85 protein-coding genes, 3 pseudogenes and 1 riboswitch (2 of these 89 running past the window's edge) are annotated in these 115,343 nt (G+C 39.2%); of the genes and pseudogenes, 65 read left to right on the top strand and 23 right to left on the bottom strand.

Annotated features, from left to right (window positions below; genetic code table 11):
• The 4 genes in view from AC6HZ4_RS17085 to AC6HZ4_RS17070 are tightly spaced (at most 57 nt apart) and all read left to right on the top strand, a layout consistent with a single transcriptional unit that may run on beyond the window.
• Positions 1 to 2,366: the 3' portion of a response regulator gene (locus AC6HZ4_RS17085; protein ID WP_497490852.1), read on the top strand. Its footprint begins 391 nt before the window's first position; the window shows 2,366 of its 2,757 coding nt (coding positions 392-2,757); its start codon lies off the left edge, out of view; the stop codon is at positions 2,364 to 2,366.
• 57 nt (positions 2,367 to 2,423) lie between these two features.
• Positions 2,424 to 3,233 carry a CheR family methyltransferase gene (locus AC6HZ4_RS17080; RefSeq protein WP_497495751.1) on the top strand — a complete coding sequence of 270 codons (810 nt, stop codon included), beginning with the start codon at positions 2,424 to 2,426 and terminating at the stop codon, positions 3,231 to 3,233.
• 31 nt (positions 3,234 to 3,264) lie between these two features.
• Positions 3,265 to 5,238: a PAS domain S-box protein gene (locus AC6HZ4_RS17075; RefSeq protein WP_497490851.1), complete on the top strand. Its 1,974-nt coding sequence runs from the start codon at positions 3,265 to 3,267 to the stop codon at positions 5,236 to 5,238.
• A 36-nt stretch (positions 5,239 to 5,274) separates the two neighbouring features.
• On the top strand, positions 5,275 to 6,225 hold the full coding sequence (locus AC6HZ4_RS17070; protein ID WP_497490850.1) for a sugar ABC transporter substrate-binding protein: 951 nt from the start codon (positions 5,275 to 5,277) through the stop codon (positions 6,223 to 6,225).
• 126 nt (positions 6,226 to 6,351) lie between these two features.
• Here AC6HZ4_RS17070 and AC6HZ4_RS17065 read toward each other — a convergent pair whose 3' ends face one another.
• Complete coding sequence (locus AC6HZ4_RS17065) at positions 6,352 to 7,845, bottom strand: peptide MFS transporter (protein WP_497495750.1); 1,494 nt, start codon at positions 7,843 to 7,845, stop codon at positions 6,352 to 6,354.
• Positions 7,846 to 9,135: 1,290 nt separating this feature from the next.
• On the opposite strand from AC6HZ4_RS17065, the gene AC6HZ4_RS17060 reads away from it, so the two are divergent.
• Together AC6HZ4_RS17060 and AC6HZ4_RS17055 are read left to right on the top strand one after the other, a co-directional pair.
• Positions 9,136 to 10,752 carry an AAA family ATPase gene (locus AC6HZ4_RS17060; protein ID WP_497490849.1) on the top strand — a complete coding sequence of 539 codons (1,617 nt, stop codon included), beginning with the start codon at positions 9,136 to 9,138 and terminating at the stop codon, positions 10,750 to 10,752.
• Positions 10,753 to 11,010: 258 nt separating this feature from the next.
• Complete coding sequence (locus tag AC6HZ4_RS17055; protein WP_497490848.1) at positions 11,011 to 11,205, top strand: gamma-type small acid-soluble spore protein; 195 nt, start codon at positions 11,011 to 11,013, stop codon at positions 11,203 to 11,205.
• A 356-nt stretch (positions 11,206 to 11,561) separates the two neighbouring features.
• On the opposite strand, the gene AC6HZ4_RS17050 is transcribed toward AC6HZ4_RS17055, so the two are convergent.
• Positions 11,562 to 13,262 (bottom strand): ribonuclease J, encoded by a 1,701-nt coding sequence (locus tag AC6HZ4_RS17050; RefSeq protein WP_497490847.1) that lies wholly within the window; start codon positions 13,260 to 13,262, stop codon positions 11,562 to 11,564.
• 360 nt (positions 13,263 to 13,622) lie between these two features.
• Complete coding sequence (locus AC6HZ4_RS17045) at positions 13,623 to 15,671, bottom strand: methyl-accepting chemotaxis protein (protein WP_497490846.1); 2,049 nt, start codon at positions 15,669 to 15,671, stop codon at positions 13,623 to 13,625.
• A gap of 685 nt (positions 15,672 to 16,356) precedes the next feature.
• Here AC6HZ4_RS17045 and AC6HZ4_RS17040 point away from each other — a divergent pair.
• The 5 genes and pseudogenes from AC6HZ4_RS17040 to pgaD form a co-directional block, all read left to right on the top strand.
• Positions 16,357 to 16,815, top strand: a pseudogene (locus AC6HZ4_RS17040) (L,D-transpeptidase); the annotation flags it as partial.
• Positions 16,807 to 18,849: an Ig-like domain-containing protein gene (locus AC6HZ4_RS17035; protein ID WP_497495749.1), complete on the top strand. Its 2,043-nt coding sequence runs from the start codon at positions 16,807 to 16,809 to the stop codon at positions 18,847 to 18,849. The pseudogene AC6HZ4_RS17040 and the gene AC6HZ4_RS17035, both read left to right, overlap by 9 nt.
• A gap of 374 nt (positions 18,850 to 19,223) precedes the next feature.
• Positions 19,224 to 21,989: a phosphoenolpyruvate carboxylase gene (gene ppc, locus AC6HZ4_RS17030; RefSeq protein ID WP_497490845.1), complete on the top strand. Its 2,766-nt coding sequence runs from the start codon at positions 19,224 to 19,226 to the stop codon at positions 21,987 to 21,989.
• Between the two features lie 389 nt (positions 21,990 to 22,378).
• Positions 22,379 to 23,611 carry a poly-beta-1,6-N-acetyl-D-glucosamine synthase gene (pgaC, locus tag AC6HZ4_RS17025; protein WP_497490844.1) on the top strand — a complete coding sequence of 411 codons (1,233 nt, stop codon included), beginning with the start codon at positions 22,379 to 22,381 and terminating at the stop codon, positions 23,609 to 23,611.
• Positions 23,566 to 24,006, top strand: a complete 441-nt coding sequence (gene pgaD / locus AC6HZ4_RS17020) for a poly-beta-1,6-N-acetyl-D-glucosamine biosynthesis protein PgaD (protein WP_497490843.1) — start codon at positions 23,566 to 23,568, stop codon at positions 24,004 to 24,006. The genes pgaC and pgaD overlap by 46 nt, the downstream gene beginning before the upstream one ends.
• Positions 24,007 to 24,095: 89 nt before the next feature.
• On the opposite strand, the gene AC6HZ4_RS17015 is transcribed toward pgaD, so the two are convergent.
• The gene (locus tag AC6HZ4_RS17015; protein WP_497490842.1) at positions 24,096 to 24,947 is read right to left on the bottom strand and encodes a polysaccharide deacetylase family protein; all 852 of its coding nucleotides are present in this window, start codon (positions 24,945 to 24,947) and stop codon (positions 24,096 to 24,098) included.
• A gap of 388 nt (positions 24,948 to 25,335) precedes the next feature.
• Here AC6HZ4_RS17015 and AC6HZ4_RS17010 point away from each other — a divergent pair, with 388 nt between their 5' ends.
• From AC6HZ4_RS17010 to AC6HZ4_RS17000, 3 genes are all read left to right on the top strand, one after another.
• A complete protein-coding gene (locus tag AC6HZ4_RS17010) occupies positions 25,336 to 25,959 on the top strand; it encodes a GAF domain-containing protein (protein WP_497490841.1) in 624 nt (207 codons plus the stop codon).
• A gap of 139 nt (positions 25,960 to 26,098) precedes the next feature.
• Positions 26,099 to 27,739, top strand: coding sequence for a thiamine pyrophosphate-binding protein (locus AC6HZ4_RS17005; protein WP_497490840.1), 1,641 nt, complete (start codon positions 26,099 to 26,101; stop codon positions 27,737 to 27,739).
• Positions 27,740 to 27,960: 221 nt separating this feature from the next.
• Positions 27,961 to 28,332 carry a hypothetical protein gene (locus tag AC6HZ4_RS17000; protein ID WP_497490839.1) on the top strand — a complete coding sequence of 124 codons (372 nt, stop codon included), beginning with the start codon at positions 27,961 to 27,963 and terminating at the stop codon, positions 28,330 to 28,332.
• A gap of 137 nt (positions 28,333 to 28,469) precedes the next feature.
• On the opposite strand, the gene cysP is transcribed toward AC6HZ4_RS17000, so the two are convergent.
• Entirely contained in the window at positions 28,470 to 29,552 is a 1,083-nt protein-coding gene (cysP, locus tag AC6HZ4_RS16995) for a sulfate permease (RefSeq protein WP_497490838.1), read from the bottom strand.
• A gap of 636 nt (positions 29,553 to 30,188) precedes the next feature.
• Here cysP and AC6HZ4_RS16990 point away from each other — a divergent pair.
• The 6 genes from AC6HZ4_RS16990 (at position 30,189) to AC6HZ4_RS16965 (ending at position 37,454) form a co-directional block, all read left to right on the top strand.
• Positions 30,189 to 32,024, top strand: a complete 1,836-nt coding sequence (locus AC6HZ4_RS16990; protein WP_497490837.1) for an assimilatory sulfite reductase (NADPH) flavoprotein subunit — start codon at positions 30,189 to 30,191, stop codon at positions 32,022 to 32,024.
• Between the two features lie 27 nt (positions 32,025 to 32,051).
• Positions 32,052 to 33,770, top strand: coding sequence for an assimilatory sulfite reductase (NADPH) hemoprotein subunit (cysI, locus tag AC6HZ4_RS16985; protein ID WP_497490836.1), 1,719 nt, complete (start codon positions 32,052 to 32,054; stop codon positions 33,768 to 33,770).
• 154 nt (positions 33,771 to 33,924) lie between these two features.
• Positions 33,925 to 34,749 (top strand): GDSL-type esterase/lipase family protein, encoded by an 825-nt coding sequence (locus tag AC6HZ4_RS16980; RefSeq protein WP_497490835.1) that lies wholly within the window; start codon positions 33,925 to 33,927, stop codon positions 34,747 to 34,749.
• A gap of 420 nt (positions 34,750 to 35,169) precedes the next feature.
• Positions 35,170 to 35,712, top strand: a complete 543-nt coding sequence (locus tag AC6HZ4_RS16975) for a helix-turn-helix domain-containing protein (RefSeq protein ID WP_497490834.1) — start codon at positions 35,170 to 35,172, stop codon at positions 35,710 to 35,712.
• Entirely contained in the window at positions 35,712 to 36,695 is a 984-nt protein-coding gene (locus AC6HZ4_RS16970; protein ID WP_497490833.1) for an alpha/beta hydrolase, read from the top strand. The genes AC6HZ4_RS16975 and AC6HZ4_RS16970 overlap by 1 nt, the downstream gene beginning before the upstream one ends.
• Before the next feature lie 18 nt (positions 36,696 to 36,713).
• Positions 36,714 to 37,454 (top strand): CPBP family intramembrane glutamic endopeptidase, encoded by a 741-nt coding sequence (locus tag AC6HZ4_RS16965; RefSeq protein ID WP_497490832.1) that lies wholly within the window; start codon positions 36,714 to 36,716, stop codon positions 37,452 to 37,454.
• Between the two features lie 156 nt (positions 37,455 to 37,610).
• Here the strand turns inward: AC6HZ4_RS16965 and AC6HZ4_RS16960 are convergent.
• Positions 37,611 to 37,823, bottom strand: a pseudogene (locus tag AC6HZ4_RS16960) (glycerol phosphate lipoteichoic acid synthase); the annotation flags it as partial.
• Between the two features lie 474 nt (positions 37,824 to 38,297).
• Between AC6HZ4_RS16960 and AC6HZ4_RS16955 the strand changes: the two are divergent.
• The 9 genes from AC6HZ4_RS16955 to AC6HZ4_RS16915 all read left to right on the top strand — a co-directional run bounded on the left by AC6HZ4_RS16955 (position 38,298) and on the right by AC6HZ4_RS16915 (position 49,888).
• Positions 38,298 to 38,474, top strand: coding sequence for a hypothetical protein (locus AC6HZ4_RS16955; RefSeq protein WP_497490830.1), 177 nt, complete (start codon positions 38,298 to 38,300; stop codon positions 38,472 to 38,474).
• A gap of 167 nt (positions 38,475 to 38,641) precedes the next feature.
• A complete protein-coding gene (locus AC6HZ4_RS16950) occupies positions 38,642 to 39,964 on the top strand; it encodes an ABC transporter substrate-binding protein (RefSeq protein ID WP_497490829.1) in 1,323 nt (440 codons plus the stop codon).
• Between the two features lie 83 nt (positions 39,965 to 40,047).
• A complete protein-coding gene (locus tag AC6HZ4_RS16945; RefSeq protein ID WP_497490827.1) occupies positions 40,048 to 40,989 on the top strand; it encodes a carbohydrate ABC transporter permease in 942 nt (313 codons plus the stop codon).
• 3 nt (positions 40,990 to 40,992) lie between these two features.
• Complete coding sequence (locus AC6HZ4_RS16940) at positions 40,993 to 41,838, top strand: carbohydrate ABC transporter permease (protein WP_497490826.1); 846 nt, start codon at positions 40,993 to 40,995, stop codon at positions 41,836 to 41,838.
• Between the two features lie 29 nt (positions 41,839 to 41,867).
• Positions 41,868 to 43,376, top strand: a complete 1,509-nt coding sequence (arfA, locus tag AC6HZ4_RS16935; protein WP_497490825.1) for an arabinosylfuranosidase ArfA — start codon at positions 41,868 to 41,870, stop codon at positions 43,374 to 43,376.
• Between the two features lie 754 nt (positions 43,377 to 44,130).
• Complete coding sequence (gene araB, locus AC6HZ4_RS16930; protein ID WP_497490824.1) at positions 44,131 to 45,825, top strand: ribulokinase; 1,695 nt, start codon at positions 44,131 to 44,133, stop codon at positions 45,823 to 45,825.
• Positions 45,819 to 46,514, top strand: a complete 696-nt coding sequence (gene araD / locus AC6HZ4_RS16925; protein ID WP_497490822.1) for an L-ribulose-5-phosphate 4-epimerase — start codon at positions 45,819 to 45,821, stop codon at positions 46,512 to 46,514. The genes araB and araD overlap by 7 nt, the downstream gene beginning before the upstream one ends.
• Before the next feature lie 153 nt (positions 46,515 to 46,667).
• Entirely contained in the window at positions 46,668 to 48,152 is a 1,485-nt protein-coding gene (gene araA / locus AC6HZ4_RS16920) for an L-arabinose isomerase (protein WP_497490821.1), read from the top strand.
• A 431-nt stretch (positions 48,153 to 48,583) separates the two neighbouring features.
• Positions 48,584 to 49,888 carry an ATP-binding protein gene (locus tag AC6HZ4_RS16915; protein ID WP_497490819.1) on the top strand — a complete coding sequence of 435 codons (1,305 nt, stop codon included), beginning with the start codon at positions 48,584 to 48,586 and terminating at the stop codon, positions 49,886 to 49,888.
• A gap of 114 nt (positions 49,889 to 50,002) precedes the next feature.
• Here the strand turns inward: AC6HZ4_RS16915 and AC6HZ4_RS16910 are convergent, their stop codons facing one another.
• On the bottom strand, positions 50,003 to 50,302 hold the full coding sequence (locus tag AC6HZ4_RS16910) for a hypothetical protein (RefSeq protein ID WP_497490817.1): 300 nt from the start codon (positions 50,300 to 50,302) through the stop codon (positions 50,003 to 50,005).
• Between the two features lie 184 nt (positions 50,303 to 50,486).
• Positions 50,487 to 50,575: riboswitch (cyclic di-GMP riboswitch) on the top strand.
• Positions 50,576 to 50,622: 47 nt separating this feature from the next.
• Here AC6HZ4_RS16910 and AC6HZ4_RS16905 point away from each other — a divergent pair.
• Positions 50,623 to 51,492 carry an amidase gene (locus AC6HZ4_RS16905; RefSeq protein ID WP_497490816.1) on the top strand — a complete coding sequence of 290 codons (870 nt, stop codon included), beginning with the start codon at positions 50,623 to 50,625 and terminating at the stop codon, positions 51,490 to 51,492.
• Between the two features lie 276 nt (positions 51,493 to 51,768).
• On the opposite strand, the gene AC6HZ4_RS16900 is transcribed toward AC6HZ4_RS16905, so the two are convergent.
• Both AC6HZ4_RS16900 and AC6HZ4_RS16895 read right to left on the bottom strand, forming a co-directional pair.
• Positions 51,769 to 52,164, bottom strand: a complete 396-nt coding sequence (locus AC6HZ4_RS16900; RefSeq protein WP_497490815.1) for a hypothetical protein — start codon at positions 52,162 to 52,164, stop codon at positions 51,769 to 51,771.
• A 381-nt stretch (positions 52,165 to 52,545) separates the two neighbouring features.
• Positions 52,546 to 53,055: a DinB family protein gene (locus AC6HZ4_RS16895; protein ID WP_497490814.1), complete on the bottom strand. Its 510-nt coding sequence runs from the start codon at positions 53,053 to 53,055 to the stop codon at positions 52,546 to 52,548.
• Between the two features lie 395 nt (positions 53,056 to 53,450).
• Here AC6HZ4_RS16895 and AC6HZ4_RS16890 point away from each other — a divergent pair, with 395 nt between their 5' ends.
• From AC6HZ4_RS16890 to AC6HZ4_RS16880, 3 genes are read left to right on the top strand one after another with little or no spacing between them, the layout of a single operon-like run.
• Entirely contained in the window at positions 53,451 to 55,091 is a 1,641-nt protein-coding gene (locus AC6HZ4_RS16890) for a spore germination protein (protein ID WP_497490813.1), read from the top strand.
• Complete coding sequence (locus AC6HZ4_RS16885; protein ID WP_497490811.1) at positions 55,081 to 56,289, top strand: Ger(x)C family spore germination protein; 1,209 nt, start codon at positions 55,081 to 55,083, stop codon at positions 56,287 to 56,289. Before AC6HZ4_RS16890 ends, AC6HZ4_RS16885 begins: the two co-directional genes overlap by 11 nt.
• A gap of 42 nt (positions 56,290 to 56,331) precedes the next feature.
• On the top strand, positions 56,332 to 57,435 hold the full coding sequence (locus AC6HZ4_RS16880) for a GerAB/ArcD/ProY family transporter (RefSeq protein ID WP_497490810.1): 1,104 nt from the start codon (positions 56,332 to 56,334) through the stop codon (positions 57,433 to 57,435).
• Here the strand turns inward: AC6HZ4_RS16880 and AC6HZ4_RS16875 are convergent.
• The 4 genes from AC6HZ4_RS16875 to rpiB form a co-directional block, all read right to left on the bottom strand.
• Entirely contained in the window at positions 57,428 to 57,757 is a 330-nt protein-coding gene (locus AC6HZ4_RS16875) for a YczF family membrane protein (RefSeq protein ID WP_497490809.1), read from the bottom strand. The genes AC6HZ4_RS16880 and AC6HZ4_RS16875 overlap by 8 nt on opposite strands.
• Before the next feature lie 472 nt (positions 57,758 to 58,229).
• Positions 58,230 to 58,409, bottom strand: a complete 180-nt coding sequence (locus AC6HZ4_RS16870; protein WP_497490808.1) for an H-type small acid-soluble spore protein — start codon at positions 58,407 to 58,409, stop codon at positions 58,230 to 58,232.
• Positions 58,410 to 58,463: 54 nt separating this feature from the next.
• Entirely contained in the window at positions 58,464 to 59,063 is a 600-nt protein-coding gene (locus AC6HZ4_RS16865; RefSeq protein WP_497490807.1) for a spore coat protein, read from the bottom strand.
• A 411-nt stretch (positions 59,064 to 59,474) separates the two neighbouring features.
• A complete protein-coding gene (gene rpiB / locus AC6HZ4_RS16860; protein WP_497490806.1) occupies positions 59,475 to 59,945 on the bottom strand; it encodes a ribose 5-phosphate isomerase B in 471 nt (156 codons plus the stop codon).
• A 613-nt stretch (positions 59,946 to 60,558) separates the two neighbouring features.
• Here rpiB and AC6HZ4_RS16855 point away from each other — a divergent pair.
• The 6 genes from AC6HZ4_RS16855 (at position 60,559) to AC6HZ4_RS16830 (ending at position 68,082) form a co-directional block, all read left to right on the top strand.
• Positions 60,559 to 61,005, top strand: a complete 447-nt coding sequence (locus AC6HZ4_RS16855; RefSeq protein WP_497490805.1) for a hypothetical protein — start codon at positions 60,559 to 60,561, stop codon at positions 61,003 to 61,005.
• 526 nt (positions 61,006 to 61,531) lie between these two features.
• On the top strand, positions 61,532 to 64,552 hold the full coding sequence (locus AC6HZ4_RS16850) for an efflux RND transporter permease subunit (protein ID WP_497490804.1): 3,021 nt from the start codon (positions 61,532 to 61,534) through the stop codon (positions 64,550 to 64,552).
• 258 nt (positions 64,553 to 64,810) lie between these two features.
• On the top strand, positions 64,811 to 65,002 hold the full coding sequence (locus tag AC6HZ4_RS16845) for a hypothetical protein (protein ID WP_497490803.1): 192 nt from the start codon (positions 64,811 to 64,813) through the stop codon (positions 65,000 to 65,002).
• A gap of 636 nt (positions 65,003 to 65,638) precedes the next feature.
• Positions 65,639 to 66,385 carry a hypothetical protein gene (locus AC6HZ4_RS16840; protein ID WP_497490801.1) on the top strand — a complete coding sequence of 249 codons (747 nt, stop codon included), beginning with the start codon at positions 65,639 to 65,641 and terminating at the stop codon, positions 66,383 to 66,385.
• 1,165 nt (positions 66,386 to 67,550) lie between these two features.
• Complete coding sequence (locus AC6HZ4_RS16835; protein ID WP_497490800.1) at positions 67,551 to 67,721, top strand: hypothetical protein; 171 nt, start codon at positions 67,551 to 67,553, stop codon at positions 67,719 to 67,721.
• Positions 67,722 to 67,797: 76 nt separating this feature from the next.
• Positions 67,798 to 68,082 carry a MerR family transcriptional regulator gene (locus tag AC6HZ4_RS16830; protein WP_497490799.1) on the top strand — a complete coding sequence of 95 codons (285 nt, stop codon included), beginning with the start codon at positions 67,798 to 67,800 and terminating at the stop codon, positions 68,080 to 68,082.
• A 197-nt stretch (positions 68,083 to 68,279) separates the two neighbouring features.
• Here the strand turns inward: AC6HZ4_RS16830 and AC6HZ4_RS16825 are convergent, their stop codons facing one another.
• Positions 68,280 to 68,447 carry a hypothetical protein gene (locus AC6HZ4_RS16825; RefSeq protein ID WP_497490798.1) on the bottom strand — a complete coding sequence of 56 codons (168 nt, stop codon included), beginning with the start codon at positions 68,445 to 68,447 and terminating at the stop codon, positions 68,280 to 68,282.
• Between the two features lie 727 nt (positions 68,448 to 69,174).
• On the opposite strand from AC6HZ4_RS16825, the gene AC6HZ4_RS16820 reads away from it, so the two are divergent.
• The 5 genes from AC6HZ4_RS16820 to AC6HZ4_RS16800 all read left to right on the top strand — a co-directional run bounded on the left by AC6HZ4_RS16820 (position 69,175) and on the right by AC6HZ4_RS16800 (position 74,358).
• Positions 69,175 to 69,426 (top strand): hypothetical protein, encoded by a 252-nt coding sequence (locus AC6HZ4_RS16820; protein ID WP_497490797.1) that lies wholly within the window; start codon positions 69,175 to 69,177, stop codon positions 69,424 to 69,426.
• A 338-nt stretch (positions 69,427 to 69,764) separates the two neighbouring features.
• Positions 69,765 to 70,301: a helix-turn-helix transcriptional regulator gene (locus AC6HZ4_RS16815; RefSeq protein WP_497490796.1), complete on the top strand. Its 537-nt coding sequence runs from the start codon at positions 69,765 to 69,767 to the stop codon at positions 70,299 to 70,301.
• Between the two features lie 16 nt (positions 70,302 to 70,317).
• Positions 70,318 to 71,700 (top strand): tyrosine-type recombinase/integrase, encoded by a 1,383-nt coding sequence (locus AC6HZ4_RS16810; protein ID WP_497490795.1) that lies wholly within the window; start codon positions 70,318 to 70,320, stop codon positions 71,698 to 71,700.
• A gap of 29 nt (positions 71,701 to 71,729) precedes the next feature.
• A complete protein-coding gene (locus tag AC6HZ4_RS16805) occupies positions 71,730 to 73,907 on the top strand; it encodes a site-specific integrase (protein WP_497490794.1) in 2,178 nt (725 codons plus the stop codon).
• Positions 73,876 to 74,358 carry a hypothetical protein gene (locus tag AC6HZ4_RS16800; RefSeq protein ID WP_497490793.1) on the top strand — a complete coding sequence of 161 codons (483 nt, stop codon included), beginning with the start codon at positions 73,876 to 73,878 and terminating at the stop codon, positions 74,356 to 74,358. The genes AC6HZ4_RS16805 and AC6HZ4_RS16800 overlap by 32 nt, the downstream gene beginning before the upstream one ends.
• Before the next feature lie 191 nt (positions 74,359 to 74,549).
• On the opposite strand, the gene AC6HZ4_RS16795 is transcribed toward AC6HZ4_RS16800, so the two are convergent.
• Positions 74,550 to 75,437 carry a helix-turn-helix domain-containing protein gene (locus tag AC6HZ4_RS16795; RefSeq protein WP_497490791.1) on the bottom strand — a complete coding sequence of 296 codons (888 nt, stop codon included), beginning with the start codon at positions 75,435 to 75,437 and terminating at the stop codon, positions 74,550 to 74,552.
• Between the two features lie 239 nt (positions 75,438 to 75,676).
• Here AC6HZ4_RS16795 and AC6HZ4_RS16790 point away from each other — a divergent pair, with 239 nt between their 5' ends.
• The 5 genes from AC6HZ4_RS16790 (at position 75,677) to AC6HZ4_RS16770 (ending at position 82,533) form a co-directional block, all read left to right on the top strand.
• Positions 75,677 to 76,849: a galactokinase gene (locus AC6HZ4_RS16790; RefSeq protein WP_497495747.1), complete on the top strand. Its 1,173-nt coding sequence runs from the start codon at positions 75,677 to 75,679 to the stop codon at positions 76,847 to 76,849.
• Between the two features lie 26 nt (positions 76,850 to 76,875).
• Positions 76,876 to 77,877 (top strand): UDP-glucose 4-epimerase GalE, encoded by a 1,002-nt coding sequence (galE, locus tag AC6HZ4_RS16785; RefSeq protein WP_497490789.1) that lies wholly within the window; start codon positions 76,876 to 76,878, stop codon positions 77,875 to 77,877.
• Between the two features lie 29 nt (positions 77,878 to 77,906).
• Entirely contained in the window at positions 77,907 to 79,430 is a 1,524-nt protein-coding gene (galT, locus tag AC6HZ4_RS16780; RefSeq protein WP_497490788.1) for a UDP-glucose--hexose-1-phosphate uridylyltransferase, read from the top strand.
• Positions 79,431 to 79,581: 151 nt separating this feature from the next.
• On the top strand, positions 79,582 to 80,238 hold the full coding sequence (locus tag AC6HZ4_RS16775) for an SGNH/GDSL hydrolase family protein (RefSeq protein WP_497490787.1): 657 nt from the start codon (positions 79,582 to 79,584) through the stop codon (positions 80,236 to 80,238).
• 1,038 nt (positions 80,239 to 81,276) lie between these two features.
• Positions 81,277 to 82,533, top strand: coding sequence for an ATP-binding protein (locus AC6HZ4_RS16770; protein ID WP_497490785.1), 1,257 nt, complete (start codon positions 81,277 to 81,279; stop codon positions 82,531 to 82,533).
• A 352-nt stretch (positions 82,534 to 82,885) separates the two neighbouring features.
• Here AC6HZ4_RS16770 and purF read toward each other — a convergent pair whose 3' ends face one another.
• The gene (gene purF, locus AC6HZ4_RS16765) at positions 82,886 to 84,265 is read right to left on the bottom strand and encodes an amidophosphoribosyltransferase (protein WP_497490784.1); all 1,380 of its coding nucleotides are present in this window, start codon (positions 84,263 to 84,265) and stop codon (positions 82,886 to 82,888) included.
• 301 nt (positions 84,266 to 84,566) lie between these two features.
• The gene (locus AC6HZ4_RS16760) at positions 84,567 to 84,899 is read right to left on the bottom strand and encodes an AAA-type ATPase lid domain-containing protein (RefSeq protein ID WP_497495746.1); all 333 of its coding nucleotides are present in this window, start codon (positions 84,897 to 84,899) and stop codon (positions 84,567 to 84,569) included.
• A 358-nt stretch (positions 84,900 to 85,257) separates the two neighbouring features.
• Between AC6HZ4_RS16760 and AC6HZ4_RS16755 the strand changes: the two genes are divergently transcribed.
• The 16 genes and pseudogenes from AC6HZ4_RS16755 to AC6HZ4_RS16680 all read left to right on the top strand — a co-directional run bounded on the left by AC6HZ4_RS16755 (position 85,258) and on the right by AC6HZ4_RS16680 (position 105,927).
• Complete coding sequence (locus tag AC6HZ4_RS16755) at positions 85,258 to 86,175, top strand: proline dehydrogenase family protein (protein WP_497490783.1); 918 nt, start codon at positions 85,258 to 85,260, stop codon at positions 86,173 to 86,175.
• Positions 86,176 to 86,194: 19 nt separating this feature from the next.
• Positions 86,195 to 87,769 (top strand): L-glutamate gamma-semialdehyde dehydrogenase, encoded by a 1,575-nt coding sequence (pruA, locus tag AC6HZ4_RS16750; protein ID WP_497490782.1) that lies wholly within the window; start codon positions 86,195 to 86,197, stop codon positions 87,767 to 87,769.
• 271 nt (positions 87,770 to 88,040) lie between these two features.
• Positions 88,041 to 89,327 carry a Glu/Leu/Phe/Val family dehydrogenase gene (locus AC6HZ4_RS16745; RefSeq protein ID WP_497495745.1) on the top strand — a complete coding sequence of 429 codons (1,287 nt, stop codon included), beginning with the start codon at positions 88,041 to 88,043 and terminating at the stop codon, positions 89,325 to 89,327.
• A gap of 1,313 nt (positions 89,328 to 90,640) precedes the next feature.
• Positions 90,641 to 91,642, top strand: a complete 1,002-nt coding sequence (locus AC6HZ4_RS16740; RefSeq protein WP_497490780.1) for an SIS domain-containing protein — start codon at positions 90,641 to 90,643, stop codon at positions 91,640 to 91,642.
• 187 nt (positions 91,643 to 91,829) lie between these two features.
• Positions 91,830 to 93,116 (top strand): ABC transporter substrate-binding protein, encoded by a 1,287-nt coding sequence (locus tag AC6HZ4_RS16735; protein ID WP_497490779.1) that lies wholly within the window; start codon positions 91,830 to 91,832, stop codon positions 93,114 to 93,116.
• Between the two features lie 207 nt (positions 93,117 to 93,323).
• Positions 93,324 to 94,202: a carbohydrate ABC transporter permease gene (locus AC6HZ4_RS16730; protein ID WP_497490778.1), complete on the top strand. Its 879-nt coding sequence runs from the start codon at positions 93,324 to 93,326 to the stop codon at positions 94,200 to 94,202.
• Between the two features lie 2 nt (positions 94,203 to 94,204).
• The gene (locus AC6HZ4_RS16725) at positions 94,205 to 95,086 is read left to right on the top strand and encodes a carbohydrate ABC transporter permease (protein WP_497490777.1); all 882 of its coding nucleotides are present in this window, start codon (positions 94,205 to 94,207) and stop codon (positions 95,084 to 95,086) included.
• A 15-nt stretch (positions 95,087 to 95,101) separates the two neighbouring features.
• On the top strand, positions 95,102 to 95,938 hold the full coding sequence (locus tag AC6HZ4_RS16720) for a PfkB family carbohydrate kinase (protein ID WP_497490775.1): 837 nt from the start codon (positions 95,102 to 95,104) through the stop codon (positions 95,936 to 95,938).
• A gap of 12 nt (positions 95,939 to 95,950) precedes the next feature.
• Positions 95,951 to 96,778 (top strand): sugar phosphate isomerase/epimerase family protein, encoded by an 828-nt coding sequence (locus AC6HZ4_RS16715; protein WP_497490774.1) that lies wholly within the window; start codon positions 95,951 to 95,953, stop codon positions 96,776 to 96,778.
• Between the two features lie 246 nt (positions 96,779 to 97,024).
• Positions 97,025 to 97,777 carry a UTRA domain-containing protein gene (locus AC6HZ4_RS16710; RefSeq protein WP_497490773.1) on the top strand — a complete coding sequence of 251 codons (753 nt, stop codon included), beginning with the start codon at positions 97,025 to 97,027 and terminating at the stop codon, positions 97,775 to 97,777.
• Positions 97,778 to 98,365: 588 nt separating this feature from the next.
• Positions 98,366 to 99,781, top strand: a complete 1,416-nt coding sequence (locus AC6HZ4_RS16705; RefSeq protein ID WP_497490772.1) for an amino acid permease — start codon at positions 98,366 to 98,368, stop codon at positions 99,779 to 99,781.
• Positions 99,782 to 99,791: 10 nt separating this feature from the next.
• Positions 99,792 to 100,354 (top strand): annotated as a pseudogene (locus tag AC6HZ4_RS16700) (NADP(+)-dependent, decarboxylating phosphogluconate dehydrogenase); the annotation flags it as partial.
• Positions 100,355 to 101,129: 775 nt separating this feature from the next.
• A complete protein-coding gene (locus AC6HZ4_RS16695) occupies positions 101,130 to 102,539 on the top strand; it encodes an amino acid permease (RefSeq protein WP_497490770.1) in 1,410 nt (469 codons plus the stop codon).
• Between the two features lie 28 nt (positions 102,540 to 102,567).
• Positions 102,568 to 102,729, top strand: a complete 162-nt coding sequence (locus tag AC6HZ4_RS16690) for a hypothetical protein (RefSeq protein WP_497490768.1) — start codon at positions 102,568 to 102,570, stop codon at positions 102,727 to 102,729.
• A gap of 625 nt (positions 102,730 to 103,354) precedes the next feature.
• Complete coding sequence (pruA, locus tag AC6HZ4_RS16685) at positions 103,355 to 104,923, top strand: L-glutamate gamma-semialdehyde dehydrogenase (RefSeq protein ID WP_497490767.1); 1,569 nt, start codon at positions 103,355 to 103,357, stop codon at positions 104,921 to 104,923.
• Positions 104,924 to 105,012: 89 nt separating this feature from the next.
• On the top strand, positions 105,013 to 105,927 hold the full coding sequence (locus tag AC6HZ4_RS16680; protein ID WP_497490766.1) for a proline dehydrogenase family protein: 915 nt from the start codon (positions 105,013 to 105,015) through the stop codon (positions 105,925 to 105,927).
• 285 nt (positions 105,928 to 106,212) lie between these two features.
• Here the strand turns inward: AC6HZ4_RS16680 and AC6HZ4_RS16675 are convergent, their stop codons facing one another.
• From AC6HZ4_RS16675 to argC, 6 genes are all read right to left on the bottom strand, one after another.
• Positions 106,213 to 107,937, bottom strand: a complete 1,725-nt coding sequence (locus AC6HZ4_RS16675; RefSeq protein WP_497490764.1) for a sigma-54 interaction domain-containing protein — start codon at positions 107,935 to 107,937, stop codon at positions 106,213 to 106,215.
• A gap of 402 nt (positions 107,938 to 108,339) precedes the next feature.
• The gene (locus tag AC6HZ4_RS16670; protein WP_497490763.1) at positions 108,340 to 110,022 is read right to left on the bottom strand and encodes an amidohydrolase; all 1,683 of its coding nucleotides are present in this window, start codon (positions 110,020 to 110,022) and stop codon (positions 108,340 to 108,342) included.
• A gap of 125 nt (positions 110,023 to 110,147) precedes the next feature.
• Complete coding sequence (locus tag AC6HZ4_RS16665) at positions 110,148 to 111,980, bottom strand: hypothetical protein (RefSeq protein ID WP_497490762.1); 1,833 nt, start codon at positions 111,978 to 111,980, stop codon at positions 110,148 to 110,150.
• Between the two features lie 506 nt (positions 111,981 to 112,486).
• Complete coding sequence (gene argB / locus AC6HZ4_RS16660; RefSeq protein WP_497490760.1) at positions 112,487 to 113,260, bottom strand: acetylglutamate kinase; 774 nt, start codon at positions 113,258 to 113,260, stop codon at positions 112,487 to 112,489.
• Positions 113,261 to 113,277: 17 nt separating this feature from the next.
• Entirely contained in the window at positions 113,278 to 114,507 is a 1,230-nt protein-coding gene (gene argJ, locus AC6HZ4_RS16655) for a bifunctional ornithine acetyltransferase/N-acetylglutamate synthase (protein WP_497490759.1), read from the bottom strand.
• 12 nt (positions 114,508 to 114,519) lie between these two features.
• Positions 114,520 to 115,343: the 3' portion of an N-acetyl-gamma-glutamyl-phosphate reductase gene (argC, locus tag AC6HZ4_RS16650; protein WP_497490758.1), read on the bottom strand. 211 nt of this gene lie beyond the right edge of the window; 824 of the gene's 1,035 nt are visible here — the last part of the coding sequence; the start codon falls outside the window, past its right edge; the stop codon is at positions 114,520 to 114,522.

The raw sequence follows: 115,343 nt of genomic DNA, 5'->3' as shown, positions 1-115,343 counted from the left end.
AAAAGCTCGATCCAAATGCTAATTTTGATGCACTGTTATGGGGGGAATTTAAACTGACTCAGCAACGCATGCTGCAAATTACAGATTTGCTGCATACCTTGCAGGAGCAGGAAATGAAAAATGAGCTGTATCGAACCCGTCAAACATATAATTTAGCTGTCCAGATGATTTATGCTTATACCATAGTAGGATTTTTGGTAGGATTAGGAATTGCCATTTGGTTAATACGGGGCATGACAAGGAATCTGAATCGGGTGACGTCAGTGATGACAAGTGTTTCTAAATATCGCGGGATTCAGTTTCCGCGTATTGAGGTTACCTCTAAGGATGAAATTGGAGCGATTGCCGAAGCTTTTAACGGAATGGCTCGATCTTTAGAAGAGTACATGAAGCAGGAAAAAGAATTAAAGAAAAAGGCAGAGGAACATAGCTGGTTAAAGTCAAAAGTTGCAGAAATCACTTCTATATATCCTACAGTGGAGGATTTCCAAACATTGGCGCAGTTGTTTATTACAAAGATTACGCCAATGGTGGGGGCTCAATATGGTACCTTCTACATTAAGGAAGGAAGCGGAGAGCAGCAGTATCTGAAAAGGATGGCTTCGTACGCTTTTGTTCCTGATACGGTTGAATTTGAGGACTTCCGTGTTGGAGAAGGACTTATTGGTCAATGCGCGATGGAGAAAAAGCCTATTTTGATTACGGAAGTTCCAGATGATTATATGAAAATTACCTCTGGCACCGGAAAGGCAGCGCCGAAGAATATTCTGATCCTTCCTGCAGAGTTTGAAGAGGAGGTACTAGCCGTCATTGAGCTGGCTTCATTTGAGCCATTTAGTCCCCTTCAACAGTTATTTCTCCATGAGATAATGAGTCATATTGGAATTACCATTAATAGTATCGGGAATCGTATGCAGGTAAGAAATTTATTACATGAGTCACAGGTTTTAACTGAAGAAATGCAGAGTCAATCTGAGGAGCTGCAGCTGCAGCAGGAGGAACTCAGAACAATGAATGAGCAGCTTGAAGAGCAGTATAAAAACTCAGAACAGAGGAAAGAGGAGCTTGAAAAAATTAGCAGAATGCTTGAGGAAAAGGCTCAGCAGCTTGTGCTTAGCTCCCAATATAAATCTGAATTTCTTGCAAACATGTCTCATGAGCTTCGGACACCGCTTAATAGCTTGCTGATTCTCGCTCAAATGCTCATGGAGAAGGATAGAGAAAACCTTACGCCAAAGCAATTAGAGTATATTCATACGATTTATTCATCCGGTAATGATTTGCTTCATCTCATCAACGAGATTTTAGATTTAGCGAAGGTGGAAGCAGGAAAAATAGAAGTAATCCCGACTGATGTAAAGCTTCAAGATGTCAAATTTTTTGCTGAAAGACAATTTTCACCACTGGCCCGTCAAAAAGGAATTCAATTTTCGGTTCAACTAGGCAACGATGTACCAGAAATGTTTTATACTGATGAGCATCGCCTCAATCAAATTCTGAAAAATCTATTATCGAATGCCTTTAAGTTTACAGAAAAGGGAAATGTATCCCTGATTATACAAAAGGCTGTTAAAAAAGATTTAGATGATAGATTTTCTAAGGAACAAAAGGAATCGGCATTAGCTTTTTCCGTAATTGATACTGGGATTGGCATTCCAAAAGAAAAACAAATGCTTATTTTTGATGCCTTTAAACAAGCCGATGGGACAACCAGCCGCAAGTACGGCGGCACGGGCTTAGGGCTATCGATTAGTCGAGAAATTGCTCAATTGCTGGGCGGATTTATTGAAATGAATAGTGAAGAGGGAGTAGGAAGCTCCTTTACTCTATATCTTTCAAACTATGAATTGAATTATCATGCAGAATCCCACTCTGCAAAAATGGAAGCCGCAGCAGATCAGATGGAACAGGAGACTCCTTTAGAGGAAGCAGTTGAAATGAATGCTTATTCCTATGAAACAAATGAATCCAACACAAGTGAAAACTCCTTGATGAAAGGAAAGAAAGTCCTGATTGTCGATGATGATATGCGTAATATATTTGCCTTAACAGCAGCGCTTGAGGGATATGAAATGGAAGTTCTATTTGCAGAAAATGGTGAGGAAGGAATTGAGGTTTTACAGGAAAATCGTGATATAGACTTGCTTATGATAGATATTATGATGCCGAAAATGGACGGATTTGAGGCAATGCGCCTAATTCGAGGAATGAGCGAATTTGCAGAGCTGCCGATTATCGCATTGACGGCTAAGGCAATGAAGCATGACAGAGAACAATGTATTGAAGCAGGAGCCTCAGACTATATTAGTAAACCAATTAACTTAGATCAGCTATTCTCGTTAATGCAGGTATGGCTATACAGATAGGTGGGAACGGCTATTACGGATCAATTCACGAAAATAAAGGAAAATAATCATAACGAGCTGGAGAAAATCGAGATTGAATTATTGTTAGAGGGCATTTACCGTTATTATGGTTTCGATTTCAGAAATTATGCTTTCCCATTCATTCGAAGGAGAGTCCTGCATTGCATGGGGGCAGAAAAATTAACAAGTATATCAGCATTACAGGAAAAGGTTTTTCGCGATTCTACGGTAATGAAAAAATTGTTTACGGAGTTCTCTGTTAATGTGACAGAGATGTTCCGTAATCCTTCCTTTTTTCTGGCGCTTCGTACAAAGGTATTCCCGTTGTTGAGAGAAATTGCTAACATCCGTATTTGGCATGTCGGCTGCGCTTCAGGAGAGGAAGTGTATTCTATGGCTATTCTTTTACATGAAGAAGGGCTGTATGAGAAAACAACCATTTATGCAACGGATATTAATGCAGCTGTTTTGAAAAAAGCTAAGCAAGGTGCCTTCCCTTTGGAAAGAATGCAAACTTATACAAAAAATTATTTTCAATCCGGAGGGAAAAGGGCTTTTTCGGAGTATTATACCGTGCAGCAGGAACAAGTAATTTTTCAGCCATTTCTTAGAGAAAATATTGTGTTTGCTCAGCATAATGTAGTGACGGATCATTCATTTAATGAATTTCACATTATTATTTGTCGGAATGTTATGATTTATTTTAATAAAACTTTGCAAAATGATGTACATCGATTACTATACGACAGTCTAAGCGTATCAGGTTTCCTTGGGCTGGGTGAAAGAGAGGAAGTTCGATTTACGAGCCATGCAGACTACTATAACGAATTTGACTCCAAAGAAAAACTATATCGTAAAATCAAATAATGTAATACCTTCGGAAAAGGTTAATATCCTGATGGTTGATGATCGGCCAGAAAACTTGTTGGCTTTAGAGGCTGTGCTTACGTCTCCTAATTATCATTTGGTCAGTGCAAGTTCTGGAGAAGAAGCATTAAAGTGTTTGTTAAAGAAGGATTTTGCGGTTATTTTACTGGATGTACAAATGCCAGGATTGAATGGCTTTGAAACTGCAAAGCTAATCAAGAAAAGAGAAAAGTCAAAGAATATCCCGATTATTTTCATTACGGCTATCAGCCAGGATATGGAGCATGTTCTTCAAGGCTATTCGGTTGGGGCCATTGATTATATTTTTAAACCGTTTTATCCTGAAACACTTCAAAGAAAAATAGAACAATTTGTAAAAATCCATCAAAATCATGAACAAATTAGGATACAGAGTGAAGCAAAACGTTCAGTGGAACTTGAGGAAGTGCATAATAAGCTGGATATAACCACTCTTGATTTACGCAAGACAGAAGCGCTCGCAAGGGTAATTGGCGAAACGCTGAGGGATACTATCGTTACCTTCGATGGGAGCGGCTACATTCTATCTGTCAACCCTGCGATAACAGGGATGTTTGGATACCAAGCAGAAGAGTTGTTGGGACAACATATTACGAACCTTTTTCTTTCTATGAAGCAAGATGGGGAAGAAAGCATTCCTTTTACCGTCACTTCCTTTGTCAAGCGAGCTACTAAGAAGGTAATAGAATGTATTGCTTTACGTAAAGATGGAAGTCAGTTCTTTGCTGATATTCAAATTGGGGAAGCGATAATCGAAGATGATTGCATCTTTGTATGCTCCATTCATGATATTACAGAACGGAAACAAATGGAGGAAGTGAGGAACCAACAATTTAATTACTTAGAAAAGTTAGTGGAGGAAAGAACGTTAGACCTTTTACTAGCTAATGAGAAGCTGCAGAAGGAAATTGAGGAGAGAAAAAAGATAGCAGACGATCTTTATCTATCCCAAGATCGCTTTCGGAAGATTTTTGAATCTAGTCCCTGCTTAATAGCGATTCGTTCCTTGCAGGATGGAAGGTATATAGACGTGAATACAAGCTGGTTACATTATACCGGTTATTGTTATGATGAGGTGAAACAGCAAACCTCTGACTTGTTGAATTTTGTTCAGAGTTGTGATGGTAATGATACTGTTTTTGACATTCTTGAATTTAGGTCACCGATTCGAAATATGAAAATCAGCTATCAAACTAAGAGTCGGGAAGTACGGAGAGGCTTATTATCAACAGAACTGATAGAAATTCAGGATGAGACATGTATCCTGATTGTTCTAATAGACATTACAGAAAGGGATCTTCTGGAGAAAGAAATGTCCCGATTAGATAGATTAAATTTAATTGGGGAGATGGCTGCTGGAATTGCCCATGAAATCCGAAACCCTATGACTACTGTCCGAGGCTTTTTACAGATAGGGAGAACCGACAGTAAACAGCTCTCTCTCGAGCATATCGATTTAATGCTAGAGGAGCTCGACAGGGCCAATGGCATTATTAAAGAGTTTTTAAATCTCGCAAAAAACAAAACGAACTATAAAACGAAACAATCCCTCAACTCGATTATTGAAGCCTTATTTCCGCTTATACAGGCAGAGGCTATGCTTGCGGGCAAACGAGTTCTGTTAGAATTAGATGAATGTACTGAACTGTACTTAGATGAAAAAGAGATTCGCCAGCTTGTGTTAAATCTTTCCTTAAATGGGTTAGAGGCTATGGCCTTCGGAGGACAACTTACCATTAAAACCTATTCTGAAGGGCAAGAGGTTGTGATGGAGATAAGAGATCAAGGTACTGGAATTACACCGGAATTGCTTGATAAAATTGGAACCCCATTCTTTACTACGAAGGATAATGGAACAGGACTAGGCCTAGCAGTATGCTACAGCATAGCTGAACGTCATCATGCCGTAATTAAAGTACAAACAAATGATCAGGGAACAAGCTTTTCTATTCATTTTAAATCCTGATTTATTTGGGGAATTATATTGGAAAGGGAATCGATAGTGAGAAAGAGATGGAGGAACATTTTATTAATTTGCACCGTCCTTTGTGTTGCTTTCATAGGCTATACGGTCACGTTTTCTAAAAAGAATAAGCCTGCGATCGTTGTTGTTTTGAAGGAATCAGACATACAGTATTGGAAAATTGTTAAGGCAGGAGCAGAAAAAGCGTTTAATGATTTTGGTATAGAGGGTAAGGTTGTAGCGCCTGAGTCCTCATATCCGCCTGAAAATCAGATTCGTATTTTGAAAAGCGTACTGAAGGAAAAGCCGAAAGCATTAATCGTTGCCCCGACGCAGTCCTCTATAACCATACCTGTATTAAAGGAATATAAGAAGGAGAATATTCCTGTGTTATTAGTAGATACGGGAGAAAACTGGGCTGATCAAACGGCTTTTATCGGTACAGATAATCCTACATTAGGAAGAAAAGCAGGAGAACTATTAGCTTCCATGCTGCAGCCCGGGGATAAAGTGGCCCTTATTAGCGGAGGAGCTTCGGTTTTTGTCGAGAGAAGCGAGGGAGCGAAAGAAACTTTAGGAGCTGCAGGCATCGAAGTTGTTGCAGAACAGTGGGGATATGACGAAGCTGGAAATTTAAAACCAGTAATGGAGAACTTATTACAAGTACATCCCGAGATTAAAGGTGTATTTGCCACTGACGATATAATGGCTCTGCATGCATTAAAGGTAATAGAAAAAAAAGGTTTGACCATACCTGTCATTGGGGCCGATGGTATTATAAAAATCATAAAGTATATTGAAGAAGGAACCTTAACAAGCACAGTAGCGCAAAATCCTTATGATATGGGCTATATAAGCGTAGAAAATGCAGTTAAAGCCATTAAGGGTGAAAAAGTACAAAAACGAATTGATAGTGGTGTTGATATTATAACGAAGGATAATGCAAAAGAGAAACTAAGCTTTCTAGAAGAGGTCTTGAAGAAAAGATAGGGCTTGCGAAATGTTTACAATCCTGAGAAAAAAAGCTACAGGGCAGATGCTCCGTAGCTTTTTTTCCAGTAGAGGACAAAACTAAGACTTTTTGTCTGTCAAATGTCCTACAGGGATCAGAAAGCGTTATCGGATACCCTTCATAAAATGTTGAAGTTTTGCTGACATTAAAAACAATAGAATCGATAGGAGAATCGATACCGCGCCGATCACACCAAAGTAGACCATTTCAGTTTCAGGTGTGTAAAATTTAACAATTTGCGCATTGAGTGCTTGAGCAGCAGCGTTTGATAAGAACCATAAACTCATGGTTTGTGCTGAGAAAGCAGCAGGCGCCAATTTTGTTGTAGCGGATAATCCTACAGGCGATAAACATAATTCACCAATTACGACAATGAAGTAACTAAGAACAAGCCATAGCGGGTTTACTAATGAATCAGTACCGCCAAAGTAAGCCGGCAGAAGAATAACTAAGAATGACAAACCGGCAAATAATAAACCTAATGAGAATTTTTGTGGAATTGTTGGTTGTCGATCTCCCAGCTTTACCCATACCCAAGCAAGTATAGGTGCCATAATGATAATAAATAATGGGTTTAAAGATTGAAACCAAGCAGGTGAAATGTTAATTCCAGCAAAATCTAATTGTGTACGTTTATCGGCATAGCTTGCAAGGATAGTTGATCCCTGCTCTTGTATAGCCCAGAACATAACCGATGCGATAAACAGCGGAATATAGGCGATGATACGTGAACGCTCGTCGCTTGTTGTTTTAGGACTGCGGTACATGGTAACGAAATAGATAATTGGAATTACAATTCCTAATATTCCCACAAGTGCAATAAAGGTTTCAACGGTTAAAATGCCTGTTGGAATGGCAATACTAATTAAAACGGCAATAATAACGGCAGCTAGTCCAAGAAGAGTGAAGACCTTTTTCTTTTCTGCTTGTGATAACGGATTTGCTACGAATGTACCTGCAAGGCCAAGGTTTGTTTTTTTAGTAAAAATAAAGACTATTAATCCTAGAAACATACCGACAGCGGCAATTCCGAAACCTAAGTGGAAATTATATTTCATTCCAGCGGTTCCTACGATGAGAGGGGCAAGAAATCCTCCAAGGTTAATCCCCATATAAAAAATGCTAAATCCAGCATCCCGACGATTATCCTTTATGCTATAGATTTCTCCTACAATGCTAGAAACATTAGGCTTTAGTAATCCAGTACCAATGATAATTAGAACCATTGAAATAAAGAACATTGCCAGGCTTCCAGGGATAGCTAAAGCAATATGACCGCACATAATCAATATTCCCCCGTAAAACACGGCCCTTGATGTTCCGAAAATCCTGTCGGCAAGCCAGCCTCCAATAATTCCTGACATGTATACTAATGATCCATATATGGACATAATAGAAAGGGCGGTCTGCTGGTCAAGTCCCAATCCCCCTTTTGAAACCTCATAGTACATGTAGTAAACAAGGATTGCCCTCATTCCATAATAGGAAAAACGCTCCCAAAATTCTGTGAAGAAGAGGGTGAATAGTCCTTTAGGGTGCCCGAAAAAACCCTGTTGAGGAATGCTTTCCATAATTTTACGCTTATTTAAGTCTGACATCATGCAACCTCCTTTGCATTATTTTATAATAATACTATTGGTAGTTTCAATTAGTCAAAAGTTACATCTAGTATTCACAAAAAATCCTTAAATTTAAGCTCTGATAATTGATTTTATTGGATTATTCTGTTTTTTGGAAATTTTGCAGAAACATGTTTTTAAACAAATTATTTAATGATTATGAAAAATTAAAGATTTTTCAGAATATCAAATTAAGAAAGTTGCCATAATAATAGTTTTCTATTGTAAAATTGCCGGGTGTAAAAATAAGAGTTTTCAGCCAAAATCTAAGAATAAAGTGTTCAGCTGAGGAAGCCTTGCCAGTCATAAAATGCAGCAAGGATGAACTTGAGTGGATTGGTTCAACTGCAGAACGAAGAGCTGAAATAGACGGAGTCACAGGCACTTTTTTAAATACATTGTCAATTTGCTGCAAGAGGGTGAGCAAAGTTGTTACCGGCGGCATAATATAAAGTACCGATAAACAGGGAGATGATGTAAGATAGATACTTGGATGATTTACACGCTGTGGGCTGTATTGGGTTTCATGTTGCTTGATTTTCTTGTTGGCTTTGTTAAATCGTTGGTTACCGGGTCTTTCTCTCCAAAAATGGTATTAGATTATTTGAAAGATGTTCTATACTATGTATTTCCGCTGTTATTTGTCATGAACATGATGTCAATTGATCCTACAGGCTGGATACTCTTAATTTTTTACTATATCGGTAGCTTGGCCGTTATTTGGAATTACTTGATAGCAATCAAAAATAAATGGAGAGCGTAGGCTCTCGCATTGTTGAAAAAGTCGATTGTCAACTGACAAGCGACTTTTTTATCATTTTTCGAAAGAAGATCACCGCTTCAAGCGCGTTCCGGGTAAGGTCCAACGGTAAGTAGAAGATAAATACCTGAAAAATGGTTAGTTTAAAAACACTTCAGTTCTAAAAAAAGAAACAACGAATAAAATCTGTGGAAAGATTATTTTTATGGGGTGTTTTCAGGAGAAAAGTTTATTGATATTGTTTGATTTAATGAATTAGAAAATAGGATGAAAATGTGTATGCTTTTGAGGGATACCCGGACTTTAGACGTAATGGATATTACTCTGTACATGGAAAGAAAAAGCCTTTTGATACTATAGAGAAGGCTTTTTTGGCTTATGGGGAACTTAATAGCGGCACTCACATACTTTACAGAATTGTTATTACCTAAAGTTCGGCTTTGGATACAAGGTACCCCCTGGGGCTGTCTTTTTGCAGAATAGTAAAAATCTGTAGAGGGAGTGAGGTCATGAGGAACTATCGGTGGATCAAGTGGCGTAAATTCCTTCTTTGGTTGGCAGTCCTCGTCTTCATCGTCATGGTGTTATGGATAGGAGGACCGACAGCCTGGGGAATCGCATTGAGTATTGTCAATATTTTGCTGCAGCTGCTCTTCGCTGTCATTTTTATAATCATCCAGTTTGTTGCTCTTTTCTGGTTCCTAGCCCGTGGACGCACATATTGGATTTTGCCCGGCGAAACCGGTGCCACCTGGGATGATTACCGAGGTAACCCTGAGATTGTTGAAAATGCTAAGCGGATTGTCATTCTGCTTAAAGGAGTCAAAGAGTTCAAAGAGATGGGAGGCGAGGCAATACGGGGATTGTTACTTTGCGGGCCCCCCGGTACCGGCAAGTCCTACTTGGCCCAGGTAATAGCCAACGAAGCACAGGTACCATTTGCTTATGCCTCTGCCCCAAGTTTTCAAAATATGTTTTTCGGTGTCGGCAATCTGAAGGTAATGTCTCTATACAAGAAGGCCCGGAAGCTAGCAAAGATATATGGTGCCTGTATTATCTTTATTGACGAGATCGACGCAATTGGGATGAATCGGCAGGCAGGGGGCGGAATGGGAGGGATGTTCGGCATGGGCGGTGCTGGTCTGCTCAATGAGCTGCTTTTGCAGATGGATCCACCTAACATTGACAGCTCATGGTTTGCCAAGATGCTGCGCTCACTTGGACTACGGCGCAAAAAGGCAGAGCGTCCAGCGGTACTGACGATTGGAGCGACTAATCTGCCCGACGTACTTGACCCTGCGCTGCTTCGGCCCGGCCGTTTCGATCGGAAGCTCTGGGTCGATTCTCCCGACTATGACGGTCGAGTGGATGTCTTCCATTACTACCTCCAGAAGGTGAAGAGAGACCCTAGCCTGACTCCAGAGCGTGCAGCACTTGATACAGTTGGCTACAGCCCTGCGCAAATTAAACATATTGTGAACGAGTCAGTTGTAATTGCTCATCAGCGGGGAGCTCAGCTTTCCAATTACGAGGATTTCCGGGCTGCTATGGAGACCTATGAGTGGGGGCTCAAACAACCGCTTCGCTCCATGAGTGAGGATGAAAAGCGGAACGTTGCTTATCATGAGGCTGGTCATGCGGTGGCTCAATATTTGCTGAAGCCGCATGAACGGGTTTGGAAGGTTACAATCATCCGCAGGGGCAGTGCGCTTGGTCTTGCTGCCACCAAACCGATACATGAAAGGTATAACCGAAGCGATAGTGAGATTCTGGCGGAGATCCAAGTTTGTTTAGCAGCCCGCGCGGTGGAAGAGGAATTTCTAGGGAAAAAATTAAATGGAGTGACTTCTGATTTGAGGCAGGCTACTGAGTTAGCTGGTGCTTACCTTGGTGCGGTCGGTATGGGAGATGAACTGTTTAGTTGGCTTGCTTTAGAATCTCGACCCGATGGACTTAAGGCGCTCCGGCCAAAAATCAATGAACTATTAAATGACCAGATGATTAAAGTAAAGGAGCTGGTGCGGGAACAAGCTGAATTTGTTCATGCTATAGCGGATGAGCTGCTGAAGCGGGGGGATTTAACAGGGGAGGAGATTGAGCAAATCTATAAGAGGCTGTATAGATAAAATTGATTTGATTCCTTTAAGGTAAGTTAGAAAGCTGCATTCAGTTTACCGCTATCAAAAATATCGGCATAATATTGCTGATGTCATTTCGACAAGAGAAGTGTATAAGTTAAAATTAGTTGAATAGTTTTAAAAAGGAGTTAACTGAAAAGGACGCCGAAAGTGCCTTTTTGAGAGTTAACTCTTTTTATTTTTTGAATTTAAAGGCGGATGAAGAGGGAAAGCTATATTCTACATAACATGAAAGGAGGGGGATGCATGGATCAGGAAGGTAAGTATACGATTGTTGGTACAGATATAGAAGAAGTACGCCGGCTCAATGCCCAGTCGGGTCTTAGCTATAGGCAGGTGAAGGAACTTTTAGCTAAAAGCGGCGGACGTGGAACAGCTGTTTACAGCAATACAAATATAGAAGAAGTTAGGAAGCGGCTGGAATCGAAGAGCAGGCATTAGGGAATCAGCCGGAAAGCATATTCACAGAATAAACGATGTATCTTGAATGAGCGGACTCTAAGGGGTTGTTGAGCAAAACTAGAGAGTTTTGGACAGCTTATTTTACAACAAAGAGACTATTGAGGGGAGCTTAGTACAACGCAAAGCCTCTACAAGAGTCTCTTTTTTATGCTTTAGGAAAGTATAAATTTCCATCTAGAAGCTAATTCGACGAATCAGGAAATTTTAGGAATAAAGCGTAAGTGCAACTACGCTTCTGTCTTCGCCAATCGGCGAATTTTCTTTATCATTTTCTGAAAGGAGAACCTCGCTTCAAGTCAAGAGTGTGTTACGAACTTGAAGCGGGGAGAGTTAGCTTAAATTTCGATGATAATGGGAAGAAGCATAGGTCTTCTTTTTGTACGGGAGTATAAAAATTGTCCGAGTTTTTCTTTTATATCTTTTTTTAGAACACTCCATTGATTGATATTCGCCTTTTGTAAATTGGTAATGGTCGTTACAACGAGTTGATTGATTTCCTTTAGGAGATCTTCTGAATCGCGAGCATATACAAACCCGCGAGAAATCGTGTCCGGACCAGAAATAATTTTTCCTTCTGTTTTACTAAGAGTAATAACGATAACAAGCATACCATCCTCAGAAAGCTGTTTGCGGTCACGTAAAATAATGTTTCCGACATCCCCGATGCTTAATCCATCTACATATATGTTCCCGGCAGGTATTCGTCTCGTTTGTCGAGCGATTTGGTTGTTAATATCGATCACATCTCCGTTATTAATCACAAAGATATGATCTTTATTGACGCCAATGGATTGTGCCAGTAAGCTGTGATGATGCAGCATTCTAAATTCACCATGGATAGGAATGAAGTATTTAGGCTTCATTAAAGTGAGCATTAATTTTAATTCTTCCTGATAGCCATGTCCGGAAACATGCATTCCCGTTGAGCTTCCTGAGCCGTAAATAACATGGGCTCCTAACAAAAATAAATTATCTATAATACGTGAAACATTGCGTTCATTTCCTGGTATAGGGCTTGCGGCTAAAATGACAGTATCTTCAGGCAGGACCTCTACCTGTCGATAGTTTCCGCTAGCTAAACGGGCTAGAGCAGCCATAGGTTCACCTTGGCTCCCGGTGCAAAGAACAGCTACTCTTTCGGGATCCATTCGACTAATTTCATTTGCTTCAATTAACATCCCTTCAGGAATATCTAAATACCCTTGTTCTATAGCAACAGAAACTACATTTACCATACTTCTGCCCAGCAAGGCAAGCTTTCTGTTCGTTTTTAAAGCGGCATTCACAACTTGCTGCACACGATTCACGTTAGAGGCGAAGGTAGAAATAAAGATTTTTCTGCGCGCCTTCATGAATGCTTCTTCAATGTGCTCGCCAACAAATCGTTCTGATGGGGTAAATCCAGGACGTTCTGCATTCGTGCTTTCAGAGAGTAGAGCTAGCACTCCATCGCTGCCGATTTTAGCCATTTTATGAATGTCCGGATATTGGTCATTTACAGGGGTCAAATCAAATTTGAAGTCACCTGTATGCACTACCGTACCTTCTGGTGTATGAAAAGCAATGCCAAGACAGTCAGGAATACTGTGATTTGTCTTGAAAAAAGTCAGGCTGATTTGTCCAAATTCAATGGCTGATTCAGAATGAATAGGGAATAACTGAGCGATATCATGAAGTCCGTGTTCTTTTAATTTCACTTCGATTAAGCCGAGTGTAAGGCGTGTGGCGTAAATCGGAACATTTAGTTCTTTTAATAGATATGGGACACCCCCGATATGGTCTTCATGGCCATGTGTAACGACTAAAGCTCGAAGTTTATCCCGATTTTCTTGCAAGTATGTAATATCAGGTATAATCAAATCGACTCCTAATAAGCTTTCATCTGGAAACTTAGAGCCGCAATCGATTACCACGAGGTCGTTCCCGTATTGTATTGCATACATGTTTTTACCTATTTCATTGATGCCGCCTAAAGCAAAAATGGATAATGTGTTTTCTGCTGTGCTCAAAATGAATTTCCTCCTTCTTTGAAGCATATAAGGATATTAGAAGCAACACGGAATGTTTCTTTTACGAGCGAGATATTCGTTGAATATTTTCTAACTTTTAATGAAACAAATATTTATGTTCTTTCTGTTAGTTGATTTAGCTGTTTTCTTAAAGGCTTAGTTCAAAGCAATTAACTTTCAGTTTATATATTTTCCAATAAATTTGAATTTATTATCTGTTATACGATATTCGTCCGGCAGATGCAAAGGAGGCAGCAGGTGAGAATGTGCAAAATGAGTTTTGCAGAATAATCAAAGAATTACAAAATAAAAAAGCTCTAATCCCTTATAAAACAAGGAATTGAGCTTTTCTTAAGATAAAAACATATTAGTAAAGACAGACAAGAATTATACTTTAAATCTTGTTGTTAGTTCCTGAAGTTCTATTGCCAAGTTGCTCAGAGATTCAGCTGATGCACGTACTTCTTCAACTGATGATAACTGATGTTCAGACGATGCAGCTACTTGCTCAGTATTTGCCAATGCTTCGATTGCGATATCCGACAATTGCTGGATGATTTCGTTTACTTGTTGAGAGCCTAGGGAAATTTCCTCAATTGCTGCGGATACCTTTTGAATTTCCCCACTTGCGACCTGTACATTAGCGAGAATGTGAGCAAAATTCTCTCCGACCTTTTGCATAGCAGCTGTCCCTTCCTCGGTCTCGCTGGAACCTTTTGTCATAACAGCAGCCGCAAATTCTGTATCTTTTTGAATTTCTTGTACAAGACCGGCAATTTGTGACGCTGATGCTTTTGATTGCTCGGCCAGTTTGCGAACTTCTTCAGCTACTACCGCAAAACCTCTTCCCGATTCCCCTGCTCTTGCGGATTCAATCGCAGCATTTAGTGCCAGTAAGTTAGTTTGTTCTGTAATTGCCGTAATCGCTTCAATAATTGTGCCAATTTCTTTGGAATGGTTCACGAGTCGATTGAGTGCGGAGTTTGATTCTTGAACTGAATTCCGGATAGAGTTCATTTGCTCTACCGCAGCACGAACCGTATAATGGCCTTCCTCCGCCTGTTTCGTTAATTGAGAAGCTACTCCGGCCGCATCCGTAGCTGATGCAGCCACCTTCTGCATTTCTTGAGCCATCCCCTCCATTGATTTTGTGCTTTCTTCAATTCTTCCTGCCTGCACACTAGAGCCGCTTGCAATTTGTTGAATGGCCGCTGTAATTTGCTCTGTTGTTTCGCTTGTTTGGCTGGCTGTGGCAGAGAGCTCCTCAGATGTGGCAGCAACATGACTGGAGCTATCTACTAATTTCTTGAAGGTAGCACGTAAATTTTCGAGCATTATGTTGAGGTGCTCTCCCATTGTTCTAAATTCATCATAAGTGTTTATCTCGATGTTTTTTGAAAAGTCTCCTTCTGCCATTCGCATAGACAGCTCCGTTACCTTCTGGATATTATTCGTAAAGTAGCGGCTATATAGGAAAATAATGCATAAGAGAATTGCTGTAGCGATAGTGCCAATAACTAAAAGATTTACTAGCAAGGATTGGACAGGCTTTATTAGCTCTTTCTCTGGAATTACTAACGCAATAACCCAATTGTTAATAGGAACCTTTTGGAAATATATACGGTTTACGCCATTATCATCCGTAAACTTTACTTGTCCGGATGCTTTACCTACAAGTGTTTTTCCTATATTTGCTAAGGAAGAGTTAGTACTCTTGCTAATAGGCTGCATCACGTCATCCTTAATAGGCGTATATAAATATGTCCCCTTACTATCTAGCAGCATGGCCCAACCTGTTTTTCCAACCTTCAATTTTTGCATATAGTTCTGAAGTGTCCCTAAATCCACATCACCAGTAACAACTCCTTGTTGTACTTTATTTGGAGTGTAGAATGGAGCCCCAACAGTTGTCATTAAAATGTTAGTTGTTGTATCTAAATACGGATCTGTAAAGTAGATGTTTGTATTGAGATTCTTTCCAGCTTTATACCAGTCTTGGCTCAAATAATCGTAAGAGGGATCATTATAGTCCTGAGTTACTGTAATTTGTCCATTGTTTCGATACGCGTAGGTAGAAAAGTATTTCGTTTGAGGGTTGTACTGGTTTGCTTCAAAGAAAATACCTAAACCAAACGTATCTGCATTAGCTTGCAGAGTATTTTTCATAATACTCTGTAGCTGCTCTAAAGAATAAGAGGAAGCGTTGTTTGCTTCCAGCATTCGAGCAAGAGATTCGGGCACCTTGCTATGAGAAACTAGATTTGTCTGAATGCTTCCTGCCACATTGCCAAGCTGCTGCTGCATCTTACTATCTAATTCTTTACTAAGAATTGATTGAGAAAAGTAGTATGAGAAGGAGATAATGGCTGACAATGTAATAAAAAGCAAGGGTAAGATTAAAATGAATGTTCTTGCACGAATACTCTTAAATTTCATACGTATACACCTCGCTGTATTTTTAATTTTTTTAAGATAATATAAATATCACATCTCTCTATATGATTTTCAATAGTACTATATACCTATATATAGATATCAGAGTGGATCTGTTTGCGTTATTTCGAATTGTAGATGAAAGAGGAAATTTAGATGGGGATCTTATCGTTGAGAGCAGAAATGTAATAGGGGAGAGCATTGTATTGTCGATATACTGGAACGAAAAAAGGAGTGAGCACGGATGGGTTTGCTACGCCGAATTTTTGTTATATTCAAAATATTATGTACTTTTGTCCCCTTCGTTAGCAGAAAGGAAGGAAATAGAAATAGTATGTCGAATCCAATCAATTAAGATATGAAAATAAAAAGAAAGGTGGGATTAAATCGGATAACGGAGAAAAAGTAAAGATACATATTCTAAATGAGAGAGAGTCTCAAGAACGTAATGAAAGACAAGAAGGAAGGTTGAAGGTGCATGAGGAATTGTACAAAGTTGTAAAGCTAAAAAAGGCTATAAATTTGTTATATCTATGCAATCTGTACTTGATTATTATCCTAACTTAAATATAAAACACGTAATCTCAACAATTTTTTATAAAATTTATTAATGATTATTATTTCCTAGATTAATTGGCAATATGCTGCATTCGAGAAATAAACCCTTGTTTTCGATTGGAGGAACAAAATGAAACAGCTATTACTTGTCTTTACTTTGTTGGTCACTTTTCTTATTCCTCAAGAATTTGCAGCAGCTGCGTCGCCGCCTTCGCAACTTATTATCGTTAATACCGCAATTAATAAGCTTGCGTTTTATGAAAACGGAAATTTGGTTAGGGAATTTCCTGTAGCAACAGGGAAGAGCAGTACACCTACACCACAAGGTAAATTTTTGATTGTTAATAAAATTAAAAATCGTCCGTACTATACCGGTGGCATTCCGGGGGGAGATCCACGCAATCCGCTTGGAGATCGTTGGTTAGGGATGAACATATATGGAACACCCGGTAATACATACGCGATCCATGGGAATAATAATGAAAGCTCAATTGGGAAATGGGTTAGCAGCGGTTGTGTGAGAATGCATAACGATGATATTCGCTGGCTATATGATCGTATTAATGTTAACGCAACCGTCATTATTAAATGGGCTCAAGCTTCTTATCAAGAAATTGCTGCTTTATATGGTATTTCACTTACAGACAAATCATCAAAAGGTGTTCTGGATAGTCCGGTTTCAGGTGCGGTATTAAGTGGAAGCTACAATGTCTCTGGCTGGTTTTTAGATGGAAGCGGCGTGTCGAAGGTAGAAGTACTCGTGGATGGAGCCGTGGTAGGCTGGGCGTCCTATGGGGATGCAAGGCCAGATGTGCAAAACGCTTATCCGGAATATCAGAATGGGAATGCGGGTTATCATTATGCTTTAGATACGATGAGACTAAGAAACGGAAATCATAGAATTACAGTAAGAGAAACAGGGAACAACGGCCAGGTGACAACGCTGCCGGAAAGAACTGTGAAGATTTCGAACGTCAGAGGTGTTCTGGATAATCCAGTTTCAGGCGCAACGCTAACTGGTAGCTACAATGTCTCTGGCTGGTTCTTAGACGAAAGCGGCGTGTCGAAGGTAGAAATACTGATAGATGGAGCTGTGGCAGGGCAGGCGTCCTATGGGGATGCGAGACCAGATGTGCAAAACGCTTATCCAGAATACAAGAATGGGAATGCAGGTTATCATTACACTTTAGACACGACAAGATTCAATGATGGAAATCATAGAATTACAGTAAGAGAAACGGGAAAAAATGGTCAGGTAACAACGCTGCCGGAAGGAACCGTGACGATTTCGAATGTCAGAGGTGTTCTGGATAATCCGGTTTCAGGTACGGTATTAAGTGGAAGCTACAATGTCTCTGGCTGGTTTTTAGATGGAAGCGGAGTATCCAAGGTAGAGGTGTTGGTGGATGGAGTTGTGGCAGGGCAGGCGTCCTATGGGGATGCGAGGCCAGATGTGCAAAACGCTTATCCAGAATACAAGAATGGGAATGCAGGTTATCATTATGCTTTAGACACGACAAAAATCAGCAATGGAAGCCATAGAATTACAGTAAGAGAAACGGGGAAAAACGGAAAGGTGATGACGTTGCCAGAAAGAACTGTGAAGATTTCAAACGTCAAATCACCGCTAGCGGCACCGGTAGTAAATCCGGTAAATGATCAGGACCAAACGGTAATAGGAGCAGCAGAAGCAGGGGCGACTGTTAGGATAAAGGCAGGAAGCAAAACGTATGAGGGAACAGCGAAGGCAGACGGAACATTTACAGTAGCAATAGATGCGCAAAAAGCAGGAAGCGTGTTAAAGGCAACAGCAACGGACAAGGCAGGGAATGTAAGTCCGATCACGAAGATCACTGTAAGCGCAACAGACACAACTCCACCAGCGGCACCGGTAGTAAATCCGGTAAATGATCAGGACCAAACGGTAACAGGAGCAGCAGAAGCAGGGGCGACTGTTAGGATAAAGGCAGGAAGCAAAACGTATGAGGGAACAGCGAAGGCAGACGGAACATTTACAGTAGCAATAGATGCGCAAAAAGCAGGAAGCGTGTTAAAGGCAACAGCAACGGACAAGGCAGGGAATGTAAGTCCGATCACGAAGATCACTGTAAGCGCAACAGACACAACTCCACCAGCGGCACCGGTAGTAAATCCGGTAAATGATCAGGACCAAACGGTAACAGGAGCAGCAGAAGCAGGGGCGACTGTTAGGATAAAGGCAGGAAGCAAAACGTATGAGGGAACAGCGAAGGCAGACGGAACATTTACAGTAGCAATAGATGCGCAAAAAGCAGGAAGCGTGTTAAAGGCAACAGCAACGGACAAGGCAGGGAATGTAAGTCCGATCACGAAGATCACTGTAAGCGCAACAGACACAACTCCACCAGCGGCACCGGTAGTAAATCCGGTAAATGATCAGGACCAAACGGTAACAGGAGCAGCAGAAGCAGGGGCGACTGTTAGGGTAAAGGCAGGAAGCAAAACGTATGAGGGAACAGCGAAGGCAGACGGAACATTTACAGTAGCAATAGATGTGCAAAAAGCAGGAAGCGTGTTAAAGGTAACAGCAACAGATAAAGCTAGGAATATCAGTACAACTACGAAAATAACGGCAGGCAGTTAAAGCGGATCTCTAAATATAAACAGTGAACTCCTTACATCCTATAGGTATATAAGGAGTTTTTCTTTTAGATGAACAAATAAGAGATGAGAAGGATGAGTGATATAAAAATAAAATTTCTATGAATTTTGCAGGTATGAATGGAGTTAGTATAGCTCTATGTACGCTTACACTTACTGTTATTTAGGAAGCCGAATGGTTGTATGGATCGCCAATATCACTAAATAATCAACAAATAATATGATTTTTCGACAGGAAGCAAAGTATGATAGTTAATAATTAATCAGTATGTGGTATAATAAATCAATGATTCATATGCAGTGGTATTACTCATAGAACATTAAAACACATTACCACTTTGGAGGATTGTAACTACAATGACACTACAGTTATCCGTAAAAGAACAAGGGCACATTGACCCATTGCAGCGAGATGTAAAATTTTTGGGGGATATCCTAGATGAAGTTCTCTTTCATGAAGGGGGGCAAGCTCTAGTCAACAAGGTGGAGAACATCCGAATGATCGCAAAATCATTGCGGGATGAGCATAATCCATCTGTTTATGCGCAGTTAAAGGAAGAAATCACAAATTTGCAGCCGCCATTAAGGCAGAATGTGATTCGCTCTTTCTCTATTTACTTGCAGCTTGTGAACATTGCTGAGCAGAATCATCGAATTAGACGGCGTCGTGAGTATCAGCATCAGAGCGGCGAACTAGTTCAGCCGGGTTCCCTTGAAGACGGAGTTGCGTCTTTAATTGAAAATAACATTTCAACAGATATCGTCGAAAATGCTTTACAAACATTATCACTTGAATTAATTATTACGGCCCACCCAACAGAAGCGACAAGACGGACGGTGCTGCAAATTCACCAGCGTATCGCTAACTTGTTAAAGCAATTAGATCAGCCGTGTACAAAACGTGAAAGAAAAGATCTTGAAGAGAGCTTATTTAACGAAGTCACGGTATTATGGCAAACAGACGAGCTGAGGGATCAAAAGCTTACCGTTATGAACGAAGTAAAGAATGGTCTCTATTATTTTGATGAAACGCTATTCGATGTGCTGCCGCAAATTCACCAAGACCTAGAGGATTTGCTTTTTGAGAAATATGGACAAAAATGGGATGTACCTACTTTCCTTCGCTTTGGCTCTTGGATTGGCGGCGATCGCGATGGAAATCCAAATGTAACTGCTGAAATGACATGGAAGACATTAGAAAAACAGCGTGAGCTAGCTTTGCAAAAATATAAAGCCGCCCTTCAAGTGTTAATGAAGCGGTTAAGTCATTCTACAAAAAGGGTACAGGTAAGCGAGGAACTGCTCAACTCAGTTGAGCAGGAAAAAGGTTTGTTAGAAGGGAAAAAGAAATGGCGAAATGAAGATGAGATCTATCGAGGCAAAGTAGCCATTATGCTTGAGAAACTAGAGCAGTGTGGTCAAAGCAGTGCGGGATATCAATCTTCCGATGAATTGCTTCGTGACATAGCAATGATTGAAAAGAGCATTAAAAGTCATCATCCGCATGGTTATGCATTAAAGATGCTGCGAAAATTGAAGCGGCAAGTAGAATTGTTCGGGTTCCATTTGGCTACGCTTGATATTCGTAATCATAGCGGGGAGCACGAGTCTGCGATTGCTGAGATTTTTAAAACAGTTAATGTTACTCCTGACTATAAAGCGTTGACGGAAGAGGAGAAAATGGCTGTTTTAACAAAAGTCCTGCAAGATCGGAGACCATTAATTTCAATTTTTGATACGTATTCTCCAGAAACCCAGGAGATCATTGAAGTGTTCCGGATGATTAGAAGGGCGAAACAGGAATTCGGGGACCGCGCAATTGAAGTGTATTTGGTGAGTATGACACAATCTGCCAGCGACTTGCTAGAAGTGCTCGTCCTAGCCAAAGAAGTTGGATTATATCGTGTTTATCCGGATGGTCGTGTTGTCAGCAACCTGCATGTTGCCCCATTATTGGAAACAATCGATGATTTAACAGCGGGACCAAGCATGATGGAGCAATTATTCCAATTAGAGTTATATCGTAATCATATATCAGCTCGCAATAACTTGCAGGAAATCATGTTAGGTTACTCTGACGGCAGCAAGGATGGCGGTACGCTCACAGCTAACTGGAAGCTCTACAAAGCGCAGCAAGAAATTCACGATATGGCTAAGAAATACGATATTCGTTTGAAGTTTTTCCACGGGCGCGGCGGTTCTTTAGGGCGCGGCGGCGGTCCTCTAAATCGCAGTTTATTGTCACAGCCGGCTGAGACGTTAGGAGACGGTGTGAAAATTACGGAGCAAGGGGAAGTGTTGTCTTCTCGTTACTTACTTTCTGAAATTGCATATCGCAGTCTCGAACAAGCGACAAGTACGCTGCTTACAGCGATTGCGCATGTGTCAAATGAAGCTGAACAAGATGATTCTCGTTCTGCAGAGTGGGAGCAGGCAATGGATGAGATTGCAGTGTATGCTTTAGAAAAGTATCAATCGCTCGTTTTTAAAGATCCTGACTTTTTAACATATTTTAGAGAAGCTACTCCTTTACTTGAGCTTGGAGCTCTTAATATTGGCTCTAGACCAATGAGCCGTAAAGGAAGCGATCGATTTGAAGACTTGCGGGCGATTCCTTGGGTATTTGCATGGACACAAAGCCGTCAATTAATACCTGCCTGGTTTGCAGCAGGAACTGGATTGCAGCGTTTTGCTGAGCAGAAAGAAGGGTTAGGCTTACTGCAGCAAATGTACCAAAAATGGCCATTTTTCCGCTCAACTATCGATAACCTGCAAATGGCTTTAACAAAGGCTGATTTAACAACAGCAAAAGAGTATGCGGACATGGTCAAGAAAGAAGAAATTGAACAAAGAATCTTCGGTGTAATTACGGAAGAGTATAATAAAACAAAAGATATCATCCTGCAAATTACAGAGCAAAGTGATTTGCTTGACCATATTCCAAACATTAAGGAATCTGTTCGACTTCGCAATCCATATGTTGATCCGTTGAATTTCCTTCAAGTTCAACTTGTTTCAGAGCTTCGCTGTAAAACAGAGAAGGATGACGATACGAGTGCATTGCTGCGCGAAGTGTTGCTTACTATCAATGGTGTTGCTGCAGGGTTACGAAATACAGGTTGATATCTAAGCGAACGTTTTTATTCGAATCTATTATCTTTATAAACGAAACAGCCCGTAATCCTATTGTTACGGGCTGTTAGTATTTAAAAGGGTAAATAACAATTTTTTAGAGGCTAGAGATCCTGAATATTTGGGACGACGAGTATTGTTTATATAACTAAATTATTCTATTTGTTCATAATATTGTATTTTTTTATGGTTTTGCGACACATTCTTGAAAGAAAGTAATAAATAAGTGAAAGTAAAATTTATAACAACCCCTTTATATGTAGAGTTTTTGTTGGTATATTTATTATAATACATATGTGAATATCTAAGTGTATTTAAATGTAGATATTCTTTCATCTAAAGAGTTTTATATCTGCAATCTAGGTTTGGGGGGCTCGAATGTGTTTGCATTTTTTTCTGGATATGTATTCTGGTATCCTATCATCATGAGTTTGTTTTGGATAACGGGTTCTCTATTATTTTATTTTCACCGGGAACGAAAGGAACCATTGCCCTTGAAGGAGGCGCCTCTCGTATCTATTCTTGTTCCGTGTTATAACGAGGAGGAGACAATTCGGGAAACGGTTGCTCACTTATTAAACCTTAATTATCCTAACTATGAAGTGATTGTGATAAATGATGGCAGTAAGGATGGAACAGCAGCGGTGGCGAAGGAGTTAGCTTTAGAGAATAAAAATGTTCGTTTTATCGACCTTCGCAAAAACTCAGGAAAAGCGAATGCTTTATATCTTGGTTTACTTGCTTCGAGGGGAGAATTTCTCATTTGTATTGACTCTGATGCCCTGTTAGATAAAAATGCGCTTTTGTATATGATTCCGCATTTTACAACTGAACATAACGGGGAGCGTGTTGGAGCGGTAACCGGAAATCCGCGTATACGCAATCGAAGCTCTTTACTGGCACGTATGCAGCTCGTAGAGTATGCAAGTATTATTGGCAGTATTAAGCGTACACAGCGTGTTTTAGGAAAAATTATGACGGTTTCCGGAGTTGTAGTGGCATTTCGAAAAAGGGCTTTGCTGGACGCTCATCTATGGGACCGTGATATGATTACAGAGGATATAGCTGTAACATGGAAGCTTCAAAAGAGGTTTTGGGATGTACGCTATGAGCCGAATGCTATTTGTTGGATGCTTGTGCCGGAAACTATCCGAGGTCTTTGGAAGCAGCGTGTTCGTTGGGCACAGGGCGGCGTGGAAGTGCTATTGAGGCATTGGGATATTTTCCTGGATTGGCGTCAGCGCCGGTTATATCTGATTTATTTTGAACAGCTTTGCAGTATTCTATGGTCAATCTTATGGGTTATTTTTACGTTTCTCGTCTTATTTAAACAAACTATGACTATAAATATTTTTAGTCTATTTACACTGTTTTCCTGTATTTTATCAGTGATTTGTGTTGTGCAATTCCTTATCTCGATTACGTTGGATGCTAGGTATGATAAGAAGATGATAAAATATTACTTCTGGGCTGCTTGGTATCCTGCTTTATATTGGTATATGAACACCCTTGCTGTTGTAAGAGCCATTCCGAAAGCAATTTTTAGAAAGAAAGGAACATTAGCAATATGGGAAAGTCCGGACCGCGGCGTAAGAGAAAACACAGAGGGATAATCATTCATACAGAACGTTCCTTGATTATTAAGTCTATAGAGATGCTAATTACCTTACTTTTGTGGGGGTATTTATTAGGTACATTAACGCTTATAGTGGCTATTACATGTAACTTAGATTTGGAATGGAAACGAACATTGCTATTAGTTCTCGGAGTTAAAGAGGTGGATATGCAAATTATTATATACAAAATTGGAATATTAAGCGTTGCTTTCTTTATGATCCAATTCATATGGATTCAATATAACTATCGTGTTTTCGGAAAGCTGAAACGCCGCAGTTTCCCGAAGGATGTACAGCCGCAAGAATTAGCAGAGTATTTCTCCTTGAAAGAAGAAGAAATTGACTTTTTACAGAAGAATAACATTATTAAGCTGGAAGACCGGATTGTGTAGAGAAAAAGCGGAGATTACTAGGATCTCCGCTTTTTTCCTTATAATTTGTGGCGTAAAACCACGCTGCCTTTAGGCTCGCGGCAGTTCACTTAGCTACTAGCCCACTTCTCGATTACTTTCCACGTATTTTTTTCTACTAGTATCCGGTTAATAAAAAATCTTGGATCATTCGTTTTCACAGTTCCAGGATGCAATGAAAAAATTAAATGATATCCTTGGTTTAACAAAATTTCATCAGTACTTGCGATGCCGAATCCATATGGATAAGCAAAATACAGAGGATATGTACCAAATTGCTGTTTATATGCTTCTTTTGCTGCTAGGGAATCCTGTTCAAACAGAGCCAAATTTCTCTCTTTTAAGAACGGAGGTTTTTCATTTGGTTCTGTATAATGAAGCTTATGTGTATGTGCTCCTATCGTGAGTAGACCAGAGCGATTCATTTCCTTCAACTGCTTCCAACTGACTATTTTTAATCCATCGAAATTAGGATTTCCTACCTCTCCCGTAATAATAAAAACAGTAAATGGAATATTTTCCTCCTTCAAAAAAGGATAGGCATTTTTGTATACGCTTACATCTATGTCGTCAAATGTAATAAGAACGCATTTCTTAGGCAGCGGCTTTTCGCCTGAAATATAAGTCTCTAAATCTTTAGGTGTAATAAATGATATACCTTTTTCTTTTAAATATAAAATCTGCTTTTTAAATTCATCAGTATATACAGAGTATCTAGTTAATTCTCTATTCTTTGTCAACTTTTCTAATGTTTTAGTAAACCAATTTGGAGAGCGAATACGGTGATAGTTTAATACAACACAGCCCTCCTCTGATAAGTAAGGAGAATTGGGGCTTGGGTTTCCATTGGCTTCAAGAGAGCTGCAGCCTGACCCAATACATAGAACAGTGAGTATAGTTATAATACAGATAAGCCTTCTCAAAGGTCTCCCCTTTCCTGTTTTCAAATTGAAATTAAATTAGAAAATGGAATTTGAGTAACTTATTATATGAATAATCACAAAAAGGAATAGGAGTTATTAATTACCATTATATCTAATTTGAATTTAAATTGTCGATATATTCTTTCATTTCCCTTTAGATTGTTAAAAATGACGGAAGTAAAGATTATGTAATCATACGAAGACAATAGATTCAGGGGATGATACTATTTTACTTCTTTTTGCATGAGTACCAGTATTTAAAACTTTCGCTCGTCATTATGATTAAGTTAGTATATTATATGGTATAGTATATATATAGATTTTAAGAGGTTATTAAAAGTATAAAAAATAGAATTTTAAACAGTAGGCGTTTTGGAGGAATTTAAAAATGGCAGGAGAACAAACGGTATATTCTCGACTAACGATTTGCAATGCAGATAACCTCACTTGTAAAGAAAGCGTGATTGCTGAAAAGCAATTGTTGTTAGATGTGACACGCGACTTGTCTATGTGTACCACAGTGCAGGAGGTGCTGGACAAGTGTTTTCATTATGTAGGGCAAGTGCTGAACAACTCCAATATCGGTATTCATTTGCTCGATCCGGCGGCTGAAAAAAAACTGAAGCCAGCAAAGCTAAGCAAGGACAGTGATTGGACGGAAGAAGAATGGCTGGAGACTCACGGCGAAATCAAGCTAGACCATAGCAAGGATTTGTTATTCCAAGAGGTCATCCAAACGAAAAAGGCAATTCTCGTTCCCGATGTGTTTGCCGACCCTAGGCCAAATCATGAGGCTTGTCGAAAGTTTGGGATTAAGGGCTTGTTTATGATGCCGCTAGTCGCCATGGGACAGGTGTTAGGGACCATTCCTGTTGTAAACCTAGAGGAGAAGGGAAAGGTATATCCAGAAGCCGATATGCAGCTGGCGCAATATATTGTAGACGCTGCTGCCTCTGTTTTATTTAATTTGCTGTATAAATGTCAATCTGAATCTAATTGCTGGGGGTGTTGAAACAAAAGGATAAATGGATCTTATGCTTGTTATTTAATACAGGGATATTTTTTAATCGACCGATTAAGGCAGAGGAATTCGCTGAGAAATATCTGTCTAAAGAGGGCGCGGTATATATTTAAAGTTAGGGGAGTTTTTTATGAGAGCTATACATGCAGTATTGGATTATTTAAGAAGCGGCGGGGTAAAATACATTTTTGGCATCCCAGCGGGTTCTGTAAATGCTTTCTTCGATGAGTTATATGAGATGAGAGATATCACCCCCATTGTCACGAAGCATGAAGGGGCAGCATCGTATATGGCTGCTTCCTATGCGAAATATTCAAATAGTCTAGCTGTTTGTATTGGCAGCAGCGGTCCTGGCGCAACCAATTTGGTAACAGGCGCTGCTAATGCAATGAGGGAACATCTTCCAGTTTTATTTTTTACCGGGGCGGTTCCTGTTAATACAGTAGGCCTAAATGCTTCTCAGGAACTGAATGTGGAACCAGTTTTTCGCGGCGTTACAAAATATAGTGTAATGGTTCAACATGCAGAGGATTTATTGCCTGAGGTAGCAAAAGCAGTAGAAATAGCGCTTTCTGGAGTGCCGGGGCCTGTTCATGTCGCTATACCAATCGATATTCAGCTAAAGCAGCTTGAAGTGTATGAATTGCCGCAGTATCCTAAAAGATCGCCTATCGTTCCAGAGACCGCTGTAATCAAAAATGTTGCACATGAGTTGTTCAATCGAAAAAAAGGGTGTATTTTTGTGGGACAAGGAGCAAGAAGTTCGATTGAGCAGGTTATAGAGCTAGCAGAAATGGTAAATTGGCCAATCATTACAACGCCTCAAGCAAAAGGACTAATTAAAGAAGATCATCCTCTTTATGCAGGAGTATTTGGTTTTGCAGGTCATGAGACTGCTTCTAATTTAGTAAATGGTGGATCTGAAGAGGCAGAGGTCCTTCTTGTAATTGGTTCTAGCTTAGGGGAAACCGCAACAAATAACTGGAATGTAAATCTCACAAAGGATCGTTTTATTGTGCAAATCGATTTTGATCAAACGGTATTTAACCGAAAATATCAAGTTGATATTCCTATTTTAGGTGATGTGGATATAAGTCTATTATCCTTAATAAAAGAATTAAAAGAACTTGGAATGAACAGAAAAACATATGAAGCAATACAAAGAGATCAAATCTTGCCCAATGAGGAATATAACTCACAAAATGTACTTCTCAAACTGCAAGGGTATTTTCCTCCATCCACTCGATATACAATTGATATTGGCGAGTTTATGTCTTATGTGATTCACTATATGAATGTTATAGATATTGATACATTTGACATTAATGTACATTTTGGAGCCATGGGCAGCGGGATTGGTGCTGCAATCGGATCAAAATTAGCAGAACCAGAACGTCCGGTTGTATGTATAACAGGTGACGGCTGCTTTTTCATGCATGGCATGGAATTATTAACGGCTAAAGAATACAAGCTGCCGATTGTATTTGTTGTTATGAATAATGCTCGTCTAGGAATGGTATATCACGGTCATTCCCTGCAATATAAACGTTCCCACCCGCGCTTTGAACAAGAAGCCGTTAATATTGCGGCGATGGCTCAGACTATGGGAATTCCGAGCGTGCGTATTGAAAAAATGGAAGATATCAATCTGGATATACTAAGTCTTTTAAATAATCTCGATGGTCCTGCTGTATTGGAGGTATCTCTAGTAGATAATAATGTTCCGCCTATGGGGGATCGAGTGAAATTTCTTTCATCTTTTGGGAAATAATAGACATAGAAAACACCTGTCGCCCTTGTGGATGACAGGTGTTTTTATAAAGTTTTGAGATGCATCGATACTCTTAACATTTTGTTCTAAATAAATTGGCATGTATAGAAATTGATTTTAGTAAGGTCATATAAAGTAATCACCGGAAATCAAAAGACAGCTAAAAATAAAGTTTCAGAAAAGAATGGAAACGCTTTCTTTTTTGGCGGGAAAGTGATAGAATGAAACTATCAAAAGGGAGTGATAATGTGATGGTGGAAAACAAACTATTTCTAGAAGAGTTAAAAGGTTTTGTTGAAAAAGGTTTGACGCTTAATGAATATGATGTAGCACGATTGCAGGAAAAATTCGGTAAGAGTCTTGATCTGATCAATCAGCTTTATCAGCTCTTAGTGGAAAAGCATCACATGCTGCCGGCTATCCATGATATTGAAGCGGATGTTTACAGCTGCATAATCGGCCGCGAAATCAAGCAGGGTAAAACCTTTTACGGCGCGTCTTTGGCAGTAGCTGAACTATTCCAAATTCCTCAAACATATGTGAAATATAAAATAAAAGATTATAAACAACCGCAGGTATCTCGCATTGCCTAGACAGACTTTTCTTTATCCAAAAGAGGTTGTCATAAGGTAGCGCACAGCGCTATCTTATGACAACCTCTTTTGGTTGCATCATTTTATCATTTTTCGAAAGAAGACCTCCACTTCAAGCGGAAGTAACGATGAAACCATTATATCCCTTCGCCCTCGTTATATACAGATCTTTGTTCTTGACGCACATTTTGAGCTAATTTGATGGAACCAATCGTAGCGATTAAAGTGCTTAGAATAACCAATAGATTATAGACATTTAGATTTGCGAACAGGTTGATCAAAAAATACGAGACGACAAGCGATGATAATGGAGAGATAAGCCATACCAGCAGAATATGCTTAATAATTCCCTTTTGAAATATACTAAATCCATTTTGGGATGTTCCTATACCAAGAATTCCGCACGTTGTTACTTGTGTAAGTGGAATAGGCAGCCCGAATACTGAGGCAATCACCACGAGGGAACCTCCCGTAAATGAAACTGCGCTTCCCTGTAATAACGATAGCTTTGTGATTTTCTTCGCATTCGTTTCTAATACCCTACTGCCCAATAATATGGCTCCAATTGAAACAAATAGCGCTCCAATCCAGATGCCATTCTTTTCTGAAAGGATGTTTGCACCGATAATAGGACCAACCGCATTTGCTACATTGTTCATTCCAGCGGAGAATGCTTCCCAACATCCGCCAATCACCAATAGCAGAGAAAGTGGTTTTGCCCATTTACCTTGATCTTTGAGTTGTACCCAGCGTTTTTCTGCATAGGAGATCAGTTTCCCCAATAGGAAGGTAATAAGAAAAGAAGTAACAGGAACCAAAATCCAGAAGGATATGATCACTAAGAGTTTTTCGGTAAACAAAGTATGATAGGCAAGTCCTACCCCTATAATAGAACCAACAGTTACTTCACTTGTCGATAATGGAATACCCATGAGGTTAGATAAAAATAAGGTGATCGTGGCTCCTAAGAGAATAATTACAACTACTTTAACACTTAGAAGGTTAGATGGAATAATCCCCTTTCCGATGGTTTTTACAACTTCTCCGCCGCCTAACACAGCGCCTAGAAAGGCTGAAATGGCTACTAAAAATAAAGCTAATCGCTTATTGGTGATTGCCTTTGCTCCATAAGGCGCCCCCATGGAGGCTGCTGTTCCGCTAGCTCCAATATTCATAGCAAAGAAAAGAGCGATTGCGATCGCTACGTATGTTAATGTCATATCATGATCCCTTCTTTCTCAAGCAATTTGTTGTACTATATAAAAATTAGTTCTCTATTGTTTATGTATCTAGCGGGGAATAAAAACCAAGTTAACTCATGTGAATTATAAGTTTTATATTTCTGATTATAAATGCATTTTTGAGAAAAACAAGGGTTATTTTTATCTAATTACAGGCTTTATCATAAAGTAAATGAGTATACCTTCCATTGATGGGTTAGCATGACTTGCAAATGGATTTTTCTATAGTGATTTAAAATGATTCGCTTACTAGAGTGTGCCCCGAAATGAAAACAGATATGTAGTGTTAGTGCATTAAGAAAAGGAAGCTCCTAGATAGTATGGGCATGAGCGAAAAGTGGAAATGCTGTTCAAGAAGTTGTTATAGATGATTGAATTTCATGAGATCTGATGTGCGTAATTGGATTTATTCAATGTTTTAGTTCGATAGAACCGATCTATAAGTATTTACTAATGGCCTATATAATTAAAACTGATTTGACTTATAATAATAGTAGAGATACGATAAATTTAATCATTTTTTCACTGAAAAGTGAAGGGTAAGAATTATTAGAAATAGTCATTAAAATAAAATGACGTACGATCAGTTTATATTTCTTTGAGAGGTGGATATCGTTGCAACTTCAGGTAATGAACAGTCCGTTTAACCAGGAGCAGGCAGAGCTCCTTAACCGTCTTCTGCCGACCTTGACAGAATCGCAAAAAATTTGGCTGAGCGGCTATTTGGCCGCACCTCAGACTGCTTTCCAGGTTGTTTCCGCTTTAGGAACACTAGAAGCACCTGCGGCTGAGCTGCCTGCCGCGAGTACTGGGCAGATAGTCTCAAAAGAAGTGACTATTTTGTACGGATCACAGACGGGTAACGCACAGAAGCTTGCGGAGAAAGCAGGCAAGACACTTGAGGCGCAAGGCTTTCAAGTAACTGTTTCGTCTATGGGTGATTTTAAACCGAACAATTTGAAGAAAGTTGAAAATCTGCTGATTGCCGTGAGTACATATGGAGAAGGCGAGCCGCCGGATAACGCGCTGTCATTCCATGAGTTTCTTCATGGCAAACGGGCGCCAAAGCTAGATAACCTTCGTTTTTCTGTGTTGTCACTTGGGGACAGCACATATGAGTTTTTCTGTCAAACAGGCAAAGAATTCGATCAGCGTCTAGAGCAGCTTGGCGGCACGCGTTTGTACCCGCGTGTTGATTGTGACCTTGACTTTGAGGAACCAGCTAACAAATGGATAGAAGGAGTCTTAGGCAGCTTAAGTGAAGCGCAGGGCGGAAGTGTTGCTCTTACTCCGGCAGCGGCAACGCAAGCACAAAAAACTGAAGCTGTATACTCTCGAACAAACCCGTTTTATGCTGAAGTGATTGAGAATTTAAATTTGAACGGCCGCGGTTCAAATAAAGAAACTCGTCATCTTGAGTTATCGCTTGAAGGATCTGGACTCACATATGAACCGGGGGACAGCCTTGGTATTTATCCGCAAAACGATCCAGAGCTTGTAGACGCGCTTTTGGGAGAAATGAAATGGAATTCAGAAGAAGCGGTGACGGTTAATAAAGAGGGGGAAACTCGTCCGCTTAGAGAAGCGCTCCTCTCTCATTTTGAAATTACTGTTTTAACAAAGCCGCTTCTTGAGCAGGCTGCGAAGTTGTCTGCAAATGAGGATTTACGTGAGCTTGTACTGCCGGAAAATAAAGAAAAATTAAAAGCATATATTACTGGGCGTGATTTACTCGACCTAATTCGTGATTTTGGCCCATGGAGTGGATCAGTACAAGAGTTCGTTTCCATTCTCCGGAAGCTGCCGCCTCGTTTGTATTCCATTGCGAGCAGCTTGTCTGCCAATCCGGATGAGGTGCATTTAACAATTGGTGCTGTTCGTTATGATGCACATGGACGCGAACGGAAAGGTGTTTGCTCCATTTTATGTGCGGAGCGCCTGCAGCCAGGAGACAAACTGCCAATTTATATTCAGCGCAGTCACTTTAGATTGCCTGAAAATCCAAATACGCCAGTTATCATGGTTGGACCAGGAACAGGTGTTGCGCCATTCCGTGCATTTATGCAGGAACGGGAAGAAATCGGAGCGGAAGGTAAAGCATGGATGTTCTTTGGTGACCAGCATTTCGTCACGGATTTCCTTTATCAAACCGAATGGCAAAAATGGCTGAAAGATGGCGTGTTGACGAGAATGGATGTTGCGTTCTCACGTGACACTGATGAGAAAGTATATGTACAACACCGTATGCTTGAGCAAAGCAAAGAACTATTTAAGTGGCTTCAGGAAGGCGCAGCCTTTTACGTGTGCGGAGACAAGCAGAATATGGCGCGTGACGTGCATAACGCTCTGCTTGAGATTATCGAAAAAGAGGGCGGCATGAGCCGTGAAGAGGCGGAAGCCTACCTTGCCGACATGAAAAAGCAAAAACGCTACCAACGTGATGTATACTGATTTGGATTGAAAGGAGTTTTTTTCAACATGGTGAACCAAATTTTAAAAGCCCCGGACGGCCAGCCAAGCGACGTTGAGGGAATAAAAGAAAGAAGTAATTATTTACGCGGTACACTGAAGGAAGTAATGGAGGATCGATTGACTGCCGGAATTCCTGAGGATGATAATCGTTTGATGAAACACCATGGCAGCTACTTGCAGGATGACCGGGATCTCCGCAATGAGCGCCAAAAACAAAAATTGGAACCTGCGTATCAGTTCATGCTGCGCGTCCGTTTGCCAGGTGGTGTAGCAACAGCGAATCAATGGCTTGTGATGGACGATCTTGCTCAAAAATACGGAAATGGAACATTAAAGCTGACAACACGCGAAACATTCCAAATCCATGGGATTTTAAAATGGAATATGAAGAAAACGATTCAGACAATCCATGCGTCCCTTATGGATACGATAGCGGCATGCGGTGACGTGAACCGAAATGTTATGTGTACTTCGAACCCTGATCAATCTGAAGTCCACGCTGAGGTATATGAGTGGTCAAAAGTTTTAAGTGACCAGTTATTGCCTCGCACAAGAGCGTATCATGAAATTTGGCTGGATGAAGAAAAAGTGGCCGGCACACCAGAAGTAGAAGAAGTTGAACCGATGTACGGACCACTGTATTTGCCGCGGAAATTTAAAATCGGTATTGCTGTTCCGCCATCGAATGATATTGATGTCTTTTCGCAGGACCTCGGATTCATTGCGATTGTTGAAGATGATAAGCTTATCGGTTTTAACGTGGCAATCGGCGGCGGCATGGGCATGACGCACGGCGACAAAGCGACGTATCCGCAGCTTGCTAAAGTAATTGGCTTCTGTAAGCCTGAGCAAATGTATGATGTAGCAGAAAAAATTATCACGATTCAGCGCGATTACGGAAACCGTTCTGTCCGCAAATATGCCCGCTTCAAGTACACGGTTGACCGGCTTGGGCTGGAAAATGTCAAGGCTGAATTGGAAAACCGACTTGGCTGGACACTAGATGAAGCGAAACCATACCAGTTTGACCATAACGGCGATCGCTACGGCTGGGTGAAAGGTACTCAAGGAAAATGGCATTTTACGCTATTTGTTGAAGGCGGCCGTGTTACTGATTACGATGATTATAAGCTAATGACTGGAATACGTGAAATTGCTAAAGTTCATACTGGTGAGTTCCGTCTAACGGCAAATCAAAATCTTATCATTGCCAATGTATCAAGTCAGAAAAAGAAAAGAATTAATGAACTAATTGAACAGTATGGATTAACAGATGGCAAGCATTATACAGCACTTCGCCGCAGCTCAATAGCATGCGTTGCTCTTCCAACGTGTGGATTAGCAATGGCAGAAGCTGAGCGCTATTTACCTCGTCTTATTGATAAGATTGATGCTATTGTTGATGAAAACGGCTTGCGTGATGAAGAAATTACGATCCGCATGACTGGCTGTCCGAACGGCTGCGGCCGCCATGCACTTGGCGAAATTGGCTTTATTGGTAAGTCTCCAGGCAAATACAATATGTATCTTGGTGCTGCATTTGACGGCAGCCGTTTAAGTAAAATACACCGTGAAAATATTGGCGAAGAAGAGATTTTGAACGAACTTCGTGTACTTCTTCCGCGTTATGCGAAAGAAAGACAAGAAGGAGAGCACTTCGGTGACTTTGTCATCCGCACCGGTATCGTCAAAGCAACGACAGACGGCACGAATTTTCATGATTAATTAAGATGGATCAGAGACAGGATTTATTTCTGTCTCTTTTTATTTTCTTTGGTTTGAAATAGCAACCCATATCATTTTTTATAATTTACACATTTTAGAAGGGTTATTTTATAGTTCATTTTGCTATAATGATTGTCAGCGAAGGAGGTTAAGCATGAAGAAGTTTTTAACATATACCCTAGTTCTGACAAGTTGCATAGCTTTAGGAGCGGCCGGTTGGCTTTACTATCCAAAATACCAAATTCATAAGATGAAGCATAATTCTGTCTCTTCTGTTGGAGCAGAAAGACAAAGTGTTTCTTATATAGACTATGTTAGCCAGCTTAATAAAACTGAAGTGAATCATCTTGCATTGGGGGATTCTATCATCCGTGGAATTGGTGCAGGCCAAAACGAAAGCTTCGTTGACCGATTTTCAGATATGCTAGAGCAGCAAACCAAAAAGGCTGTTGTATTACAAAATGAAGGTGTTCCGGGAATGACAAGCTCTGAGCTGAATGCTCTTTTGCAAACAGGAACCTTAGATGAAGCTATTAAAAAAGCCGATATTATAACCATCAATGTTGGAGGGAATGACATTCTTCATTCTGTAAGAAACAGGGATTATCTTAAAGCCATTCAGTCATTTGATGCTTTGCAAACTGCGTTTGTTGATAATCTTTCCCAAATCACGACGAAGGTGAATGAACTGAATCCGAAGGCAATCATTGTCTTGTTAGAATTGTACAACCCGTTAGGTCCAGGAAGTGAACTGTATTCTCTAGCTGATCAGCTGCTCCCAAAATGGAATGTGAAGCTATATGAGGCAGCCAGCCGACTCAAATCGTCAATCGTAATTGAAACGACAAAAGTCATTAACGGCAAAAATCTGCAGTATCTTTCCGAAGATGGAGTGCATCCGAATGCTTTAGGATATGATGCAATTTCAAAGCAGATACTGCGCCAGTTTCAGAATCAATCACTTGTCAAGTCTGTATAAAAAGTCACCGTTTATTCCGGTGACTTTTTATTTATGCTTCTAAAGTATAAATTTCCAGCTAGAAGCGAATTCGGCATAGTAGGAAATTTTAGGAACAAAGTGCAACTACGTCCCTGCCTTCGCTGAACGGTGAGTTTTCTTTAGCAGGTAGGAAAGCATAACTTTTTGAAGCATTGCCTAGCTAACACGATCCGCTTCAGTTTCCAGAATGTTTTCCGCAGGAGCAAGGGAGGACCGTGCCTGCCTTTCTTACTGTAATGTTCAATTTTTGAAACGGGGCATATGAAATTAACTTATAACGAGTGCTAAAAGATTGGAAAATTTTATTTGAAAGAAGTTGACAAAAAATGAAAATACGAATATTATCATTATTAATAATGATAATAAAATCAGAAGTAATAATAAAGCAAGGTGATTCTAATGAATGCAAAAGCAAACCTAATTTTACATCCGGTTCGAATGCAAATTGTGCAAACCTTAATTGGCGGACGCAGGCTTACTGTGCAGGAAATTGGCCAACGTTTATCTGATGTACCGCAGGCGACATTGTACCGGCATTTAAATAAGCTCGTTCAGGGCAGGGTAATTGAGGTTGTAGCGCAGCATCAAGTGCGTGGTGCGGTAGAGAAGGTGTATGCATTGTCCAGCGGTGGTGTTATTTCCCCGGAGGAGTTTATGGAAAGCTCGAATGAAGAAAAGGTGGGGGTATTCATCCAATTTGTGAGTGGTTTAATTAACAACTTCGGAGGCTATTTAAATCAAAAGAAGATTGATTTTGTGAAGGATGGGGTTACATTCCGGCAGGCAGATCTGCATATGAATGATGAGGAGTTTCAGGAGTTTGTTCAAGGTCTCGCAGCGGTATTTCAAAAGTTTATCAACAATGACCCGCGCGATGATCGGAAAAAACGGACTGTAGCGACAATTATTATTCCCGAGGCGGGAAAGGGAGCGGATGGATAGTGAGATATCAAGTGAAGGAAGAGAATGTAGTGATTCAAAGCGAAGTAAGGCTAGCCGGCACAGTTACGATTCCTAGCGGAGCGGAGGCTTTTTATCCAGGGGTACTTATTCTTCCAGGCAGCGGCAATAGTGACCGTGACGGTAATGCAGGCAGATTGGATATGAATATTTATAAGGATCTAGCACACTTTCTGACATGTCTTGGCTTCGTGACGCTTCGCTTTGATAAACGCGGAACGCATCAAAGTGAGGGAGATCAATATACACGCGGCATGTGGGATTTGGTGAACGATGCGGCAGCATGCCTTCGTTTTTTAAAGCAGCATCCAAATGTTGATGAAACAAAGACAATCATTCTTGGCCACAGTGAGGGAGCACAGCTTGCCCCAGCAGTTTATGTGAAGGAGAAAGCAGCAGGAATGATGCTGCTGTGCGGTGGAGCGATGGGATTGAGAGAAATGCTCGTATGGCAGCGGAGGCAGGCATATGATGCGCTTAATCAGCTTCGCGGCTTTAAGGGCTGGCTCATTAAAGCGCTAAAGGTGACAGAGAAGGCAGAGAAGAATACGGCTAAATTTGAGGGGAAATTAATGCTTTCCACGAAGCCGACGATACGGGTCGCGGGTAAGAAGTTCCCTGCAAAGTGGCTGCGCGAATTTTATCAATATGATGTATGTGCTGATCTTCAGCAGGTAAGCTGCCCGGTTCTCATCATTGCTGGTGCAAAGGACTGTCAGGTGCCGATTGCAGCAGGTGAACAGGTAGTTCCGATAGTAGCAGGCGAAGCAGAGTTATATGTGATAGAAAATATGACCCATATTTTAAAATGCTGGGCAGGCGTAATGGATGCTTCGAATCCGATAAAAATCTATCGCCAGATGAAGGATGAACCATTAGCACAAGAATTCACAAGCTGTCTGGCAGCCTGGCTGCAAAAGCATTTTTCTTCCGTTGCTGCGGAAGAGAAGCTAAAGAAGATATGATGGCGGGAGGAGATTATTTTGAAGCACGTTAAATTAGCTATTTTTCTTACAATTTTATGTTTAATTGGTTTCTTATGCGGTATTCCATATATGATGGCAACGCTGGGAGATACATTAACAAATGCAAAGGTTCCTGTGTCTACAGTGATAATTGCGTCTATTATTCAAGGAACCATTCTATCCTTTGTGCTTGGTTGGCTTGGCCTAATCATGGGAGAAATTGTAGGACTAGATGTCCCTATTTTTCGCCGATGGATTTTAAAAACAGGAGAGGCCCGCTTTCAGAAAAGGGATGTTTGGCAGGCTGTTATATTGGGAGTAATTGGCGTACTGGTTATTATTGGACTGGAGTTGCTTGTCTTCCGGCCGCTTATTCCAGAGCTTGCAAGTAAGGGAAGCAAGGTGTCCCATTTGGCAGGGGTGCTGACCTTTATACAAGGTGGAGTATATGAGGAAGTGCTGCTGCGTTTGTTCCTCATGACCTTGATTGTCTGGGTTATTGCTAAAATGTTTAAGAAGCAGAAACCATGGATGTACTGGATAGGAATAATAGGGGCAGCCCTTTTATTCGGAATCGGGCATCTCCCGGCAGTACAGCAAATGTTTGGCGAAATCACACCCATTCTTTTTGTGCGCACAATCCTTTCCAATGGCCTTTTCGGTCTGCTATGTGGCTACTTGTATTGGAAAAAAGGATTAGAGTATGCGATGATCGCGCATGCAGTGGGGGACATTATACTTCACGGCTTATATGGCTAAGGAAAAGAGAAAACCTTCATAAAATAAAACAAGCTAGTCGTCTATATAGAAGACGATTAGCTTGTTTTTTACAGGATTTTTCAGTATTCAAGAGAGGAATGAGTTCCCCTCTTTTTCTATTTCGGCGGCATCAAGGCACGTAATTAATGATTGTAATCTATCTACAGGTGTAAATCCTTCCGGTGTGTAGAAACGTAATAAATCCTCATATACAACCTTGTCGGAAAGGTTTAGTTTCGTTTGGACAAGCTGTTCCGTACGTTTGATTTCATCATTGAGCTCTATCGGATTTCCCGTTACAGAGTCGTAATACTTCCCGTTTAATGCAGTAACAGTTGGACTTACAAAGTTGCCGTTGCGGAAAGCGAGTTTTTTAATAGTTCCTTTAAATTCATTTTATAATTGGCTATTGTTAGGAAAAGAAGGATAAGTGTAGAAATGCTTAATGTCACTAACATGATAAGAATAGACAACTTATACGAACAACTAAATTTATTATACACTATTACCGCAGAGGATACATGTGATATCGGTACTAAATGTTAAGTTTCCTGTTATATCAAGTAGTAAAAATATCGATAATAAGAGGTGTTGTACGCACACGCACTTCAAAAAATTAGGAAAATTTCTAAAAAAGCGGATTGACATGTACGAACAGGTGGATTAATATAAAAAACATAGAATACGCTTTCGAAAGTTAATAAAACTCGATTTACGGAAGTTTTAATAAAATGTACGTACATATTTGCTGCTTAATCAATTATCGTTAATGGTTTAAATCTTTTTATGAGAAACAGTTAGATAACTGCTAATGTTCAAAAAAGGAATAGTCATAGTGAAAGATTGGTTGGAAAGATTGTAAAAGAACGCTTTGAAACCATCTATGCAGCATCTAAAATCCCTTCTAAAAATAGGCAATGGCCGGCTCGTTCCGGTGGTGCGGCGGAGGAGACATTCCCTGCTGATCATGTAATTGTATGTATAGAGGAAAGTCTGCGGACTCACACAAGAGCAGTTTGAGAAGCTAAGCACCATTGTTGAATTCGTGATTTCTATCTAAATAAAAAGTGTAATCCTCTCTTTTATTAAGAGGGTTATGATAGATTTCATTAATAATAAGAAAGGAGCTCGATCAGATTTTATTGAAAGCGGATTCAAAAAATTATAGATAAGAAGGGGATGAATGTATGAAGAAATTTTCTTTGCTGTCTCTTGTATTTGCTATGATTCTCTCATTATTCTTAGCGGGATGCTCAAGCGGAACAAGCGGTTCCACAAGCCCGGATGATTCGAAAAAAGGTTCAAACTCAGAAGGGGCTACAAAGCTGACGCTATGGTCATTTGTTGAACAGCATGTGAAGTTTTATAAGTACATGGCGGATGAGTGGAATAAACAGCATCCTGATAAAAAAATTAAACTAGAAGCCACGAACTACCCCTATGATGATATGCATAACAAACTTCTTCTTTCTCTGCAATCAGGAGTAGGCGCACCTGATATTAGTGATATTGAAATCAGTCGTTTCTCCAACTACTTAAAAGGAAAACCTCAGCTTGTAGAACTAAACGATATTATAGATCCTGTACGTGATAAATTCGTTCAATCCAGATTGAGTATTTATAGTAAAGATGGAAAGAACTATGGGCTTCCTACCCATGTGGGTGCGACTGTGATTTACTATAATAAAGAGCTATTGGATAAAGCTGGTGTAGATCCAGACAAAATCGTAACATGGGATGATTTTAGAGAGGCTGGTAAAAAGGTAGTCAGTGCAACTGGAAAACCAATGATGACAATTGAAACGCAGGATTTGTGGAGTTTCTGGCCATTGATTATGCAACAAGGGTCTGATTTCTATAATAAGGATGGACAAGTTACGCTAGATAACGAGACGAACATTAAGACATTACAATTTTTAAAGCAGTTGCTGGATGATAAAATTGCTGTTGCTGCACCGGGTGGAGGCCACCATAAAGAAGAGTATTATGGCTTTATGAACAAGGGAGGCGCTGCTTCTGTTGTCATGCCAATGTGGTATATGGGCAGATTCACAGATTACATGCCTAATTTAAAAGGGAAAATGGTTATTCGTCCAATGCCTCGCTGGACTGCTGACGGCAAACGTTCTGCCGGTATGGGCGGTACAGGGACGGTTATTACAAACCAAAGCAAGCATGTAGAATTGGCAAAAGAATTCTTGGCCTTTGCGAAATTGTCCAAGGAAGGAAATGTTCAAATTTGGAAGCAGCTTGGGTTTGATCCTCCGCGTTGGGACGTTTGGGATGATCCTGCACTAAAAGAGCCTAATAAATATACAGAATATTTCGGTAATGAAATTTTCAACACGCTTCTAAGCATTAAAGATGAGATTGACTCACCGACGATTACAGAAGGTACGCCAAAAATGAACCAGCTTGTCGGACAAACAATCCTCTTCAAAGTGCTTAAGGAAGGAAAGCAAACTCCTGAGGAAGCGTTAAAAAATGGTGCAAAAGAGCTGCACAAGTAGTCTTAGGCCAGGAAGATTCAGATGGCTGTACAGCCGTCTGAATCTTCCTAATCATATGACTTCCTCAAAAGGGGTGATTGATCATGGAAAATAAATTAGATTACTCTGCTAATCAGTCAACAGCCTTGCAAACAACCAAAAAAAAGGGCAGCTTCCTATTCTCACAAAAGTGGGCTCCGTATATTTTTGTATCGCCTTTCCTAATCTCGTTTCTTATTTTTTTGCTTTATCCTTCCATTCAAACAGTCATCATGAGCTTTCAAGAGGTATTGCCTGGTGAAAGTAGATTTATTGGGCTGCAGAATTATAAAAAACTATTGAATCCGCATTTTTATGCAGCATTATCGAATACTACTATTTACACAATCTGGACATTAGTAATTCTCATTCCAATTCCGTTGGTGTTAGCCGTTATATTAAATTCAAAGATCATGCCAGGGCGTAATTTTTTTCGGTCTGCACTCTTTATGCCAGCATTAACTTCGACAATTGTAGCAGGGGTTATCTTCCGTTTGATTTTTGGAGAACTAGAGTCTGCTCCGGCAAACACTTTAATGAAGGCTTTAGGGCTTCCTGTTCAGCAATGGGCGATGCATGCAGGAACAGCGATGTTTCTTATGGTATTTTTAGCTTCCTGGAAATGGATGGGAGTGAACATTTTGTACTTTTTGTCGGGATTACAGAATGTCCCGAAGGAGCTGTATGAATCAGCAGAGATGGACGGAGCTGGTACGTTTACGAAGTTCTTTCGAATTACCCTTCCCCTTTTGAAACCGGTTACCATCTATGTGTTAACCATTAGCATCTTCGGTGGATATCGGATGTTCGAAGAGAGTTTTGTATTTTGGCAAAATCAGTCCCCGGGTGATATTGGCTTAACGATGGTTGGCTATATTTATCAGCAAGGCTTTGTGAACAATGATATGGGATTTGGATCTGCTATCGGTATTGTTCTATTAATTCTTGTGTTAATCGTTAATCTAATACAACTGAAGTATACAGGCGCATTTAGAAAGGAGGAATAACGAATGGAATCCAATATTAAACGAAACCCGCTAGTCTCTCTTATTCTTGTGTTAATTCTAGTGTTATTTGCGTTCGTTGCTTTGTTTCCTTTCCTCGCCCTTTTGTTAGCTTCGTTCAAGCCGTCTACTGAGCTATTGCGAGATGGATTAAATTTAAAGCTGCAAACAGAGCTGTTGTCTTTTAAAAACTATCTGTACCTCTTTGCGGATGGAGCGAAGTATCTTGTTTGGTATAAGAACAGTGTAGTCATCACACTCGTTGCGACGATTTTATCACTATTTTTCTCTTCCATGGTTGGATACGGATTAGCGATTTACGAGTTTAAAGGGAGAAATTTTATTTTTACTCTTGTGCTTGCTGTTATGATGATTCCAGCTGAGATCTTAATGCTGCCGCTATACAAGCTTGTAATTTCTTTAGGAATGATCAATACGTATTGGGGCGTAATTATTCCTACTATGGTTGCTCCAGTTGCGATCTTTTTCTTTAGACAATATGCCTTAGGGCTTCCGAAAGAGCTGTTGGATGCTGCTCGGATAGATGGTTGCTCCGAGTTTGGTATTTTCTTTAGAATCATGGTTCCATTAATGAAACCTGCCTTTGGAGCAATGGCGATTTTACAAGCAATGGGACATTGGAACAGCTTTTTATGGCCTGCTGTTGTTCTTCGTACAGAAGAGATGTTTACTTTGCCGATAGGGCTATCTGGTTTATTGTCGCCTTATGGAAATAACTATGACATTTTAATCTCGGGATCTATGTTAACGATTATTCCAATTATTATTCTATTTATTGCTTTCCAACGTTATTTCATTTCAGGATTAACAGTTGGCGGAGTGAAAGGATAAATTTTTGAAAATAGAAAGGGATGGGGAAAATGGTTGTAAAAAAAGCAAAAATGATTTTGGAAAAAGATTTTAAGATTTCTGAGATTGATAACAGGATATATGGTTCCTTTATTGAGCATCTTGGCCGTGCAGTATACGGCGGAATTTATGAACCGAGTCATCCGCAAGCGAATGAGAACGGCTTCCGGCAAGATGTAATTGAAATGGTAAAAGAGCTGCAGGTACCGCTTATACGCTATCCAGGCGGAAACTTTGTTTCTGGATACAACTGGGAGGATGGTGTAGGACCAAAGGAAAGCCGTCCGCGTCGTTTGGAGTTAGCTTGGAGGACGCTTGAAACGAATCAAGTAGGAACGAATGAATTTATGGATTGGGCGAAGCTGGTGAATGCGGAAGTTAATATGGCTGTCAATTTAGGGACGCGCGGAATTGATGCTGCCCGGAATTTGGTAGAGTATTGCAATCATCCAGCGGGGTCTTATTACAGTGACTTGCGGATTTCCCATGGCTATAAGGAACCTCATAAGATTAAGACATGGTGCTTAGGAAACGAAATGGATGGTCCGTGGCAAATCGGTCATAAAACAGCAGTGGAATATGGACGAATTGCTGCTGAAGCTGCAAAGGTAATGAAGTGGGTGGATCCGACGATTGAGCTGGTTGCTTGCGGAAGCTCGCATCGTAACATGCCGACATTTGCCGATTGGGAAGCTACTGTCCTGGATCATACCTATGATCATGTAGAGTATATTTCCTTGCATCAGTATTATGGGAACCGTGACAATGATACAGCTAACTATTTGGCATTATCGTTGGAAATGGATGATTTTATCCGCTCTGTTATCGCCATTGCCGACTATGTGAAAGCGAAAAAGCGAAGTAAAAAGAAAATCAATCTTTCTTTTGATGAATGGAATGTATGGTATCACTCCAATGAAGCGGATAAGCTGATTGAGCCTTGGAGCATTGCCCCTCCGCAGCTAGAAGATATTTATAACTTTGAGGATGCTTTATTAGTAGGCTGCATGTTAATCACAATGCTGAAGCATGCGGACCGTTTGAAGATCGCTTGTCTTGCTCAGCTTGTTAATGTAATTGCGCCAATTATGACAGAGGAGAACGGAAAGGCTTGGAAACAAACAATCTTCTATCCATTTATGCATGCGTCCGCTTACGGAAGAGGGGTAGCATTAAATCCGATTGTTTCTAGTCCGAAGTATGACAGCAAGGATTTCACCGATGTTCCATTCCTTGAATCCACAGCCGTCTATAACGAAGCAAATGAAGAATTAACGATTTTTGCTGTAAACCGCGACCTAGAAGAAGGACTATCGCTGGAGTGCGATATCCGAAACTTTGATGGATACAAGATTGTGGAGCACATTGTTCTGGAAAATAATGATGTAAAGCAAACGAATTCAGCACAAGGCACACCGGTTGCACCGCACAGCAATGGGAATGCGGCTATTTCTAACGGAATCATTACGGCTCAATTGCCAAAGCTGTCTTGGAACGTCATCCGCTTAGCGAAAAAATAAAAAAGTGCTGTAAACAATATCTTTGCCATGCTGTGAACTACCCCCACTTACCAGTTTGAAGTGGGGGTTTCCTGCTTTGCAGACAGCTGCCTTATGGGATTGGTCTTACATTGTCTCCGCAGGCGCAGCTTCTGACGAGGCCTCGCTACGAAAATATGGATCAGGTTGCCGGTGTGTATCCCGATTGAGAAAGACCAACTTTTTCAATATTGATAGCTGCATTGTGACCACGGTCCAGCAGCATAACGCAATGATACATACATGCGTGCGCACCGAGAAGGACCTTTGTACACGCATCGCCTCCCGAAAATCTATGTAGAACAATCTTCGCTTATTGTTTAGCTTTACAATTCACACGATTGAGGAAATGATCCCTTTGCTTAAAAACGCTGAAGGTATGAGGAATGATGTGAGAGATACCGCTGTACAGGTACGTACATATATTTTTGAGATTGTATAAACTTTTAAAGATTTTATAGAAATTTTCAGGAATTTTTTAAAATTAGTATTGAAAAAAGGCGGATAGGTGGTAAAATCAAATTAAGGTTATACGTACAAGTTATTGTTTTTTGAAATGCAATGAAGAAGATCTGTAGCGATGGTCAATAGTTGCATGAGAAATTTTTACTTGTACGTATATAATGTGTGGAATTCATTATATGGGTGTGCAGTTTGCAATCATTTGTGTATACGCTTTCGATTATGCCCATTCGTATAGTAAATAGCTTGCAATCCAAAGATAGGGGTGGTTTAAATGGCAAAGTATTCAATCGGTGTTGACTATGGAACGCAATCAGGCAGGGCTGTACTTGTTGAAGTGGAAACAGGCAAGGAGGTTGCCACTGCGGTAAAAGAGTATACGCATGGAGTTATGGATGAATTTTTACCGGACGGTATTACTAGATTAGAAGACGACTGGGCTCTTCAGCACCCAAATGATTATTTGGAAGTTTTACAGGTTACGATTCCTGAGGTTTTAAAGAAGGCTAATGTTTCACAAAATGATGTGATCGGATTGGGAATTGATTTTACCGCTTGTACGGTCCTCCCAATCAATAAACAGGGAACGCCTTTATGTATGACGGATGAATTTGCTAAACATCCACATAGCTATGTCAAACTGTGGAAGCATCATGCGGCACAAGATGAGGCAAATCGCTTAAATGAAATAGCTGAAAAACGAGGGGAAGCATTCCTGCAAAGGTATGGCGGGAAAATTTCCTCGGAGTGGATGATTCCAAAAGTGTGGCAAATCCTGAACGAGGCACCTGAAATCTATGATGCAGCAGATCAAGTGGTAGAAGCTACAGATTGGGTTATTTATCAGCTCACTGGGGAATTAAAGCGAAACAGCTGTACGGCAGGATATAAAGCAATCTGGCACAAAAAGGATGGATATCCTTCTAAAGAGTTTTTTAAAGCACTTGACCCTCGATTGGAAAATGTCGTGGAAGAAAAGCTGTCGACAGCTATTTTCCCAATCGGCTCAAAAGCAGGAGAAATTACAGAAAAGGGCGCCCAGCTTACAGGGTTACTTCCAGGGACAGCTGTTGCGATCGCAAATGTAGATGCTCACGTAGCGGTTCCTGCAGTTGGAATTACAGAACCCGGAAAATTGTTAATGATTATGGGAACCTCCACATGCCACATTTTACTAGGGGATGAAGAAAAGGTTGTACCTGGTATGTGCGGGGTTGTGGAAGATGGTGTCATTCCTGGTTATATGGGCTACGAGGCGGGGCAATCATGCGTCGGTGATCACTTCGAATGGTTTATCGAAAATTGTGTTCCAGCGAGCTATTTTAAAGAAGCGGAAGAAAAGGGAGTAAACATCCATCAACTGTTAACAGAAAAAGCAAGCCGTTTACATGTTGGTGAAAGCGGTCTCCTAGCTTTAGACTGGTGGAATGGAAATCGTTCCACATTGGTGGATGCGGACTTAACGGGTGTATTGCTAGGCGCTACCTTATTAACAAAGCCGGAAGAAATATATCGTACTCTAATAGAAGCAACGGCATATGGAACACGGATGATTGTAGAAACATTCCGCAAACATGGTGTTCCAATCCACGAGGTATATGCCTGCGGCGGAATTGCTGAGAAAAATGCACTCATGATGCAAATTTATTCTGATGTGTTAAATATGGATATTCGCATCTCCGCTTCTTCCCAGACACCCGCCCTTGGCTCCGCCATGTTTGGTGCAGTAGCTGCCGGCGCAGAGCGGGGGGGCTACAATACCATTACTGACGCTGCAAAAGTAATGGGAAGAGTAAAGGATGAGTATTATCAACCAAATGAAAAACATGCAGAAATTTATAATCAACTGTTTGCAGAATATAGCCGTCTATATGGTTACTTTGGCCGCGGCGAAAATGATGTCATGAAAAATTTAAAGAATATTAAGAAGCAAAGCCTCTTAGGGCGGAAGGAGGAAACGGTATGCTAGAGACACTAAAGCAGGAAGTATTGGAAGCCAACTTGGAACTTCCTAAACAACAACTTGTAACCTTCACATGGGGAAATGTCAGCGGAATTGATCGTGAACAAGGTCTTGTGGTAATTAAGCCAAGCGGCGTACCATACGAAGAGTTGAAAGCAGAGGATCTTGTTGTTGTTGACCTAGAAGGGAGAATTGTCGAAGGAAGCCTGCGGCCTTCCTCTGATACACCGACCCATTTGGCTCTGTATAAGGCGTTTAGTCAAATTGGCGGAATTGTTCATACACACTCTCCATGGGCAACAAGCTGGGCACAGGCAGGACGTCCCATTCCTCCGCTTGGTACGACTCACGCTGACTACTATTACGGGGAAATTCCTTGTACACGTGCATTAACGAAGGAAGAAATCTACAGTGCATATGAGTTGGAAACAGGGAATGTAATTATCGAGACAGTTCAAAGTAAAGGGATTAACCCAACAGCGATGCCAGGCATTCTTGTAAACAATCATGCCCCATTCTGTTGGGGAAAGGACGCGCATGAAGCAGTTCACAATGCTGTTGTTCTGGAAGAGGTAGCAAAGATGGCTCTTCATACGTATCAGTTAAATCCTAATGTACAACAAATTGATCAGTTTTTGCTAGATAAGCATTATTTGCGCAAGCATGGTGTTCATGCATATTACGGTCAAAAATAATAGATCGCATAGAGTACTAGAGGAGTTAGTAGATATTGATTTTGATTTTGATTTTGATCATATACCCATACTTGTCCATATGGGTACAGATAAAATCTATGCTTCTCTTACTCAAAGAAAAAATGTATCTAAAAATACTAAGGAGGATTTAGCATGTTGCATACAAAATCACATGAATTCTGGTTTGTTACTGGAAGCCAATTACTTTACGGAGAAGAGACGCTTCGGGAAGTGGAAGCGAATTCGAAGCAAATCGTTCAAGGATTGGATCAGGATTCGAAGCTTCCATTTAAGGTTATATTTAAATCAGTGGTAAAGGAAGCTGATTCGATTCGGAGGCTTTGCCTTGAGGCAAATGCAGATGATCGCTGTGCTGGAATTATTACATGGATGCATACATTTTCGCCATCAAAAATGTGGATTGCTGGTCTAGGAGTATTACAAAAGCCTTTACTCCATCTACATACGCAATTTAATCGCGATATTCCTTGGGATTCCATCGATATGGATTTTATGAACACAAACCAATCGGCTCATGGTGATCGTGAGCATGGTTTTATCGGCACGAGAATGAATGTGAAACGAAAGGTTGTCGTGGGGCACTGGGAGAATGCCGAAGTGAGGGAGCGAATCGGCAGCTGGATGCAAACTTCGGCAGCATTTAGAGAGGGAAGCAGTTTAAAGGTAGCAAGGTTTGGCGATAACATGCGTCAAGTAGCGGTAACGGAAGGCGACAAAATCGAGGCGCAAATCAAGTTTGGCTGGACTGTTAACGGTTATGGAGTTGGAGATCTTGTTCAACGAATCAATGATGTGTCGGCGCAAGAAGTTAGTGCGCTATTTGACGAATATCAAGAATTGTATGATATCGTACCTGAAGGTCTTAAGGATGGGTTTATTCAGGACTCCATACGTGAGCAAGCCAAAATTGAACTAGGCTTGAAAGCATTTTTGAAGGAAGGAAATTATACAGCGTTTACTACGACCTTTGAAGACTTACATGGAATTCGTCAGCTTCCTGGTCTTGCTGTGCAGCATCTCATGGCACAGGGATATGGCTTTGCAGGTGAGGGTGACTGGAAAACAGCTGCATTGGTGCGCATGATGAAAATGATGGCTGGGGGCGAAGGTACATCCTTCATGGAAGACTACACGTATCATTTCGAGCCAGGAAACGAGCTTGTACTCGGTGCCCATATGTTAGAAGTATGTCCTACCATTGCTGCAACGAAGCCAAGAATTGAAGTTCACCCGCTTGGAATTGGCGGAAAAGAGGATCCAGCACGCATTGTGTTTGATGGTGCAAGCGGCTCTGCTATCAATGCTTCTATCATTGATCTTGGACATCGCTTCCGTCTATTAATTAATGAAGTGGATGCGGTACAGCCGGAAAAAGCAATGCCGAAACTACCGGTTGCTAGGGTGTTATGGAAGCCTCAGCCTTCTCTAAGTGAATCTGCTGAAAACTGGATTCTAGCTGGCGGAGCGCACCATACATGCTTCTCTTACAAAGTTACGACAGAACAGTTAATCGACTGGGCTGAGTTAGTAGGAGTGGAATGCGTACTTATTAACAAGGACACAAATGTGCATACATTTAAGAATGAATTACGCTGGAATGATGTAGTGTACCGCTAATATAACATGGTAACGGAAAACCGCAGGGCCATGACATGCATAACGAAATACGCTAAAAGTGAAAAACAGTCCTAGGGCTGTTTTTTACTTTTAGCCGCCATAATTTTTGACTAGGTTGTTCACTTTAAATAAGCAGAAAATGAATCTGTTAAATTATAATTTGAAATATGTCAAAATGGTTTAGCATCGTTAACTTATCGTTTCTTGTCCAAGCTATACTTGGATAAGATGACAGCATCATATGCAGATGCATGTATAACAAATTGCCGGCTGATTGGCATAATTAGAACTTAATGTCTGGACTTAATAAAATGATGGGGAATTAAATATAGTCTATATATACTAATCAAAAAGGTGTTATAATTACCTGAAAGTTTAATGGAGAAGGTACCCTTAACTTAAATAAAGGGTAGTACATGAGGAGGATTTAATTGGTTGGTGTTCAAAGTCTACTCCTAAATATCTTTTTGATTTTATGCGCAATTTTCTTGAGTTTTATGATTATTTTAAGTCGAAGACGGAATAACGATAAGCTTAAAGCGCAAAGGAAGTTTGTGATTCTCTTCCTGGCAGCTGCCACCATCATATTGTGTATGTCCTTTCCATTTTCCATGTTTCCGGGGTATTTTTATGACCTAAGAATTATTCCGTTGTTGCTAGGAATGTTGTATGGAGGATATCTGGCAGGGGGGATATTAACCGCTATTTTATTTGTATACAGATATTATTTAGGTGGAGATGGGATTTATACAACCGTATATGCTTATTCTGTTATCATATGTATTACAGGTTTTTACTTGGTTAAATATAGAAGCGGCACCCGCCAGAAAAAATTTTTGATTGGATTAAGTCTTTCATTTTTTGCTTCATTCTTAGTGACACTGATTAGTTGTATCAGGATGGTCGATTCTGCAAGATTGTTAGACCAACAGATTGTTATGTTTTTTATTATGTACTGTTTGCTGCATGTTGTGGCTATGTGGATGGCAATTTATATTATTGAAATGATGCACGAAAATCTTATTCTTTGGAAGGAAATCGAACGGGCTGAAAAAATGTATGTACTGGGAGAACTTGCGGCTTCAATTGCTCATGAAATCCGAAACCCGATGACTGTCATTCGTGGATTTGTCCAACTGTTAAGCAATCAAGAAGTCGAGAAAACAAATAAAGATTATATGAAGCTTATCATCAGTGAACTGGATAGAGCTGAGTCTATTATTGAAGATTACTTGTCATATGCAAGACCCCAGATTAATAAAAAAGAAGCAATCAAAATTGGGGAACTGATGAAGCAGGTTATCAATATCATTGAAGGTTTTACCATAATGAAAAATGTTCAAATTTCATATAACATAGAGGATTCCTTAGAGGTTATAGGCGACTCCAAAAAACTTGCACAAGTTTTCATTAATTTTCTAAAAAACGGGGTAGAGGCAATGCCGGATGGAGGAATGCTTCAAATATACGGTTATAAAAGAGCTGATAATGTCATCATTGAGATTGTTGATAATGGTGTGGGAATGGAAAAAGCGGAATTAGAAAGACTAGGGAACCCGTTTTATTCAACCAAAGAAAAAGGAACCGGTCTAGGATTAATGGTCAGTTATCGAATCATTGAAGCGATGGATGGAAAGATACAAGTTTTTAGCAGGAAGGGAAAAGGAACGAAATTTTCTATTATACTGCCTGCCATTAAGGAAAATGAGATTATTTTACAAAACAATTTGGTTTGAAGATTATTCTTTGTTTTCGACTGTTTTGACGGATACCACGCAAAAGGCAAAAACGCCTTGTGCGTGGGAGCACATTCTTCTTTAGGAGCAAGGGAGGCTGTGTCTGCTTTTTTATTAACGTGTATTCTGCTCTGACACGGAAATGGGAGAACCCGTAGAAGTATGTTGGTTGACCCATTCACGAGTTACATCAGAAACAGCCGGCCAGTTTGGAATCTGATTGCTATGTTGCTGAATCCAACTCATGCAAAACTGCGGGTCAATGTTATGCTGCTCGCATTGGGATAAGAAAGACTGAACGGTGGACTCGCTACAGTTCTCCCATGACCCGCAAGTTGTGCGCCAAATGTCCTCCATTGTATCCTGTATAGAAGGAGCAGCTGTAGAGTTCCTGAATTGGTTTTGATTTGGCATAGGAGTGCCTCCTTGTTATAAGATAGCATCGCCAGAGAAGATGCATACACAGTATGTCCAAAGAGCTCGAAATCATGCAAAGCTAACGTAGGTAAGACTAATCCGTATAACGAAATATTTTGTTTGGTTAAAAAAGTAAATGGACGGAAATTCTTAAGGTGCCGTATAATAAAGATATAAAATAGTATGAAAAAGGCAAACTTCACCGAAAGGGAAGGACGCAAAGCCGTGAGCCTAACCGCTGTGAAAGCGTATGGTCGTCAGGTTGCCAGGTTCTCGTTCTGTGAGTCTTGGCTGAGAGAATGGAGGACCTTTTGGTAATGAAAAAAATTATAATGTCAATAATTCTGTTTTTTGTACTTATGGCCGCTCCCGGCAATTTAAGCGCAGAAGCTTCTGCGTCAGATCGGGCAACATGGCTCTGGAATCCGTGGATGATAGTTAGTGATGAAGCCGGTACAATCGCTTTCCTTGAAAGCAAACAGGTAAATAAAGTATACATGCAGATTGACCGAGACATTCCTCTGAAGGTATATCGCAGCTTTATTGGAAAAGCCTTTGCAAAGGGAATACGCATTTATGCGTTAGATGGATCGGATGAATGGGTTGCGCCGAAAGGATATATGATCCAAAATCAAATGATGAACTGGCTTGGCAGATATCAAAGCGGCTCAACGTCTGCCCAAAAATTTGCGGGTGTTCATTTGGATGTTGAACCTTATTTATATAGTGGTTGGACAACGAATCAAGCCGATACAATCAAATCGTATCAATCTTTGTTAACGAAGGCGAAAAGCAGTGCGGCTGCTTTAAATCTTCCGCTTGAAGTGGACATGCCTTTTTGGTTTGATGGAATTCCCTATAAAAATACGTATGGAAAAGGGATGCTTGCTGAATGGGTCATCGCAAAAACAGACGGTGTGACGGTTATGGCATATCGTGATTCAGCACTAATGATTATTGATATCGTCAAAAATGAAATGGCACTTGCTAAAAAATATAGAAAATCGATTGTAGTTGGCATTGAAACCGGGAATACTGCTGAAGGTGATACAATTTCCTTTTTTGAAGAAGGCGAATCATACATGAATCGGGAACTCACAGCGGTGAAAAACTACTATGCGAGCAATTCTGCTTTAAAAGGTATAGCTGTCCATCATGTTGGCAGTTGGATGACGATGAAGCGGTAAAATAAAAATAGACTGAGATTAGTAGATTAGCAGTACAGACCAAATCTTGCGGTAGGTACTGCTATTTTTTACACTTTAAGAAAGTATAAATTTCCAGCTTGAAGCTCATTCGACGTAACAGGAAATTTTAGGAACAAAGTGTAAGTGCAACTACGCCTCTGTCTTCGCCCAAGGGCAGGGCTCGCCAATAGGCGAGTGTTCTTTATCAAAAGGCTCTGTTATCATTTGGTGTTGATTTTTAGCTAAGGTAAAAGACCGTTTAGTCTTTCTATAACTTTATTTTTCTATTGCTAATCTGAATACTAAAAGCGCAAGCACACCTGTCGCTGGAGTCATTACTATTGTTTCCAAGCTAGAGATTGATACTAAATTGCCTATTGTATTAAGCACCATAAGTCCAAATATAATCCATGTACCGACATTCACAGCTCTTTGGAACTTTCCTTTGAAAATATAGCCTGCTTTTGTAGCGATAATTGAAATAAATAGTATTTGAATTACTATCGATATACTTTCGAAGATGATTACATCTGTCTCACTCTTTAATCGTCCTCCCCATACGAAATTATTCGGTATAATTTTGAGGAGTATCAGAACGTGCATCAAAAGTGCTATTGTATTAATGAGAATTATCATATTGCTCGCTAACCTAATACTAATTATTTTTTTCATTCCCGACCTCTTTTATTGAGATATTTTAGTTGAAAATCTACAACAAACATTAATAGAGCTTATCAAAAAATAGGCAGGAACAACACCTCATCAGTGGAGCGTAGCTTGATGCGGGTGCCCAAGTCTTTAATTATCATCACATCTTTCTAACGATCTAGATAAGGAATGTTTTTGATTGCTTTAGAACGAATCGTCGAGCAGAAATTCCTTTTTATCTAGTTTTATATATTTAAAAGAGACGCCTTTAATAGAGGTATTATAGTCGGCTTAATTGGGAAGTAAACTTAGATTTTTGTAAATATAAAAAAGCCGATTTTTCTTCTCAATATAGAAATAATCGGCTTTTACTAGTTACATGTTTAAAAAATATTAGATTTCTTTTTACACGACTTCAGGAGCCTCCATACCAATTTGGCTCCATTCCTCCTTAGCAGGACCGTATATGCCTGGAACGATTAAGTCTGCTTGGCGCATAAGAATCGTCATTTGGCCGCGGTGATGGATTTGATGATTGATGAGAATAGAAAGAGCCATTCCCTTTGACCAATCGAATTGTCCGAACATGTTACAGGTTTCTCGCAGTGTTTCATCTGTCCACTGTGTTTGAACCGCTTTGGATAAGGCTTGACTCGCTTGGCGATATGCATCCGCGATTTCCTTTGCAGTAGTAGGAAGAGCGGTATTGTGGGAAGGTGCGTCAAAGGTTAAGCCTGTTTGTCCCATAATGCTTTGAAGAGCTGTGACGATATGCCAAGCAAGGCCGCCTAAGGTGCGATCATTCGGTTTAACTGCTTGCTTTAGAGACTCATCAGTTAATACATCAAGCACTTTTTGTGTAGAAGAACTTTCGAACTCCCACGCCTGAACAAACCCATCAATAGATAGAAACATACATGAATCCTCCTAATGTAAATTAATTTATACAATTATATTGTACAACTTTAAGTAAATATTTTCCATACATTCTTTTGTTGTCACCTTTACATATTGAACGCATTCATATTTTCACCTTTGTTTATATTTGCTTTTTCGAAAAGTTTCCTTGCACAACTATATAGCTTAGAGGAATAGAACCATGTTTAAGAATTGCCGAAAAGCAATAAGGTCGTATTAAGAATCATTTACAAAAAGATATTCAAGAAACGAGAAGTTTCATGGTAAATCCATCTAAATATGCATTTTTATCTTAAATGTATCAAAAAATAGGAAATGATTATGCTACATAACTAGAGAATACATCGAACAAGTCTTTCAGTGATGCTATAAACTTGGAGTGTTATAAGAACATGAACAGTGTATGGAACCGACTAATAAAAAAGAAAAAAAGAGAGCAAATCCTTTATCATAAAGAAACAGAAATAAACCTAAACAAACAGGAAATTAGTCAACATTTAGGTGAAAATCTTAAAAGTGTTAGGGAAGCTTTAGGTAACAGCAGTGACTTAATCATTCGTGAATTTAAAATGGGAAAACCTTACCTGCATAACGTTGCCCTGCTTTATATAAATGGCTTAGCGGATAAGGAGATCATAGGCAGTTTTATCATAGAAAGACTGATGAGTGACGTTCATCTTGAAAGTGATGCTCCTCAGCAGGCAGGTATAACATTTTCATATATCAAAGAAAAAATATTGACAATTGGGGGAGTTGAGGACGTCAAGGATTGGAACAAGCTGTTCCTTTCCCTCTTATCCGGGCAAACTATTCTTCTGATTGATGGCTGGGATCGAGCAGTTGCCTGTTCTGCACAAGGTGGAGAGTTGAGAGCGATTACAGAACCTACGATAGAACCTGCTGTCCGGGGTCCTAAAGAAAGTTTTGTTGAGGCACTTATTACCAATACAGCCATGGTTCGTCGCAGAATTAAAAGCCCTAATCTATGGGTTGAAACAATGAAACTAGGGAACATCACACAAACAGATGTAGCCATTATGTACGTAAAAGGGATTGTCAATGACAAGCTTCTTAATGAAGTCAAAGAGCGGATGGGTAAAATAGAAGTAGATGAAGTTTTCGGTTCCAATACAATTGAAGAATGGATTAATGACGACACATGGACACTTTGGCCAACCATCTTTACAACGGAACGTCCGGATGTTGTGGTCGGGCATTTAATGGAAGGGCGTGTTGCTATTTTTGTTGATGGGACACCGATTCCTTTAATTTTACCAGCGACATGGATTGCATTTTTTCAAACGGCTGAAGATTATTATTTGCGTTGGAATATGGCCAGTTTTTTGAGATGCCTAAGAATTACTGCATTCTTAATCACTCTTCTTGGACCGTCCCTTTTTATTGCGTTTATTTCGTTTCACCCGGAATTGATTCCAACGGCTTTATTAATTAGCCTGTCAGCACAGCGGCATGGGATTCCATTTCCGGTATTTATAGAGGCTTTGCTAATGGAATTGACATTTGAATTTTTGCGGGAAGCCGGTGTTCGGATGCCGCGTCCGATTGGGCAGGCTGTTTCAATCGTTGGCGCACTTGTATTGGGACAAGCAGCTGTTCAGGCAGGAATTGTTTCAAGTGCAATGGTAATTGTGGTAGCAGGGACGGCAATCGCCAGTTTTACCATACCCCATGTTTCGATGACGGATGCGACACGTTTATTTCGACTTATCATGATGATATTGGCAGCTTCTTTCGGGCTTTACGGAATTGGACTCGGGGTCATTGTTTTAGTCGCACACACTTGCAGCGTTCGCTCTTTTGGTATTCCTTATTTAGCCCCCTTTGCTCCGCTCATTATTTCGGATTGGAAAGATACCATCATTCGTTTCCCAAAACCGTTTTTGTCAAAACGTCCCCGATTGGTGAACCAAACGAAAATAAAGAGAGCAGGTAATACTCAAAATCTGGGTCCGTCACCGAGAGAAGGTCAAATAAAGGATAACGAATCGAAGAGGGATTCTAATGAAACATAAACTATTCAGCATTCTCTTTATAATTTTATCTACCGTATTACTGTCCGGATGTTGGGATCGTGCTGAATTACAAGATATTGACATAGTAAGTGCTATCGGCATTGATGACGGAGGTGATAATTTGAAAAACAGATATCGCGTTACAGTACAAATTATAAATGAAGGACAAATAGCAAGTGCGGCAGGGCAGGGAGGGAAAGCAGGAGTGGCTCCTGTTACGACCTATTCGGCTACAGGGAGCACCGTTGCAGAGGCACTCCGAAAAATTGCGCCAAAGTCACCCCAGGAACTTTTTTTTCCACATGTCCAATTAATGGTGATTGGTGAGGAGCTAGCGAGAAAAAAAGGGATTCAAGATTTGTTTGATTGGCTTGAACGTGACTCACAATTTCGTACACTTTTTCCGATTCTAATCGTCAGAAATAATACAGCAAGAACTCTTCTCCAAATCGCGACTCCTTTAGAGGACGTCCCTTCTGTCAAAATTGTTAGTGGACTGGAATCCACTAAAAAAATCTGGGGAGAGTATGCAAGTACCCGTGCTGATCAAGTCATTCAACAATTAAGCAGAGAAGGGGCAAATTTAACAGGTATTCATATTACCGGAAACCCGGAAAAGGGCAACAGTTTGAAAAACGTTCAACAAATATCCCCAAAGACAGATATCGAAATAAGAGGACTTGCTATTTTTAAAAAGGGTAAACTCAAAAAATGGTTGGATGAAGATGCTGCCCGTGGTGTTACATGGGTCAATAATGAGTTGAAAAAAACCATTGTAGACCTTAATTGTGAAAAGCAAAAAAAGGGGATTGCAGTGGACGTTGTGCGCTCCAAAACAAGAATTAAAGTGGAAATAAAGAACAAAAAACCCGTTATTCAGATCATGGTTCGACCGGAAGGTCACATCTCAGAAGTTCATTGTCCAATCGATCTCGATAAACACGAACTCATTGAAAAACTTGAAAAACAAATGGGGAAGGAAATAAAAGAGGAAGTGATGATGGCCGTAAAAGATGCCAAAGAACAAAAAAGCGATATTTTCCGTTTTAGCGAATATATCAACCGCGAGGACCAAAAAGTGTGGAAGGAGATCAAGAAAAAATGGGATGATGAAATCTTTCCCAAGACAGAAGTCACCGTAAACGTACAAGCGTTTATTCGACGGTCAGGATTGCGGACAAAACCATATATAAAATAAGGGGGCAAAGTCAAGTAAAGTAAAGAAGGGGGATTCCAGACGATGGAGAAAGCCAAAATTAGTGTCATCCAACTATTTTCCATGATGTTTCTATTTGAACTTGGAAGTGCAGTGGTCGTAAGTTTTGGAATAGGTGCTAAAAAAGACGCATGGCTTGCAATTCTTTTAGGATTGTGTGGTGGAATTGCCTTGTTTTTCATTTACTACTCTGTATTTCGTCAATATCCTGATCTGCCGCTTACCGGATATGCTAGGAAAATATTCGGTAAATACCTCGGATGGGGAATTGGTGTATTATACACTGTATATTTATTGTACGCTGCTTCCCGAAATCTACGTGATTTCGGGGATATCCTGGTTGCGTCAACAATGCGAAAAACACCGTTATTGGCGGTCAATATCTTAATGATTCTTGCCATTTGTTATGTGCTTTATCTAGGAATTGAAGTATTGGGAAGAACAGCAGAAGTATTTATTATCGTTATAATCTTTTTTGGATTGATAGGAAGTCTTTTAACATGGATTTCAGGTAATGTCCATCTCCCTAATTTGCAGCCGTTTCTTGAAAATGGATGGAAACCAATCTTAACGACAGCATTTCCGATGACTACTTTTTTCCCTTTCGGAGAAATATTTGCCTTTAGCATGTTGATTCCTTATCTAAATCGACCTGAATTAACTAAAAAAGTCTGGCTTTCCGCCGTGGTTTCAAGTGGTCTTATCTTAACTTACATAACCAGTTTAAATATCGCTGTTCTTGGTGCTGAAGAAGTGGAGAGAGCTACTTTTCCATTGTTATCAACAGTCGGAAAGGTCAACCTTTTCGAGTTTATACAACGGCTTGATGCTATTGCCGTCTTGACTTTTTTGTTCACTACGTTTTTCAAAGTGTCCATTTATTTTTATAGTGCAGTCATAGGAATGGTCGATTTATTCAAGTTAAAAAATCATCAACAAGTTATTTTACCGATTGGAATTATTATTATATTTTTAGCAATGACTATCGCTTCAAATTTTGCAGAACATATTGAAGAAGGTTTAATCATTGCACCTTATTATCTTCACAGTATTTTTCTTTTGATTATTCCATTATTAATGTCGATTGTTACCATCATTCGCAGCCGTTTCAAAAATAAAGCTAACTAGAACCGTTTTGTTTGTTAGCTTTATTTTTTATGATAATCACAATTTGTTGAGCAATTGTAAGTAACAAAAGAAATGCTAACATCACATATTCTCCACTTTCTATTACCCAAAATGGGTTGAGTAAATGTAATAATGCGTGAGAAAGCGTAAAGCCTAAAAGAAGGTCCATTAATACATTAAGTGAAATGGCTAATAAAAGAATCAATACAAATACTCCTAACACTTTCATGGATTCTTTCTCCTTATTTATCATGAGGTAAATATAGTATTTATCACAAGGGAATCTTTTAATAAAAAATCTGTATGAACGAAATTGCTTCAAAAAGTGGTTCCTCCTAGATCACGAACGAATGAAGGTTCAGGCTATCGGAGAGTAACTCGTTAAGGAACAAAGGAGGACTGTAAATGTGCGAAAGAAAAAGTTATGGTAGCTAAGATAACTGATGAAGCAGTAGAGAAGATGACTGAAGACGATATTCTTGTTACTGTGAGCATAAACAAGGATATGAGACTGGCAATAGAAAAGTGTCTGCTTTTATAAGAGGGTGTTTCAATAAGTCCTAATTTTAGTGTAAAGACAGCAATAATATGTATACAAAATAAGGCTTTGTTGTATGGCAGCGATGCTTACGTTTGCTGCTATGAATTTAAAGAAACCTGCAAGCTGGACATGGAAGAAACCAGCTCCAGCTTGCATTTGAAAGATGCATGACAGCCCCCTATTCAAATTGAAAATTTGAATAGGGGGTTGTTGATAATCTAAAAGGCACTTTGACATCCGCGCCTTCTTTGTTTTATCGTTCTTCCAAAGCATCAATGGAAACGAGCCGTCTTTCATCATGTGCTCCTCTCGCCTGGACAGTTGCCATGCTGGAAGTTCCATCAACGCTTTCGATCCAAACAGGAATACCATGATAATGTACAGCTACTTCTTCTGGAGAAGAAAGAATTTCTTTGACACGATTTAATTCCATGTGATCACCTTATGCACTAGCATCCCTTCATCGCTTTCCTTTTTACTTATATTACTATTGTAGATTGTACCCTGTATTCATATTCATAGTATTGTTCATATTCATTGTCGTGTTCATCGGCTGAAACATCCCTGTCATTTGTGCTGCTTGTGCACTGCTAAATATCGGAGGTTGGTAGTAACCGTTTTGGTTCATCCAATTCCAAATTTCATATGCCATTTCCTGGCATAGATTTGCCCCATTCACATGATACATGCGAAGCTGCGGATCCACGCATTCATTCGCCCATTGCATCCCCATGACGGCGCCGGATTTATGCGTGTTTAATGCCAAAGTTGCGATTGTTTGATCGGAAAGAGTTTGTGTATTTGCCATTGGTGCTGACATTGTTGTTTGTTGGTGCATGCCTAGGTTAGCATTTTGCTGCATATTAAAGAAAGCTGGAGTTTGATGCGTTAACTGTGCCCCTTTCCCTTGCATGAGATTAATGCCTTGTTGATATGCGTTAATCATCTGTTGCTGGTGTCTCATTAAAATGCCTTTTAAGCGCTGGTCACTACATTGGTTTGCAAATACTCCGTGTTGTTCGATTTCGGCTGCTTTTGTTCTCAATGCTTCAGATGTTTCTAAAAGTTCATGAGCTGCAAAATTCATTTTTCTGCCTCCAAATATGTATTGGGAATGACCCAAAAAGTATTGTTTACCGAAATAAGAAATACATACATAAGAGTATTTGCTTTACCTATAGTTTCACTCGACGGGAGAAAAGCAGTTTTTACGGGTATTCTTCTAACTCACTAGAATGTTTAGAAGATGAATTTGAAATTAAGAAGGGATTGAAGTGCTTTTGACTACATTGATTTCATTTTCTTCATTTGGAAACAAAAAGCTTGAAAGGGAAACGGAATTATTTCCAATTTCCCTTTCAAGCTTTAATTTACAAGATAACAAACCTTTGGTTCCTCAAACTGCTCCCATCGCCAGAATAGTCTCTGCCAAAAAAAGTGTCCTATGCGCTGGAAAAGCATTTTTTGCAGAACCAAAGGCAGAGAGCGTCCGCTTTGCTTATATTTCAGATAATTTTTTTAAATGCTTTTCCGCTATTTCGTTTACTTTTTTTACACGTCTCTCATATTTTTCAATCCCGCTAAAGAAATCCGTTTTCATCCATACTTCTACGATTTCAATAGCCAACGCTGAACCGATTATTTTTCCTCCAATGCATAGAACATTACTATCCGTATGCTCGCGCGCTAAACGGGCGCAAAACGGATCCTGACAAACAACTGCATTTAAACCGTATATTTTATTTGCAATGAGGGCACTGCCATAACCAACGCCATCAATGAAAATGCCGCGGTCAGCTTCTCCTTTTGCCACCGCCAATGATGCAGGATAAATATAATCCGGTAAATCGCAGGCTTCTGTACTATTTGTTCCAAAATCTAATACTTCATGTCCTTGTTGCTGCAGTAATTCCTTTACTTCTTCTTTCAAAGCAACCCCAGCATGGTCACTTGCCATAGCAATCTTCATGTTATGTACCCTCCAAACATTTTTTAAGACTCCATTATCGTATCACCTATCATGAATGTTTTCTATAGCGGGCATGTCGTAAGATTTATCATTTTATCTTAAATTTATGCATATATTAACAGATTCTCTACATCTCATTTATCATTTTCCGACAGAAGACCCACTTCAAGCGTGTAATGGGCGTAGCCCAGTGGTAAGTGGGGCAAAAAATATGCAGGATTTTATGCAAAAAATAGGGAGGCTTGTCAAAGGATCGGGAGACCGAAAGCCGCGCCGCTAGGAAATTGCATAAAATCCTGCATACGTGATAAATTCGGATATTACGAGAAACCCAGTATTGGCGCGGAATCCATAGGGAATCCCATTTCCGATAATGCGCGATTATGTTAACTGGTTTTGTATAGAGTATATACATCAACTTTTAAGAATCACACTAATTATCTTATAGATGATTCAGGGGATTGAGGGGGAAATCGGACCCACTTTCACCATTATTCCAGTTTCCATCAAATCTGCTTATATCATCATTAAAATTTGAATTTTCCTTGCCTTATAAGTTAACATGGCCCAAGCTGGGAGAATACTCTAATGTAAAGAGAGGAGAGATATTTTCGTGAATAACCAGATGCCAATGCCTTCACAAGTTCAGGGGGCTTTTCAACCTAACATTCTAGGACCTCAGCAAGTTCAAGGAGTTTATCAGCCTATGGACAGCGATATAAAAACGCTATGTCAGCAGTATATGAGCTATCATGTTATAGGACAAATGAGCGACGGGTCACAGATGGAGGGAATTATCGCAGGTGCTGATGAGGACGGCGTAACCATGTTAGTTCCTGAAGATGTTGATGCAGGACAAGTAACAAGACAATATGGATATGATGATGGTTATAATGATTATGATGATTATGGACGTCCTCGCAGGAGAAGATATCGACGCTACCGTCAACGCCGTTTCCCATATCGTTTCTTTAGAAGATTATTCCGTTACCCATATTACTATCCTTACTATCCTTACTATCCTTACTACCCTTGGTATGGTTACGGTGGTGGGTATTAGTAAAAGTCATCTTAATAGGGTTAAAAAGGGCAGCTTCGTGTTGCCTTTTTGGTCTTTTAAAATGAAATGAATATACATATTATGAAGAATTGATTCGTGATAATACTACAAAGATTTTAGATGCGCACTATAATGCTCATGAGGTGGAGAACGTTATCAATAAATATGTGTTAGAACAAGACGGTATATATGAGTACGTATATCCGTTTTATGCTGCTTTAATATATTGGACTCCAGTACATATATGACATATAGGAAGAACAAAAAGGCCTCAGGGTGAACTGCCCCCCAATAGTTAGAATCCCCACCTTCGACCAACGGAAGTCCCCTTGTGGGAAAGGAGCGTTAGCAAGTAGGTGTTGGGGGGAATGGATAGTAAAGTAACCTCCCTTTTAGAACTAATATGTAATAGAATATTAAACCATTATATGAAAAAATTACAAATAAACCATTTTCTTTACAATGATTAGATGTTACTATTACTAGTGTTGGAAATTTCACATGAGTTGAAAAGGGGGTTATTTGTATGTCTTGGTTTACTAAATGGGCTTTTCAAAACAAAGCTGCTGTTTCCATCATGTCCATTCTTACCTTGCTAATGGGGATTGTCAGCTATTTGACCCTTCCGATGGAGCTTCTGCCTCCAATTGATCAGCCGCAAATTTCGGTTGTTGTAATGGGGCAAGGGGTGGACTCTGCCACAATGGAGAATCAAGTGACAAAACCAATTGAAACGGCAGTTGCAACGGTAAGCCGGAAACGAAATATCTTTTCAACAACGGGGGATGGTTATTCTAAAATAGACATTTTTTTCGAGCCGAAAACAGATAAAAAGAATGCTAAGCAGGAAATTCAAGATGCGCTCAGCACCGTCACGCTTCCCTCTAATGTCTCCAAGCCAAACATCGTGCAGCTCAATACATCAATGGTTCCCATTGCCGATGTTGCGGTTACCTTTGAGGATGGTCTGACTCCAAGCAATATCGAGTTCGCAAAAGAAAAAATTGCGCCTTACTTTAAGGATATTAAAGGCGTTGCTAATATTCAGACGTTCGGAACAACGGATTCCTTCATTTCTATTCAAGTAAAGAACAAAGAAATGAAGGAAAAACAGGTTTCCTTAGAAAGTATTATGACCGTGCTGCAGGGACAAAACATGGCTGCTTCTATTGGTGAAAAAACGATTGACGGAAAAGCAGGCAATCTGAAGGTGGTCGGCGATGTTAACAAAATTGAAGATTTAAAAAGGCTAACAGTTGCACCAAACACATCTCTTTCTGACGTTGCTTCTATTGAATTAAAGAAAGCAGAAAATACGTTAACCCACATCGATGGGAAGGATGGCCTTCTTTTCATTGTAACGAAGGACAGTCATTCTAATGCTGTTTCCATCAGCAGGGAAGTTAAGAAAGCAACTGAGGAAATTAACGATAAGTATAATAATGTAAAGGCAAATGTTATTCTGGCAACGGCTGATATGGTGGAGAATTCCGTCAACAGCATGATGAAGGAAGTACTGCTTGGGGCTTTGTTTGCCACCATTGTTATTATGATATTTTTACGCAATATCCGTTCTACCTTTATCACAATTGTCTCTATCCCGCTATCCTTATGTTTAACGCTGTTCTTGCTTGCTAAGTCAGGCATTACTCTAAATATACTGACACTGGGCGGCATTGCTGTAGCGGTGGGACGGCTAGTAGACGACAGCATCGTTGTCATTGAAAACATTTTCCAGCGGGCGCAGCACGAAAAGGTTACCCCGAAGCTTATAATGGATGCAACGAAGGAGGTTGGCGCAGCCATTACCTCTTCTACGTTAACGACAGTTGCCGTCTTTTTGCCGATTGGTCTTGTCAACGGAGATTTGCAGGACTTAGTGCTGCCGTTTGCACTAACGATTACGTATTCCTTACTTACGTCTCTCATCGTTGCATTGACTGTTGTTCCGCTTATGAGTGCCGGGCTTTTGAAGAACACAAAACTAAAAGAGCATAAACCAGCAGTTAAATTCAAAAGGCTGCTGAGCTGGTCGCTCAATCATAAATGGATTATACTTTTAATTTCATTTGTTATGTTCGCTGGTTCCGTCGGTGCTTACTTTGTGATGCCTAAAGGAACCATTAACAGATCGACTGTTGATTTCCTGCAGGTAACGTTAGACTATCCGAATGATACGCCTATTGAAACTGTGAAAGACAATACGAAGAAGCTAGAAAAGTTTTTGCTAGATCAAGATGATGTGAAGTACTTATTTACACAGCTTGGCAACAGTGCGGATGCTGCCAAATATGGTGAAATTGGCTCTCCGACAAAAGCAAGCTATATGCTGATTTTAAAAAAGGATATCGATTCTGAAGCCCTCACGAAGAAAATTGAGGCGCAAAAGGGAAGCTACTCCGGTGCTAAGCTGACAGCGGGAGCAGGTTCCTTGACAGGAAGCGGCGGGCCGCAAATTACAGTTGATGTCGTCGGTGAAAGGCTAAGCGACCTAGAAGCTGCTGCTAAGGATATTAAGGATAAAATAGTTAATCTAAAAGGCGTAGAGTCTGTTGAAACAAACCAGGAGGAGAAGAAAACGGTATACTCCTTTGTGGTTGACCCATCCAAAGCAAAGGCTGAGCAAGTCGCACAACAGCTGGCTGTAATGTTCAACAGAATGCCAATTGGAACGATTGCAGTCGATGATCAACAAATACCTGTTCTTATAGAGCCGATTTTAGATCCGAAGAAAGAATCGGATTTGAAAGATATTAATCTTGTAACTCCGGCCGGAACCATTCCTGTTTCAGAAATTGCCACTTTAAAAAAGGAAGAGCAGCCAACGAATGTGTTTCATAAGGATGGAGATTCCTATATTCGTGTGACAGCAACGGTAGAGGCTGATCAACTATCCGTTATTTCTAAAGAAATCAATAAAGCATTGTTTGGAGAAAATGGTAAGAACGGCATGAGTTTTCCAGAAGGCGTCAAAATATTTGTCGGCGGCGCAAGTGCGCAACAAGCTGACGATTTCACAGATTTGTTCATGACAATGCTTGCTTCTATCGGTATTGTGTTTTTGATCATGGTCATCACATTTAAAACGCTGCGTGCTCCTATTGCCATCTTATTCTCTTTGCCGCTTGCGGCTATCGGAGCTATTTTAGGATTGTTAATCAGCCGCATCGCGGTAGACCCAACTGCGCTGCTGGGAGCATTAATGCTTATTGGAGTTGTTGTAACAAACGCCATTGTACTGCTTGATCGGGTGAAGAAAAATGAAGCTGCGATGACGATTCGCGACGCGCTTCTTGATGCTGCTGCAACACGTATGCGTCCGATCCTCATGACTGCGGTTGCTACCATTTGTGCTATGCTGCCGCTATTATTTAAGAAATCGGAAACAGGCAGCCTTGTGTCCGCAAACCTTGCCGTTGTTGTGATCGGCGGATTGAGTGTGGCGACGTTGTTAACGCTGGTTGTCATTCCGGTTGTGTATGAATTGCTTCATTTCAAAAAGGCGAAGCAGCAGCGCTTGCAGCAGGAAACAGACGCAGCATTATAAAATAGAGGAAAGCCCCTTACTTACAGGGCTTTCCTCTATTTTTATAACAATCCACGTTTTTTTCTCTATTGGTTTTTTAGCTGATTCTTTTTGCATCAGAACCGAATTTCCTTATGTCCAATCGATTCCTGTCTTTCGTTTTGTTTGGTTATATTTTTTTCTTGATTACATAATAGAGAAAAATTACATTATTTATGAAATTCCCCTTTCACTTTTTGTATAATTCTGTTACAATCACTCGCAACAGGAGGTGTTAACATGTCTATTAACTTAACGGAATTACTAGGTGCTCCATATGATAATCTAATTGAAGCGAAAGTAGATAAAAGTCCGAGCGAGATCGTGATTACGGACAACAATGGCGAAATGTATTACATTGTGACGCCTGAAGTATACGAAAATGAGTTAAAACAATTTGGTTATGAAATCGTAGTGTCTGACGGAGAATAATTTTTCTCCGTTTTTTTTGCCCAGAAGACTCTGTTTTTCTGATGTTAATGCTATTACCTTTTGGTTTTGAAGTGTGATATTACGTTGATTAGATTCTAATAGCTGGTTGTTTCTCTCTAAGTTAAAAAAGGAAGCTAGTATAGGAGGCTTCCTTTTCTTTATTTTTAACGCAGCGCCCTTGTGTAAGCATTTTATGTAAGAGAAGCATTTAGCATGAGAAGGGATTATTTATTTGAATTCCCCCCCAGTTACTCACTATGTTCGCCCGACGTGGAGGATTCCTAAGTACAGAAACCTTTCAGTTTCTAATTGATTAGGCTGCGCCCTTCACACGGTTGAAGGGTACTTTTTCGGTCAAATCTGATAGAAGAGATACAATTGAGTTAGGTTTAAAGATAGGTTAAGTTATTTAATTTCAATTACCATAATGATAACAAAGGTTACATTTAGATAACAAAACATTTACAAAGCTTTCCGTTCTTGGCTAATACCCTTAATATGTAAAAAAAGGGGCTTTGAGGTTCTTGTAGGGTTGCATAAAATAAAATTCCATATTGTACGTTTTGAAATACGTAACTTTAGCGAAGTCATTGATGTATATCTTTACACCAATACCTGAAACTAGGGGGGCAATACATGCAGCATATATCGGTACTATCCAAAAAAGTAAACGTATTTATTTCCGGTGTGGTATTATCTACTGGATTATATGGAGGTGCTATACCTAGTGACAAGTTCAGTGATGAAGTTTCTGTGCAATTAGCCGCAACCCAAGAAACAGCTGTACACAAGCATCAGGCTCCGGACAAATTTTTCATTACAAATGTTGTAGAACCGGATGCTCACGTAAGGGAAGTCATAATGAAAGTCCTAACTAGGACAGATATCAAGCCTAGGCTGGATAATGAAGGAGGAGTATATGGAAATTTATTTGCAAGACAGCCTCAACTAGTTGACGTTATACTAAAGGCTGCGGAAGCATTCCGTATTCATCCCTATTTCCTAACAGCGGTTTTAATGCAGGAGAGCGGCAACGGTACTTCCTACTCTTTATATGAACGAAATAATACATCAGGTATGAGGTGTATGAGTCCTAATTCTCTTCGTGCAATGAAGCAACTATATCCTGACTACGGGGAGGTAGGATGCGAGCGAACGCCAAATCATGGGGAATATGCGACGTTTGCCTCTATTGAGGACTGTATTATGTATACGGCCTGGTTATTTCAAAATGTATATGCAGCCCAGGGGCTTCTTACGGTTGAAGAAATTGGAGAAGTGTACGCTCCTATTGGTGATAAGGGAGATCCTGAAGGGTTTAATGAGGAATGGACTGTTGGCGTAAAATCGAAATTAATACAAATGGGTATTCAAAATCTTTAATTACATATATATATTGATGCAAGATCTTTAAGAGCAGGGTAATGCATTGCTAAACTTTAGATGTACATTGTTTGTGCTCATCGAGTTATGTTTTTACATATTTTGACATGGTTTATTAGTTGGCATGGGTGAAAGTAAATCTGTTTAAATTTGCTTAGGTGCTTTTTAATCCTGAAATGGTTGATTCACTGTCATATGTTAATTCCTCCTTGTAAAAAGTGTTTCAAAATATAGAATGCTAGGTTGTTCCTGAGTTTTATTTTCCGAATTTTTTGATTTTAAATGATGCGTTAGTATTAATATACATTCCAAAATATTGACTAGATATCAGTAGTTTTAGATTCTTTGAAAAAATACAGTTATCGCATGTAGGTAATACATATGAAGTAAGTAGGTAGTCAGCAGAGTAAAGGTAAGATTTTAAAATTGAGCTGGAAAGACATAAATTATGTAAGCGTTTTTATAATTAGGTTTAGGAACTAGACCTGCTTTATAATTTGAATAGTTATGTAAATAAAGTGATAGGGACAAAGCAAATTCATATAACAATGGAGAAAAGGGGTAATTTCACCGAGGGGTGAAATTGCCCCTTTTTGATTATATACATGACTTTGAGATCCAATTAATCGTGGAAGTAAATGGGGTATACCTAGGTTTTTATAAATCTATAAATATCCTGAAGTTACATTGAATGTTATATATAGTTGGGGAGATTGGTTATTCCAGGAAAGTTTTTTATCATATTTTTGTAGATTTGTCACGGAATGTTCATAAAACTGTCATAAATAGAATTCCCGTTTCGACATACATATGTATTCTGCTTGCCATATACTTATCCATGTTAGTTGTTGTGTGAGGAAATGTTACACAAAGAAGCTGGGATGAAGGATAAGGAAAAATCCGGTTATCATTTGTTTTCTAGTTCTAAGCCGCATTAAGAGATAAGGATCAAAATATGCTCTTTAGTAATAACTAATAAGGGAAGCGTTAATTAGGGGAGTTTGCTGCTTCGCTTACAGATCCAAGGAAGTGAATTTCATCATTGCCCTACAAAATACTGAGTTTGTAATCTCTATGATTATATTTCACAAGCTTATTTCATAAGGATTGTTTTATATACTTAATTTAATTGCCTCGTTACATTAAATAAAAAGGGGAGAAAATAATGGTGCATTGTATTTTAAAGTATTATTTTTTTACGGAAATTGAGCGGCTCAGGATTGAAGATGCCATATTAACTTGCAGCGCAGAACAGGAGGATCTTATTTTTAGCTTAGATGACTGTGAAATTATGGAGTTATACAACGAATGTATAAAAGGGGGATTTAGTATTTAACAGACTGTTCTTTTTTAGAACAAAGCTATAAGTATTGGAAAAGAAAAATATTTTGATGTAAGGGAAGTGAGTAATAATGTCAATGCAAGCTATATCCTATAAAGATAAAAAAGTGATTTCAATTGGTGACGTCAGTAAAATAACAGGGATAACTCAACGGCAAATCCGCTATTACGAAGAAAGAGAATTAATCTTTCCAAAACGTACAGAAAAGGGAACAAGAAAATACTCGTTTGGTGATATAGAAAAATTAATGGATATTATCGAAAAAAGAGAAGATGGTGTCCAAACTTTTGAAATTAGAGAAGATATGTTGAAAAAGGAAAGGCAGTTAAAAGGAAAGAAGTTTAAAGCTGTATGACGCACGAACGAGAAAATATCAGATTCGATATCTCAAAGGTATCTTCATAATCTGATTTTGGGTTCTGGTACGGATTATCAAACGCACTTTCGAAAGAAGTCCCCTTCCTTTGTTCGAAGGAAGCGCCCTTGTGGTGCAGCCCGGCGGCAGGGAGGGGATGAATTTTTACAAGCACCCGCTTCAAAATTCGGTAGAGTTTAAGTGGGAGGAGTTGATTCCGGCTCCTTTTTTTCATCGACTTCATTTGTAGTACCATTATATTCCCAGCCATTACTTTCTACCCACCATACGAATAACTCCCAAAACTCATCATGGGATATGTTGACATCGGTAACGACACCGTTGATAGCGATATTTTTTTTCAATTCTACCACCTCACTGATTAATAATTCGTTTAGAAAGCGATATACTCCTTTAACGATATTACGAAAGAATTCTCCTTCCTTCGACTAAGAGAAGCGGTCGTGTGATGAATCCTGGCGGTTGATGGGGATGTTCATTATTTAGAATCCAGGATTTTATCTGCGCTGTAATCATAGAGGGTTAGGAAGGTGGAAAGACTTCAAAGTTTTCTTACTCTTTAAGAGAGTATAAATTTCCAGCTAGAGGCTGATTCGACGTAGTGAGGAATTTTAAGAATAAAGTGCAACTACGCCTCTATCTTCGCCTAACGGCTTGCCAATCGGCGAGTTTTCTTTAAAGAAGTAAGAAGACCCTATTTCCGTTGCTGCGTCATTAACTGACCTGAGGAACTAGTCGAGAAGCAAAATAAAAAGCATCCACCTAAAGCCGACCAAAGCAAATAGGGTAGATGCTAATAGTTATGAGAGTATAGGAGCCCTCATGCGAATATTGTAACAAAAGTATGAGGGTAATGTAAGTGTTTATGTAAATGCATAAAAAGATTATTAAATGGGAAGCTCTTATAAATAGGCTCCGCATGAATCTCGCGTTGTAAGCCTGTCAGAACGAAGAAGAGTGCTTGTACTTTTTTAGTATGATAAAGAGATATTCTCTGGTATTTATTGTTTCTGTACTTTAATTCATTTATGATAAGGGTAACAATTGTTTAGCAGTAAGGATCGTGAGAATATGAGAAAAGAGATTGAGACGATTTACGACGAGGTATACGATATGGTCGACCAGTACTTAGAGAAAGCAAGAGAGCTTCGGCAGTCAGATTTAGAGAATGCAGTCGAGGAGGAAAAAGCATTGCGTATGGAGTTCGCATTGCAAACTGCCAAGGATGTACTAGAAAATCTGATAGTGCCAGGGAAGAAACTCACTTTCATTTATGAAAAAGGATCAGTGGCCTTAGAGATTTTTGAAGATAAAAAAGCTTAATGTAATATGTAATACTGAATCTAAGATAATTAAAGAAATATAAGTATTACTACACGACAACCTATGTTGTTTAACAATGTAGTTTTAAGGCGTATCAACACTTTGCTTGATACGCCTATTTTTTATGATTTTTTCTTCGTTTTATCACTACATTTTGGGGATTTATCGAGACTTTTATCGCTACATTTACCCTTTTTATCACCACTTTTATTACCACAATAATTTAATTATAGATAATGGAAATTAATGGTTGACCTTCCTTCATTATACACCTTAAAATAGAACATATATTCTATTTAACAACATAATGAGTTCATTCATTTTCAAGGAGGGTTCGCATGGAAAAGTATTTCTCAGTTAAAGAAGTAACAGCCCTTTTGGGCTACAAAAATGAAGAAACTATAAAAAGAAAGATAAAAGATGGGATGTTTCCAGGTGCAATCCAAAACAGCCGTAAAGAAGGTTGGAGGATACCTGCAAGTGATGTGGCAGCCCTAACGAGTTCCTCCCAAAAAGCTGCCCAGAGTAATAGCACATCAACCCCTACAGATTACAACAAGTCTGAAATAATCAAATTGGCATACCAAGTTGCAACTCTTACTTCCCTTTCAGAAGAAGTACATAAGGTTCTTAGCTCTTTGCCGTTGGAACGTGCACTTGAAATTTGTCTCATTATAAGGCAACAAAGTAGACCTATTGATGACCCATACAAGTTTGTAAAAGCAGCTAAAACGAAGAATTGGATGCCAGATCCGATTACAAACGGAGAAAAAAAGAAGTTGGTCGATTTCACCCAACGTGACTATGAATCGCTGGGATCAAAGGGACAACGGACAGGAACGATTCCTTTATACAATTGGTTAGAACAGGAATAAAGGTGGATTGATAGAGGTGGAAAGTTTGTATCATCACGTAAAATGCCCCGAAGGGGTAAAAGCTAGGAAGTTTAAATTGATTGTACTGGATAAACACCTTAAACCATTCCTGCCTCTCACGGTTTTTTATAAAGAGGCATTAGGCAGAATTGCAGAAAGTAGTGCCGAGTCCTATCTAAAAACACTCTATACCTTTTTCACCTGGCTGCATACTGGCAGTAATTATCAAGAAAGAACTGTAAAGTGGGATGATGAACCCCACATTGTACGGGTAGCCATAGAGGATTTTTTGATGCATGAAGCTCATTGTAAGGTTACAACAAGCGATAGCAAAACGTATTACAATGTAAAGCTAACAAATAAAAGTCCTAACACTGTCAGCCGATTGTTAAGTGCTTTAAAATCTTTTTACAAAATCATGATTCATGTAAGGATGTATCCTTATCCCAACCCCCTAATTGATGCACACGCCATTTTAGAAGAGCACCAAGCCCTAAAGGAGGGTGTTAGGGAAGGAAAACCTAGAATGCCTAAAGAGGCAGGTACAGAAGAACCTTTACCTAAAAGTGCTCGAAGATTAACCGACTCTTATTTTAAGGTCCTAAATGGTGAGTGGAAACCTCAGATTATTGATGATCCTCACCTCCCCTCTATGATTTATAAGGCTGGGGAGGACAGTAAATGGAAGCTTAGAGATGAAATTATTACTACAATGTTATTTCAAACTGGGGCAAGAGCAAGAGAGGTTATTGAGCTTACATTTGGTGACTATCGTGCTAGGTATGACAAGGGTGAATTTGCCACCTTTAATAAGGGAAGTCATGGAAAAAGAACAAAGTTTTTGAAAGTAGATAATGACACGTTAAAACTACTTGATCGTTATATCCATGGTGAGAGAAAGAAAGTTGATAAAAGTGGTTTAAACATGAATGACATTCCTGATGAAACTCCGATATTTCTTAATCAGTATGGAAATCCCTACACTTATGATGCCTTTCTAAAAAACTGGTCAACTATGATGGAAAAAGCAGAAATAAAAATCAATATTCATAAAACTCGTCATTGGTTCGTGACCCGTAGTATTCGGCTGATTCGCGAAGAATACAAGGATAAAGCAGAACAGGACAAGGCAATTAAACGATTACGAATTTATATGAATTGGAGTGCAAAAGCAGACACAATGAAAGTCTATGAGCACTACGTTGATGAAAAGGATTATGTGGTAGAGCAGCATGATAGATTGCTAGAAAAGATGAAAAAGGAACAGGAGGAGTATTTAAATCAGATAAAACCTCGTAAGAGGGCTAAACAACCTTCGGTTGAACCTCGAAATAAGGTCGTTCAAATGCCTGAAAAACAACATGAATTGATGGATTTTATTAATGAATTGAATAGTTAAGCTATTAATTAACCTAAGGGTGTGGGAATGTGATTGATGAATTAGAAAGTAAACCATGGTATCAAGAATTAAAAGGCGAGGTTGATGACAACATCTTTGTCTATCAGGATAAACGAGGTTATCTTTGGGACAAGGTTAACCCTGAGCATCTACGTTACTTCAAAAACAACTGTTGTGGTTATCTTTTTACAAACCACTTAGCATTAGGGTTGATGGTAAACTCCAATCAAAACTTAGACCCTAAGACTATTTTCACTGGTTTATATGTTGTAACTGTTGGTCTCAAAGAACTCTTTCAAGAACTCAAATTAGCAAATTTTAATGATTTTGATATAGATATACATCTGTCCGATTATTTACGAGAGGAGATTCTCCCTTCCCATTCAGATAACAAGAGAAGAGTATTCTTTAATGAGTATAAAGGTGTTGTCAAAAAGGTGCATAAGTGGCATTCGACCAAGTTGACAAAGGAACAACAAGAAGTGTTCGCCCCTTTTTTACTCCCTCGAACATACCTAGATAGCAGAGATTTTAAAGTTAACAAAACAGCCAAGGAAGCAGCGAAAAGTAAACGGAAGTCTGAAACAGACGCAATTTCCAAAGACTTTATAAAAATCCGTGCCGAAGGTGGGTTCCGTCTAAATCAGGTTAGGCGATTGCGGCAGAAATACCTTGAAGCTGTGGAATTAGTAAAAGCTAACGATTATCCTCTTCCTTTTGAATTTGCTTATGTTGAAAATGAGGAACGTGGAGATATATCAAAGGAGCTCTTTTCCTTTCGATTATGGGATAAACCGTCTTTCGTACTTCATCATAGTGATAATTATCGTGTAACTACAATCAAAAACGCGGAGAAACGAAGATTTACTTATTCAGATGAAAACAACGAATACTTCGTCGAGTTTTTAAAGGCAGAAATATTAGATGACGAAACTGGTGAACCAGTAGGAGAAACTGATGGTTTTTGGTTTTTTCCCATTTTAGAACATCAACTAGTCGGAATGTGGTACCAATCTTTAAGTGAAGAACAAATAAATGAGAGACTGAAAATACTTGAGATGTACGGATATAGGGAACCGGATTCAAAAGGTATTAATGAGCCTTTCCAGCCTAATCACAAAGGTATTTTAGCACAAGGGGCTTTTATAACTAACTCTCAGGAATATGCCGATGGCATTTTAATGAACGTTGAGGTTTTGTATATTACAGCTCTCTTTGGTGCGATAGCACTAGATATATTTACGTCTTCAGGTGCAAGGTTAGGTGAAGTGGTACAAGTCCATTTTGGGATTGGGTGTTTAGATCAGGGAAGTATCACCGACCCAGAAACAAATGTAGTAAAAACATCCTACATGTTTAGAGCTATTCCGAAAGGAAGAGATGAGCTTGCAGTCTTTTATGTTAACAAAGATACTTTTGATTTAATAAAGGAAATTGCTTTGTACCTTAGAGATGTACACTATAAAGGCTCAATTCCAAAAGTGGAATTTAAATATTATAAAAGACATGGTGCATCACGACCAGAACAACCCTATTTATTTCAGTTTCATGGTAAGCATTTTGAAAATAAGACTTTTGCATGCGTTTTAAACTTCATCTGTTTTGGATTGATTTATGAAACACAAGACAAGAAGTTGGTAAAGTTGAAACCACACTTATTACGCCACGGTTTTGCGACACATGCGGTACAAGCAGAGGAACTTCCGATTGATGTCGTAGCAATGATACTCAATCAAAAGGATATAGAGGTTACAGGATATTACTCTCAACCTACCCAAAGCCAAGTAGCAAATGTCGTAACTGATTTTCACACTTCCATGAATACTCAAGTTGACATGATGAGAGAAGTTTTGAGGCAACCAGAAGAGCTACAAGCCCTTTTTGAACGTCAAAGAGAGATTAGTGGACCTTTTAGTAAAACTGTTGGGGGTACATGTGTTACTAACAAGATTTGCCCAATAAAGCTTGCATGTGTAGGTTGCGGTACTAAAATACCCGAACCAGAACAAAAGCATGAATTACTTGATTATCTAGAATGGGCAGAAAAAACGAAGGAATATTACGAGGAAAAAGGTTTTAATCTGGAAGTGATGAAAATGAAAAAAACCATACATGATGCGAAAGTTGAATTGAAAGAAATAGCATTAATCGAAGAGTATAGGAGAGATAAGAAGAATGAGCCAAGACTTATCATTAGAAAACCATAAAAGTGGCTTAGAGAGTGAGTATGAGAAGCGAAGGGTTAACTCCTTTGAGCTAGGTAGAAAAGCAATAGATGCCCTCCTTGCGGAGGGCAAAGAAGTTACCTTGCACAATGTATCTAAGAAGACAAAAGAACTTGATGAACAAGGCAAAGGGATTCATTTTAACACTATTAGAAATCATGAAGAACTCTATGCGTATTATAAAGAAAAGAGTAAGAGCTATAAGAAAAAACAAAAAGAACTCGAAAAACATCTTCCCTATCGGGAAAATGAAAAACATACTTTTCACGAGTTTGAACAATTAAAACCTGACAGGAATTTAAAGAATGTTTATAGACAGTATATGCGTCTAACGAAGTCCGAATTAGCAACGCGTTTAATAGAAGCCGAGCAGTATATCGCGGAAGGAAATCAGGAGTATTTGAAAAAGTTATTTGAGACGTATGAGGGATAAAAATTGAATTAAAACCATAAATTGTCGTGGTAAAAAAACAAAAACATGTCGTGATAAAAGGAGTGGATTCCCCACTCCTCTTTCATTTTTCTTTTAATTGTTAAACAACATATCCTTACTGTTAATTCAAGCCTCAAACTTCATTTCTCTTGTCTTTCAGTAAAAACAAAATCATTAAGCTTTTTTTTGCGCTACAAAAACAGGTCATCCTCTAGTGCTTGATTGCTTTTACGAAACTGCCCCGGCGTCATGCCGGTTGCTTTTCGAAACACCTTTGTTAAGTAGTTTGCATTGGCATAGCCGACATTTGCGGCGATTTCTTCAACCGAATATTTTGTTTGATGCAGCAGTTCTGCAGCTTTTATAATGCGAATTTTTGTTAAGTATTGAATGGGGGTTAAGCCGGTTGTCTGCTTGAATAGACGGCTAAAGTGAAAACGGGACAAATTTGCTGCTTCCGCCATTTCGTCAGGGCCGATTTCCTCTTGAAAATGATTGCGGGCAAATAAAACAGCATTTAGAATGCTTTCTGGCCAATCTTCTGTCGATGCATCCATATTCTTCACATACTGATAGAGCTCCATGATAAAGCGGTATGATAAGCTTGAAGCCTGAAACGGGTTTGTAATTTTCTTTTCACTGGCTTCTTGGAAGATTTGAACAAGAAGCTGAATTGGATTAGATTCAGGGTGAAAGGGAACAACAAAGTGATGATGATTCTGAATATAATTCCAGCACTTTTCCACATGAATTCCGTACAGCGTAATAAAAATAAATTCCCAATGGTCGCTTTCCTTTGGCAAATAATATTGATAATCACCGGCAATGTTGATAAGAAAAGCTTTTCCCGCATCTAACTTATATTCTCTTCCGTTTGTTTCAATCATCCCATATCCGGAAACAGTGTACTGAAAAATGTATTTTTCTGCCTCTTTTCGGTTTCGACCGCTCCATTTGTAGAGCGGAGAGGTTTGCTTCTCCCAACCGACAGACCACATTTGTGCGGCTTCATTTGTTGTTTCCTCCAAAAACCGATAGGCGAAGATGCTGTACTCTTTTATTGGAAGTTTCGAGAGCAAGTTTTCACCTTCTTTCCTAAAAAATTCTCTGTGCTTCGCGTTCTTTCGTTTTTTGATAGGACTTCTTACTGTATTTGAAGGGAATACCCTCTCAGGTGGGTATTATTTTTATGCTTATTATAGATAAAAAAGCAAGAAAATACCCATTTTCTCTTTTTATTTTACCATTGAGGGGCATCGAATAGAACCGTAAAATGAAGCTATAAAAGATAGAGAGTATAAAAGGATGGGATGAAATGATGGTAGAGAACCTTATGCAGGAATTTATGAGCGTTTTTCATACAACAGAGGAACAAGTCCGTGTGTTCTTTGCACCAGGACGCGTCAATTTAATTGGTGAGCATACAGATTATAACGGTGGACATGTTTTCCCTTGCGCACTAAACATCGGTACATATGCCGTTGCGAAAAAGCGCGATGATGAGATGGTCAGAATGTATTCGATGAATTTTGAAGATTTAGGTGTGATTACATTTCCGGTAAAAAACTTGTCCTATGAGGAGCAGCACGATTGGGCTAACTATCCAAAAGGTGTTATGAATACGTTCCAAAAGCAAGGCTATATGATTGACAGCGGCTTTGACATATTGTTCTACGGCAATATTCCGAACGGAGCAGGTCTTTCCTCTTCTGCTTCTATTGAGTTGGCAACATCGGTAGTACTGAATGGGCTTTTTCATTTAGAAATCGACATGATTAGCATGGTCAAGATGAGCCAACAAGCCGAGAACGAATTTATTGGTGTAAACTGCGGAATTCTGGATCAATTTGCTATCGGGATGGGGAAGGATCAGCATGCCATTTTGCTAGACTGCCAAACATTAGATTATACGTACAGTCCAATTGCAATGGAGGGCGCTTCTTTAGTAATTGCCAATACGAATAAGAGAAGAGGTTTGGCTGATTCGAAGTATAATGAACGCCGCGGCGAGTGTGAACGTGCTTTGAAGGAACTGCAGCAGGAGCTTGCGATTGCATCCTTAGGAGAATTGAGCCCAGAACAATTCGAGCAATATAAGTATTTGATTCAAAATGAAACAGACCGTAAGCGTGCGAAGCATGCAGTCTATGAAAATGCACGTACAAAAGAAGCGGTGCGCTGCCTGCAAGCAAATGACCTAATCGGATTCGGCCAACTGATGAGACAATCCCATGAATCCTTGCGTGATGATTATGAAGTGACAGGAAAGGAGCTGGATGCATTAGCAGAAGCTGCTTGGGCACAAGCTGGTGTTATAGGTTCACGCATGACAGGTGCCGGCTTCGGGGGATGTACAGTCAGCATTGTAAAGAATGATAGAATCGATTCATTTATCGAACAAACAGGAAAAAGATACACCGAACAAACAGGCTTAACGGCGGACTTCTATGTTGTACAAGTGGGCGGTGGTGCAAGAGAGTTACTTGCGTAAGAGAACTAAAAAGGGAGGGTATAATTATGGCTATTTTAGTTTGCGGCGGAGCTGGATATATTGGCAGTCATACTGTTTCGGAGCTGTTGGATAAAGGAGAAGAAGTGATTGTTGTTGATAACCTGCAAACAGGACATCAAGAAGCTGTCCTAGAGGGTACCAAGCTTTATGTTGGGGATTTACGCGATACGATTTTTTTAGACGAAGTATTTGCAAACAACAAGATTGAGACGGTTGTGCATTTTGCAGCGGATTCGCTTGTAGGCGAAAGTGTAGAAGACCCGCTCAAATATTATGATAACAATGTAAACGGCGCCCTTTGTTTGCTGCGAGCTATGGTAAAGCACGATGTAAAGAAGATCGTCTTTTCTTCAACTGCAGCAGCATACGGTGAAGCAAAACAGTCCCCTATCGTAGAAGAGACTATGACTGAACCGACAAATCCATACGGGGAAACAAAACTGGCAATTGAGAAAATGTTAAAGTGGTCGGAGCAAGCTTATGGTATTAAGTATGTGGTACTGCGTTACTTTAATGTGGCAGGCGCCCATATGGATGGAAAATTAGGAGAAGACCATACACCTGAAACACATTTGATTCCTATTATTTTACAGGTAGCCTTGGGAAAACGTGAGAAAATCAATATCTTTGGTGACGATTATGATACACATGATGGGACATGCATCCGCGACTACATCCATGTGACAGACTTGGCTGATGCCCACATTTTAGCAATCGAGAAACTGCGCCGTGATGGTGTAAGCGGTACTTATAACCTGGGAAATGGAAATGGTTTTACTGTAAAAGAAGTGATAGCTGCAGCACGCAAGGTAACGAATCATCCTATTCCGGCCGAGTTGGCACCAAGACGTGCCGGGGATCCGGCAAGGCTGGTTGCTTCTTCTGAAAAGGCTATGAGAGAGCTAGGATGGCAGCCGCGTTACACATCGCTTGAACAAATGATCCAAAGCGCCTGGAGTTGGTTTCAAAAGCACCCAGAGGGCTATAGTATAGTGAAAATTAACTAAATTTCTCTTCGGGAAAGGGGCGATAAGGTTTGGATACTAGAATTTATGGGCAAATAGAAAGGCTGCTTCAATATGGCTTGAACAAGCGGCTTATTACAAAGTGGGATATAGATGTTGTTCGGAATAAGCTGCTGGAAGTGCTTGAACTGGATGAGTTTATAGCAACTGAGATAGGGTCGGAGCAGCTTGACACTCCTGTTGGAATCTTGGAAAACATATTGGACTGGGCTGCAGAGAACGGACGGTTAGAAGCAAATACTGTCACATACCGCGATTTGCTAGATACAAAGATTATGGCATGTTTTGTGCCGCTTCCTTCTGAGATGAATCGTTTGTTCTATGAACGTTATGAGCAAGAGGGGGCAGAAGCAGCAACGAAGTTTTTCTATCAGTTTTCAAAAGATGTCCATTATATTCGGACCGATCGTATTGCAAAAAATGAGAAGTGGATTGCTCCGACGGAATACGGCGGCCTGGAAATTACAATCAATTTATCAAAACCTGAAAAAGACCCAAGAGCCATTGCGGCGGCAAAGCATGTAAAGCAAAGCGATTATCCGAAGTGTTTACTTTGTAAAGAGAACACTGGTTATGCGGGCCGTGTGAATCATCCGGCCAGACAGAACCATCGCATCATTCCTGTTGAACTGGGAGAAGAACAATGGTTTCTGCAATTTTCTCCCTATGTTTACTATCATGAGCATGCCATTGTTTTAGCGGAAGCGCATACACCGATGAAAATAAGTAAAGATACTTTTGTACGTCTCCTGCAGTTTGTGGAACAGTTTCCGCATTATTTTCTTGGATCGAATGCCGACTTGCCAATAGTAGGCGGTTCTATTCTGACGCATGACCATTTCCAAGGCGGCCACCATGATTTTCCGATGGCAAGGGCGGCAATTGAGAAGGAATTTATGCTTCAGGAGTTCCCAGATGTCCGGGCAGGCATCGTGAAATGGCCAATGTCTGTCATTCGTTTACAAGCCGATAATTATAATGATCTTGCGGAAGCATCTGATTACATTCTGCAACAATGGAAGGCGTACAGTGATCCAGAAGCCGGTATTTTCGCATTTACGGGTGAAACACCGCATAATACAATTACACCGATTGCTAGAAAAAGGAATGGTGTTTTTGAAATCGATTTAGTGCTTCGCAATAATCGTACGAATGATGAACATCCACTTGGCATCTTCCATCCACATGCGGAGGTGCACCACATAAAAAAAGAAAACATCGGTCTGATTGAAGTAATGGGGCTTGCCGTCTTGCCGGGACGTTTAAAAGAAGAAATACAAGCGCTGGCGCAGGTCATCATTTCAGATTCCTTTGAAGCGGAGATTATGGAACAAAAGGAAATTATGAAGCATGCGGAGTGGGCAAGAAAGGTAAAGGAAAAGCATCCGGAATTGACAAAGGAGAATGCGCTGGATATTCTAAAAGAAGAGATTGGAATTGTATTTGCAGCAATCTTGGAGTATGCCGGTGTGTTTAAACGGGACGATAAAGGTCAGCGTGCATTTGAAAAATTTATCTATCATGTTGGCAAATAAATAGTAACTAGTATATCAGACTTGATCATGCAGCCCCCATTTCAAGCCGCGTTAGCGGGGAAATGGGGGCAGTTAGTTTTATACATAAAATAATTAAATTTTTTGTATCAGAACCTTGCAACATTATAAAAGAATAAAGGAGATATGCACAATGCTATTAAATAAGGGGCAAAAACTTTTGTTCATTGGAGATTCGATTACAGATTGTGAACGGGCTAAGCCGGAAGGAGAAGGGTTGTTCGGCGCGTTAGGCAAAGGCTATGTATCTTTCATCAATGGTCTTCTGCAGGCTGTTTATCCGGAGTTAGGCATTCGAGTCGTTAATAAAGGGATCTCCGGTAACACGGTTCGAGATTTAAAGGGAAGATGGCAAGAGGATGTGCTTGACCAGAAGCCCGATTGGTTATCCATTATGATCGGCATAAATGATGTGTGGCGGCAGTACGATACACCGTTCATTAAAGAGTGGCATGTATATTTGGATGAATATGAGGAAACACTTCGGAAGCTGGTGAGGGAGACGAAGCCGCTTGTGAAAGGAATTGTATTGATGACACCTTTTTACTTGGAAAGCAATGAACAGGATGCGATGCGGCAGACAATGGATCAATATGGCGCGGCTGCCAGACGCATTGCCGAAGAAACAGGCTGTTTGTTCGTAGATACGCAAGCGGCGTTTCATGGAGTATTAAAGGAACTTTACTCTGCGGCATTAGCGTGGGATCGTGTTCACCCTACAGCTGCTGGACATATGGTTTTGGCGAGAGCTTTCTTACGGGAAGTTGGATTTGATTGGAATAAATTGTAACAAAGCTGCTTATCAGAAGCTTTCAAAAAAGGGGGGACGCAAAACGTTTCCTCTTTTTTATTCCTTTAGTGAGTTTTTTCATTTCTAACCACATACTTAAAAATCCGCGAGTGTTTTTTCAATCTTCTATATATGGTCCTTCTGCTGTTTCTGAAACTATTTTTGCTAGTGCGGCTTAGGCTGCTCTTTTTTATGGCTAAATCTTGATTTAGATGAGATATGGCTGTTGTTTTGATAAAAGAATTGGTTTAAAAAAAGGTATAATTTGTAAAAGGTATATACAAAGAAAACGCTTTCAATTATAATTGATGTACACAGTTAAAGAATGTAATTGGTTAACTAACAAGCTGCTAAGGAGTGAGTTTCGATGGAAGGACAAGGGGATTTCTTAATTGGTTTAATGTGGGGGGCACCCTTGAGTGTTCTATTATGGATTTCATTCTTTGGATGGTTAAAGTTAATCTGGAATCTTATTTTATAGAAGATGTTCTCCCGTCATCATAACTATTTTTGATTAAACATCAGCATACTTTATAAGGCTAAGCGTTTCGGCAGAGTGTGATGCAGCTTTACAATTAAGCAAACAAAAAGGGCGCCAGGCGTAAGCTGGCGCTCCTTTCTTACGTTGTCGTTGATGTTTGAGCAAACGGGGACAACGTGATTCATGCTAATATCTATAGTATCCCGAAAGTCTAGCGTGACCAAGTTCCAAAACAATTTGTCTTGCTAACAAATTGCTAACCAAATGAATTATGGCAGTTTATGTTTATTTATGTCTTAATCTCTGATACTATTGAAATCGCAAGGTTTTGAAAAAATGGGTTTATGCAGCCTTTGCTAACCATTTGACATCTCACGGTATAATTTCTTTTAAAGGGAACATTGTTCGAAAAATTAAGAATGTATATACAGTTAGAAGAGATTTGGTCAATAGATTGTTAGTTTCAAGGAAATAGATATTAAAACATGATAATTATAAAAATCTTCTGTTAACAGGAAATAACCAGGGTAGTTTTAAATGGAAAGTATGGTGAAGTTATGAGTCTTGTAGTAAAGGATTTACTTGTTAATTTTTTATTCGTTCTTCTGCCCTTATTCCTAGTTCAAATGTTTTATTTATTAAAATACATGAAGCAACTTAAAAATTTAAAAGACTGGATTGTCATGATTTTTCCTATTCTTTCTATGATCCTTTGTATGTTGTTTCCAGTTCATATATATGAAGGTTTTGTAGTTGATTTTCGGCGGATCCCCTTCGTTTTAGGTATATTATATGGAGGATATCGATTTGGCTTTTTCTTGTTGGCTTTAATGCTGGTCATACGTTTTTTTGTTGGGGGAACGGGCTTTTATGTTGCACTTATTATATATCCATTATTGACAATTTCCGTAAGCCTCTTAGCCAAACGTTATTTGAAAATGTCTGTAAAACAAAGAATACTTCTAAATGTATTATTGATTCCATTTTTAGAAGAAATCTTTTTGCTTATGGCAATAAAACTTTTAAATATTGAAATCCCATTCAATATTCAAATGTCGTTTGTTGTTATTAACATGTCAGGTATGTTGATTATCATGGTTCTTTGGGAAAGCATCAGAAAGATTCTTGATTTATTGCAGACATTAGTAAAAGCAGAGAAATTAGAGGTTGTAAGCCACCTGGCAGCGAGCATTTCCCACGAAGTTCGAAATCCATTAACAGTAAGCAGAGGGTTTATGCAATTGTTATATGAAGACGTACCGGCGAATAAAAGAACTGATTATTTAAATATTGCGGTGAGGGAGCTGGATCGTGCTGTGGAAATTATTAGTGATTATTTAACGTATGCTAAGCCGGAAGTCAGGGGGAGTGAACAGATAAATGTTTATGAAGAAATTTCTCATGCTGTAAAAGTAATTACCCCTTTGGCTAATATGAATACAGTACAAATAGACTTACATGGATTAAATAATGAGAGCTGTTTTATTCTGGGAAAACGCAAGCTGTTTGAGCAATGTTTAATGAATATTTTGAAAAATAGTATAGAAGCGATGCCAAATGGCGGGAAACTACAGATATCTCTTGTCTATCATTACCCGAAAATACAAATTGATATCCGTGACACGGGAGAGGGGATGACGAAGGAGCAAATTCAACGCCTTGGTGAGCCTTATTTTACAACAAAGGAAAAAGGAACAGGGCTGGGTATGATGGTTTCTTTTAGTATTATAAATCGGATGAACGGAAAGATAAGTGTAATAAGTGAGCGGGGAAAAGGGACATGCTTTTCTATTCAACTCCCTGTATGTGAATAGTTAATTTAGCAAGGATGGACAGGTTAAAAAGGATTAAGTTGTCAATATGCTGCAATATGTGATTGAGGCAGGAGAGTTTCGTTTTTTCTAGAATTATTTCCGAAGTTCGTTAAAGCATTTCGTCCCTTCCTCTACACTCTTAAACGCTGCTTAAGAAATAGATGCAGAAAAAAGGGCAAATTCACCAAGAGTGAAGTCTGCCCAAAATGAAGCTAAGTCCATATAGCGGCTGTTTATAATAGCACAGTCAACCGCAGGTCAACAGAGAATATAGATGCCTTTTTACCCGGCTATTTTCGTATCGAATTGGCGTGGGCACTTAGATTTAGCCTTAGTGTGCTTTATTAGGCAGCTACTCTAGATACAGTTTGGTCGGGTAAGCCCCACTGAAGCAGGCGATGCATCGAGTGCTGGTTTCAGCAAGATTTACATCTACTGCTTCTAACAACCCCTCGGTACTTAAAAATGCCAATGTATCCGCTCCGATGGCTTGTCCCATAGCTTGCTCATGTTCAAGGGCATTAGCAAACAGCTCTTCTTTTGTAGGCATATCAATGCCATAAAAACACGGATTGCGAACCATCGGTGAACTAATGCGCACATGGACCTCCTTGGCGCCTGCCTGCCGGATTAACTGGACAATTCGTTTGCTTGTAGTTCCCCTTACAATGGAATCATCGACAAGTACTACCCTTTTTCCTTCAAGAATTTCCTGAACGGCGCTTAATTTAAGGCGAACGGCTAATTCACGAAGCTCTTGGGTAGGTTCAATAAATGAACGGCCTGTATATGGATTTTTAATTAATCCCATTTCATAAGGAATTCCTGATTGCTGGGCGAAACCAATAGCAGCAGGGATGCTTGAATCGGGTACGGCAACAACTGCATCCGCTTGTGCAGGATGTTCCTTAGCCAGAATTTGACCTAACTCCTTTCGGATTGATAAGACACTTCTTCCTTGAATGACACTATCAGGGCGGGCGAAATAAACAAATTCAAAAGAACAAAGAGAGAGCTCTTCCTTTTGGGCAAATCGTCCTGTTTGAATCCCGTTTTCGTCAAGAAGCAGCCATTCTCCAGGTTCCACATCCCGCCAAAACTTGGCATCTACTGCATTCAAAGCGCATGTTTCTGAAGCGGCGACGATGCCTTCGCCGATTCTTCCTAGAGAAAGGGGCCGCAAGCCATGGCGGTCTAGAGCGATTAGCATCTGTTTTTCTGTCATGATTAGCAAGGCGAAAGAACCATCGATTCGTGTAAGAATATCAGGTGCTGCTTCACTAAACCGGTTTTTCCTAGAACGGGCAATAAGGTGAGCGATAATCTCCGTATCGGTCGTTGTTTGAAAAATGCTTCCTTGCTGTTGCAACACATCTCGTTCTATTCTTGCATTGACTAGGTTACCATTATGGGCAACAGCCAAGTCTCCCCCGCTATATTTAAAAACGAGAGGCTGCGCGTTTTGTAACAAGCTTTCACCAGAAGTCGAGTATCGAACATGGCCAATTGCCATATTGCCATTCAATCTATCAAGAGTGTCACGTGTAAACACTTGCGTTACTAATCCCATGCCGCGGTGATGCCTAAATGTTTTGCCGTTGCTAACTACGATTCCTGCACTTTCCTGACCGCGATGCTGAAGAGCGTGAAGTCCGTAGTATGTTAAATCGGCTGCTTTAGGATGATTGAATACTCCAAACACCCCGCATTTTTCTTTCATTTCTGAAGACATTTCTTTCCCTCCCGTTTACATCATTTTTCCTATTTTTTACTGAAGAATAAATTCTATCCTTATATAAATTGATATGTACAGAAATTCGCTTATATAGTTCCGAAGCTTTTGTAACTGTGGATACTCGAAAATATTTTATTGAAATACAATGCGTACATAGAACGAGGAGAAGCTGCATGCTTTTGATGTAGCCTAAATGAAGGTAGTGCTATCCAAAAGGAAAATAAAAAAGCTCCTTGGAAATAGCACTATTTTTATGCCGAAAACAGCTGTTTTTTATCTTTTAAAATGCTTACTTTTATCACTTACTTATTTTCTCTTCTGTCTGCTGTATAGTGAAAGAGAGTATAAGCAGGATAAAGCGTTCTGCTGCATTTCGAAGCTCTCGGACGTTTCCTGGCCAATCATAGTTTATTAATGCAGTCATAACTGCTGGATCAATATTTGGCATTGGCTTCTTATATTTTATGGTAAATTCTTGCATGAATTTTTGAACTAACTCCACAATATCCTCGATTCGTTCACGCAATGAAGGAATGTCGATTTTTATTACGGCTAACTGGTAATAAAGATCTTTATGAAAAGTCCCCTCTTGTACCATTGTGTCTATTACAGGCGAAGCAGAGGCGACAATACGTGTTTGGGTCGATTAAAATAAAGGAAAATATCTTAAACCAAAAATGAACTCCTTTACTATGGAGTTAAATAAACTTAAGCCTAGTAACCATTGAATAAAAGGTTACTAGGCTTTTTTTATGAAAAATAAAATCAAAGTCGATAACTTGTTAGAAAATATAACGAAAAAGTGTACAAAAAAACAATCTGTAATATAATTCTATTAAAATAGTTTACATTTTTGTTTAAATTAAATAAACATTTTTACAGTATTGACACTTTTGTGAACATAATTGTATAATCGTTTTACAAACAAATCTGAAAATTAACTATTAATTAAATTTTCGGAAATATAGGACAAGGGAGGTTTATAGTGCATGGAAGTGTTAATGAGAAATATGTTTCAAAATTTAGGCAAGAATCAATCAGCAAATAAACTGGCAAAAAAATACGGCTTACGTTTTGGAGCTGGACGTTTTGTGGCTGGTGAATCCATCGAAGCCGCCATTCAAACGGTTAAGGAATTAAATAAGGATGGTAAAGTTGTGACGCTTGACCATCTAGGTGAATTTGTTTTCACTGAAGCAGAGGCGAATGAGTCAACGATGATGTGTATCGTGACTTTAGATGCCATCGCAAAAGCTGGTGTGCAATCTAATTTGTCGCTCAAAATGACTTCCCTTGGGCTCGACATTAATAAGGAGCTATGCCTGAAGAACATGCGCAGGATTTTGGATCGTGCAAGGATGTACGGTAACTTTGTACGTATTGATATGGAAGACTATGCTCATTGTCAAATTTCCCTCGATATCTATCGAGAGCTGCGTAAAGAGTATGATAATCTCGGCATTGTGATTCAAGCTTACCTATATCGTACCGAACAGGATATATGTGATTTAAATAGGTATGGAGCAAATCTTCGCCTGGTTAAAGGTGCTTACAAGGAGGCATCGGAAGTTGCATTCCCGGAAAAGAAGGATGTAGATGAAAATTATAAAAAAATAATTAAGATGCATCTATTAAATGGAAATTATACTGCTGTAGCCAGCCATGACGAGGCAATTATTGAATATACAAAGCGTATTGTTCATGAACACCATATCCCGAAAAGCCAGTTTGAGTTCCAAATGTTATACGGAATTTGTACGGATCTTCAACAGAAATTGGTTCAAGAAGGATATAAGGTACGTGTATATGTTCCATATGGAGTAGATTGGTTCGGATATTTTATGAGACGTCTGGCAGAACGTCCAGCAAATGTTTGGTTTGTAATGAAGAATCTATTAAAAAAATAATTTTATATAAAGGAGTTATATGAATATGATAACTATTAATCAAGTATCCCCTTTTATTAACGAACCTTTCACTGATTTTACAAACGAAGAAAACAGACAAGCCATGCAAAAAGCTCTTGCAACAGTGAAAAAAGAGCTTGGTCAGGAGTATCCGCTGTATATTGGCAGTAAACAGATCTTTACGAATGATCAAATTACCTCAATTAACCCAGGGAATGTAAATGAAGTGGTCGGCTATGTGAGTAAAGCGACACAACCGTTAGCGGAACAGGCTATGCAGGAAGCGTTAAACACATTTGAAACCTGGAAGAAGGTCTCCCCGGTAGAACGTGCGGAGTACTTATTTAGGGCAGCTGATCTAATGCGTCAGCGTAAGCATGAATTCTCTGCATTGCTTGTATATGAAGCAGGAAAAAATTGGACTGAGGCCGATGCTGATACAGCAGAAGCGATTGATTTTATGGAATTTTACGCTCGAGAGATGATACGTTTAAGTGAAACAAACATTCACCAGCCTCTTACTAAAATTGAGGGGGAACATAATCAAATTACATATATTCCTCTTGGAGTAGGAATTATCATCTCACCTTTTAACTTTCCATTAGCAATTATGGCTGGAACAACCGTGGCAGCGATTGTTTCAGGGAATACAGTAATCTTAAAGCCAGCAGACTCCACACCAGTCATTGCGGCAAAGTTTGTTCAATTAATGAAAGAAGTAGGGCTTCCATCAGGAGTGTTGAACTTTATTCCTGGAAATGGGGCAGAAATTGGCGAGTACCTTGTGGAACATCCAAAAACCCGCTTTATCTCATTTACAGGTTCTCGTGAAGTTGGATGCCGGATCTATGAGCGTGCTTCGAAAGTTCAGCCAGACCAAATCTGGTTAAAGCGTGTTATTGCTGAAATGGGCGGAAAAGACGGCGTTGTAGTTGATGAGACCGCGGATTTAGATGCAGCAGCAGCAGCAATTGTCGCGTCTGCTTTCGGCTTCCAGGGACAAAAGTGCTCGGCTGGTTCCAGAGCTATCATAGTAGCATCTGTTTACGATGAAGTTGTGGCAAAGGTAATAGAATTAACGAAGAAGTTACAGGTAGGATTACCTGAGAATAACGCTCCAATTGGACCAGTCATTGATCAAAAATCATTAGATAAAATTTTAAAATACATTGAAATCGGCAAGAAAGAAGGAAAACTGCTGGCAGGCGGATCTCAAGCAGAAGGAAATGGCTTCTATATCGAGCCTACTGTTTTTGTAGATGTTGATCCAAAAGCCCGCATCATGCAGGAAGAAATATTCGGACCTGTTCTTGCAATAGCTAGGGCAGCGGATTGGAAAACAGCTATTGAAGTTTATAATGATACGGACTATGGCTTAACTGGTGCTTACTTCTCACAAAATGAAGAACGCATTGCTTGCGTTTTAGAAAATATGCATTGTGGAAATCTTTATATTAATAAAAAGTGTACAGGAGCACTAGTTGGAGCTCATCCATTCGGCGGATTTAACATGTCTGGAACAGACTCCAAAGCCGGTGGGTATGATTATTTGCTATTATTCACTCAAGCAAAGCTAACATCTCGGAAAATATAATAAGATGAAAAGCCCTCTCAAATGAGGGCTTTCTATAAAAGTTATGAAATGATACCAAGATTTATAATGAGTTTACTTACAATCTATACCGCTAGTCTTTTAATACCAAAACCCTGCAGTAATACGGAAAGAAACTTTGAGAAATATAAGTTATTTGCTTAATGAGTAAAGGGGCGTAGCACCTGTTAAGTTATTCAAAGGTATAAAAAGTAGTATCGTGTAAGTTCTACAAAACTAAATTATGTGGGGGATAAATAGAGTGGGATCTATAATGAGTGTGACACAATATGAGGTAAGAGAAGAAAAGCAGAAAAAGAAGGAACAGTTGAATGTTTTAGAAAATACGCAACAAGTGATTCGTACAGCCCTTGAAAATATGGGGTATGAACAGGAAGTATATGAGCTATTAAAGGAACCTCTTAGATTGTTGACTGTTCGGATCCCTGTCAGAATGGATGATGGCTCTGTTAAAGTATTTACAGGATACCGCGCGCAGCATAATGATGCAATTGGACCAACAAAAGGAGGGATTCGTTTCCATCCAGCTGTGACAGAGGAAGAAGTAAAAGCTCTTTCTATGTGGATGAGCATTAAATGCGGGATTACCGGTCTTCCTTATGGGGGAGGAAAGGGAGGTATTCAGTGTGATCCGAGAGAGATGTCACTCCGGGAATTAGAGCGGTTAAGCCGAGGCTACGTTCGTGCTGTCAGTCAAATTGTTGGACCGACGAAGGATATTCCAGCTCCTGATGTATTCACGAATTCACAAATTATGGCATGGATGATGGATGAGTATAGCCGGATCCGTGAATTTGATTCTCCTGGATTTATCACAGGAAAACCACTAGTGTTAGGAGGCTCTGTTGGAAGGGAATCTTCTACTGCTAAAGGTGTGATTATAGCGATGAAAGAAGCTGCAAAAGTGAAAGGATTGGAAATAAGAGGATCAAAAGTAATTATCCAAGGTTTTGGAAATGCAGGCAGTTTTCTTGCGAAGTTCCTTCATGATGAGGGAGCGAAAGTTGTTGGGATTTCGGATGCGTATGGCGCGTTATATGACCCGGATGGTCTAGATATTGATTATTTATTAGATAAGCGGGATTCATTTGGAACGGTTACAAGGTTGTTTTCAAGTAGAATTACCAATCAAGAGTTATTAGTACAACCATGTGATATTTTAGTGCCCGCAGCACTCGAAAACCAAATTACAGAAGAAAATGCGGCAAACATTCAGGCACAGATTATAGTAGAGGCAGCTAACGGGCCTACAACATTAAAAGCCACCGAAATCTTGACTGAAAGAGGTGTATTAATCGTTCCGGATGTGCTGGCAAATTCCGGTGGTGTCATTGTTTCTTATTTTGAGTGGGTACAAAATAACCAGGGCTATTACTGGACAGAAGAAGAAGTAGACAACAAACTCGAAACCATCTTAACTGCGTCTTTTTTACAAGTGTATCAAACAGCAATTACTCAAGCAACTGATATGAGGTTAGCAGCATACATTGTTGGATTGAAAAAAATGGTAGAAGCCTCTCGGTCTAGAGGGTGGATATAATCCTAACTAAGACTAAATTTTTTAATCAGAAAATGCAAGGCAATAACCTGGATTTGTAAACTCAATTATGTAAGGAAATTCGTTTCAAGTAAAAAGAAGTCCTTGAAGCAACGGAATACTATATCAAACGTTAAAAGGATATTGATATTAAATTATTTTTATTTATATATTTTAGGATTCCTTCCATTAACTCAAAAAGGGATAAAAACATTTTTTATTGGGGGAGATTTTTCGTGTGGGTAATCACTGTCCACTCAAGGAATGCCATCAAAATGTTTGAATTTGACACTGAAAGAGAGGCAAGAGAGGCTTTAAAGAGAATTGAAGGCTGTAAAATCCTTTCTGAGATAATTTACTTTAATGATTATTGTGCCCTTAAAGCGTAATAACGCAGATGGTTTTTCTTTAATGAATTAGTCTAGAAAATCCCCTCTGTCTGAACAAATATATGTACAAAGTGTGGAATTATTTTGAATAGAGATTATAATGCGGCTAGCAGCTTTGAAAAAGCTGTACCTATCCAATTGAAGTAAAGATTGGCTTAGGGTTTTTATATTTCATAGAATGAGAAGGTCTCGTCCGAAGTTGTATCTATAGGGATGATGGAGACTCCTTCTTATAAGAAAAAGGAAATAGTCCGTGAAGCAGGAAACTCCCACTTCAAGACGTGAGAGCAGGTAAGTGGGAGTTGTTTCATTGGCTGGATATGGAATAGAACCAAGAAGCTGCCTATTTCTAGTTTATCTGTACCATTCTTAATAATCGTACTAACTTGCTCCAAAATATCGTCAAACACATTTTTAGTTACTAACACAAACCTTGCCCAGGTTTCAGAATGGACGAAATTTGGACTTGAGTTAATCCAAAAGCGGGGCAGAATTAATTACTAGATAACCAACAAGAGTGAAGTTTTATTTTTTAATTATGGAAACAAAGATGGCAATTCGCTAGGGAAAAGATACATATATACGTTTAGAAAATATATAGATATCTAATGTTTTGACTGCAAGAGCAATTGCGAAAAGGAGTACCTAGTTGATAAATTAAAAAAATTTTCTAAATATTCTATATATAATTTGACAAAAAGTGGTTATTATATTACCATGTGTATATAACAACATATGACGTCATAAATGATTGTTGTTACAATTGTTGTAAAGTCTATTTATCTAGCTAAGAAATATAACGTCATATGACGACATGTTTGTTAGCTGCGAGAGAATTGTTATGAATAAGTAGATCATCCTAGAGTAATAGCTTGTCACGAGGTACACGTTTTACCAATACAGCAATATATTCGGGAGGAGATTAACATGATTAATACTAAACAAACACTAAATCCAGGAGTGCAGAGGGTACTAAATGAAGTCAAACAAAGATCAATCAAAAACATCTTCTTTGTAGCTTGTGGTGGATCTTTTGCCGTGATGTACCCTAATAAATATTTCTTTGATCGTGAATCAAGAGGTATTGCTACAGACTTCTATAACGCAGCTGATTTTGTTCTTAGAAGTCCTAAAACTTTATCTGATGCTTCATTAGTTATTCTTTGCTCTCAAACAGGCGGAACACCTGAAACTGTAAAGGCGGCAGCTTTTGCAAAAAGTAAAGGGGCATTGACGGTAGGTGTCACTGTTGATGAAGAATCTCCACTTGCCAAGGAAGTAGACTATGTTCTGAGATATGAATCTGCATTCAATATAGGTGTAGATATCAATACATTTGAGGGAAACTTTTCGATTTTATATCAATTGAATGCAGGGCTCATAGAGGTTTTAGAAGGTGGTTACATTCTCCCAAAAATGGTCAATAGTTTAGCAAATTTACAACCTGTCATCGACCGGGCAAAAAAGCAATTTAACGAACTTTTAGATCGTTTTTCTAAAGCTATGAAAGATGAAAGAGTAATCTATACGATGGCAAGTGGAGCTAACTATGGTGCAGCTTATTCACACGCAATTTGTATTCTTATGGAAATGCAATGGATTCATTCCCATGCTATTCATGCAGGAGAGTTTTTCCATGGGCCATTTGAAATATTAGACAAGAAAGTGCCATTTATTCTTTTGATGGGACTTGATGAAACTAGACCGCTGGAAGAGCGTGCTCTTAGCTTCTTAAATAGATTTGGAGAAAAATTAATGGTTTTAGATGCTAAGGCTATTAATTTTGATGGGATCGATGAAGAAATGAAGGGGTATCTTGCACCTATTGTATTTAACGAAATATTATGGACATTTGCCCAAAAACTTGCAAAACAACGCAATCATCCCCTTTTCACCGCTAGGAGGTATATGACAAAAGTGAAATACTAATAGCTAACATACAAGTTGGTAATATCCGTAGCTTTACATCAAATCTATTGACCGGAATTTAGATCATGTTAATAGTATGATAAATTTCGGTCTAATGATTTGCCATGCTTAAGAGTTTACGTACGATTAATCTATTTTAAAGATATGAAGAAATTCAAAATCGAACAGTAACTTATGGAGGGAATCAATGAGAAAGCTACTTTCAATTTTTATATGCTCAACTTTAGTTTTATTGTTAGCAGTTGGTTGTTCAAATGCAAATAATACAAGCTCTAAAGAAAAGAATGTTACGTTAACGATTCTTCATCGCTGGCCAAATGAGCCGTTTAAGAGCTATTTTGATGGTGTTATTAAGGAATTTGAGAACCAGAATCCCGGTGTTAAAATTAATGTAGTTACCGCTCTTAATGAAGATTATAAGCAAAAAGTCAATGTATTGATGAGTAACAAAAATAATGCACCAGATATTTTCTTCACATGGGTTGGGGAATATTCAGATAAGTTTATTCGCGGGGGGAAAGCGCTAGATATTACTAAATATGTCCAAGAAGATAAAGCATGGTCTGATCAAATCATTCAATCCCAGCTAAAGCTATTTAGCTCAGGTCAAAAGGTTTATGGAGTTCCGATATTAACGGATGCTAAATTATACTTCTACAACAAAGAAATATTTGATAAATTAGGTCTTCAACCTCCGAAAACATGGCCTGAATTTATACATGTTCTTCAAACAATTAAGGAAAATGGTATCATTCCTCTCGGTATGGGCAACAAGGCACCTTGGGTGGCTGCTCATTATATTACAACATTGAATCAGCGTCTTGTGGCACCAGATGTACTGGCAAAGGACTACAATCCTAAAACAGGAGAGTTCATCGATCCAGGCTATGTCAAAGCTCTTGAAATGTTACAAGAATTAATTCCGTATTTTAATGAAGATCCAAATGCGCTCTCTCATGAAGATGAGCGGAATATGTTTGTTAATGGAAAAGTAGCGATTGATGGGCTAAACACTATTGAAATGCCCTATATCAAAGATGCTAAGTTTGAATGGGGAACCTTCAATTTACCAGCTATTGAAGGAGCAAAAGGAGACCAATCTGTTATAACGGGAGCGCCAGAAGGATTCATGGTTTCTTCGGCTACTAAGCATCCAGATGTAGCAGTAAAATTTCTTAAATTTATGACTTCTAAACCGATGGCAGAAAAATGGGTTAAGGAAACTAGCGTTATCAGTACTACGAAAGGTGCCGTAAACGCTGATACTGCTCCAATTGCGTTAATGCCTCAGATAACTCAAGAAATTGAAAAAGCTGAAACTATGTCAATTTGGTTAGATACAGCTTTAGATGCTAATGTCTTCAAACCGTATTTGTCTGGAGCTCAAGAATTATTGAATAAGCAAAAGACCCCAGAACAAATTATGAAGGAAGTTCAAGCCGCTGCTAAAGCAGTAAGGGAATCCTCTAAGTAATATGAAAACCATAGAAGTATAATGGAGTCGATCTCCATTATACTTCTCGTTTATATAATCTATATAAACTCAATTCAATGGATCTACATGTTACCAGCAAAATGTTTCTGTTGAATAGATAAATTTTCCTGATGGTGACTTTAGATACAAGTAACTTGAAAAGATGAATTATATCCGTATAGAACGAGAAAAAAGGTGTGTGAGCTTATGATTAATCGAAAGATAACACCCTACCTCTATGTAATTCCAAATCTACTTGTTGTTGCTTTGTTTATCTATTATCCTGTTGTTGAAAATTTAAAGTCTAGTTTCTATAGTTGGACCCCTTTTTCCGACACCAAGGACTTTATCGGTTTTGCTAATTATAGTCGGCTTTTTCAAGATCCACTCTTTCTTCTAGCTTTTAAGAACAATCTCATCCATGCAGCTATTTCCTTTGTGTTGCAGGTATTTGGGGGTCTTATCCTAGCTGCTACTTTGGAAGATACAATTTTTAGGAAGGTGGCCCCTATCCTGCGTACTGTATACTTTTTTCCTGTACTGATTTCTATATCAGTTATCGGTTTGTTGTTCAATTTCATTTATAGTACAGATATTGGTCTGTTAAACAAAGTATTGACACTTCTCGGACTAGGTGAGTATACAACTGGATGGTTAGGGAATAGCAGTACTGCAATGTATGCAGTCATTGCCATGGGACAATGGCAGGGAATCGGCTATGCTGCTATGCTATATATTGTGGCGATACAAAAAATCCCGCATGAACTCTATGAATCTGCCAAAATAGACGGTTGTAATAAGATTCAAACTTTCTTGTATATCACGTTACCGCAAGTGAAGGAAATGCTATTTGTAGTATCTATATTGACATTAAGCCAATCAATTTTGGTATTCAGTGATGTTTATGTTTTAACAAATGGAGGTCCAGGGGATTCCTCTCAGGTTCTTAGTACGTATCTTTATAATAAAGCGTTTGTAGATAATGATATGGGTTATGCGTCTACGATTGCTAATGTTATTTTAGTTCTAACCTTATTGTTATATATTGTACAGGTTAAATTATTTAAAAAGGAAAAGGAGGGGTGAAGATGAAGGACCTTGCTACATCAAATATAAAAACGGTGATTGTGTCAGGAAACAAGCGATCATTAAGACCCAAAATTATAATTGCTTTAATTTCTTTGATTCTACTAGTCTTTTTTCTCACTATAGCATATCCATTATTTTGGATGATTACTAGTTCATTTAAGTCCACAGGGGAGATTTATGGTAGCACTTGGTCTTTACCTTCTAAGTGGATGTTCTCCAACTATGTCAATGCTTGGAATAAAGGAGTATCACAATATCTTTGGAACAGTCTTAGTATTACAGTTCTTACTATTGTGTTCACTACTTTGCTTAGTGCCTTCAGTGCATATGGGCTTGCTCGGTTTACGTTCAAAGGGAAGCATTTGATTATGGGATTACTTCTAGGGGGGATGATGCTTTCCCCGCAAGTTAGTCTCATTCCGCTTTATAATTTGATTCAGTCCCTTGGCATTTATGATACTCAATGGGCGTTAATCCTACCTTACGTAGCATTTAGAACATCTTTAACTATGCTGTTAATGCGTTCCTTTTTCCTCTCAATTCCGAGAGAATTAGAGGAGGCGGCTTATATGGAAGGCTGCACGAGCTTAGGTATCCTCTTTAAAATATATTTTCCGCTTAGCAAGCCAATTATATTAACAACAACTCTATTAAATGCCTATTTTGCCTGGAATGAATTCTTGTTCGCGAACACTTTCATCGGAAGTGAACCGAAAAAAACAATTACGTCAGGCTTATTAACTTTCCGTGATGCACTATATACGGACTGGGGTGTTCTGATGGCGGGATTGACTCTATCAGCATTACCATTATTAATCTTGTTTATCTTTATGCAGAAGGATTTTGTTCGTGGATTGGGAGACGGAGGAGTTAAAGGATAACGAGGGAGGATAAAAATGAAACTTATTGGTATTGGAGATAGTGTAATTGATTATTACAAAGATCAAGGAAAAATGTATCCTGGAGGCAATGCGTTAAATGTCGCCGTTATGGCGAAACGGAACGGAGCTGTGCAAACATCATTTATTGGAATTCTTGGAATTGATACGGCTGGAGACCACATTCTGAGTTGTCTGAAAGAAGAAGGAGTTGATACGAGTAGGGTTCGTCGGGTTGAAGGGCCTACCGGTGAAGCGGTAGTCTCCTTAAATGAAGAAGGGGATCGAGTTTTTGTTGGTACCAACAGGGAAACCCGAGTTCAGTCTCTAGTATCGCTTCGATTCAATGAAGCTGACCTGGACTATATTAACAGCCATGATATAGTTCATACAAGTATCAGCATCAATACTGACTTAAAAGATGAACTGTCAAACCTTACAAAGATACCGATTTCCTTTGATTTTTCGACTCTGGAAAATTGGACGGAAGAGTACTTACAGCAAGTCTGTCCATACCTTACGTATGCGTTCTTTTCTGGCAGCGAACTTTCGCGACTAGAGATTCAAAATCTAATAAAATATGTCCATAAACTAGGAGTTCGAGTAGTAGGCGTCACAAGAGGAGCGGATTCTGCCATTTTCTCGGAAAATGGGAACCTATTTGAGCAATCCCCTATGCCGACCAATGTTGTTGATACGATGGGGGCAGGAGATTCCTTTATCGCGGCTTTTCTTACAAACTACCATCAGAGGTGTGATATGGCAAGAGCATTACAAGAAGCTGCCGAATACGCTGCGACAGTATGCAGGCATTATGGCTCCTTTGGATATGGCAAGGAAAAAATAGCTCTGTAGGAGTGTGGTGATATGTTCAAGCTAGCCAATATGAATATCTTTTATCATCGTTACCCAATTGACTATTTTTTGGATTCGACAGTTCGGCTTGGACTACAAGCAATTGAGCTTTGGGGCGGTGAACCCCATTTATATATTGAAGATATAACTCATCACGAAACTTCTTCTATATTGTGTGAAATTAAGCAGCGGGATTTAGAACTGATATGCTTTACGCCAGAGCAATGTGTCTACCCAATTAATTTGTCAGCAAAATCTAAGAGATGCCGCAAGCGCAGTATTGAGTATTTTAAAAGAAGTATTGAGGTCGCGAACTCGTTGGAATGCCCTATGCTGCTGATTACAGCGGGCTATGGCTTTTTTAACGAGTCTAAGGAAGAAGCCTGGAAGCGCGGGCAGGAGTCAATTTATGAGATTGCTAAGGCTGCGGAATCAGCAGGGGTTATACTGGCACTGGAACCCCTCTCTTCTCCTTATTCCAATGTAGTTACGAATGTGCAAACACTTAAACGGATGATTGCCGAAATTAACCTCCCCAACCTAAAAGCTATGCTGGATACTGCACCAATGGTTCAGGAGGGGGATACAATAGATGATTATGCGGCGGCTTTTGGAGATGATTTGGTTCATATCCATTTTGTAGACGGGGATGGCGGGAGAACATCCGCACACTTGGCTTGGGGAGAAGGATGTCTTCCTCTAAACTCTTTTAATCAAAGTTTGAAGAAGATGAAGTATGACGGCTATCTAACACTTGAGTTAATTGGTCCCCAATATAATAGAAACCCAGAACAAGCAATTAGGAAAAGCTTGGAGTTTTTGGATGCAGCTATAAACTAAGCAATTTGGAACAGGAGATTTGAAGATCATTGGTAGAAGTACCAATGGTTTTCTTTTATTTTTCGCTAAAAAAGTAAGATAGAAATAAACAGTATGAAATCATGACTATTAAGTTAGTCCCTTTGTCCTCGTAAATTTTCACCTTTTTTTCTTACTTTTATTATTGGACTGCAAATTTAAGCTAGGATATGTTTTAATTATATAAACTATCTTTTTATTTCTCAAAATTTTCTAGGAGTTAATAAAATGAAATTAAATAATCGAAGAAGCTCAAAGCCTTTATATGTTCAGTTAAAAGATGCTATAAAGAAAGAAATTACTGATGGAAAATACACTGTAGGAAATCAATTGCCTACGGAGGTTGAGCTATGTGAAATGTATGGGGTTAGTCGTATTACAACGAGAAGGGCAATTACTGAGTTAGTAGAGGAAGGGATTATTCAAAAACAGCATGGAATCGGAACATTTATAGCAAGTAATAAAATAAAACGTGAATTGTTTGCTGTAAACGGATTTTCAGAATTCCTTTTACAATCAGGGAAAAATCCCCGTACAAGTATTTTATCGACTGCAATCATCGATGCATCTAAACGCGAAGCTGAGATGCTGCGAATTGAAGAGGGAGAACCTGTTTTAAAAGTTAGACGTTTACATTTAGTTGATGATGATCCTATTCACTTGGAAGATGGCCATTACCCCCTAAATCGATTCCCTGGCTTAGATAAATATTTGGGGGAAGCAGATTCAATTTACAGCATTTTAAACGATCGATATAACACCCAGTCCGTTTACAACGATAAAATATTACAAGTTATAAATCCAACACATGAAGAAGCGTCGTTATTAAAATGCACCATAGATATAGCACTTTTTGAGATATTGAAAGTTGCATTTGATAAGGAGAAAAAAGTTATTCATTTCTCAAAATCACTTTTGCCTACAAATAAAGTTTCTTTTACCATACCTGGTGATTACGATCGAAGAGATAATAATAAATAAAAAAGATGGGAAAATTGAAAAGTTCCCATCTTTTTTTGTGCTTTCGCAACTCCATATTGCGCATTTCTTCTTTTGTTGGATTAGCATCTGGAAAGAGAGGGATGGAACTTTTGTATGAGCATAGGTCCTGCGATACAATACTACGAAATGCACTGATCCATACTACCAGCAGTTTGATAAAATGTAGATTAATGTAGATTGTGCCATACATAGAAATTATTTATGTGTTAGAAAATCTAACTATATAGTTTGCAAGGAAATAATACATAGTATAATTATGTCTAAGGATATCCAAAAATGTATAAAATTGGTTTTAGAAAACACAATTGTATAATCCTTGTATAATCCGATCTCTGCGCATTCTAACTGCTACTCATCTGTAGCATGTTAGAAACCTAAGGATTGAAACCCATTTGGAATTCCTTTTGTTGTTTATAAATAGGACAAACAAAGGAGATGATAGTAAATTTTAGGTACATAAACTTAGGAATCATAAGGATTTTATTATCTATTCTTCTGTTTTGAGGAATTTGAAATCCTTTAATCATTTAACTTTTATATTAAATTTTCGCGGAGGGGGATTAAAATATGCATCATCAACAAACTGAGTTAAAGAAAGAATTAAAGATTCGTCATATTACGATGATATCTATAGGCGGAATTATCGGTGCTGGATTATTTGTCGGAAGCGGTTCGCTTATTAATACAGCAGGACCAGCTGCAATTTTCTCATATGCACTGGCGGGGGCACTTGTTGTTCTAGTTATGCGCATGCTCGGAGAAATGTCACTGGCAAATCCGAGTAGCGGTTCTTTTTCCACGTATGCTAGAGAAGCACTCGGACCTTGGGCTGGCTATACAATTGGTTGGTTATACTGGTTTTTCTGGGTCATTGTAGTTGCAGTTGAAGCAACAGCAGGGGCGGGGATTATTCAATACTGGTTTCCTTCTTTACCGGTGTGGGTGACAAGCCTTTCACTTACTTTTTTATTAACACTTACAAATATCTATTCTGTTAAATCTTTTGGAGAGTTTGAGTATTGGTTTTCGCTTATTAAAGTTGTAGGTATTATTCTATTTCTGATTCTCGGGGGGGCTATTATATTCGGCTTAATACCATATGTAGAATCGCCTGGTACATCGAACCTTATAGATAAAGGAGGATTCATGCCTAATGGAATAAGTGCTGTTTTTTTAGGAACTGGCCTTGTTATGTTCTCGTTTATGGGGAGTGAAATTGTAGCAACTGCAGCAGGAGAAACACCAAATCCTGAAAAAGCCATTACTGTTGCAACAAACAGCGTTATTTATCGAATCTTAATTTTTTATCTAGGTTCAATTTTAGTGCTAGTTACGATTCTCCCATGGGATTCTCAGACTCTACTGAAAAATCCATTTGTTTCTGTACTTGAACTTGTAAACATACCAGCTGCGGCCCAAATCATGAATTTCATTGTTCTGACAGCCGTACTCTCTTGCTTGAATTCCGGTCTTTACACAAGTTCTCGTATGTTGTTTGCTATGGCACAAAATGGTGACGCGCCTCGTATGTTTCTAAAGGTAAACAAGAAGGGGATACCATTTAATACTATTATAGGTTGTACGTTATTCGCCTATATTAGTGTGATATTCAGCTACGTATCTCCTGATAAGGTATTTCTCTTTTTAGTTAATGCTTCTGGAGGGGTAGCGCTTCTTGTTTATCTAGTAATTGCCTTCTCCCAACTTCGTATGAGAAGGAAGTTAGAAAAAGGGTTAAGAACCTTGAAAATAAAAATGTGGTTATTTCCTTATTTAACATACGCAACTATTATTGCCATTACAGGTATTTTCATATCTATGGCATTTATTGATTCCTTACGTTCACAGTTCTTTTTAACTTCACTTATTGCTGTAGGTGTAGTTTGTTCCTTCTTTTTAACTAAGAATAAAGGGATATCTAATTCATCATCTAATAAAAAAGAAGCAACTCCCTCTTCGTTACAAAAGAGGAGAGTGGATTAGTGAATTAGTAGAATCTATATTCGTACGTTATATATCTGCTGCAAAAGAGGAGAGGGTGCATACGAGCGAGGTATTATTTGGTCCTAAAGACAAACCGGCACTTGCAATTGAAAAGGAACAATTGATTGAAGCGGTACGCCAAGCTTTATATATGAGTAAAATTCATTCGTATGCGTAAGGCTTGACTCAATTGAAGGCAGCTTCAGAGGAGTGCGGGTGGGACCTTGAGTTCGGCAGTATCGCATTGCCTTGGAGAGGAGGCTGTATTATCCGAGCAGGCTTTTTACAAAATATCAAAGAAGCGTACGACCGTAATGCTAGCTTACCGAAGCTTCTACTTGACCCATGCTTTATAGAAATTACAGGATCCTACCAGGAGGGACTACGACAAATTATTGCAATAGCTGCGCAGCAAGGAATTCCAATTCCTACTTTTTCAGCTGCTTTATCGCACTAGGGTAATTATTGTTAGATAATATTACCCGAAAACTTGCTGCAAGCACAACGGGACTATTTCGGGCACATACGTATAAACGAGTTGATAAAGAAGATACATTCCATACGAAATGGATATCAGAAAAGCGGAAGCGGTTTGGTCAGTGGAGCGGGTTATTTGACTGGGAGGAGCTGGGTACTGGAGCCTTTCCGTTATATCATTGTGTTGTCATAGAAGAGTTAACAGCTCAAGAAGAAATGAAGTTAGCATAGATGAGGTATAGCGGGATCATCCATAGGCTTGAACTTGGAACCCTAGAAGGGCTGACATTCAGTCAGCCTTTTTTCATTTTAAATTACAAAGAATAAGAATACCTTGAAAGGTGTACTTTTATGAATATTATAAATAGGAGTAAAACATAATATTTCCGCTTACATTTTGTTGATTTTTCATACAGATACACAGCTTGTTTATATTACTAACATTAGTGTATTTCCAAGTTTCCAAGATTTTTGCACCGGAACCAATTATTTTTTTATCTTGGAAAAGGTAATAATATAGTTTTTTAAAAAAATAACACATTATATAATCATACTGAAATATTAACAAAAGTGTAAAAATTGGTTTATTGTATTGACAAAATTGAACAAAATTTTATACAATGTGTTTGCGATATATATTCAAAATATTGCAAAATTTAAGGGGGTAAAATCTACTATTCCGCATTTCAATTGAATTTGCCAGTGATTCATCTAATAAGCGGATTAGACAAAGGAGGAATTTCGATAGGTCTCGGATGCGGTACTTAAAAATGAAAGGGTTTTCACGATCTTTTTTTTCTATGCTAAGCAAATTAAACAGCTTTGGTTATTGTTCGGTATTATATTTTTTATAATAGAGGAGGGGCAGGATGTGAATCATCAAACGGAATTAAAGAAAGAGTTAAAAGTTCGCCATATTACCATGATTTCTCTGGGGGGAATCATTGGTGCTGGATTATTTGTAGGGAGTGGATCCTTAATTAATATGGCAGGACCGGCTGCAATTTTCTCCTATGCGCTGGCAGGACTGCTTGTGGTTTTGGTCATGCGTATGCTGGGGGAAATGTCAATGGTCAACCCATCTAGTGGCTCCTTTGCCACGTATGCTCGGGAAGCGCTAGGTCCGTGGGCTGGATATACAATCGGCTGGCTATATTGGTTTTTCTGGGTTATTGTTATTGCTGTTGAAGCAATCGCAGGAGCGAACATTATTCAGTACTGGTTTCCTTCCTTGCCTTCTTGGTCGGTTAGTCTTGTCCTTACCTTCTTATTAACCCTGACTAACGTGTACTCTGTTAAATCGTTTGGCGAGTTCGAGTATTGGTTCTCCCTTATTAAAGTAGTAAGCATTGTTTTATTTTTAATTTTGGGAGGGGCCATTATATTCGGCTTCGTACCTGGCATAGAATCACCTGGGGTTTCTAATCTTATACATAGAGGCGGATTCTTCCCAAATGGAATCAATTCTATATTTTTGGGAATCACTCTCGTTATGTTCTCGTTTATGGGGAGTGAGATTGTAGCAACTGCAGCAGGAGAAACACCAAATCCTGAAAAAGCCATTACTGTTGCGACAAACAGTGTTATTTATCGAATCTTAGTTTTCTATCTAGGTTCAATTTTAGTGCTAGTTACGATTCTCCCATGGGATTCTCAGACTCTGCTGAAAAATCCCTTTGTTTCCGTACTTGAGCTTGTGAACATACCAGCTGCGGCCCAAATCATGAATTTTATTGTTCTGACAGCCGTACTCTCTTGCTTGAATTCCGGTCTTTACACAAGTTCCCGTATGTTGTTTGCTATGGCACAAAATGGTGATGCTCCCCGTATGTTTTTTAAGGTCAACAAGAATGGAGTACCGCTTTATGCTATCTTGGGATGTACTGTGATTTCATATATTAGCGTGATATTCAATTACCTATCCCCGGATAAGATATTTCTCTTTTTAGTTAATGCTTCCGGAGGAGTAGCGCTTCTTGTTTATCTGGTGATTGCCTTCTCCCAACTCCGTATGAGGAGAAAATATGAAAAAGAAAACCCTGAAGCACTGAAAATAAGAATGTGGTTATTTCCTTACTTGACATATGCCACAATTATTGCGATCGCCAGTGTCTTTGTAGCGATGCCATTTATTGATTCAATGCGTTCACAATTCTTTTTAACCTTACTTATCGTGGTATTCGTTTTGGTTTCCTTCTTTGTCACTAAGAACAAACGATCAACTGGTTTAATATCGGAGAAAAAGAAGCAAATGCCTCTTCAGTACAAAGCAAAGGGCTAAAATTTATCTTTTCATAGGAGATGTTTTTATGTGGGTAATCACTGTCTACTCAAAAGGAAACCACACTACAATGTTTGAATTTGATACAGAAGAAGAAGCGAGAGAAGTTTTTGAAAAACTCCAAGGTTGCAAAATTCTTACGGAAGTTGTTTGTTTTAATGATCCTTGTTTAGCTATAGCCGTTGTTTAAAAGCCATATTTGTTTCCTAGAAAGATAAAATACTTAAAAATAGTAAAATATCTAGCACGCTGTTTTGAAAAAGTCTCGAATTTAATAGTATTCGAGGCTTTTTGTGTGCACCTGGCATGGATGCAAGTCTATAGGATACAGTTTTTTAATGTATTTGAACCATACTTACGTTAGGAAGTTTAATATGAATGTTTGGAAAAATAGTAAATTGTATAGAGTTTGTTGTGAAAACAAAATTGTTTATCATTCGTTACTTATTGTACATTTTTGTTTCTAAAAATAAAGTTAAACAATTTTTTAAAAAATAATATACAAAAGTGTAAAGAATGTTTATAATACATTTATAACGAATCAGAAAATTTAACATATTTAAAATTATGTAATAATTTTAAAGGAGGCGATATTATAGCAACACAATATTTTCACTAAAGCAGTATTGAAAATAAAGTAATAACTAGCATAATATGTCAATTGATAGACGCTTGTTTATTTTAGAATCATTACGGATTGTTTTTAGTAGTTTAAGAAGAAATACTAAAATCGATGTTTTAGTTAGGTATTTATTGATTATAAAAATCTAATGGTAAGCAAAAAAACTATTATTTTATATAAGGGAGAGAGCCGCATGATTACAGAATATAAGAACCAAATTAAACCATACAAACATGAACCGTTTACCGACTTTACACTAGAAGAAAATAAACACGCATTTGAAGAAGCTTTAATGTTAGTTCAGTCAAAATTAGGCCAAGAGTACCCGCTTGTTATCGGAGGCGAACATATTAAAACGGATGAACAAACTATATCGATTAACCCGAGTAATAAGAAGGAAGTTATTGGTATAGTTTCCAAGGCTAATAAAGAATGGGCTGAAAAAGCGATGCAAGCTGCACTTTCTGCATTCGAAACGTGGAAAAAGCAAGATCCGGAAGAGAGAGCAAACATCTTATTTCGAGCAGCAGCTATCCTTCGCCGTCGTAAACATGAATTCTCGGGCTATCTTGTTAAAGAGGCTGGGAAACCTTGGAAGGAAGCTGATGCAGATACAGCAGAAGCCATTGACTTTCTTGAATTCTATGCTCGTCAGATGATGCAATTAAAGGACGGGGTCCCTGTACAAAGCCGTGAGGGAGAAAGTAACAAGTTTACGTACATACCACTGGGTGTGGGTGTCATCATTTCACCATTTAACTTCCCATTGGCAATTATGGCTGGAACGGTGACGGCAGCTATAGTAGCGGGGAACACCGTCCTTCTTAAACCGTCTGACAATACGCCGGTAGTAGCAGCAAAGTTCGTGGAAGTCATGGATGAAGCAGGTCTTCCTCAAGGGGTGCTCAACTATATTCCAGGAGAGGGTGCGGAAATAGGCGATTATCTTGTTGATCATCCAAAAACTCGCTTCATCTCCTTCACAGGATCTCGTGAAGTAGGCTGCCGTATTTATGAGCGTGCGGCAAAAGTACATCCGGGGCAAATTTGGTTAAAGCGTGTGATTGCCGAAATGGGCGGAAAAGACACAGTAGTTGTAGATAAAGACGCAGATTTAGATTTAGCAGCATCCTCCATTGTTTATTCTGCATTCGGATTCTCAGGACAAAAGTGTTCGGCAGGTTCCCGTGCAGTGGTACACCAGGATGTTTATGATGAAGTACTTGAAAAAGCCGTGGCATTAACAAAAACCTTAACGGTTGGTAATCCAGAAGATGTAAATACCTATATGGGTCCTGTTATCAGTCAGGCTTCTTACGATAAAATTATGAAATATATCGAAATCGGTAAGGAAGAAGGCAAGTTGATGACGGGTGGAGAAGGTGACGACTCTAAAGGATTCTTTATTCAACCGACCATCATTGCTGATGTAGACGAAAAAGCACGTCTCATGCAGGAAGAAATCTTCGGCCCTGTTGTCGCTTTTTGTAAGGCGCGTGATTTTGACCATATGATGAAAATTGCGAACAACACGGATTATGGATTAACAGGAGCATTAATTACTAACAATCGTGACCATATTGAGCGGGCAAAAGAAGAATTTCATGTAGGGAACCTTTATTTCAATCGAGGTTGTACGGGAGCGATCGTTGGATACCATCCGTTTGGTGGGTTTAACATGTCAGGAACGGACTCAAAGGCAGGAGGACCTGATTACCTTATTCTGCATATGCAGGCGAAAACAACGAGCGAAATGTTTTAAGAAAAAGTGGGCAACTTTAAAAAGGCTGCCCACTTATAAAATTTTTTCATTCAAGAATAGAAACGTAGCATCTAAGGGGAGGGTAGCTTATGTTAGCAGAGGTCTCAAAAAATGTCTTTCTTTATGCTTCTCAAAGTAAGGGATTAAATAAGGCTGCGAAAAAGTGGGGTCTCCGATTTGGAGCTTCCCAAGTTGTGGCGGGAGATACTATCGAGAGTGCTATTAAAAAAGTTCAAGAATTAAATAAAAAAGGCTTAGTTTGTACACTTGATCATTTAGGAGAATTCGTTTCAAGTAGAGAAGAAGCGATAGAAGCAACAGAATATAATGTAAGAACCTTAGAAGCCATTGCCCAAGCTGGAGTAAATAGTAATTTATCTGTTAAAATGACTCAACTAGGGTTGGATATTGATCGGGACTTTTGTGTTGGAAATATGCGGAGAATTCTTGAGACAGCAAAAAAACACAATAATTTTGTCCGAATTGATATGGAAGACCATGCGCATTGTCAAATCACGTTAGATATCCTGAGAGAACTGCGCCAAACTTATGATAATGTAGGAACAGTGATTCAAGCTTACTTATACCGTGCTGAACAGGATGTGAAAGAATTAAAAGGAATTTCTCTGCGTTTAGTTAAAGGAGCTTATAAGGAATCTCCTGAAGTTGCCTATCAAGAGAAACAAGAGGTAGATGAAAATTATATGAGAATCATTGAAGAGCATTTGCTGAGCGGCAGCTATACCGCAATTGCTTCCCATGATCACCATATTATTGCCAAAGTAAAAGAATTCGTTCAAAAACATAATATTCCACGTGACCAATTTGAATTTCAGATGTTATATGGATTTAGAACTGATATGCAACTAAGTTTAGTTCAAGAAGGGTACAAAATGCGTGTTTACATTCCTTTTGGAAATGATTGGTTTGGGTACTTTATGCGCTGTTTGGCAGAAAGACCGCAAAATGTAGCTTTTGCTCTTAAAGGATTCTTCTCCAAGTAAATGAAGGGAATGCAGGGTGCGATAGATAAAGCCTTCTTTTACTATTAGGAAGAGTAAACAAGTTTAGCTTACCTGCCATTTATTCTTAGTTAGTTCGTATATTACAAATAGGAAAAATCTATATGATTCTCAGTTACTAACAGCACGATGGGTCTAAAAAACATAAATGCTAATTTAACTTAACCTTTCAAAATTAAGGTAGCTATACAAAAAGAGTTCAATCCTAACCTGGATTGAACTCTTTTGTTTTATACTGGATCCCAAATATATCAATAATAGCTTTTGTTACTCACTATGTGAATCGAGCCTGTATTCTTTAATTTTATTGTATAGTGTTGCCCTGGATATACCAAGCAGCTTGGCTGCTGCACTTTTATTTCCATATGTTTTACGTAACGCTTCTTCAATCATGAAAGCTTCCTCATTGATAGATATACGTTCTTTATATAATGGCGTGTCTTGGCTAGGGATAGCTATAGGATTAGCATGTATAGGCTGACTCGAAGCAGCCACTTCTTTTGGAAGATGTTCGAGTGTAATCACATCCTCATCATTCAGCAAGATAAAGCGTTCTACTACATTTCGAAGCTCTCGGACGTTTCCTGGCCAATCATAGTTTATTAATGCAGTCATAACCGTTGGATCAATATTTGGCATTGGCTTCTTATACTTTACGGTAAATTCTTGCATGAATTTTTGAACTAACTCCACAGTATCCTCGATTCGTTCACGCAATGGAGGAATGTCGATTTTTATTACGGCTAACTGGTAATAAAGATCCTTATGAAAAGTTCCCTCTTGTACCATTGTGTCTATTATAGGCGAAGCAGAGGCGACAATGCGTGTTTGGGCTGTAACTAATTCTGTTCCTCCTATACGATAAAATGATTGATGTTCCAAGTAATTTGAAAGTTTTACTTGAATATCAAATGGCATTCGGTCAATATCTGCAATGAACAGAGTTCCCTGACTTGCTTGTTCCAGCTTACCAGACTGTCCCACTTGTTCCTCATCTGTAAAAGCTTTTTTTTGATAGCCGAACAATTCTGCTTCTAAAAGCCCTGCAGGAACAGAGATACAGTTGACGGATAAAAAAGGCTCATTCTTTCTTGAACTGCTGTAATGAATCGCTTGTGCCAGCATCTCTTTCCCAGATCCGGATTCACCAGTTAAGAGGACGGGGATATCAGCATAAGTAGTTTTCTGTGCAATTTGTAACACTTGTTGAATTTCTGGCCCAGTTCCAATGATAGAAGAGAAAGGATTTTCTGGATGGACAAGCTGAGGCAAAGATGAATACAATTCTTCGTTAAGTCGAACAATTCGAGTAATATCTTGCTCCGTTGCAATTCCTCCGATAATGATATTGTCTTGTATAATTGGAGAAGCGTTGATTAAAACGTGGGTATCACTGTCAGGGCGATGATATGCTTTTCGAACCGGGCGGCCCTCATTTAAAATACGATGTAACACGATATCCTCTACATGGAAGTATTCCCCGATTTTTCGGCCGAGAATATTTTCACGCTTGATTCCATAAGTCCCTTCTGCAGGGGCATTCCAACAAATTACTTTGCCCTCCTGATCTACAGCTGTAACGGCATCATTCACTGTTTCTGCTAATGTGTGAAAATAGGCAGTTATCTTTTTATTTTCAACCTGTAAGCTTCGAATCCACTCGTTAGCGGTTATAACTCCCATAATATTTTCTTTTTCTTCGTTTTTTATTAGAACTGGGCGTCTCCAATCTGCGTTTGATTCAAAAATTTCTGACATTGTAAGGACTGTAGAAGGAATCCATTCCATTTCTTCAAGCCGGAGAATTACAGGCTTTGAATCGGTATCTGATAGGATAAAGTTATATTCACTATTTGTAATGGTATAGTGTCTTTCCCCTGTAATTACGGCAAATTGGTACTGTAGGATCTTGTTTTTTAATTCTACTAAAGGAGTGTTTGGTTCAATTAAAATAAAGGAGGTTTCCAGATTGATTTGTTCAGTATTCAACATAGTAAATCCCTTCCGTATATAGTAGTTACTTTTTTATAATGTATCATATCTGTATAGTATTATCTAGTTAAGTGGCAGTGAAATGAACACGTTAAACAAATTTGTCTAAGTTGACATTTATATATCGATTTTTAGTAATCAAGTGCGATTTGTTTATTGTCAAGTGAATTTCCATCACTTTCTCTATTTTACTCATAGAACAAGTGATGCTTATACTTATAAACGATTCTCTATGAGGAAAGAAGTAAAAGGAGAGGTATAAAATGAAGACTAAGTTGTTGATTTCCGTTAGTATATATTAGGTATTGATTATTGTAATTTTAGTAGGCAAAGGTATGCAGAGACCAATATGGATCATCTAGTATACCTCGGCCCACAGCAATTTAGCATTTCGTAAAAGAATTATCTTTGAAAAACTAAATTTCCACCCAAATATGTTTTTTTAACGAGAACTGTATTAATCTTTTCAAGATCAATTTCAAATATGTCCTGGTCAAGAACAATAAAGTCAGCATGATTACCTATAGTAAGCTGTCCAATATGAGGAATCCGTGTGATCTCTTGCGCTGCTTTTGTGTAAAGCATGATGGCGGTTGTTAAATCTATCCTTTGATCTTGTCCAGTATCCGAATTATCATACGCTAAGCGTGTGACAGCAGACATGATTCCAGTAAATGGATTTACGGGATCAGCCCAAGCGGTCGCAGGTGCATCGGAAGAAAACGCCAATTTTATCCCAGATTTCAGCATAGAGCGAATAGGATAGGTTTGTTTTGTACGCTCAGACCCAAGGTTTTTAAGGTAGCTCTCAATTTCTGCAAACACAAAAATTGGCTGAGTAACAAAGGCAATACCCGTTTCAGCAGCTCGCTGGATGGCCCGAGGTGCAGGCATTGCCGCATGTTCAATCCGAATAGAAGGACCGTCTGTAAGCCAGCCTTTTTTACCATAAAAAGTGTCAATGATTAAGTCAATGGCCTGCTCGCCCATTGCGTGGACAACCAATTGAATATGATTTTGTTCCGCTGCTTTTGCAGCAGCTAATAACTCTTCCGCAGTTGTCATTTGGATACCGTAATTTTCTTCTTCGCCCAAGAATGGCGGATTGACCCATGCTGTTTTTCCAGAGATGCTTCCGTCTGAGAATAATTTGATACCGCCAATGTGAATTTGATTTTCTCTTTTAATTTTATCTGGTCCCAATATAAGTTGTTCCTTCAAATCTTCCCACAGATAATATAGAGCAGTACGTTGTTTAAGTCCTTTTTTGACAGCTGCATGATATATGTCAAAATAATCAATTGGTTTGGATCTGGACATAAGATCTGTTATTGCTGTAATACCATGTGCAAGTAACATTGTACTTAGCTCAGCTAATGATTCTGCGTTTTCTTCCAGAGATTTAGCTGGTATCATGTGCTGGACGAGATCTTTCGCATTTTCACGTAATATTCCTGTTGGTTCACCATTTGAATCTCGATCAATCTTTCCGCCTTGTGGATCCGGTGTATTTTTCGTAATCCCTGCTAATTCCAATGCTTTGCTGTTTACAACTGCAGTATGGGTACATGTCCGAGTGATGAAAATAGGAATATCTGTGGCGGCTTCGTCTAAATCCCAGCGTGTTGGAGCTCTTCCTTCAGACAATTTTCCTTCATCATAACCCCAACCTTCAATCCATTTACCTAATTTATTGGACGTACTTAAATTCCGAATTTGTTCAATTAAATCTGTTATCGAATTGACAAGTGGCGGGGTGCAGGCGATTTGGGTGGATGCATTAGCAAGCCACAAAGGGTGTAAATGAGCATCGATAAGACCAGGAAGCACTCTATTGCCATTAAGATCCACATAATCTCCTTCTATATTTTCTAAATCTGATTGCTCCCCAATCCACACTATTCTTCCATCCCGTACAATCATGGCGTTTGCATATGGTTGTTCCGGATTAGAAGTGAAAATTTTTCCATTAATAAAAGTCTGAACAGATTGCTTACAAATGGTCATTTTACTTTTACTCCTCTCAATGAATTTGAGTGCAGCAAAATTGAAAATAATTAGATCTAATTTTTTGACATTATTCAAATCATTCCATCGTTCACTATTTTAAAGTGGTGAGTGCCGCCCCTTATTTTCAAAGGCCTGGATAACTCCTGCTGGAGTAATCCAAGCCTTATACGTAACTTATACATACGGTGGTATGAGAGTCATCAATCCTGCTTTGGGAAGTGAAAAGCGTATAAGCAGTGCAGAAAATCGTTAAAAGGAAGGGACGACTCCCCTTCTTGCTCACCATTTCCTGAAACACTAGTTCTGATGAAGTTTCCCCACACTTGAAGGCTGTCGTTATTTGGATTATAAAAATAAACGCGAATGCAGCCTGCAGGGTCAGGTTCTACTCTTTGAATAAGTACTGCATGGGCTCCAAGCGCTTGACCAGAATTGTTGTAAATCGTAATGCCAGCTGGCTGAGGGAGCCCTTCATTGACATTTTGATTAATCGAAGGGTGATAGTATCGGTGGAATTTGGCTTTAAATTCAAAGTCATTGTATGCATCTGAAAACTCGGTCCATATTCCTTTTATATGAAAAGAGGGGTTGATCCATTTATGGGGATCCTGCCCGCGTCCTTTGGCGGCCTTTAACATTTCAAAATAGATAGAATCAAGGTGAGGAATCAAGAGTAGTGATACGGCATCAATATTATCCACATCATCCAGTGAGATATGCGTAAGCGTATCGGAAGAAATGGGTCTTTCCTCAAAATTAATAGTGATTTTTCCATTCTCAAGAAAATGATTAAATATTTTGATCAGCATGACAGGCTCCTTTTGTGACCAATAGCTGAGTGCTCTTGTCGATTGGCACGTTGGGTTAAATCCTTGACCAATCCCAAGCGGCTGTCCTAAAATGCTTATCATTTCCGAGACTAGAAGAGAACGAAGGACATCTGTATCAGTGTTTTTATGAACTGCTGCAAGTTTGTTTTTAATATTTTCGTGAAGTGAAACTTCTAAAAGCTTCCCTAACTCCCTTATGAATTCTTTAGTAAAAATATCTCGCTCCAGAAGGCGTATTAAACCATAAATGCTTCTTCTAGTTTTAATCGTAACGGCTGAATCGATTAGAGAAGAAACAAAAGGCAGATTCAACCGCAGGTTTTCCCTGGCTGTTTCATCCGTGCCCAGCATGCTCTGAAGCAATTCTGCTTTTTCTTTATTTATATAGTTTAAAAATATCGCATGGAATGGTGAAACAAGCCCAGTATGCTCCACTGATGCACGCAGTTGATTGGCTTCCCGAGTTAATAATAAATCATTGCTGGCTTTAAGTTTATTTTCATAACTTTCAACGGAAGCTGCAGCGGCCATGTCAGATGGAGAATAAACGGCATTTACATAATGCATCAAGCTTGGATCTGCCTCTTCCATGTTGCCAGCTAACTTTTTTGCGCTGGCAATTAATTTTAGGATTTTATCCGTTACAATTGGTCTTTGTACGGCTAGATTATCGACTTCCTGATACAGACTTTGAAAAACAAACGGCGAAAAACAGTGATCTGAGATAAATCCTAAAATCTCCGATGCTTGTTTATCTTTGTAAAGATGATTTACCCGATTTTCTTCCGTTTCTTTCATTAAAAGTAGATCTAGGTTCAAAGCCATAACCTTCGTCAAAAATTCAGTTGCTTCAGACACCGACATTTCTGGATGTACATAATCACCTCTGGCAATGGCGAGAATTCTTAGATTGCTCAGTGCCTCGGCTGTTGCCATGATGCCGCCGGCATGGAAAGTACCTCTAACAAGAACAGGATTGAGCTTACGGACATTCTCCCATGGCTTCCCCGCAAATACCCCGGCTTCATCAAAAAGATGAGCATATTTAAAAATCTTTGCCAATCCATTTGGTTCTTTCAGAAGTACAGCTGCTTCTGCAAAAACAGCCTGTTGAAATAAACTTTTATTTACTGCGGAAGTTTTCCATAACTGATTAAAGGCTCTTTGAAACGAGGCCTCTGAAGTAAAAAGAAAAAGTCCCATATATCCATTCCCTTTCCTGCATATTGATTTTACAGTATCATATTGGCCAAATATAAAGAGAATTACTTATGAGAAGAAAAAAACACCAAAGCTTCGTTTTTACAGAGAGGTGACAGAGATTCAGCCGTAGATTACCAGCTGAACTAGGTTGGGTGTGATAATCCGCCTAATTTCAAGAATATTCTTTAAATTTAAATTATTATTTGCTCAATTTAACACAAAATAGCGGATATTTCAAATGAAAATATTTTATTCATTTGGTAAGACTTTAGGGCATATGCTAGGGAAGACACCGTTCGTTAATATTTAAAATTCAATATTATTATTTAGCCATGCTAAAAAGGACCACGAAATTATTTCGGGTCCTTTGGATTTTGATGGTAATAATTTAATAACCCTTTCCTGCTTTTTAGCTGACATGTATGCTTTTTCTAGAATCTCTTTTATAATGGCAGCTCCATTTTCTAGTTCCTCATTTCAGCGTGCATAGGTTGGAAATAAGTGACTCAATTTGTAATCGGCTCCTTATGATAAATTCTCGTACCGTTCCATTTGCCATTTTCAAAAAATGTCTTTTTACCGGAAACGATCATAACGCTTTCAACGCCTTTTTCTACAGCATTAAGCGCTGATTCAACTTTTGGAATCATCCCGCCGCTAATTTCACCATTTGCAATATAGGTATTGACCTCTTGCTTTGAAAGGTTTCTGGCGAGCGAGCCCTCAATGAATACTCCATCAACATTGGTAACAAATAGGCATTGTTCTGCATGAAGGGCATTGGCCACCTCTGCTGCCGCATAATCTGCATTAATATTAATTTTTTCGCCGTTTTTAGTAATTCCTATCGGGGTAATGACAGGAATATACTTCTCATTAACGACAAGTTCTAAGAATTCTGTGTTCACTTTGTTGATTTCTCCGACAAAACCAAGCTCTTCACGGTTTAAATAATCAGCTTGTAAACAAGCCCCATCGCTTCCGTTTATCCCAATTGCGGAAAATTGGTGCTGCTGAAGCATTGCTACAAGCTTTCTGTTAGTCTGGCCTGATAGAATCATTTCAGCAATTTTTAGTGTTTGCTCATCTGTTTTACGAAGTCCATTTACATATTGTGGTTTCAAATTAAATAATTCGAGCATTTCATTAATATCGGGACCGCCGCCATGGACAAAGACCAGTCTATAACCTTGCTTTTTCAGTTCGGAAAGACTTGTAAAAAAAGAGGGTGTTAACTCGTCTATAATACTGCCGCCGCATTTGATAACAATATATTTCATCCTATTTTCACCGATCCTTACGTGCGATAGCTGGCATTGATTTTGATATAGTCATAAGATAGGTCACAGCCCCATGCTTTACCGGATCCATTACCCACGTGCAAATCAACTAAAATCGTAATAAATGGCTGATTTAAATACTCTCGTGCTTCGTCCTCTGAAAAGAAACATGGTACACTATTTTCAAGCATCTTAATATCACCGATGGCAATATCGACTGTATTAGGGTTAATCACCGCTTTTGTTTGCCCAATCGCGCTGATGATTCGTCCCCAGTTGGCATCGGCACCAAATATGGCAGTTTTCACTAAATTTGACCCAACAATTTGTTTAGCAATGAATCTTGCTTCCTCATGATCCTTTGCTCCTAGTACATTCACTTCAACTAACTTTGTAGCTCCCTCTCCATCCATAGCAATTTGCTTTGCTAAATTTTCACAAGCTTTTGTTAAAAGCTCAACAAATGTTGTCCATTCTGGATGTTCTGGAGTTAACGGATTATTCTCTGCCAGCCCATTTGCCATAACAAGAACCATATCGTTTGTAGAGGTATCTCCATCTACGGTAATTTGATTAAAAGTATTATTAGTTACACTTTTTAAGGCGGTCGATAAATTCTCAGAAGAGATGGCTGCATCTGTTGTTAAGAAACCAAGCATGGTAGCCATATTTGGATGAATCATTCCCGATCCTTTTGCCGCTCCCCCAATGGTAATGGTTTTGCCATCGATGATGGTTGAGTATCCACAGCTTTTCATCACAATATCGGTAGTCAGAATAGCGGTTTGAAAATCAACTGCATTACTGTCTAAATTGCCTGGTGATAATGATTGAATGCCATTTGCGATTTTATTCATATCTAAATATTTACCAATAACACCTGTCGATGCGACGGCTACATAATTTTCCTTAATGTTAAATTTAACAGCTGTTAAGGAGCGCATTTTTAGTGCATCCTGGTATCCTCTTTCTCCAGTACAAGCATTGGCACAGGCACTGTTTACAACAACAGCTTGTAAGAGCCCTTCACTCGCTATGCTTTCTTGAGTTACTTTTAAAGGAGCTGCTTGGAATTGGTTTGTGGTATAAACTGCTGCAGATGAAGCCGGGATTTCACTAATAATGACTCCTAAGTCCTTTCTAGTATAGCGGAGGCCGGCATGTGCCCCTGCTGTTGTAAATCCTTGTGGTGATAATATATTCCCATTTTCAATTTCAACAATTTTATCCTTTAACAATAATTGCATTCCAAATCCTCCTTAAGGGTACAAGGGAATAAACTCTAATCCCGTTTTCTCATTTAATCCATTCATTAAATTGGCATTTTGAACCGCCTGACCAGCAGCTCCTTTCATGAGATTATCGATTACTGAAACGATTGTTAATCTGCCTGTTCTCTCGTCAGCATGTAAACCAATATCACAATAATTTGAGCTTAATACTTCCTTTACAGATGGGAAATTACCTTTCTGCCTTATCCTCACAAACGGACTTTTCAAATACTGTTCATTATATAATTCAATAAGTCTATCAGTATTGATATTTTCTGTAAGTTTTACATATATGGTAGCCATTATTCCTCTTGTAATCGGCAGCAAATGTGTATTGAAAGTAATAGGTGAAACTCCTGCATTCCAAAGGTTCAATTGCTGTTGAATCTCAGGAATATGCTGATGTTCGTTCACCTTATAGATTTGGAAATTTTCGTTGATTTCCGAGAATAGCAGGTTTTTAGAAATAGATCTTCCGGCTCCGGAAGCACCAGATTTTGCATCAACTATAATCATATCTGGGTCAATCAGTTTCTCTTTTATGACTGGTGCAAGGCCCAACAGCGTGGCTGTGGGGTAACAGCCAGGATTAGCGATTAATTTAGCATCGATAATTTTTTCTTTATTCCATTCACTCAATCCATAAACAGCTTTTTCCAATAAACAGCTTTTAACTGGTTCATGCTTATACCATTTCCTATACATTTCTCCATCGGTAAGCCGCAGGTCACCGGATAAGTCGATAATTTGAATACCTGTCTCCGCGAAGGCCGGAACAAGCTTACTGGATACCCCTGATGGGGCGGCAATAA

The sequence above is a fragment of the Ectobacillus sp. OTK genome (assembly GCF_059698935.1).
The sequence above is the reverse complement of the archived record's forward strand: the minus strand, read 5'-3'. Positions and strand labels throughout refer to the sequence as shown.

What these genes read in the sequence shown, in the direction of transcription:
- AC6HZ4_RS17045 (WP_497490846.1), bottom strand. Translation starts at nt 15,671, where the DNA reads ATGAAATTTAAGAGTATTCGTGCAAGAACATTCATTTTAATCTTACCC.
- AC6HZ4_RS16740 (WP_497490780.1), top strand. Translation starts at nt 90,641, where the DNA reads ATGATTAATACTAAACAAACACTAAATCCAGGAGTGCAGAGGGTACTA.
- rpiB (WP_497490806.1), bottom strand. Translation starts at nt 59,945, where the DNA reads ATGAAGATTGCTATGGCAAGTGACCATGCTGGGGTTGCTTTGAAAGAA.
- pruA (WP_497490782.1), top strand. Translation starts at nt 86,195, where the DNA reads ATGAATATGATAACTATTAATCAAGTATCCCCTTTTATTAACGAACCT.
- AC6HZ4_RS16690 (WP_497490768.1), top strand. Translation starts at nt 102,568, where the DNA reads ATGTGGGTAATCACTGTCTACTCAAAAGGAAACCACACTACAATGTTT.
- AC6HZ4_RS16975 (WP_497490834.1), top strand. Translation starts at nt 35,170, where the DNA reads ATGAATGCAAAAGCAAACCTAATTTTACATCCGGTTCGAATGCAAATT.
- AC6HZ4_RS16940 (WP_497490826.1), top strand. Translation starts at nt 40,993, where the DNA reads ATGGAATCCAATATTAAACGAAACCCGCTAGTCTCTCTTATTCTTGTG.
- pruA (WP_497490767.1), top strand. Translation starts at nt 103,355, where the DNA reads ATGATTACAGAATATAAGAACCAAATTAAACCATACAAACATGAACCG.
- AC6HZ4_RS16675 (WP_497490764.1), bottom strand. Translation starts at nt 107,937, where the DNA reads ATGTTGAATACTGAACAAATCAATCTGGAAACCTCCTTTATTTTAATT.
- AC6HZ4_RS16705 (WP_497490772.1), top strand. Translation starts at nt 98,366, where the DNA reads ATGCATCATCAACAAACTGAGTTAAAGAAAGAATTAAAGATTCGTCAT.
- galE (WP_497490789.1), top strand. Translation starts at nt 76,876, where the DNA reads ATGGCTATTTTAGTTTGCGGCGGAGCTGGATATATTGGCAGTCATACT.
- AC6HZ4_RS16730 (WP_497490778.1), top strand. Translation starts at nt 93,324, where the DNA reads ATGATTAATCGAAAGATAACACCCTACCTCTATGTAATTCCAAATCTA.
- araA (WP_497490821.1), top strand. Translation starts at nt 46,668, where the DNA reads ATGTTGCATACAAAATCACATGAATTCTGGTTTGTTACTGGAAGCCAA.
- AC6HZ4_RS16980 (WP_497490835.1), top strand. Translation starts at nt 33,925, where the DNA reads ATGAAGAAGTTTTTAACATATACCCTAGTTCTGACAAGTTGCATAGCT.
- argJ (WP_497490759.1), bottom strand. Translation starts at nt 114,507, where the DNA reads ATGCAATTATTGTTAAAGGATAAAATTGTTGAAATTGAAAATGGGAAT.
- AC6HZ4_RS16880 (WP_497490810.1), top strand. Translation starts at nt 56,332, where the DNA reads ATGGAGAAAGCCAAAATTAGTGTCATCCAACTATTTTCCATGATGTTT.
- AC6HZ4_RS16710 (WP_497490773.1), top strand. Translation starts at nt 97,025, where the DNA reads ATGAAATTAAATAATCGAAGAAGCTCAAAGCCTTTATATGTTCAGTTA.
- araD (WP_497490822.1), top strand. Translation starts at nt 45,819, where the DNA reads ATGCTAGAGACACTAAAGCAGGAAGTATTGGAAGCCAACTTGGAACTT.
- AC6HZ4_RS16905 (WP_497490816.1), top strand. Translation starts at nt 50,623, where the DNA reads ATGAAAAAAATTATAATGTCAATAATTCTGTTTTTTGTACTTATGGCC.
- AC6HZ4_RS16950 (WP_497490829.1), top strand. Translation starts at nt 38,642, where the DNA reads ATGAAGAAATTTTCTTTGCTGTCTCTTGTATTTGCTATGATTCTCTCA.
- AC6HZ4_RS16720 (WP_497490775.1), top strand. Translation starts at nt 95,102, where the DNA reads ATGAAACTTATTGGTATTGGAGATAGTGTAATTGATTATTACAAAGAT.
- AC6HZ4_RS16850 (WP_497490804.1), top strand. Translation starts at nt 61,532, where the DNA reads ATGTCTTGGTTTACTAAATGGGCTTTTCAAAACAAAGCTGCTGTTTCC.
- AC6HZ4_RS16665 (WP_497490762.1), bottom strand. Translation starts at nt 111,980, where the DNA reads ATGGGACTTTTTCTTTTTACTTCAGAGGCCTCGTTTCAAAGAGCCTTT.
- AC6HZ4_RS16945 (WP_497490827.1), top strand. Translation starts at nt 40,048, where the DNA reads ATGGAAAATAAATTAGATTACTCTGCTAATCAGTCAACAGCCTTGCAA.
- cysP (WP_497490838.1), bottom strand. Translation starts at nt 29,552, where the DNA reads ATGACATTAACATACGTAGCGATCGCAATCGCTCTTTTCTTTGCTATG.
- AC6HZ4_RS17000 (WP_497490839.1), top strand. Translation starts at nt 27,961, where the DNA reads ATGAAACTATCAAAAGGGAGTGATAATGTGATGGTGGAAAACAAACTA.
- argB (WP_497490760.1), bottom strand. Translation starts at nt 113,260, where the DNA reads ATGAAATATATTGTTATCAAATGCGGCGGCAGTATTATAGACGAGTTA.
- AC6HZ4_RS16840 (WP_497490801.1), top strand. Translation starts at nt 65,639, where the DNA reads ATGCAGCATATATCGGTACTATCCAAAAAAGTAAACGTATTTATTTCC.
- AC6HZ4_RS17055 (WP_497490848.1), top strand. Translation starts at nt 11,011, where the DNA reads ATGGATCAGGAAGGTAAGTATACGATTGTTGGTACAGATATAGAAGAA.
- AC6HZ4_RS16680 (WP_497490766.1), top strand. Translation starts at nt 105,013, where the DNA reads ATGTTAGCAGAGGTCTCAAAAAATGTCTTTCTTTATGCTTCTCAAAGT.
- AC6HZ4_RS16845 (WP_497490803.1), top strand. Translation starts at nt 64,811, where the DNA reads ATGTCTATTAACTTAACGGAATTACTAGGTGCTCCATATGATAATCTA.
- araB (WP_497490824.1), top strand. Translation starts at nt 44,131, where the DNA reads ATGGCAAAGTATTCAATCGGTGTTGACTATGGAACGCAATCAGGCAGG.
- AC6HZ4_RS17065 (WP_497495750.1), bottom strand. Translation starts at nt 7,845, where the DNA reads ATGTCAGACTTAAATAAGCGTAAAATTATGGAAAGCATTCCTCAACAG.
- purF (WP_497490784.1), bottom strand. Translation starts at nt 84,265, where the DNA reads ATGTCTTCAGAAATGAAAGAAAAATGCGGGGTGTTTGGAGTATTCAAT.
- AC6HZ4_RS16770 (WP_497490785.1), top strand. Translation starts at nt 81,277, where the DNA reads ATGAGTCTTGTAGTAAAGGATTTACTTGTTAATTTTTTATTCGTTCTT.
- AC6HZ4_RS17050 (WP_497490847.1), bottom strand. Translation starts at nt 13,262, where the DNA reads ATGCTTCAAAGAAGGAGGAAATTCATTTTGAGCACAGCAGAAAACACA.
- AC6HZ4_RS16895 (WP_497490814.1), bottom strand. Translation starts at nt 53,055, where the DNA reads ATGTTTCTATCTATTGATGGGTTTGTTCAGGCGTGGGAGTTCGAAAGT.
- AC6HZ4_RS16755 (WP_497490783.1), top strand. Translation starts at nt 85,258, where the DNA reads ATGGAAGTGTTAATGAGAAATATGTTTCAAAATTTAGGCAAGAATCAA.
- AC6HZ4_RS16745 (WP_497495745.1), top strand. Translation starts at nt 88,041, where the DNA reads ATGAGTGTGACACAATATGAGGTAAGAGAAGAAAAGCAGAAAAAGAAG.
- AC6HZ4_RS16790 (WP_497495747.1), top strand. Translation starts at nt 75,677, where the DNA reads ATGGTAGAGAACCTTATGCAGGAATTTATGAGCGTTTTTCATACAACA.
- cysI (WP_497490836.1), top strand. Translation starts at nt 32,052, where the DNA reads ATGGTGAACCAAATTTTAAAAGCCCCGGACGGCCAGCCAAGCGACGTT.
- AC6HZ4_RS17010 (WP_497490841.1), top strand. Translation starts at nt 25,336, where the DNA reads ATGGCAGGAGAACAAACGGTATATTCTCGACTAACGATTTGCAATGCA.
- AC6HZ4_RS16775 (WP_497490787.1), top strand. Translation starts at nt 79,582, where the DNA reads ATGCTATTAAATAAGGGGCAAAAACTTTTGTTCATTGGAGATTCGATT.
- AC6HZ4_RS16800 (WP_497490793.1), top strand. Translation starts at nt 73,876, where the DNA reads ATGAGCCAAGACTTATCATTAGAAAACCATAAAAGTGGCTTAGAGAGT.
- AC6HZ4_RS16885 (WP_497490811.1), top strand. Translation starts at nt 55,081, where the DNA reads ATGAAACATAAACTATTCAGCATTCTCTTTATAATTTTATCTACCGTA.
- pgaD (WP_497490843.1), top strand. Translation starts at nt 23,566, where the DNA reads ATGGGAAAGTCCGGACCGCGGCGTAAGAGAAAACACAGAGGGATAATC.
- AC6HZ4_RS16890 (WP_497490813.1), top strand. Translation starts at nt 53,451, where the DNA reads ATGAACAGTGTATGGAACCGACTAATAAAAAAGAAAAAAAGAGAGCAA.
- AC6HZ4_RS16715 (WP_497490774.1), top strand. Translation starts at nt 95,951, where the DNA reads ATGTTCAAGCTAGCCAATATGAATATCTTTTATCATCGTTACCCAATT.
- AC6HZ4_RS16725 (WP_497490777.1), top strand. Translation starts at nt 94,205, where the DNA reads ATGAAGGACCTTGCTACATCAAATATAAAAACGGTGATTGTGTCAGGA.
- AC6HZ4_RS16815 (WP_497490796.1), top strand. Translation starts at nt 69,765, where the DNA reads ATGGAAAAGTATTTCTCAGTTAAAGAAGTAACAGCCCTTTTGGGCTAC.
- ppc (WP_497490845.1), top strand. Translation starts at nt 19,224, where the DNA reads ATGACACTACAGTTATCCGTAAAAGAACAAGGGCACATTGACCCATTG.
- AC6HZ4_RS16835 (WP_497490800.1), top strand. Translation starts at nt 67,551, where the DNA reads ATGGTGCATTGTATTTTAAAGTATTATTTTTTTACGGAAATTGAGCGG.
- AC6HZ4_RS17060 (WP_497490849.1), top strand. Translation starts at nt 9,136, where the DNA reads ATGAGGAACTATCGGTGGATCAAGTGGCGTAAATTCCTTCTTTGGTTG.
- AC6HZ4_RS16870 (WP_497490808.1), bottom strand. Translation starts at nt 58,409, where the DNA reads ATGGAATTAAATCGTGTCAAAGAAATTCTTTCTTCTCCAGAAGAAGTA.
- AC6HZ4_RS17075 (WP_497490851.1), top strand. Translation starts at nt 3,265, where the DNA reads ATGGTTGATGATCGGCCAGAAAACTTGTTGGCTTTAGAGGCTGTGCTT.
- AC6HZ4_RS16820 (WP_497490797.1), top strand. Translation starts at nt 69,175, where the DNA reads ATGAGAAAAGAGATTGAGACGATTTACGACGAGGTATACGATATGGTC.
- AC6HZ4_RS17005 (WP_497490840.1), top strand. Translation starts at nt 26,099, where the DNA reads ATGAGAGCTATACATGCAGTATTGGATTATTTAAGAAGCGGCGGGGTA.
- AC6HZ4_RS16865 (WP_497490807.1), bottom strand. Translation starts at nt 59,063, where the DNA reads ATGAATTTTGCAGCTCATGAACTTTTAGAAACATCTGAAGCATTGAGA.
- AC6HZ4_RS16830 (WP_497490799.1), top strand. Translation starts at nt 67,798, where the DNA reads ATGTCAATGCAAGCTATATCCTATAAAGATAAAAAAGTGATTTCAATT.
- AC6HZ4_RS16910 (WP_497490817.1), bottom strand. Translation starts at nt 50,302, where the DNA reads ATGCCAAATCAAAACCAATTCAGGAACTCTACAGCTGCTCCTTCTATA.
- AC6HZ4_RS16735 (WP_497490779.1), top strand. Translation starts at nt 91,830, where the DNA reads ATGAGAAAGCTACTTTCAATTTTTATATGCTCAACTTTAGTTTTATTG.
- arfA (WP_497490825.1), top strand. Translation starts at nt 41,868, where the DNA reads ATGGTTGTAAAAAAAGCAAAAATGATTTTGGAAAAAGATTTTAAGATT.
- AC6HZ4_RS16900 (WP_497490815.1), bottom strand. Translation starts at nt 52,164, where the DNA reads ATGAAAAAAATAATTAGTATTAGGTTAGCGAGCAATATGATAATTCTC.